The organism is Pseudoalteromonas sp. 2CM37A, assembly GCF_023161885.1.
GTDB classification, from domain to species: Bacteria; Pseudomonadota; Gammaproteobacteria; order Enterobacterales; family Alteromonadaceae; genus Pseudoalteromonas; species Pseudoalteromonas atlantica.
The window spans coordinates 1-109,662 of record NZ_JALNTJ010000011.1 but is presented as its reverse complement, the minus strand read 5'-3'; the positions used below and the strand labels follow the sequence as shown (position 1 = coordinate 109,662).

Genomic DNA, 109,662 nt, shown 5'->3' with positions numbered 1-109,662 from the left:
GATAGCTGATAGCTGATAGCTGATAGCTGATAGCTGATAGCTGATAGCTGATAGCTGATAGCTGATAGCTGATAGCTTTAACACTTATCTATCAAAGCTTAAAAAACCTGCTTGCTTAATTATCCATCTAAGCGTAAAATGCGCGCTCATTTCGGCTTTTACACTATTAATTCCTTGCCTTAAACCGACCGGCCGAAACGGTAGAAGGCTCTATTAACCGTAAGGAATATCCATGCGTCATTACGAAATCGTATTCATGGTTCACCCTGATCAGAGTGAGCAAGTATCTGGTATGATCGAACGTTATACTGGTTCTATCACTGAAGCTGGTGGTACTATCCACCGTCTTGAAGACTGGGGCCGTCGTCAACTGGCTTACCCAATCAACAAGCTTCACAAAGCTCATTATGTTCTTATGAACGTTGAAGCACCTACTGAAGTAATCAGCGAGCTAGAAACTACTTTCCGCTACAACGATGCAGTGCTTCGTAACTTAGTTATGCGTACTAAAAATGCAGTAACTGAAGCGTCTCCTCTTGCAAGAGAAGAGAAGAAAGAAGCACCAGCTGCTTAATTGTTTTGAGTCCTAGCATGGCACGTAGTCAGCAGTTAATGTAATGGTTAGCCCATATATGAATCAGCTGGTTATATCGGGGGTTGTTTGTAAAACACCCAAGTTTAGCCAAAGCCCTGCAGGCATACCGCATTGTATTTTTGTTGTAGAACATAAATCGATGCAAACCGAAGCAGATCTTAACCGTAATAGTTACGTTAGGCTTCAGGTTGTTGCCAGTGGTAAGCAAATGCAACAACAGACTCAACATTTGCACGTTGGGCAGGCATTGCAAGTGAGTGGTTTTTTAAATCGCCACGAAGGTCGTAACGGCCTTAGCCAATTGGTTTTGCATGCTCAGCATATAGAAAGAATTATTTGAGGAATTAATCTCATGGCACGTTATTTCAGACGTCGTAAGTTCTGCCGCTTTAAAGCGGAAGGCGTACAACAAATCGATTACAAAGATCTAGCTACTCTTAGAAACTATGTTACAGAAAGTGGCAAAATCGTACCTAGCCGTATTACAGGTACTAGCGCTAAATACCAGCGCCAGCTAGCAACTGCTATTAAGCGTGCTCGCTACTTAGCCCTTCTTCCATACACTGACTTACATAAGTAAGCAGCGGATTAACAGTTTTTAAAAGGTGTAGAAACATGCAAGTTATTCTACTAGATAAGATCGCTAACCTAGGTGGCCTAGGTGACCAGGTTGTTGTTAAATCTGGCTTCGCACGTAACTTCCTTTTCCCGCAAGGTAAGGCAGTTCCTGCAACTAAAGCAAACATTGAAACGTTTGATGCTCGTCGCGCAGACTTAGAAGCGAAAATCGCTGAACAGTTAACTGCAGCACAAGCACGCGCTGACAAACTAGAAGCATTAGCAGAAGTTACTTTAGTATCTAAAGCTGGTGACGAAGGTAAGCTATTCGGTTCAATCGGTACTCGTGACATCGCTGACGCTATCTCAGCTGTTGGTGTTGAAGTTGCTAAATCAGAAGTTCGTTTACCTCACGGTACTATCCGTGAAACTGGCGAATTCGACGTTGCAATCGCAGTACACTCAGACGTAACAGCTACTATTAAAGTAATCGTTATTGCTGAAGCTTAATTTTTAATTAAGCCCAAAAAGCCGTGCTTTTAGCGCGGCTTTTTTGTATCTAAAATTCCTCTTTAATACCCATCTAATAGCTCTATATAAAATTATTTAACTATTTTTATTATTAGTTTAAACCTTTCTTGTCTGTCTTTGCGTCTTAGTAATCAATACACTCATTAATACACGTTTTTAAATAAAAATAATTAAAAGGCGACATCACGGATGTTACACACAAAACCCGAGCACACGCCCCTATGCGACCTTGCACTCATTGAGCGTGTTAAAGCGGGGGATCAAAATGCCTATAAGGCATTATATGAGCTGCATATAAAGCGTGTTTACGGTTTATGTTTGCGCTTATTGGCCGATGAAGCGCACGCTGAAGATGCCGCCCAAGAGGTGTTTGTGCAGGTGTGGCATAAAATAGCGCAGTTTGACGGGCGCTCACAATTTTCTACTTGGCTATATAGCGTAGCAAGCAACATTGCGATTAGTTATGTACGCAAGCACAAAAGCTGGTTAAACAAAGTTGTGAGCATAGAACAAAGCGGTATGGATGAGCAAAGCGTGCAAAGTTGTAAGGGATTAAACGGGTTAGATAAATTAATTGTTCGCCTACCAGAGCGCGCCCGTATGGTGTTTGTTTTATATGCTATTGAAGGCTACCGCCACGAAGAAATAGCCCAGCAATTGGGGATGGCAGTAGGGTCGAGTAAGTCGCAATATCATCGTGCAAGGCAGTTATTACAAGAGTGGTACGAGTATGAGTAAACAAAATTTTGATGACTACTTAAACGAGTCTTTAAACAATTTAAATAAAGACATAGCGCCCAATAAAGCACTTTGGCAGGGCATTGAGCACGCCATAGTTACAGCTAAGCCACTTGCTGTTAAAGCGCCATTATGGCCTAAATTGAGCGCTATTGCTGCGTGCAGTGCAGCGGCGTTATTAGCAATAAATATATTTATGAGCAATAACGAGCCAAGCCAAGTGGCTGCTATGAGCGATTATTTTAAAGCGCAAAAGCAAAGTTTATTAGTGCAGTACAAAAACCAAGATGCACTTACCAATAACTGGCAAGCACAGTTACAAGAGCTTGAAGAAGCAGAGCAAGCAATTAAACAGGCACTTGAAAACGAGCCACAAAATCAGGCATTACTGACCATGTTGGCGCAAGTTTACCAGCAACAACTCGACTTAATTAACAAGGTGCATGCACCGCGTTGGCAGCAAATATAGGGGAATAATATGAAAGCAATTTTACTTGGGCTGAGCCTATTACCACTGAGCGTTTTAGCGGGCGAAAAAATAGATAAGCAAATAGAGGTGCCAAGCGGCGGCACTATTTTTATTGAAAACCAACGTGGCGATGTAAACATAACCGGCTGGGATAAAAACGAATTTAAAGTCTCCGGCGAGCTTGATGACAAGGCCGAAGGGTTTGAGCTTAAAACGACAGGCGATAAAACCGAATTTATAGTAAAAATGCCACGCAATTTGGGATGGGGTAACAATGGAGATGGCTCTAACTTAACGGTATTTATGCCAAAAAGCAGTCGCTTAGAATTTGCTGGCGTAAATGTGTCAGTGACTGCAAAAACACTTAAAAAAGGCGCTGAGGTTGATGTTGTTAATGGTGAAATTACGGTAAATGACATTAGCGGCACTGTTAAATTAAGCACCGTAAATGGCGATGTAAACGCACAGAACTTAAGCGGCAATATTCAATTTGAAACCGTAAACGGTGAAATAAACGATAAGCAATCAAGCGGAGAGCTGCGCTTTAGCGCCGTAAATGGCGATATTAAATCAAGCACAACCGCAAACGACGTACGATTAGAAAACGTAAATGGCGATATCGATTTTACATTATCGAGCATTAAAAGCTTACGTATTAATACTGTAAACGGCGAAGCTGAAATACACATCAGCGAACTGCTAAAAGGGGCTGATGTTCGCTATGAGTCGGTAAGTGGTGATGCTGATTTTTACTTCCCGCAAAGCGTGTCGGCTCAGTTTGAGATTAAAGCGCACGCCAACGGTAAAATTATTAATAAAGTTACCAGCGATAAAGTGACTAAAGCTAAATATGGCCCCTCTAGTGATTTAGAGTTTAGTGCCAATGGTGGCAGCGCAAGTGTTGAAATGGATACTATAAGCGGGCGCATTGAGCTGCGAACTAAATAAGCTAATTAGCGTTAATGATTACAAAAAGCAGGAAAAGATTTCCTGCTTTGCTATTTGCACAGCCCCGCCAAGTCGATAGAATAGAGCCATTCAATTTTAGTACTGTGAAGTTATGGCCAAACCAGATAAGCAAGTCGATACCCTTAAAGTTCCTCCCCATTCAATAGAAGCTGAACAATCTGTTTTAGGTGGCTTAATGCTTGATAACCAAGCTTTTGACCGCGTAGCAGAGCTGGTTGTTGCGCAGGACTTTTATACCCGCACCCATAAGCTTATTTTTGAAGCCATGACCGCGCTTGCTGAAGTGGGCGATCCGATAGATTTAATCACAATTTCAGAAAGTCTTGAAAAAAATAACCAACTAGCAGGCATTGGTGGTTTTGCGTATTTGGCCGAAATAGCTAAAAACACCCCAAGTGCTGCGAATATCGATGCATACGCCAATATTGTGCGTGAGCGCGCGGTAGTACGCGAAATGATTGGCGTAGCTAATGAAATAGCCGAAGCTGGTTTTAACCCAGAAGGGCGCACCAGCCACGACTTATTAGACTTTGCCGAGAGTAAAGTATTTAAAATTGCTGAGCAACGTACAAAAAGTACCGAAGGCCCGCAAAGCATTCATAACATTCTTGAAAAAACCGTCGATAAAATCGAAGAGCTATACCAGTCGCCGCAAGACGGTGTAACCGGTGTAAGCACTGGGTATGCTGATTTAGATAAAATGACAGCAGGTATGCAGCCTTCTGATTTAATTATTGTTGCAGCACGTCCTTCAATGGGTAAAACCACCTTTGCGATGAACCTTGCTGAGCACGCCGCAATGACGCAAGACAAGCCTGTGCTTATTTACTCATTAGAGATGCCCTCTGAACAAATTATGATGAGGATGTTGGCATCACTTGGTCGTATTAACCAAACTAAGGTACGTACTGGCCAGCTAGATGATGACGATTGGGCGCGCCTTTCATCAACTATGGGGCTGTTGATGGAAAAAGGCAAAATGTATGTTGATGATGCATCGGGGCTTACACCTACCGATGTGCGTTCACGTGCAAGACGTATAGCGCGCGACCACGGTGGTATTAGTATGATCATGGTCGATTACCTTCAGTTAATGCGCGTACCTAGTTTATCAGATAATCGTACTTTAGAGATTGCCGAAATATCGCGTTCATTAAAAGCGCTCGCTAAAGAGTTACAGTGCCCGGTTATTGCGCTTTCGCAGCTAAACCGTACGCTAGAGCAACGTGCCGATAAACGCCCAATTAACTCAGACTTACGTGAGTCGGGTTCGATAGAGCAAGATGCCGATTTAATCATGTTTATATACCGTGATGAGGTATACAACGAAGACAGTACAGAAAAAGGCATCGCCGAAATTATCATAGGTAAACAGCGTAACGGCCCAATTGGTAAAGTGCGCTTAACCTTCCAAGGGCAATTTTCTCGCTTTGATAATTACGCGGGGCCAGCAGTTGATGATGAATACTAATGCGCCTAGCCACTGCCGAAATTAACCTAACCGCCCTTGCGCATAACTTATCGCAGGTAAAACGTTTTGCGCCAAATAGCAAAATAATGGCGGTATTAAAAGCCAATGCGTATGGGCATGGTTTAGTAAAAATTGCCCAGCACTTAAATAGTGCTGATGCTTTTGCTGTTGCCCGAATTGATGAAGCCCTCGCACTGCGCGCCGGCGGTTTAACAAAGCCAATAGTGCTGCTTGAAGGTTTTTTTAATAAAGCCGACTTACCTATTTTATTGGCTAATAATTTTCAAACTATTGTGCACGACGAAAACCAGCTTGCAGCAATAGAAAATGCCACCTTAGATGCGCCAATTACTTGCTGGCTAAAAATAAACACCGGCATGCACCGATTAGGCATAGCACCGGAGCAGTTTGACGCATTTTATAGTCGCTTGCAGCGCACACCCAATGCTAAAAGCACCATTAATTTGATGACCCATTTTTCGTGTGCCGATGATACGCACAATACTAAAACGGCGCAGCAAATTAGTTTATTTGATACGCTTGTAAAGGGCATAGACCAAGCACATTGTTTATCAAACTCGGCCGGTATTATAGCTTGGCCAGCAGGACACGGTGATTGGATACGCCCAGGACTTATGCTTTATGGGGTGTCGCCAATGGCAAACTGCACAGGGCAAGAACACAATTTAAAGCCGGTCATGCGTTTAACCACAAAGGTGATTGCAGTGCGTGATGTTGCCGCACACGAGCGTGTAGGGTACGGAGGCCGTTGGCAAAGTGATAAACCGACCCAATTAGCGGTAGTGGCTATGGGTTATGGCGATGGCTATCCGCGTCATGCCAAAGAAGGCACACCGGTTATGATTGCAGGGCAGCGTTACGGTATTGTAGGCAGTGTGTCTATGGATATGATAAGCATTGATATAGGCGAAAACGAGCACAATGTTAAAGTAGGCGACAGCGTTACAATGTGGGGGCCGGAGCTTCCGGTTGAAGAAATAGCCCACTGCGCCGATACTATCCCTTACGAATTACTGTGTAATATTACACCGCGCGTAAGTTACGAGTACCAGCGATAGTTAATAAGTGATATTTATTCTTTAATAAAGTAAATATCACTAAAGCCCATACGGGCAAATTCTTGGTCACGAAAGTTACGTACAGCCGAAGAGCCTTTTGAGGTCATTTCTATTTGGCGTACCATGTTTAAGTAGTTGGTTAAATCAATACCTTCGGCAGCGGCAATAGCTTGATACATGTCGTGGTATTTGTCTTTTGCGAAGTTAATTTCGCGCGGTTGGTTTTTAAATGTATAGGTTATTCTGCGTGCCATAATAAGCTCAGCTAATTGAGTGTGAGTGTAATTTTACACTGTATTGAACTGGCATTGAACGATTTGTTGAAATCAAATAATTAAAAGTAGAGTTTAAAATGAAATTATCAGTAGAGATCAGTAAATACCCACTTCATCAAGATTACATTCCGTTTATTAAGGGCTTTATTGACCGTTTGAACGAATACGACAACTTAAAAGTGATCACCAATACGCTTTCTACGCAAATTTTTGGCGATTACGATTTAGTAATGCAAGTGCTAAACACCGAAATTAAACGCTCGTACGAAGAGTTTGGTAAGGCTATTTTTGTTTGTAAGTTTTTATCTGGCGATTTATCTCCAGAGTAATCGCCTTTATTTAACGTGTATTAAAAACGGTAACCGCACACATGGATTTTTTAACACAAACCTTAAGTGGTTTTACAGCAATGTCGCATTGGGAATATATTGCGGTAGGGTTGTCTATTGCTTATTTGTTACTGGCAATAAAAGAGAGCCTATGGTGCTGGCCTGCCGCTTTTTTTAGCACGCTTATTTACACCATAATGTACTGGAATGGCGCGCTGCTTATGGAGTCGCTACTTAATTTTTATTACATGTACATGGCTGTATTTGGCTGGATGGTATGGCGCAAAGGCAAAGCAGATAATATTAGTATTACCTCATGGTCTACACAACGCCACGCCATTCTTATAGGCGCTACGAGCTTAGCGGCCATTATTATTGGCTATGTAATGCAAAACTACACCCACGCCGATTTTGCCTACCTAGATAGCTTTACAACCTGTTTTGCGGTGGTAACCACGTATTTAGTTGCTAAAAAAGTACTCGAAAACTGGCTGTATTGGATTGTTATTGATGCGGCCTCTATGTATTTGTATTACGAAAAAGGCTATTACCCAACGCTCGCGCTATTTATTTTTTACACTATTATGGCCGCGTGGGGATTTAAAACCTGGTACGAAGAGTACGAGCAAAGCCAAGCTAAGCCATTAGCGCAATTATAACGCATGTACCGTAATCCAAATATTGCCGCGTTATGTCGTGAGTTTGTGGCACCTGAGCACGTGCTACAAACCACTAAATTAGTGAATGGTTTAAGTAACGACAATTACCTAATAAAAACTGCACAGCAAAACTACTTATTAAAATGCTACAAATCGCATTGGCCTAAAATAGGGCTACAAGCCCAAACTGCACTTAGCCAGCATAACGTTTGCCCTAAACCCATTTGGCTCGATAAGGCTAACAGGCGAGCTGCATTTCGCTATATTTGTGGTGATATTGCTACTAATAATTACAGTATTGACCTAGTTGAGAAGTTGGCACGCGTTCATAGTTACCCTCTAGCTACACAGCCAATGGATATTGCAAAAGAGCTTGCGTATTACGCTACTAGCAATATATATCAACAGCACAGCCGCTTAATTGAAGATACGCTAAGCGCCATTAGTGACATGCCCTACAACAGTGGCTTTTGTCATAACGATTTAGTTAAAGATAACCTAATAGTAAATTCAAGAGGCATGTATTTGATTGACTTTGAATATGCGCAAACAAACGACGTGTATTTTGATTTAGCGGCACTTGCGGTTAGCTTAGAGCTAAATGCGCACGCAGAGCACACTTTGCTTGAGCAATATAGCGCCCAGCAAGTAATACCCAGTGAGTTTTATTGCGCTTATGACAAGCTACGTTACTTTAAAGTGGTTTTTTTGGTGTTATGTATAGGGTGGTATGAGCAGCGCGACATAAATAATAAGGCAAGCACATTACGCGCGCAGCTAAATAAGTTATCAAGCGAAATAAAAGGTTAAAGCCCGCCAAAACGCGCGGCAAGCTCTTTGTACTTTGCTACTTCGTCAGCATCAAATTGGGGTTCACCGTTTTCATCTTCAGACTTGGCAATAAGCAAGCTCTCACGAGCAAGGCGTTTTACCCGCTCGGCTTTTACACCTAAAAACTCAGCCACTTGCTCAGTCGACATTAAACTCATAATTACATCCTCTATATAATCCGTAAGCATTCAGAACATGTTGCCAAACGGTTACTATTTTTTTATCGAATACCAATAAATAGCTTGTTTTTGGCTAGTTGTGAAGTGTTTTATCAAAAACAGTTTGATTTATAGGCATATAACTCAATGATGCTGGTATTTATTTAAAGATCTCTTTATTATTGCCAGTGCTAAAGCATTGATATCGCGAGTTAGTGTTTTGGCAACAAATGTGCTCTTGTGGTGAAATGGATATCACGTGGCCCTCCGGAGGCTAAGTTCTAGGTTCGATTCCTAGCAAGAGCGCCATTTGCTTTTTATTGTTTTCCTGTTTACGTCTACCTTCATTTTAGTAGTCCTTTATAGTTATATGGTATTGCCCTCAACTCAAAAAGTAGACTTTTAGGGTTAAATAATGCTATTTAGTAGGCATATTTAATTGTAGAAAACGCTTCTGCCATGCTCATCGCGTTACCCATTTCAGAGCTCACCCCAGGTATGTTTGTTGACAGTGTTACCAAACAGCATGAAGGGCTCAACAGTATAAAAATAAAAACCAGTGGCTTAGTGCGAAACCAGGCAATTATAAAACGCTTAGTAACCGAAGGCGTTTTAGAGCTGCTTATCGACTTTACCAAAGGCGATGCCGCCATACCCGATAAGTACAAACCTAAGAGTGCGCCGCCACAAAAGAGCACCACTTCAAGCAGTAAAACAAAACCACCCGCGGTAAAACCTGCGATTACCCTTGAGCAAGAATTTGCCAAAGCCAGCATTAACTTTGAGCAGCATAATCGCAAGCTGCAAGCTTTGTATGGCGATGTAACCACAGGGTTGTCGGTTAATTTAAAGGTGATTGATGAAATGGCTAACGATATAGTCAGCTCGGTATTTAGAAATACCAGCGCAATGACCATTTTAACCCGCATAAAAGACAAACATAGCTACAATTGGCGGCACATGATTAACTGCGCTATTTTCACCGCCGTATTTGCTAAATATTTAGGATACAAAGAAGAAGCCGTGCAGCAGCTTGCTATGGGCGCGTTACTTCACGATTTAGGCCAAGCTAAACTCCCGCAGGGGATTATTTCTAGGCCAAGTAAACTCACTAGCAGCGAAATGGATATTATTAAACGCCATGTGGCTCAAGGTTTAGGTTTGGTTAAAGGTGAAAAAGGCATTACCCCCCTAATACTCGACATGATAGTTAACCACCATGAGCGACTAGATGGCTCAGGTTATCCGCGTGGTATTACAGCTGAAAAGCTTAGCCGCCCAGCGCGCATTATGGCAATTGTTGATGTGTACGATGCGCTAACAGCAGATAGACCGCATCAAGAAGGGGATGAACCCATTAATGCGCTGCGTTATTTGTTGGCTAACAAAGAGCTATTTGATGCAGAGCTAGTACAGCACTTTATTAAATGTTTAGGGGTGCACCCAGTAGGCACTATTGTTAAATTAACTAATGAGCGATTAGCTCTCGTGCTCGAGGGCAATAAATCAAATCCCATCAAGCCTAAAGTTAAGCTATTTTATAATGCTAAACACGGGCACCACGTCACCCCTAAAGACTTAGACTTAAATGAGCCTGATCAAAGTATTAAAATAGTGTCGAGTATCAAGCCACTCGACTATCAAATTAATTTGGCTCGTTTGTTAAAAGAGCACTTGTTGAATTAGCTTTTTTACAGCGCTTAAGTTTTTCGCGTTTAGCAGAAATATAAGCGCCTAAAAAACAACTCGCCATTAACGTTAGCCATAATAATGTTCCTTGCTGTACATGCAGTGCAATACAGCAAAAAGCTAACGACACTAATGCATTTAGCATGGCCCCTAACCAGTAATGGTTTACGGGGTTATCGCATTGGCCGGCTTGTGTGCAGGCACAATAGTTTGCTTTATAAAAACAAAACACACTGGCGCCACAAAAAATGAGCCCTGCAATAATAAGTAAAATGATCACCTATTTGCTTCCTTTGTGATTTTGTAATGAGTTTAAAATGCAGAGAATTACAAGTCAATCTAAGTGATAATTAATTACAATTAGAGTATAAACTCTAATAGCACATTTCTGCTCCGATGAGTTTTAAATAGTTGTTAAAATGTAGTTAAAAAACGTGTTTTTTGGTGTTTTTTGTCGCTTTGTTACAGTTTTTTATAAAAAATTAAGGTAGTGTAGCCAAGTTTAAAATCCTAATAACAACACATAGATACCCAAACGCTTGTTTGGTTAAGGACACAACAATGAAATTTTCTAAAACTCTTATTGCAGCTTCGCTTGCATTTGTTTCGGCTGATAGTTTTGCTGCCGCGTTTCAATTAGCAGAGCAAAACGCGTCAGGTTTAGGCCGTGCATACGCTGGTGAAGCATCTATCGCAGATGATGCGTCTGTTGTTGCTCGCAACCCTGCATTAATGACTTTATTTAAAGATAAGCAACTTAGTGTTGCTGCTATTGGTGTAATTCCAGATGTGAGCTTAGAAGGAACACAAACCAATAACGGTATTGATCCAAGTGCCCTAGATGATGACAGCATAGCACCAAGCGCAGTAGTACCTGCCGCTTACTTTACTATGCCGTATAACGATAAAGTATCACTAGGTTTTGGCGCGTTTTCTAACTTTGGTTTATCTACAGAGTTTAACGATGACTACGTAGCGGGCCAAATTGCAGGCGAGACAGAAATTTTCACCGTTAACCTTAATGCAAGCGTTGCTTATAAAGTAACTGAGCAATTTAGCTTTGGTATTGGCTTAAACTACATTTATGCAGATGCAACCGTAATCCGTAAAGTAGGCGCTAATACAAGCGGCTTTGATTTTGGTGCTGATGCAGTAAACCTTCAAGGTGACGACACAGGCCTAGGTTTAAACGTTGGTTTAATGTACCAACTAGACGAAAATAGCCGTTTTGGTTTTAACTACCGCAGCGAAACAGACATCACATTTGAAGGTGATTTCTCAAATGACTTACCAGTAGCTGTAGGCGGCACTGGTGGTGCACAACTACCGGGTTCTGTAGAGCTAACGTTACCAGCTATTGCTGAGTTTTCTGGTTCTCACCAGTTAGATGAAAAACTTGGCTTACACTACAGCGTATTATGGACAGGTTGGAGCAGCTTTGAGTCACTAGAAGCGCAAGTAACTGCACCAACAGGCGACAAGTTTGTTGCTTTTGAAAAGCAAGAGCAGTTTGACGATGCGTTTCGTTACTCTATCGGCACAGATTATCAATACAACGAAGACTTACTACTTCGTGCAGGTGTAGCGTTTGATGAGTCGCCAGTATCGCAAACTCACCTGTCTATCTCTATTCCTGATACAGACCGTTTTTGGTTCTCGTTTGGTGGTAACTACACTATCGACACGCAATCAAATGTTGATTTAGGTGTGAGTATTATTCGTGGTAAAACACAAACATTTACTGAAGCTGATGAGTCAGGCAGTGAGTGGGGCTTTGAGTCTAAAGGCCACGCTGTACTTGTTGGCGCTCAGTACAACTACAAGTTTTAATGTAGCTGTGCCTTGTGGTTAATCGCAGGGCACAAAAAAGCCGCTTACTTTAACAGTGAGCGGCTTTTTTAATGCCTGCTAAATTGCTTTAGCAGGCAACTAAAATTATAAGCTTTCTATTTTAGTTTTTTGCTCAAGTAGCTTGGTTTTGGCATCAGTGAATTCAGCTAATTTAGCATTTTCTTTTGCAAGTACTGCTTCTGGTGCGTTATTTACAAACTTTTCGTTAGCCAGCTTGTTTTGCACTTGGGCTAGGCCTTTTTCTGCTTTTTCGAGTTGCTTGTTAATACGTGCAAGCTCTGCTTCAACGTCAATTAAGCCCGCCATAGGGATCATAATTTCAAGGTTGCCAACATAGGATGTTGCACACGCTGGTGCATCGTCTTTGTTTTCAAGCAGGGTGAACGATTCAAGTTTAGCAAGCGAGGCAATAAATGACTCGTTTTCGTTAATACGGCGCACATCATCGCCTGATGCGTTAGCTAGCAACACGTTAAGTGGCTTACTTGGGCTAATGTCCATCTCACCACGAATAACACGAATTGCTAAAATAAACTGTTTAACCCACTCTAAGTCGTCCATAGCTTGGGCATCAACGTTTGCTTCATTATAAACAGGGAAGCCCTGTACCATGATGCTGGTGCCTTTAGTTTCAAGCCCTGCCAGTGGTGCAACGCGCTGCCAAATAGTTTCGGTAATGTATGGCATCATTGGGTGCATTAAGCGCAGTAGGCTTTCTAGTACCGTAATGAGTGTATTACGTGTACCACGTTGCTGTGCTTCATTGCCTTTAAATAATACCGGCTTAGTCAGCTCTAAGTACCAATCACAGAACTGGTTCCAAGTGAATTCGTAAAGTGTGTTAGCGGCTAAATCAAAGCGGTAGTTATCAAGGTGCTCAGTGTAGGTTTTAACCGTTGCTTCAAACTGACCTAATATCCAACGATCGGCTAACGAGAACTCTTTTTCAGCATCGTTGAAGCCACAATCTTGCTCTTCTGTGTTCATTAATACGTAACGGCTTGCGTTCCATAGTTTATTACAGAAGTTACGGTAACCTTCTAGACGATTCATATCCCAGTTGATATCACGACCGGTTGATGCCATTGCTGCAAGGGTAAAGCGAAGCGCATCGGTACCGTGTGCTTCAATACCATTTGCAAATACTTTACGCGTGTCTTTTTCAATTTTAGCGGCAAGTTTAGGCTGCATCATGTTGCCAGTACGCTTTTGTACTAAATCTTCAAGCTCGATGCCGTCAATCATATCTAGAGGGTCAAGTACGTTACCTTTTGACTTAGACATTTTATCGCCGTTGTCATCACGTATTAGGCCAGTAACATACACTGTTTTAAACGGCACTTGCGGCTTACCATTTTCATCTTTTATAAAGTGCAGCGTCATCATGATCATACGCGCAACCCAGAAGAAAATAATATCAAAACCCGTTACTAACACGTCAGACGGGTGGAAGGTTTTTAAATCATCCGTGTTCTCTGGCCAACCTTGCGTTGAGAACGTCCACAGCGCAGATGAGAACCAGGTATCAAGTACGTCTTCGTCTTGGTTTAGCGTAACATCATCGGCAATGTTGTTGTCGCGGCGTACTTCAGCTTCATCGCGGCCAACGTAAACGTTGCCTTCGCTGTCGTACCAAGCCGGAATACGGTGACCCCACCAAAGCTGGCGTGAAATACACCAATCTTGTACGTCGTTCATCCACGAGAAGTACATGTTCTCGTACTGTTTAGGAACAAACTGAATATCGCCATTTTTAACGGCATCTTTTGCAGGTTCTGCAAGTGGTGCAACACGTACATACCATTGGTCGGTAAGGAGTGGCTCAATGACCACACCAGAGCGGTCGCCGTAAGGTACAGTTAACGCATGGTCTTCGATTTTTTCGAGTAAACCAAGTTCTTCAAATTCTGCGATAATCGCTTTACGCGCAGCAAAACGGTCTAGGCCGTGTAAGCGCTCAGGAATTGGCGCATCAAACTCAAGCTCTTTACCGTCAAAGGTGTATGTTTCACCTTGGCTAAGAATGGCTGCGTTTTTATCGAAAATATTGATCATTGGCATTTTATGACGCTTGCCAACTTCGTTATCGTTAAAGTCGTGTGCAGGGGTGATTTTTACACAACCCGTGCCTTTGTCTTTATCAGCGTGTTCATCTGCAACAATTGTGATACGACGATTTACGATAGGCAGTAAAATCTCTTTACCAATTAAATCTGTGTAGCGCTCGTCATCTGGGTTAACCGCCACACCTGAGTCACCTAGCATGGTTTCTGGACGTGTTGTTGCTACGACAATGTAGTCTTTGCCGTCTTGTGTTTTAACGCCATCAGCAAGAGGGTAGCGCAAATTCCACATGTGGCCTTGTTTGTCTTTGTTTTCAACTTCAAGGTCTGAAATAGCTGTGTGTAATTTTGGATCCCAGTTTACTAGGCGCTTACCGCGATAAATTAGGTTTTCTTTGTGAAGACGTACAAAGACTTCTTTAACCGCTTCAGATAAGCCATCGTCCATCGTAAAGCGTTCACGGTCCCAATCAACCGATGCGCCAAGACGACGAAGCTGTTTAGTGATAGTACCGCCAGATTCGTTTTTCCATTCCCAAATTTTATTAATAAAATCTTCGCGGCCTAAATCGTGACGTGTTTTACCTTCTTCAGCGTGTAGTTTACGCTCCACCAACATTTGCGTTGCAATACCCGCGTGGTCAGTACCTACTTGCCATAATGTGTTGTTACCTTGCATACGCTTAAAACGCGTAAGGGTATCCATTATTGTATCTTGGAAGGCGTGGCCCATGTGCAAGCTACCGGTGACATTTGGCGGCGGGATCATGATCGAATACGGTACGCCTTGGCCAGATGGCTTAAAGTAGCCTTTTTGTTCCCAGTCTTGGTATAGCGACTGTTCAATATCTTGCGGATTGTAGGTTTTATCCATTACACAGAACCTTAAATAAGTACTTAAATTAGTTGGTTAGCTTTATCCTAAACGGCTAGCTATTAATCTCTTGCGTGCTGATATTGGCACCAAGTTGGCGCAGCTTTTTAAAGCGCTCACGAGCGGCTTGTTTAGCTACAGACTCTACTGGTACAAAATCAAAAACTTGGCTAAAACGCCTAATAAAATCAGGCAGGTTATTAGCTAAGTTAATTAAAACGTTACGTTTGCCAACAGGAGGCGTGGTGCCTATTTCTACTGGTGCGCCGGCTTTAGGGCCTTCGCCTTGCAGGTTATGCGGCACAAAACTGTCCGGATCAAATGCCCAAATGGTTTCGTCAATGGCATAGGCGGTATGTTCGTTATCTACAAAAATAAATACACGATGCCCTAATCGATACTGCTCTGCGGCAATTTGAGCTGCTAAAGCAAAATGATCATCAGCCTGCGCTTTAGATTCATCTTGTTGCTTTAGAACGAAAAATTGAGCATTCATGTTCATTGTATCGGGGTTTCCCATGACATTGAATGTGCACATAGTTGATACACATAAATTAAGAGGCAGATTTTGCCATATAACGGGGTTTGCTTCAATTAATACACAGATAATTGCAGCAATAAAAAAGGCGCCAAATGGCGCCTTAATACAAGTTAAATAACCTAAGCTCGGGTTAAAATATTTTTGCCTTATGGCAAATAAATTTAATGCTGTTAGCGCTAAAAATACCTGCTGAGTGGCTTTTCTAAATAAGGCTCAGGTTAATTAGGCTATTAGTCGTGCGTAGCTTCGCTTACACCCGCTCGGTTTAATAAATACTGAGTAAGCATAGGAACAGGGCGACCCGTTGCACCTTTTTTAGCGCCACTGCGCCACGCGGTACCGGCTACGTCTAAGTGAGCCCAGTTATACTTTTTAGTAAACTTAGATAAGAAACACGCTGCAGTAATAGTACCAGCAGAGCGCCCACCTAAGTTTGTAAAATCGGCAAATGGGCTATCGAGTTGATCTTGATAGTCATCCCACAGTGGTAACTGCCATGCACGGTCGCCACTTTGCTCAGACGCTTTTAATAAATCATGCGCAAGTGGGTTGTGGTTTGACAGTAAACCTGTTGCGTGTGCACCAAGGGCAACAATACATGCGCCTGTTAGTGTTGCTACGTCAATTACTGTATCTGGGTCAAAACGCTCAACGTAAGTTAACGCATCACATAATACTAATCGGCCTTCGGCATCAGTATTAAGCACTTCAACGGTTTGCCCCGACATTGTTGTTAAAATATCGCCAGGGCGGTACGCGTTAGAGCTTGGCATGTTTTCACAGCCGGCTAAAACACCAATTACGTTAATAGGTAGCTGCATTTGTGCCAGTGCGCGCATAGCGCCAATTACACCGGCTGCGCCGCCCATGTCGTATTTCATTTCATCCATGGCTTCGCCTGGCTTAATTGAAATACCGCCCGAGTCAAACGTTAGGCCTTTACCTACTAGCACAATAGGCGCTTGCTCATCGCTTGCACCTTTGTAGTTAATAACCGACATAACCGATTCGTTATCACTGCCGCGACCAACTGCTAAGTACGAGTTCATACCTAGTTCGGCCATTTTTTCTTCGCCAATAATATCAACGGTGATGTTGTCAAAATTGCTAGCCAGCTCTTGCGCTTGTTCGCCTAAATAAGCAGGGTTACAAATATTAGGTGGCATGTTGGCTACGTCTTTACATAGCTTACTACCTGCGGCAATGGCTAAACCATGCTCAATAGCGCTTTCACCAATGGTCAGCTCGCGACGCGTTGGTACGTTAAACACAATTTTACGAAGTGGACGACGAGGGTCTACTTTTTTGCTTTTTAGCTGGTTAAATGTGTATAGGCAATCTTGTGTTGTTTCTACCGCTTGGCGAACCTTCCAGTAGGTATCACGACCTTTAACGTGTTGCTCTGTTAAAAAGCACACCGCTTCCATTGAGCCGGTTTCGTTTAAGGTATTAATTGTTTTAGAAATTATTTGCTTATATTGCTTATCATCAAGCTCGCGCTCTTTACCACAGCCAACAAGCAATACGCGCTCGCTTAAAACGTTAGGTACATGATGCAATAATAACACTTGCCCCGGCTTACCTTCTAGGTCGCCACGGCGTAGTAAATTTGAGATATAACCATCGCTGATTTTATCGAGTTGTTCACCAATGGGGGATAACCTACGTGGTTCGTAAACGCCAACGACAATACACGCGCTGCGTTGTTTTTCTGGGCTACCACTTTTTACGTTAAATTCCATTGTTACTCCTGGTTGTGAGTCATATACGTTATTAATTGGGGCTAAAAAAATAAAATCTAGTCTTCGCTACGTAACTTATGTAGGGATAATCTTAATTTTAGCTGATTTTTTCTGACTCTTACTGTGTAATTGAACTTTATATGTTTAAGGGCTACTAATGCAACAATATATCGTGCACTTAGGTAGGATAATTAATTTTGTTAGCTTATAATAACGACTTATTTACCAGATAAAACTGGGTAAAATAGCTACTTTATTATCAAATTATCACTATTGTAGTGAAATTCTATGTTTAACAGGGGCGAGCATTGCTTATTTTTCGTTATTTGACCGCTGAGGTTTTAAAATCGCAGGTCGCCGTATTTTTAACTTTAATGACCATTTTTGTGTCACAAAAGTTTGTGGTTATTTTAGGAGATGCTTCTGAAGGGAGCATTCCTGCCAAGTTAGTATTATCGATGATTGCGCTTAAACTGCCGCAATTAGCTTCGCTGATCCTGCCATTGAGTATATTTTTGGGCATTATTTTAGCCTACAGCCGTATTTACGCCGACAGCGAAATGACCGTTCTTAAAGCCTGTGGGGTGAGTGAATGGTATGTGGTACGCGTTACTTTAATTTCGAGTGTGGGTTTGGCTATATTAGCAGCCTCTCTTACCATGTACCTTGCGCCGTGGGCGAGTGAGCAAGAGTACCAATTAAAAGAGCAAGCCAAAGCCGATGCGGGCTTATCTGCGTTAAGGGCTGGGCGGTTTCAACAAACCGGTAATGAAAAAGCCGTGGTGTTTATTCATAACATTGAAAACGGCGGTAAAGAGCTTAACAAAGTATTTGTAGCGCAACTGCCGGATACCGAAAAAGATGACCTTGCACGTTTAGTGTATGCCGAACAAGGTGTGGTGGTAGAGGCAATAAACGGTGAGCAACAATTAGTGCTAACCGATGGTAAACGCTACGAAACCGATGGCAAAACACCGGCTCTTAATTTAACGCAGTTTGATGGCTACAGCGTACAAATACGCGAGCAAGAAATAGAGCATCAGCGCCGTAAATTAGAAGCAATACCTACTAATCAACTATTGCCACTCAATACCTCTGAATCTATAGCCCAGTGGCAGTGGCGTATTGCAATACCGCTTTCTATTCCGTTACTAACGTTAATAGCAGTACCGCTAAGTGTGGTTAATCCGCGCCAAGGTAAGTTTGCTAAATTAGTGCCAGCCATTAGCTTGTACTTAGGTTACTTTATCTTACTCAATGCTGCAAAATTTGCCGTAGAAGATGGCAAAATACCGCCTTCAATTGGTTTGTGGTGGATTCACTTAAGCGCTTTATTTATAGGTAGTTTATTAATTATAAAAGGTCGCCCATTGGGCGCCTGGCTTAAAGCCGTTGTAACAAAACGGGAGTTAAGCGCATGATGAAAACACTCGATTGGTACTTAGGCCGCAGCATTTTACAAACCACCGGATTTGCTTTGTTAGTGCTAGTAGGGATTAGTACATTAATTAAGTTTATTGATCAGCTAAAGTCGGTTGGTCGTGGCAGTTACGATTTAATGACCGCAACGCTTTACACCTTTTACAGTATGCCGGGCGATTTAGTTATATTCTTCCCGATGGCGGCGCTTATTGGTGGCTTAACAGGCTTAGGTGCACTGGCTTCAAACAGTGAGCTGGTGGTAATGCAAGCTGCGGGTATGTCGCGCTTGCAAATTATAGGCTCGGTAATGAAAACCGCCGTGTTTATGGCTGTGTGTATGATGGCTCTTGGTGAGTGGGGCGCACCAGAGGCGCAACAACACGCCAAAGAAATGCGTAATCAGGCAATTTATGGCGGCGATGTATTCAATGCACAAAAAGGCGTATGGGCTAAAGATGGCAACAACTTTATTAATATTGAAGATGTAGATCAAAACGGCCGTTTAAACGGTGTGCACATGTATCAATTTGATAAGTCACTCGATTTAACTCAAATAACCAAAGCTAAAGTGGCCATTGGTCGTGATGAAGGTTGGCTATTACGCGATGTAAACAAGGTTCATATTAGTGATGAGCAAATAAGCAGTGAACACATTGATGAAGAGTTTTACCCTTCGCAATTAACGGGCGAAAAGCTTGGTGTTGTATCGGTAAAGCCTGAGTCGCTTTCCTTTACAGGGCTTTGGTCTTACTTAGGGTATTTACAGCAAAATGAGCAAGATACCAGCACCTATGAGCTGGCCTTGTGGCGTAAGCTAATGCAGCCTGTGTCTGTTGCCGTAATGCTACTGGTTGCACTGTCGTTTATATTTGGCCCGTTACGTACCGTTACTATGGGTGCGCGCATCATTATGGGTGTAGTAACGGGAATTGTATTTCACTTAATAAATGAGATATTTGGCCCTGTGGTAATGGTTTATCAAATACCCGCTATTATAGGCGCGGTACTGCCAAGTATACTATTTATAGGCTTTGCTACGTACATGATGAATAAGCGGGTATAGCCGTTATAAGCGCTTATTTAATACTAAAAAGGTGACCTATGGTCACCTTTTTTGTTTTTATAACGCGTTATTTAAAAACTATTACCAATCAGCTTAATTAAGTGATCAATTTTGAGGCTGGAAAAACGTGTTGATAGCTAGGCAAAAAATCGCTATTTAGTTGCTCTCGGCAGTTGCTCCTGCATTGCTCTACCTTATGCATCCATGCAGCCGTAAATGAGCATTTTTTAACGCAGGTAGCGACAAGTTAGCCCAGCAAAATAATTAAGTATTATTGCGCATTGGTATAAATAGGTATTAATCTAGCTCGCGGTAAATACGTTTGTTTTCTTCTTTTGTAAGAGTAATTACCTCAGTTTTTGAGACATAGTCTTGCAGCGCTTTTTTGTTTTTAAAATCAATTAATACCACAAGGTTACCTAAACCAAGCAGGGCGCTTAGGCTGCGAACAATAGACTGCGGCCAACTAATTAAGCTTCCTTCATTAGTTTGTACTTTTAAACGCCATGCGCGCATGCCAATAGTTTGCCCGCTTTTAGTCCAAAAATAGCCAAAAAATACTAAAGTAACAATAACAAGTAGGGCGCTTCGAATACTCGACAGCAGCAGTGAATCTTGAATAAGTGCCGATACATCTTCAGCACCATTTAAACTAATAACATCAAGTGAAATAAGCCCTTGTACGGCAAACAAATAGAGCACAACCGTTAACATAGCAAACGCAATAATAGCTAACGTATCATAAACTAACGACGCAAAACGACGCCAAAAACCAGCTCGTGGAAACTCACCCGACATAAATACACTCTCACTGTTAATATGCGCGCTAGTTTAGCAAAAAAGCTCACAAATACTAAGCGCTATAGTTCAGTGATATACCTTGGCGTTACTATTAGCTGTATTTAATACTTCAACCAGTAAACGACATTTTGCACAGGCTGTCTAAATGTTAAGCGGTTGATCAGGCTAATGTCATAAAACGCTTGCTGCCACCCCTATTGTTTGTATAATGCTTGGCATAGAGACGAAGGCACATAAATAATCCTGAGCTCTAAAGTGGTTTTTCTTTATCTTCTCGTGTTTAGAAGGTTAAAGAAAAATGACGCCAGCGTGATGAAATTGGTATACATGGGGGATTCAAAATCCCCTGCCGAAAGGCGTGCCGGTTCGAGCCCGGCCGCTGGTACCACTTTTTATGACCCTAACCAAATTGGTTAGGGTTTTTTTATGTCTGAAATTTGTGTTGGGACGGACTCGAGCGCCACTCAGAGTGGCGCTAATATCAGTTACAGTCCGCCCGCAGGGTGAGAGTGTACCGAAACGAAGTTTCGCAGTTACTCGCAGTGAGTTAATGGATTAACGATGGATACTGCATCAAGGATGAGCTAATTACGCTTACTTCATTAAAATGGGCTTATATGAGCTTTACTTAGCACTGCGCACGCTTATTTGCCTTCTAAAAACGCGATGAACTCTCCAGCCGATACATACCAAATATCATCTTTATTTGAGATTGTCTGAACGAGCTGCTCGGCGTAATCCCAGTTATTATTTTTAGTGTTTTTATCAAATTCCCACGAATGGCCCCAAATCATCATTACAGTGAGCTTATTGCTTTTAAGCGCTATATATTGCTCTACTAAAGGCATTGCTTTTGAGTGGTGAACGGTTGGGTTCCACGCCATGTAGTTGGTAGGGAGCTCAAAATTAAGGGTGTCGTTTACTGTTCGGGCATTAGTAAAGCCCGCTTGCTTTACTAATTTCATAGCGGCTTTATCGTAAGAGCCTAAAGGGTATGCAAAAGAGTGTAAGGAGCTGCCTTTTAAGAGCGATAAAATGTGCTTATCGCGGGCTAATTGTAATTTTAATTCTGCTGTATCTAAGCCCGCAAAGCCCGGATGTGAGTAACTGTGGCTTGCTATTTCATGGCCTTTATAAAGTGTTTTTACTTCACTTTGCTTTATATATTCGCCTGCTTTACCGGTAAAGGTTTTCATCCACGGTAGCTTTTTAGAAAATAAACCTGAGTTTAAGTTAAACGTGCCAACTACCTGATACTTGTTAAAAAGCGCCACCAGCTTTCTGTCTTGTATAACGCCATCGTCGTAGCTAAAAATAACGGCTTTAGTGGCACCGTTAGGGTAGCCTTTTAAAGGTGCTTTACTGGCTGCACACGTAAAGCTTGCCGCCATTAATATAGCAATTAATAAACTCTTCATTTTAAGGTTTTCATTATTGATGCAAGTTGTTTAGCCCAAAGGTCATAGCCTGCCTTGTTTAAATGGGTGCCATCGGTCGTGAGCGTTTCATTAAGCGTGCCTTGAGCGCCTAAAAATGCGGTGTGCAAGTCTATATAGGTAAAATTTGCGTGCTCAATTGCTTTAATTTGTTGGTTAACGGTTTGCGTCATTTGCGTTATAAAATCGCGATGATCGGGCAAAATACTCTGTACATAAATTTGTGTATTTGGGAGTGATTTATTGAGCTGAGTCACTATTTTTTCGATATTTTCACTTACCGATGCTAAGTCTTTAACTTGCTTTATATAATGGTAATTAAAAATATCGTTAACGCCAATTTTTAAAAATATAGCTTTAGGAGGGGCTGCTTTTAATTCGTTTAAACGCGCTAAAACACCGTAGGTCATATCGCCACTAATACCGCGGTTTCTTACGCGTAGGTCGTTAAACCGAATGCTCCAATTTAGCCCTTGCTCTGTAATGCTATCACCAACAAAAACAATATCGCCTTTGCATAAAGGTTGTAGCTTAAAATGGGCTATACGCTCAGCATAATGTTTTTTTAGCCATTGCGATTGAAAAGGAATTGCCTTTTCGGCATTAGCTTTAAAGCTTATTAATACAGCACCTATAATTAATGTGCCAAGTAGAAAAGTGATGTGTTGGAGTGTGTAATTACTTGGTTTATAACTCATAAAAACCTGCGCTTATAGACATACTAACTTAGCAATGTATATATAAACGCCGGTTTTTGATACGTGTTGCATTCGTATTCAGACTTTGTTTTTAAACCCCCTTTTTATTAAGCCTAATAGTTTAGCAATCCCTAAAGTAAGTAGCATAGGTACGCCTATTAAAATAAGCTCTTTTACAAAGGGTAAAATGTACATCAAAATAGGGGCTATTCTCGGCTTTTCACCCTCAGCTGCACCGTGGGAGTATCCCTGTTGATTTATTTGTGCGGCCCAGTCGGTGAGCTCTAAACTAACCAGTAAAAGGCTCACTAAAACAGATACAACTAACACAATGCAGGTGCGGGTTTTCCACTGTTGTTTTAGGTGCTTCATTATTTAGCCTCCTTGGCAAACATGCGTTTAGTAAGTTTTACTATCCAAGAAAAATTAAGCGCTAAATGCACACCTAGCATGGGCATAATAAAGGTGGCTGAATCGTGATGTATTTTCGACCAAAAGTCTTGAATGTTTAAACTAATATTAAGTGCGGGTAGTAGAGCCACCGACACTAAAAAGCCACTCACAAATACTAATAACATCATTATATAAAGTAGGTAATCCCACACTATATTAAAGCGCTCACGTGCTGTTATATTGGCAAATAAACGGCCAAAACTGCGTGTTACCCAATCCCAATGTAGCAATAAATGTATAACAAAAGGAATAATAAAAAATAGGCTAAACCATTCGTGTAAAGGGATGCCAGTAGCTTGAGGTGCACTTACTAGCATAAAGCTAATAAGCAGTAAGGTGTCCATTACATAACGGAACTTTTGTAAGTTTTGTTTCCAATCAGACATTATTGACCCTGAAATAATTTATTTATAATACCAATCCGCATAATTAAGTGAACTATTTTGAGGATGGAAAAACGTGTTGATAGCAAGGCAAAAAATTCGCTATTTAGTTGTTCTCGGCAATTGCTCCTGCATTGCTCTATCTTCTGCATCCATGCAGTCGTAAATGAGAGTTTTTTAACGCAGATAGCGACACGTTTAGCCCCTAAAAATGATTAAGTATTATTGCGGATTGGTATGGTTGACGCTATTTAAGGTACGCCCCCCTTAAACAGCAAAAGGCTCAATAAAATATTGAGCCTTAAATCATGAGCAAGTTATTAAATTAAAAAACGTAAGACGCGCTTAATTTAACATTACGACCCGCTTCGTAATCTTGCACTGTGTCGCTTGAGTATGAAGCGTGAGAGTAATACGTTTTATCAAAAATATTCTCAACACCTAAGGTCATGCTTAGTGCTTCAAGCTGGCTTGGTAGCCACTGCATGCTGATGTTATGAACCTGATAACCCACTTTATGAATATCAGCACCGCTTGATACTGAGTCATCAGTTCTGTTAACTAGGCTGGTCCAGTTAAATTTCAAGTCGTATTTTGGTACTTCGTAGCCAAGGTTTAGTGAAATGCTATCACCTACTTCATAACGCAGTTGCTCGCCTGTCTCTAGTTGTTCAGAGTCTGACTTAGAGTAACTTAAACGCGCACTAAATAGCGCTTTACGCAGTGAAAGCGTTGATTCAAAACCATCTATATCGTAATCACCCGAGTTTTCATAGGTACCAATAGGGCGACCTTTACCAATTGCCCAGTTGTCTATGTAATCTTCAATACGGGTTTTAAACAGGTTTAATGAAAAACCAAATGAGTCTAAGCCCATAATATTTTGATCTTTAAAGGCAAAACCAATGGCGTTATTTACACCGGTTTCTGCTTTTAGGTCTTTATCAAAGTTAGTACTGTAATCAACATAGCTTTCACGCAGGCCAGGACCTTGAAAAAGTTCTGTTGAGCTTGCGTTAACACTCCAGTTATCGTTAATTAGGTATTTAGCCGCTAAACCAAACGTTAACTCGTTCCACGATTTATCTAACGAATCGTTAGTACCGGCTGAGTACATATCTACTTTAAAGTAGTTGTAACGCACGCCAGGGGTTACAAATAACTGATCGGTTACAGCGATTTCGTCTTCAATATAAATAGCGTGAGAGTCGGCAGTGTCTTTATTGGTTTGTACGTGGTTTTCGATACGTTTTGATACCTGCTCATACCCTTCGCCGCCGTAGCGTAATGTATGGTTAAATCCAGCAAGTGCAATTTTAGATGTTGCAAGGGCAGTGTAGCCCGTATGCTCAGAGTTACCCTCAGTTCCTAGTGCAATATAGCTTAGTTCGTTGCGATAAACGCTAGCGCGTAGGGTAATGGCATCGCCTTTATCTAGCTCGTAGGCAAGTGAAGTGCTGGTACGTGTGTAGTCAATATCTTCTGTTTGCGCGTCTGAATCTTCAGCAAAGCCAGCACCAAAGTTGGTTTTTACGTAGTAATCGCCTTCATCGTTATATCTGTCGTATGAGAACACTAAACGGTTACTCTCGTTTACATCCCAGCCGAGCTTGAAGATGCCATCTACCGTGCGGCCTTCGTTACCTGTAACTTCTTTACCATTGCCGTTTTCAAAGTTATTTCTGTCGGTGTAGGTGTAGTAGGCAAGGGCGTCTATGTTGTCGGTTAGCTGACCATATACCGCAGCAGAGCCACCTGCGTAATCATTAGTACCTAAGTTTGTGTATAAGCGCGCGCCAAAATCTTCACCTGGCTCTAGTAAATCTTTAGCATCTTTGGTTTCAAAGGCTACACCACCAGAAAGGCCGCCAGTTAGCACCGAGTTAGTCCCTACTTTTATATCTACTGCTTTTAAAATATCAGCATTAATAAGTAAGTTTCCTGAGTGGTGGAACATATTATTGTTTTGGCTAATACCATCAACAGTAATGTTGAGGTCTAAATCGTCAACACCACGAATATTAATACCTTGTACAATAGAGTGCGAGCCACCTACGTCAATACCAGCTTGGTCACGGAGTAAATCACTTAAATGGTTGGCTTGTTTTCTTTCAATATCGTCTTGTAATAGCGAGTCATTAGTAATTGTTGTGCCCCATACTTCAATGGTTTCAGAGGTGTCGGGAGCTTGTTCCGCTAAGCTTATGAATGACATACCAGTACACAAAGTACCAATAACAACGTTAAGCGCGTGCTTATTAAATGGGAGCGTGTTTTTCATGGTGAGTATGTTTATCTAATTTTAATATTATTAAGAATGATTCGTATTAAAACGTTCACTGCCTTAAATGGCAATTTAAAATACATACCCTACATGAATAACAGTTATTTAAACTTCAAATACTTTATTTTTTACAAGCTCTCTAAACCATTGACATACAGGGTCATTATGGTGGCGTTGATGCCAGTATAAAGCCACTTGTGCATACTCTGAGCTAAGTTCTGGGGGCGGGGTTCTGGCAACTACGTCATGCTGTTGGCACACATCTGCAGCAAAATGATTGGGCACATAAAATATTAAATCAGTGTTGTCAGCAATGCTGCCAATACTGTAAAAGTTTTTTAAGCGTATTGGTGTCGCTATATTATCAATGCCTAGCGCAGCAAAATTTTGTGCAATAGTTAATGCTTTTTCACCCTGAATTGATATTTGCCCAAAATTACAATCACGCAATAAATCAACGCTTAATTCTTGTTTAGCCAGCCTGTGGGAGCGAGCCATTACTAATTTAAACTCGCGCTCAAACAACGGCTGTTGATATAACTTACCCTCTGAATTAGCGGGCTTGTGGCCAGTAATCACAAAGTGAGTATCGCCTTTAAGCAAATCAGAAAACTGCGGCTTAGGCAGGGTGTCTATTTCAAGGGTGATATTAGGCGCTTGCTCGCGAACATCTTTAATTATTGTTTTTATAAATAAATGCATTTGCGGCGGTAGGCCAAACAGTTTTATGGTGGCAGTGCTGGTTTTAGGGTCGAAGGTTTGCTTGTTAACCAGTGTTTCTACCATATTTAAAATAGAATTTAGGTCTTGCTGAATTGATTGCGCTTTTGGTGTTAGCTCATACCCTCCAGCCATTCTTATTAATAATTGATCGTCAAACAAGGAGCGTAATTTACTTAACGAGCGGCTTATAGAAGGTTGGCTCATGCCTAAAGTTAAGGCGGTATTGCTAATATGTTTTTCGTTTAAAAGCTGCTTTAAAATAATAAGAAGGTTTAGATCGAGCTGATTTAAATTCATAGTTAGGTTTGCAAGTTATCAGTATTTCAAGCCATTATCCTAGCACTTAATTAGTTAGGTAGGTAAAGATGTTTATTTTTCAGGTGCTGAAATAGGCTTAATTGTTTTAATATGATCTAAAAAATTTTAATTGCCTTATAAACACGGTTGTCGCTAACGCGAAGCGTTGGAGTTATAGGCTTGATGGTAAGAATACCATTGTAAAAGTATCAGGTAGTTTAGAGGTTAACGACTCACAAAGTTTAAAAGCGTTTGCTTTAGCAAGCCAAGGTGTAGCGCAATTACCTAATTTTTACGTTAACCAAGCACTTAAAAGCGGTGAGCTGGTAGAGGTGCTAAGTGAATACGCGCCAAGCCCGCTGCCTATTAATTTACTTTATCCGTCTCAACGTTTGTTAAGCCCAACTGTTAAAGCTTTAGTCGATTATTTAGTAAACCACTTATCTCAATATAAAAGTAATTGGTAAGCTAGTTTCTAAACCAGTTGGTGGTAAATTTAATAAAATGGCTAATACGTGCTGATTCGTTAATTAGCTGAGGGTGAATTAAATACACATCAGATTGCGGATACTGTAACTGCGTTAATAGCGGCTTTAAAGTGTGCGCGTTAATTTCTAAATCTACTAAATACTCCGGGGTGTATATAATTCCTTGACCTTGCAGTGCAAGGTTTTTAAGCATGTGGTTATCGTTAATGCTTAGCTTTCCTTCAAGCTCAATGGCCCTATCGGAAAAATGCCACAGGCTAAATTGCGTGCTGGTTAAACAGCTATGCTTTAATAAATCTTCAACGTCGCTTGGCTCACCATTTTTAGCAATATAATTAGGCGAGGCACAGCACACCTGTTTATAACTAAATAGCTTTTTGGCAATCATGTTTTGGGGCGGATTAAGGGTTGATCTAAATGCAATATCGTAATTGCTTTGAATCAAATTGTGAGGGGTGTAGCTGCAGTCTATATTAAATTTAACATCAGGGTACTCTTGGTTAAATTGCTCGCAAATAGTTAGCAGGTATCTATTGGTAAATTGGCTCGGCGCGGTAATTCTAATGTTGCCGGCAATAGCCTCGTGTTCATGGGCTAAGGTTCGTTCAAGCTCTAATAATGTGCTTTTAATATTTCCCATACAACTAAGCACATGCTTTCCTTGCGGGGTGAGCTTTACACTGCGGGTTGTGCGAATAAGTAGGGCTCTTTGGTATTCTTTTTCGAGCGCTTTTATTTGCTCAGACAAATACCCTCGGGAGATCCCAAGCGCTAAAGCTGCCTTTGAAAAGCTTAAGTGTTTGGCTACTTCGTTAAACAAAAATAACCGTTCAAATTTTTTATGTTCTCTCAGCATTTAAATGAGCACTGTGTTTTTATTGTTTGTTATAGCAAATAATGAGTTTTATTTTTAGTATTTAGTTGAATAATTTAATCGGTAAACTACGAGTCACTCTTTTTTAATACCGATAACTCATGACCAATAAAACTATTTCTCAATTTATACCCAATGCTAGCGAACTTATTTATGGCTGTATGGGCTTGGGTGGTGGCTGGAATAACAACCCAATAACCAAAGCCGATATAAACCAAGCACATACAGTAGTAGAGGCAGCGCTTGAAAATAACATTAATTACTTTGACCATGCTGATATTTATACTTTTGGTAAAGCAGAGCAGGTATTTGGTGAAGTTTTAAAAACGCGCACCGACCGTGATAAGTTAATTATTCAATCTAAATGCGGTATTCGCTTTGCAGATGAGCATGGCCCAAAGCGTTATGACCTTTCAGGACAGTGGATAGAGCAAAGTGTAAATAAAAGTTTAGCGCAGCTAAAAACAGACTACTTAGATGTACTTATTCTGCACAGACCCGACCCACTCATGTGCCCTCAGGAAATTGCTAGCACTTATAAAAAACTAAAAAGCCAAGGCAAGGTACGTTTTTTAGGGGTGTCCAATATGCAGCAACATCAAATAAAAGCCATTCAACAAGCCCTGTCAGAGCCACTTATTTTGAATCAAGTAGAAATGAGCTTATTAAAAAATGACTGGGTTGAAGAGGGCATATATGCTGGTAACGCGCAAGGCGCAAATATTAACTTTACGCCGGGCTTAATCGAGTTTTGCCAGCACGAGAATATACAGCTGCAGGCGTGGGGAAGTTTATGCCAAGGGTTGTTTTCGGGTGCTGATATAACCGGCGCTGAAACCCGTATTAAAAACACGTACCAATTAGTACAAAGCTTAGCTGCGCAGTACGAAACAAGTGCAGAAGCCATTGTACTGGCATGGTTAAACAGGCACCCTACAAACATTCAATCTGTTATAGGGACTACTAACACTGCGCGTATTAAAGCGTGTGCACAAGTAAACAAAATACAATTAACGGCCGCTCATTGGTATGCACTTTACGAAAGTGTAAAAGGTTGCGAGTTGCCATAGTTTAGTAAAGGAGCACTAAAATGATAAAAAACACACTAACAACATTTTTACTAAGCACTGTAGTGACATTAACGGCCTGTAAAAGTAATCAGCCACCAGCGGCCGATAACGCAAACACTGCAAGCACTGATAATTATTTACAGCGCGATGTACGCGACGATATATTTTATTTTGTATTACCTGATCGTTTTAATAATGGCGATCCGCAAAACGATAATGGCAGCAATGAGCATGCTATTTCGGCTGGTGGGTTAAATTTAACAACCACCAGTGGTTTTCATGGTGGAGATATAAAAGGCATTGAACAAAAGCTCGACTATTTAGAAGCGCTAGGGGTTACAGCAATTTGGATGACGCCTTTATTACGCAACCAAGCGATTCAATCAGACGGTGTTGCGCACCATGGTTATTGGATTGTCGATTTTAGCGAAATAGACCCGCATTTTGGTGGGAATGCTTCTTTAAAAAAGCTAATTGATGCAGCTCATAAAAAAGGCATTAAAGTATTTTTTGACATTATTACTAACCACACAGCCGATATTATTCGTTACGACGAATGCCACATGCCAAACGGTCAATTTAAAGCAGGTTTAACGCATTGTGAGTATAAAGCGCTAAATAACCCTAAGCCGTATAGCCCATTTATTCCTGAGCACTTAAAAAATGTTAAGTACCCAAAGTGGCTAAACAATGTCGATTATTATCACAACCAAGGCGACAGCACCTTTAGTGGTGAAAGCTCACTTAATGGTGATTTTAACGGCCTAGACGATTTAAAAACAGAGCATCCGCAGGTGGTGAGCGGCATGGTCGATATTTATCAAAATTTAATAAAAGAGTTTAAGCCCGATGGCTTCAGAATCGATACCGTACGCCATGTAAATCTCGAGTTTTGGCAAACATTTACACCCGCTATTATTGATTACGCTAAAGCGCAAGGGATTCCAAATTTTCATGTGTTTGGTGAGGTGTACGACCCTAATCCTAAAAACCTAAGTGTATTTACTACAGAAGGTAAAATTCCATCGGTGCTTGATTTTGCATTTCAAAAAATAGCAGCCGATGTGTTTTTTAAAGGACAGAACCCAAACGCCATTAGCGAGCTATTTGCACAAGACTCACTATATCAAGATGAAGACAGCCAAGCCGATTTACTTATGACCTTTTTAGGGAACCACGACATGGGCAGACCTGGCTTATTTATAAACCAAACATTTGATCACGAAAGTGATGAGCTTAAATTAAAGCGCAGCCAATTAGCGCATGCATTTATGTTTTTATCTCGCGGTATACCGGTTATTTATTATGGCGATGAACAAGGTTTTACAGGCGATGGCCACGATATTGATGCACGCGAAGATATGTTTGCATCAAATGTTGCAAGCTATAACGACAATAACCTTATAGGCACCACGCAAACAACGGCCGATAATAACTTTAACCAGCAGCACCCATTATTTAAAACTATTGCGCAATTAAGTAAGTTACGAAAAAATCACGAAGGGCTTCGCCGCGGTGAATACAACGACTTATTTTTTGCTAAAAACACTGGCATGTTTGCGTTTTCACGCACAGTAAAAGGTGCAGAGCAGGCGTATATTATTGTGTTTAATAGCGAAAAAACGCCACAAACAATAGAGTTTAATAGCCCGTATAAACACTTTTCGCCGCTTGTAGCTGCCGAGCAACTTGAGCAACAAAATGGCAAGTTAACGGTCACTTTAAAAGGGCTAAGCTATAGTGTGTATATTGCTAAATAATTAAGGGTTAGGTTAAGTAAAAGCCAGCTGCTAAGCTGGCTTTTTTATGCCTTAAAGGTTATTGCTTTAAATCTATGGTGTATAGCGCAAAACCATTTTCGTCTGTTTTAAGTGGTGAGGTAGACGCAACAGCAGGGAGTGTTTGTGCAATAGTAGCTACTTCATCAAGCGGTGATGTTCTAAACACAACGTTTAGCTCTGTGCTGGTGGTCACGGTGCTAAAGCGCCAGTTATTATCGGCCGAAGGGTCAATACTGCCCGTGCTACTTTTAGCGGCTTCGCTAATAATGTAACTACGCAGCACACCGCGGTTTTCATCTGGGCCTTCAAATGTTTCACGGCTAGTACCGTCAATCGCCGGGAAGTTACCGCCGCCCGATGCACGATAGTTATTAGTTACAATTAAAAACTCTGCCTCTAAATCTATCGCTTCACCTTGGTATTGCAAGTTAGTAATGCGCGAATTGTTTTCACTTATTAATACGCCATCGTTGTCGTATCGTTTTGGCTGAGTGACGTCAATTTCAAAGGTAACGCCGTCAATAATATCAAAGTTAAAAGTAGGAAAAGTGGTATCGAGTAGGTTTTGCTCAGCGCTGCTGTTTACATCAATCTGATTAAACTGACCTGCAGAGCGTTCAAGCCACTCTTTAACATCGCTACCTGTTACTTTTACCATACGAATAGTGTTTGGAAACACATACAAACTAACGGTATCTAGTAGGGTAATATCGCCTGCTTTTACATTGGTGTAATCTTCAATACCATTGCGCCCAGCTCTAAAAGGGGCTGCTGCCGAAAGCACGGGTAAGCCATCAAGCTCAGTGCCTTGAATAAATGCTTTACCCCACGCTATTTGTGCATCTGATACTATTTGAATTGACGGGTCGTCTTGTACCAAAGCAAAAAAGCTATAAATTGGGTTTGAAATTTCAGCAAATGGTTCGCTCACCCAATCAATCGTTGCTTGGTGTTCAAGCTCAATTGCGGCAGCTACATCGGTATCTACAGCAGCTAAATCAACAAAGTCGCCGTTTTCATCTGTACCACTAATGGCGCGGGTTTCTACTTTTGAGCTGGTTACTTCCCAGCCGCCTTCATCGTTTGGCTCAACAATTAAATCAATAACCCCTAAGTTATTGCCAAAAAAGCCAGGCATAACAGCCGGTACGCCATTAAGTTTACCGTTTACGTTATCAATACCCGCCGATTCATAGCCATCGTACGACGAATCACCCGGAAACAAACGGTGGTTATGACCAAACAATATGGCGTCTACGTCATCTACTTTAGACAGGTAAAGGGCCGTATTTTCAGCAAGGTCTTCTTGGGCGCTGGCTGTTAACCCAGAGTGTGGAATGGCAATAATAATATCGGCGCCTTGTGCTTTCATTTGTGGAATGAACTTTTCAGCAGTAGCAACAATATCTTTAGCAATGACCTTACCTTGTAAGTGCGCGCTATCCCATTGCATAATTTGCGGTGGGGTAAGGCCTAAGTAACCAATTTTAATTGTTTGTTCGTTGCCGTTTATATCAAATACGGTTTTATCTTGAAGGTAGTACGGTGTGTAACGGTTTTCATCGTTGCTGTCGTCATCATCACCATCATCAACGTATACATTGGCATTAATATACGGGAAGTCGGCACCACTTAATGTGGCATCTAAAAATGCTAAGCCAAAATTAAATTCATGGTTTCCTAAGTTAGCAACATCGTAATCAAGCAAGTTCATTGCTTTAAAGGCCACATGGGTTGCGCCATTTAAAATATCGTCTTTACGTACAATCGCTTCGTAATCGCCAAGCGGGCTGTTTTGAATTAAATCACCATTATCAACAAGTACACTGTTTTGCACTTCATTGCGGGCTTCTTTTATAAGGGTAGCGGTGTTAACAAACCCTAAGGTTTCTGAGGGGGCTTGTGCAAAGTAATCGTAGTTAGATAAATACATGTGTATGTCGGTTGTTTCCATTACGCGCAAAGTAACCGGTGCAGGCTCTGGTGTTTCTACAACGACAGGGTCGTTATTATCGTCATCATCAATGTCGCAGCCACTCAATGCGAGTGCAATAGTCAGTGCCAATGTTGATTTTAAAACGTGCTTTTTAGCGATTCGATTTTTCATAGTCATTCCGTGTAATTTAAAAAGAGTACAGTAAAAAAGATTTATTAAAGTATGATGAATTAAAATGTGAATCCTGATTTACATTTTTAGGTGGTGCTATTACAGTAAACAGTGTTTTAGTATTACTTTCAAACTTGTACGCCTTAGCGCTCGTAGTAAAAAAATAAATTTAAAAATGGTGTAGGCTATAACTCAACAGCACTTTTCGATAACACTAAATCGGTTGTTGGGCTTCATTAAAATAATAAAGGAAATCAGGATGAAAAAATCATTACTTTCGGTGGCATTAGGTTTCGCTGCACTTGGTGCGTTTAACGCGCAGGCAAACCTTGATCAGCACGTTAAAAATGTAGAGCAGCAGGTAATTGAATGGCGACGCGACTTTCACCAAAACCCTGAGCTTGGTAATCGCGAAACGCGTACCGCAGGCATTGTGGCTAAACACTTAAAGTCGTTAGGTATGCAAGTACAAACCGATATTGCTTACACCGGTGTTGTTGGTATTTTAAAAGGTGCAAAGCCTGGCCCTACAGTAATGCTACGCGCCGATATGGATGCACTACCGGTAACAGAAAAAACAGATGTGCCATTTAAATCAACCAAAACCACAAATTTCCGTGGCGTTGATGTAGGCATAATGCACGCTTGTGGCCACGACACGCACGTAGCTATGCTAATGGGCGCAGCCGAAGTATTAGCAAATATGAAAGATGAATTGCATGGCAACATCATGTTTGTGTTTCAGCCTGCTGAAGAGGGCGCACCTTTAGGCGAAGAGGGCGGTGCAGAGCTAATGCTTAAAGAAGGTATATTTACTAAATATAAACCTGACGTAGCCTTTGGCCTGCATATTACATCGAGCCTACATACGGGTAAAATTGGCTATCGAAGTGGGCCGTTTATGGCCAGTGCTGATCGCTTTGAAATAACCGTACATGGTCGCCAAGCACATGGCTCAGCACCGTGGACAGGCGTTGACCCTATTGCTGCCGCTGCGCAAATTGTAACGGGCGTTAACCATATTGTTAGCCGCCAAGTAAATATAACCAAAGAGCCTGCTATTGTGTCGTTTGGTAAAATTGCCGGTGGTGTGCGTAATAATATAATTCCTGAAGAAGTTGAAATGGTTGGCACTATTCGTAATTTTGATATGGATAATCGCGCGCAAATCTTTGAAAATATTAAAACAACCGCTACACATATTGCTAAATCATCGGGGGCAACGGCCGATGTGCATATTCACGAAGGTTACCCAGTAACGGTTAATAACCCTGAACTTACTGCGCAAATGTTACCTAGCCTTGAAAAAGCAGCCGGTAAACAAAACGTGCAAGAAATGGGTAAAATAACCGGCGCAGAAGACTTTTCGTTTTATGCCCTAGAAATACCTAGTGTATTTGTATTTTTAGGTGGTACGCCTGACGATCAAGACTTAAAAACGGTAGCAAGTAACCACTCACCTTATTTTTATGCCGATGAGTCATCGTTTAAAGTGGGTACCAAAGCGCTTAGCCAATTAGCGGTAGATTATTTAAATAGCCAAAAATAACGACATAACTACCCAGCGAGTAATGTAATTGCTGGCTGGGTATTGTTGTTTATATTAACAAGCTGCACAGTACGTGCGTTTACAACTCAACATGTTTGAATTTATGTCTGAACACCCTTTTTTGGCGCCTAAGCAACAACGCAGCCAACAAACCCAAGAAAAACTAGTAAAAGCGCTGCATCACAGTTTAAAAAGTAAGTTTTTTGAGCACATAAGTATAAAAGAGCTGGCCGATTACGCCGAGGTGTCGGTAGGTACGTTTTACCGTCGCTTTAAAAATAAAGAGTCGCTGCTGCCTATGCTGTATCAAGACTTTGGTATTGCATTAGATAACTGGGTAAGTGAGCTTGAGGCGCAGCACTATAAAAACTTAGACGATGTAGTTAACACTTTATGCCATAAAACCTATGTGTTTTTATCATCACAGCAGGGGGTATTTAGAACCCTGCATTTAAATTCGCGTTTACACAGTGAGTTATTAGGCAGTGATAAACACATAAACAGGCGAGTAATTTATCAGCGGTTAGCGCAACTAATTAGCCAAACAGATACCAAAGTGAGCGAAACGGCGGCAGGTACTGCAGTATTTTTAATTGTCAGTTCATTGCTTGATAAAGTGCTGTATCACGATTTAACCCCTGCGATAGCCTGTGATTTATCGGCGCAGCAATACGCGCAAGAACTACCTAAAATTATTTTAGCTTATTTAGGTTAAGCACCTTTAAACATACTCAAGGAGAGTAAAATGAAAATTACCGGAAGCTGCTATTGTGGTGAAATTAAATACCAAGCTCAGTCGCAAAATAATAACGTACTTGTATGTCATTGTAGCGATTGCCAACGCATGTCGAGTGGGCCATTTAGAGCCGTAATTATGGCTGAGCCAAACTCGGTGGTATTTACTAAAGGCGAGCCAAAAGAGTATGTTAAAACAGCACAAAGCGGTAATAAACGCGCACAAGGTTTTTGTGGTACGTGCGGCACTACACTTTACGCAACCAACGAAGCAAAAGCCGATAGAGTGTATGGCCTGCGCATAGGGGCCGTTGATCAGCGTGATGAGTTTACCCCAGCTGCGCAAATTTGGTCGCAATCAACGCTTACATGGCTAAACGATTTACACCAAGTGCCGGCTTTTGAAACTACGCCTCAATCATAAGCGCAATGGGCGCTGAGTAAATAAAACGCCTTATTAGCCATGCCTTGCTAGTGGGAGAGTCTCACTAGCAGCTATTTAAATTACCCTTCCTTTTGTATTCTTTTTTATATTTAAATCTGTTTATTGTTGCTTTAGAGCGTTTTTTTAACGCGAGTGATTAAGTATTTATAAGCTAAAGCGCTTTGTGAATTATTTTCATATTTTATTGAAATATATGCCTATGCCCCCCTTTATAAAAACACCTTTCCACTTTTTAAAAATATAAGCTTTTGATATTTATTAATAAATATTTGATTTTTAGCTGTACCTATTTGGCTTGTTATTTGCTGATAAATTCTTATGGACTGCATATTTATTATGAGGTGAAACAAATGAGAATTTTATCTACAAGCGAAGTGGGGGCTGAATTAGAAGCGGCCAAATCACGTTTAAAAAAACTACCACACTGGAAACTCTCTGAAAAATTAGCCTTAGAGCTGCGCTTAAAGCAATTAAGTGCTTATTTTAACGATTACAAAAGTTAGCGCTTAATTTATTAGCGTAATAGATACGGAAATTAATACCCTTGTTTAAAGCGGTTTTAAATAAAAATGTGGCTAAGGAAGAATAATGAAAAGCAAAAGATACTGTAAAACTGCCATTGTGTTAGTAACTTATCACTGCAATGAAGGTGTTATAGATCGGGTTAAAGAAATACAAAAATACGCCAGTAACTGCATCATAACCATTGTTGATAATTCAACGCAAAAGTACAAACAAAGGTATAACTTACGCCTAAGGTTAAAGGCGATTGACCCAAGCATTATTTATATTGATCACCAGCTAAACTGTCGGTTTGCGGCTTATAATGTGGGGCTGCAGGCTACGTTGAGTGACTTTGTGGTTTTTCGTACAGATGATGACGTATTTGATGAAAAGCACACTTTTAAACTAATAAACGAAGGCTTTGAAGAGGACTTTGTTTTTACTCCTTATTACTTTGATAACACAAAGAAAGTAGATCGCACCTATCAAAGGCCGCTGGAAAGCATAATATTTAAAAAAGATTCTTTATTAGAGTTTTTACCCTTTGAAACAGCGCCAAGCAGTGATTGGCAGTTAATGAAAAAAATGTTTACTGCAAAAAGCAAAAAGGAATCGCCATGGGTTCTTTTGTATAAAAAGCCGCACGGACGCGAGGAGCTTGCAGTATGAAACTTGCGATTATAGCTCACCCTCGATTTCCTATTAAATCGCCCTATGCTGGTGGGCTAGAAGCCTTTACTGGTGCACTGGTTGAATACTACCAATCAGTGTATGAGGTTACTTTGTATGCTCACCCAGACAGCGAGGTTAACTGTAATTTAAAATCGTTTCAGATAGATAACAGCCAATATCAACAATATCCCGATATAGTTGAAAACGATTTTATGCTCAAGGTAATGGCCGATATAACTAAAGAGCAGTTTGACGTAGTACATAATAACTCTCTTAATCCCATCCCCATATTGTGGGCCAGTAAACATAACATTCCCATGTTAACCACATTGCATACGCCGCCTTATTCAAAACTTAAAGCGGTTGTGGGGCTGGCTTCTTACTCGCCGTTTATACACTTCACCGCAGTGTCGCATTCTTTAGCTGAGGCGTGGAAGCCTTTTATAAACGATAAAGTAGAAGTTACTTACAATGGTATAGACCTTAAACGTTGGCAGGTAACAAAGAACCCTCAAGATTATGTGTTTACTTATGGCCGAATATTACCGAGTAAGGGCATTGATATAGCAATATCTACAGCGCAACAAATGGGTATTGCTATTAAATTTGCCGGCCCCATCGCAGATAAACACTATATGGATGATGTAGTACGGCCTTTGCTAAGACCCTGCGATAGCTATTTAGGGCATCTTGATCACCACAGTATTAAACTCCAATTAGCAAATGCCAAAGCTGCTGTATTTGGCACCCGCTGGGATGAGCCATTTGGGCTTTCTACTTTAGAAGCTATGGCAACAGGTACGCCAGTGGTGTCGTTTAATCGTGGTGCGTTTGCTGAAATAGTCAGTGAAGGGGCAGGCGTACTGGCTAAAGGTAATAACGTAAACAGTTTAGCTGCCGCGCTTGAAGCTTCTTTTTCGTTAAATAAAAATGATGTAATTAAAAGCGCGCGTAATTTCCCTATAGCTAAAATGTGCAGCGAATACAGCAATATATTAGGGAGAATTGCATGAGAATACTAATGGTCGCAAGCCCTATAGTTTCTTTGCGACAACCTTTTAAGGGGGGTACAGAGGCCTTTGTTGCTAATTTAGCTAACGCACTTTGTAAAAAAGGGCACACTGTTGATGTGTTGTGTAAAGACGCTGATGAAGAAAACGAGTTTAACATTTTACAGTTAGATGAATCCCCCCTGCGCATGAAAGACAACATAACCACAGAAGAAGAAGGCCAAAAACTGTATCAGGCCGCCCAGTTTGCGCTAATAGACAACTCGTATTACGACGTGGTGCATTACCACAGTTATTATCATGCGATTTATGATGTTGCATTACTGCACAATATAAAAAGCGTGATTACTTTACATGCCCCTGTATCACCAAAGCTTGGCTTAATACATAAGCTGCATAAAGCGCGTAGCGATCATCGTTATATAGCCGTGTCTAACCGGTTGTGTAAAGAGTGGGAGTCTCAGCTTGGTAGCGCAATTAAAGTGATTTCAAATGGTGTTACTATGCCCAAAAGTGAATGTGTACTAGAGGAAAATAAAACCCATGATTTGTTTTGGATGGGGCGTATTAACGCCGAAAAAGACCTAGTATCGGCGATTCAAATAGCGCAAAAGTTACAGCGCAATTTATCTATAGCTGGCCCCATTGAAGATGAAGAATATTTTAAAGCTAAAGTCGAACCCTTACTTACAGACTCCATTTGTTATTTAGGGCATTTAAAACATGATGAGTTATTTGCAGAGCTTACTAAATCTCGCTTATTTTTAGCCACCTCAAAGTGGCACGAACCTTTTGGCCTAACAACCATTGAAGCGCTTGCTCATGGCATACCGGTTGTAGGCTTTAAAACAGCCATACCCGAAGAATTGCGATTTTCTAATGTGTGCACCGCACTAAACAATGTGGATGAAGCTGTATCAGCCATTAAAAAGCTGGGCAAAATAACGCCGCAAGCGTGCCAATCATTTGCTAAAAACTTCGACTTTAACGTTACTGTTTCAAATTATGAGGCCGAATATGCAGCACTTATATGAGCCAAATTATGAGCCAAATTTACCGACTGTATTTTTTTATGTTCATCATCATGGCGCGGGCCACATTACACGTGCTGAGTTACTTATAAATAAGCTTCAAAATAGCTATAACGTAGTAGTGCTCTATGGCGATTTAAAAGTCAAAATGGCTTTAAATAAAGTGTGTAAGCAGAGCGTTTTTGAAAAGCTGCCTTCAAAATGGGTAGGGCAAAGCTCAGTGCAAAGGAGCTATAACGCAGCGTTTGAAGGAATAGAATATAGCGAAGCGCCACTTGAGCGCTCTATAACTTTTAACTTATTAGCGCAGCAATACAAACCGGTATTATTTATAAGTGATGTATCGGCCGAACTCACTATTATGGCCAGAAGTACCGGTATACCTGTTTTAATGCAGCGCCATTCGGGTGATATTAGTGGCGACCCTACTCAAGTGTTTGCCTATGAATGCGCGACTAAATTATACGCCCCGTACCCAAAGCAGTTAGAAACACCTCGCTACGGCTATTTTAATAAAACCCATTATTTGGGGTTTATATCAAAATACACAGGTGGTGAAAGCGCCTCAAAAACAGATTTTGGCAATCATATTACTTTGCTAATAACAGATGCCCGAAGAGCGGCATTAATTGCACGTGTACTTACTAATTACACAGATCACGTTGAGGTTATTGGCTGCCACGGCGAGCCTATAAAAGGAGTAACCTATAAAGGGATGGTGGCTAATATAAACCAAGCGATTACTGCAAGCGTTGTAGTTACAAGTGGTGGCAATAATGCAGTATCACAGTTGTTAGCACTGGGGAAAAAGCTGATTGTTATACCCGAAAACCGACCCTACCAAGAGCAAGATGAAAAAGCGCGTATGTTAGCTAAAAATAATCTTGCCGTGCATTTACCTTTTTCAGCGTTTTTACAGCAAAACAATGCCCTAATAGAGGCCGCATTAATTGATGCAAGAAAAACCCAAATGAGTAAAACACAAATAATAAGTGATACAGATCAGTTTATTAGCGAATTTATTGCGTTAGTTGAGGAGGTTGCAATTGAGCCATAAATTTTCAGTCGTTACTATTGTAAAAGGGCGTCACCAGCAACTTGCTAACCTTATTCATAGTATAGAAAATAGTACGCTGCGCCCAACCGATATGGTGGTGGTGTGGATGGATGAAAAAAACAGCCACAATGTTACCCCAAGCACGTCTTTTTTAACCAAAAATGTATATATGCAAAGCACAGGTTTACCCCTTGCTAAAGCGCGTAATACTGGAGTTAAAAATGCCCAGCAAAATAACGTTATATTTATAGACGTAGACTGTATTTGCTCCCCCACACTTTTTGAAAACTTACTGACTAAATTAACCCATAAATTAGTGGTAAGTGCCAAGGCAAAGTATTTACCGTATGTGCCTTGTAATGGTAACTACGAGCTATTAGTGGAGGAGGCTGTTGATCATCCAAAACGCAAAAACCTGCCTATAAACGAAAATGTAGATTTTTTAACTTTTTGGTCTTTAATTTTTGCGATTAATAAACGTGACTTTAATAAAGTGAATGGCTTTGATGAGCAATTTATTGGTTACGGCGCTGAAGACACCGACTTTGCTATGCAGTGTAAAGTTAACAACATAAAGCTTAATTACATTGATGATTGGGTTCTGCACCAATACCACGACAAGTTTACGCCTCCTATAAACTACGCCGAAGATATTTGTAATAACGCCAACACCTTTGCAAAAAAATGGCAGTTTTTACCTATGTTTGGTTGGCTAAAAAAAATGGCCGTTATGGATATAGTTAAAATTGACGAAAAGAGCCACAGCGTTAAATTTTTAAAAAAACCGACCCGCGATGAGATAGAAGCATGTCGCTCTACCTCGCCGTACTAAATAAGGTGCGCTACATGCTAAAAGCTAAACAGCATAAAATGATAAGCAAAGATTATTAATTGAAATTTTTTTAACCAAATGACTGTCTATTTATAAGACAGTCATTTGGAGAAAAATATGTGTAGTTCACCGAAAAGTAGCCGAGCAGTTAAAAAGTCAGCCATTAACTTTAATGACGAACTAACCCAAGAGCAGCGTTTGCGTTTTGCTGCAAAAGCTAATTTAGCACAGCTGCGCCGCGAGCAACGTCAAGCCGCTAATAAGCGCTTTGAGCAAAAGCATCGCCCCGCTAAAAAGCCAGCAACGGGCTTGTTTTCATGGTTACAGCAGCTAGTAAGTTAACTATTATTAAGCGTGGTGTTTTTGCCGCTAAACCATCCACATGTAGCACATAACACACCTGCACCTGCACATAACCAAAGCGGCGCACTCCAGCTGCCGGTACTTGTATGTAGCGCCCCAGCTACCATAGGGCCAATAGCCGCCAACAAATAGCCAATACTTTGTGACATACCCGAAAGCGAAGCCGCTTGCGTGGAGTTATCGGTACGTAAGCTAATAAACGACAGTCCTAAAATAAAACACGCCCCCGAGCTAAAGCCAAGTAGTAGTGTCCACACTAATGCAAAGCTTGGCATATAAAGTAGCCCTAGCGCACAGCACGCACTCAGTGATGCAAGTATAAAGCTAAGCGCACTTTGATCTTTTAATTTTCCTAGTAAAGGTATAAGCACAAGCCCAGGTATGGCGGTCGCAATTTGAAAAGCACCATGATACGCGCCTGCTTGCGTTGCGCTTTGGCCCGCTTCGGTGAGTATGCTAGGCAGCCAAGTAATAATGATGTAATTTAAAAATGAATTTAGCCCCAGTAACAAGGTAATTTGCCAAGCAAGTAGGTAGCGCCATACGCTTTTGTTAAGTGTTGAGGCCTGTGCTGTTTGTGCCGGTTTTGTGTGTTTATTTAATTGCGCCATCCACACAATTAAAGTGGTAATTGTAATCAGTGCACTTGCCCCTAATGCAAACTGCCAGCCTAACCCTTCATATTGGCTAAGCGGATAAACTAATGCTGAAAAACCACCCGAGGCAATGCCCATAGTGAGTACATAAGCAGAGGTCATTACCGCCACTTTTGCCGCAAAGTCGCGTTTTATTATACTTGGTAGCAATACGTTAGCTATGGCAATACCTGCGCCTATTATGGCTGTGCCTACAAATAGCATAATGGATGAATTAACCACCCGTGCGGCAATACCCAGTAATATTAAAAATACAGCAAAAAACAATGTCCGCTCAAGCCCTTGGCGTTTAGCCAGGCTTGCAGCCATAGGCGATATAATGGCAAAGGCAATTAGCGGTAAGGTGGTAATAAAGCCTGCTTGCGAAGCGGTTAAATTAAAATGCGCAATTATTTGTTCAAGTACAGGGGCAACCCCTGTAAAAGGCGCACGTAAATTGGCAGCAATAAGTAAAATACCTATTACAAGCAATACGCTTGAAAAGCGCGACATACCAGCATTACTGTGAGGTGTTTGAGTCATTATTACAAAATAAGTTAGCTAATTATTGGCGCTAGTATAAACAAATCAGCAGTATTATAATTTAGCTATACTGACATTAAATAACTAAAAACTGACAAAATATGTTTGAGCCTAAAGGGTGGGGATACCTACAAAACTACGAGCACATGGTACAGCCTATAATTGCCAAAGTAGATACCGCACAAGGCAGTAAAGAATACCCGTTACACACTCACCCTAAGGGGCAGCTAATTTTAGCGCTTGATGGTTATGTAACCTGCGAAGCGGCTAACAAAATGTGGATGGTGCCAACGCACAGCGCTATTTGGGTACCTGCAAACACCTTACATAGCAATCGCGCATCTGATAACGCCAAATTATGTTTTGTATTTATTGATGCTAATAAGCACGGCATGCCACAGCATACCTGTACATTAGCAATAACGGGGCTGGTAAAAAGTTTAATGCTAAAACTAGCAAGCGAACACCAAGCCTATAATGAAGACTCTAAAACAGCACGCTTAGCTCAGGTACTGTTTGATTTATTAATTGAAATGCCCGCCCAGCCGCTTGACTTTGTGTTATCTAAGCATACGGTTATTCAAGCAATGGGGCAGCAGTTACTCGCACAGCCAAATAATCGTAAAACCCTTGCGCAATGGGCACACGATTTTGCTTTAACCGAACGTACGTTGGCACGGCTTATAAAAAAGCAAACCGGTATGACCTTTGGTAAGTGGCGAATGCAATTACATATAATTACAGCGCTGCAGGCACTATCAGATGGACAAAGTGTACAGCAAGTGTCGGCATTATTGGGGTACGAATCGGTGAGTGCGTTTATAACTATGTTTAAAAAGGTAATGGGAAAATCGCCCACTAAATATATGGGCGACTTAAATTAACCTTTATACATGGTTTTACCACGTGTACGTAGCTGAAAGCATGGCGTTACGCGGTTTACCAGGGAAGTACCTATCGTCAGTAAAGCTGGTGTAATCAGCACGCTCTGCATAAGCTTCATCGGTAAGGTTAATTATACGTGCAAGCACTTCTAAATTATTGGTAACTTGCCACTTTGCACGCAAGCTTAAAATATCATGCCCCTCGTAGCTATGTAGGTTTTCTGGGTCGGTATAGTAACTACTTACGCTATGCCATTGCAGTGCAAGCGCTAGGTTATTAAAGGTTTGCCAGGTTAAATCAAGGTTAGCCACATTGCGAGGCGCGGTGTCTACGTTGTTACCGTTTATATTTAGCCCATTAATTAACTGATTATTGGTATACGTGTGCTTTGCATGTGTACCTGCAAATTGTAAGTTAAGCGTTTTGCTTAATGCATAATCTACTTCAAGCTCAATACCTCTGTGACGTGAACTGCCATCATTAACGTTAAAGAAGTCGCTATCGCGATAAATAGTATTGTGTTTGCTCATAGCATACACAGCCAATGCGTAACTTACATTGCTGTAATATCCTTTTAAGCCAAGCTCGACATTATTGGCTATTTCGGGGTTTAAATCGGCGGTGGTTTGCTCGCGTTGTAATTGGTAAAGCTCTGCCGCTTGCGGCGCTCGGTAGCCACGGGAAAAGTTAGCGTATAGCGTATTATTTTTGTTGGCCTTGTAGCTCACGCCAAATTTAGGTGAGGTATTGCTAAAGCTATTTTTACCATTGGCTGGGCGGCTATAACGGCAACCGCCAAAACCACATTCTGTGCCGTCTTCTGTTGTGCGCCCTGTGAGCATATTATTAGTGTAATCGTACTGCATATGCTCATACCTGAGGCCGGCGCTAATAAACCATTTATTTAATTGCCACTCAACTGATGCAAACGGCGCATACAGGGTTGCGTTTACATCGTAATCGTAGTGTTTGCCTTGCGGTACTGTGGCTACTAAAAATGCAGAGCCTTGAGTTGGCTCGCTTTGACTTTGAGTAAAGTCGCTGCGGGTGTATTCGCCATCAAGCCCTAGGTTTACTTTTACATTACTTTGCAAGTTATGTTGATAAAGCGATTGCACACCTATGCCTGTTTGACTGTTGGTTTCAAGCGGGGTACCAGGTAAAAAATGCTTAAAAAAGTCCATGCTTTGGTCGCGCACATAAGGCGTAATAGAAAGCACATTGCCGTTTTTTAATTGCCACTGGGCGTTGCTCCACGCTCTAAATGAGCGGGCTTTTCTAAATGCATCGGGGTCAAAGTTTTGCTGTGCTATGTCTTCGTTTTTATAGCTTTCAAAACCCGTAATAAAGCCCGCAGTGTGCTGATCTAAATTTGTGTATGTAAGGCCAGAGGTAAGTAATAGGTTTGAGCGCTCAAAACGATGACGAATATTTATTTTTTGCTGTTTAACGCTTTCATCATCACGGTAACCAGTATCGTCGGTAACACTGGCGTTTATGCCAATACCACTGTTGCCGTAGTCTTGCCCAGCGCGAAGCTTATAACGGGCATATCCGTATGAGCCATAATCAAGCCCGACTAATCCACCGCCTTGGGTGGTATCGGGCGTTATTACATTAATAACACCATGCACAGCATTTGAGCCATAAAGTGCAGAGCCGGGGCCTTTGAGTACTTCTATGCGCTGCGCCATTTCACTATGCGCTTCAAAAAGCTCGTTAATATTACAAAAGCCTGCAGCACGCAGTGGAATGCCATCTTCAAGGGTTAGTATGCCGCCACAGGCTGCCGCGCCCGAAAGCACCGGCGAGCGAAGGGCCGGTAGGTATTCTTGCCCATTTCCGCGCTGTACGTTAGCACCTGCAATACGTTGTAACGACTCTTCAACATGAGTAGGCGCAATGCTATTTAACTGCGCTTCAGATAAGGTACTAATAGTAAGCGGGTAGGGGGTAGCCAGTGCTTCTGTACGTGATGCGGTGGTTGTTATGGTTTCTATTGCATCATCGTTTTTATTATCAGCAATTGCAACGTGGCTGAGAGGCAATAACAGCGGCAAAATATAAGGTTTCATACATTCCTTTAAGGTGAGTAACGCTTTATTAACGCCATGGTAAGGTGTTTTAAACAGTTTTTAAACCGGTTGCGTTAAAGTGCGCGTATTCTATATACCCGATAAGTTAGCGATAATATAAAGCAAGCCCCAGCGGGCACGGTTAAAGCAAGTAGGGCTAAGTGCTCATAAAGCATAAACCCGCACACTCCACCTAATAAAAAGCCGGCAATAATAAGTATAAATATTACGCCTTTGCGGGTATCAAAGGGTTCACCTTTTAGCGCTTTGCCTATCATTAAACCTAGGTCGGTAAAAATACCGGTTAAATGAGTGGTGCGCACTACTGCGCCGCTGTAGTTAGTGGCAAGGGCATTTTGTAAACCACAGGCGGCAGAGGCAAGCGTAATGCCATAAACATGGGCGCGGCTGAGTAAATAGGTGCTTAAAAGCAGTAATAGGCCTTCAATAAATAATAGGGTGTCGTAATGGCGTCCCAGCTTTAACGAGCCGCCGGTAAGTAAAAAACCAGAAAGGGCAGAGCCAAGCATAAAGCTTAAAATTATACTCATTAGTAGTAACGCAGCAGAGGTACTGCTCATTAGTTTTATACCAAGTAAAGTAACACTACCGGAAAGGTGAGAAATAGCCTGATGCTCAAACCCTAATAACCCAATAGCGTTAACAATGCCAGCAATAAAGGCGAGTGTAAACGCGCCGTACTCAACCCATTTTGGTAATTTAGTTAACATTGCCTACCTTATTAATGCACACCGAATTGTGCTTTATAGCGCTTTATTTGCTCATCAACGAGTGCGGTGTCGAGCATGCCGTGCTTAAAAGCAATATAAACAGGTAGGGCGTAGCCTTCAAGCTGCTTAGCATATATGTTTTTATAGCCTTTTGAGTACCATAAACCGGCTTGATAATTAGTTATTGCGTAGTCAACACGCTGTTTATTAAGCAAATCAAACGTGGCTTTAGTGGAGAGTGAATGCATAAAGTTGCTTTGTTTAATATTATATTCTTTTGCCAGTACACTGGGTAATTTAACGCCTCTTAGCATAGCAATGCGTGAATTTGATAAGTCATTATTAAGGGTTGCTTTTTCTGTGCTAAATAAACCAAATTGAGTGGTGTGTAGCGGCTCAGTGGTAAATTCTAAATATTGCGCACGCTCGGTATTATTAGCCAACGCAAAGTAACAATCGTAGTAACCTAACGTCATTTCTTTTTTAATGCGTGCCCACGGTAAATGCACCACCTCAATGTTTAAATTTAAATTACGCTCTATAAAAGCTAAATAGTCTATGTCTATGCCCGTAAAGGTATGTGTTTCATCGTCATAAATTGTAAAAGGCGGGTAATGGGTAGTTGCACAGCGCAGCGTTTTATTAGGCGCTGCTAATAATAGCGAAGAAAAACTAAAAGCTAAAAGCAGCAGTAATGTGCGCATAAATGTAAATCCGATTTTTTCTTATGTTAGTGTGTTTATTATACAGCGATATTCGGTTTTGAGGGGATGATCTATGTATTTTTTCTTCTCGTATAAGTTTAAATTTTAAGAGATAACCATGTTTAACACAGAGCAGCAATCGCGAATTATAGAAATGGCGTGGGAAGACAGAACCCCCTTTGAGGCTATAGAGCAGTTATACGGGCTTAATTATTCACAGCTGGTATTGTTTATGCGAGAGCATATTTCAAAGGGGAGTTTTAAAGTGTGGCGCAAACGCCACGCAGGGCGTAAAACCAAGCATTTAAAACTGCGAGACCCAGCCATAATGCGCAGCCATTGCAAAACACAGTACAAGCCAAGATAAATAGCTGCTTGCAGTTTCATATGATGTTCAGGCGTGTTTGATAATCTTTAGCTATTAACATTATTAGAGATTATTTATGAAAGCGTTTTTATATACGGTTGTTTTAGCGGGTGCCTTGGTTAGCGTTAATGCACAGGCAAAGCCCGACAAAGACAATCACGGCCATAAAAATGGTCACCGTAAACATCAGCAGCACAACCATAAAAGCAGTAAGAAACTATCTAAAAAGCAGCAAAAAAAGTTAGTGCGTGCTGGGTGGACGCCACCAGGGTTAAGTAAGCGTTACCATAGAGGCGATTACCTAGACCGCAATATATATAAACAAGGCCGCGTTATTGAACGTTCTAGAGAGAATGGTACAGTAAGTATAAAAATAGACAGTACAGTTATACACATGGTGCACGATACCCGAGAAATACTTTCAATTTTAACTCGTTAAGTACAATTTATAAGGATATTTAAATGCTCATTGCACTGGCTATAATCATTGGCTTTTTTTTATTAGTGACCTTATTACCTATGTCGTACAGTCAGCACTACTTAGTGCGCAGCTGCGACTTCGTTCGACTACAGGTATTTTATATAGCCAGCGCTGTTGCAATTATATCGTTTTATTTACTGGGGCAAAGCGGCAATACCGGGTATTTGTATACTGCTTTAACCGCATTACTAACCATGGCATTACAAGGTAAGTGGATATTTCCTTACACTTGGCTTGCTAAAAAAGAAGTTAAAACGGCCTCAGTGAGCGAAGATCACAGTGTTAGAATCATGTCGGCTAATGTGCTTATGTCAAACCACAATAGTGAGCAACTAATCTCACTGGTTGATAAACATCAGCCCGACTTATTAATTACCCTTGAAAGCGACAGCTGGTGGGAAAATAAATTAGCTGTTCTTAAAAAAAACTACCCCTATTATATTGAATGCCCTAAAGACAACCGCTACGGCATGCATTTATACAGTAAATTTAAAATACTTGATGCGCAAATATGTGAGCTCATTGAAGATGATATTCCTTCAATTCATATCCTGTTCGAAAACAATGAAGGCCTTGAAATGCAAGGGCACTTTATACACCCCGCGCCACCAAGCCCCACTGAAGAAGACTCATCGCGCCCACGTGACTCAGAGCTAATAATGGTCGCTAAAGCACTTAAAAAGCCAACACGCCCGACCATTGTCGCCGGTGATTTAAACGACGTAGCATGGTCGCGCAGCACCCGTTTATTTATGCAAATAAGTGGTTTTTTAGACCCACGTAAAGGCCGTGGCTTTTATAACACCTTTCACGCAAGTTACTTTTTTATGCGCTGGCCGCTTGATCATTTATTTCACAGCCAAGGCTTTAAAGTAAAGCGCATTAAGCGCCTTGCTAAATATGGCTCTGATCATTTTGCACTACTTACCGAGCTGGTGTATGAAAACGCCAAGCAGCATTCATTAGAAGATAAATCAGACGAGCTTAAGCAAGAAGAGATACAAGAGCTTGCTATGAGCAAAGCCGATAAGCGAAAAGTGCCAAGGTTTGAGGAGGGCTAGCTGTTAGCTATTAGTTTTTAGCTGTTAGTTGAATACGTTTTAACTTGAACGCTCAGGTTTAATCCATGATATTTCTTCAGACTTGATAACTTCATCAGACAGTGTAGGTCGGATAAGCGAAGCGCCATCCGACACAGTAAAATACCTTACCAATTATAATCAATATTTATGTTGTTGAGTGCCTCATGGCGTGAAGCTACCTTCCAGGTTTAACTCATTTCTGCCCTTTTCGAGTTAGCAAATTGCATATTTTGCAAATTGGTTTTGCTCCATTATGAGTTTGCGCAACAGAATAGTATGTTTTTCATTCAGGAATACGCCCTACAATTACTAATGAGGAGCTTGTAAAACAGCTTTCTGATTGATGTGTTCACATCAAGCTCTTAACCTTACGACTCTCGTGAAATTGCAAGTATAAGCGGGTAAATTAGATATACCGATCCAGTTTCGTGGTTCGGCTTCTTCTTGAAATACGACCAATGACAGAAGTGTTACACGCATAGTCTAACAGTTGATGTACACAATTAATCCACAAGCAACTCTATCGAGCTATTATGGTTAGATCGCCCAAGTGCATGTATATCATTGAGGTAAGCCAAGCGTTGCTTGTTTTCGTTTACTTAGTGCAGAGGAGACTATTCGATAGGATTCAGACAGGTAATACTTCAGCTCTTCATCAAGTTTCCCGTCGGTATCGGTTTGCTGGATCCATTTCATCCCTCGACTAGCAAAGTATGGAGCAGGACGGTAGCCATCATGGTTACATAAAAACTCATAATTCAGGTTCGATGCTTTGAATGTGTATGCTGTCGTGCCTCCTTTTAAAGTAAAGCCAATCGCATACACCTTTCCCCCCACCTTCCACACATGTGAGTTTCCCCATTGCATGACATAGGTTGAGGATTTTAAAGCTTCACAAAATTGATTGAATTCATCGTGTTTCATACCCCTGTATTCCTTATCTGATGCTTTTTAAGCTACTTAGCTCACTTTAGCTACATTGGCTTTATAAGTGAAAAAGCGAAAGCTTTTAAGAAGCGGACTTTCCTAAAATCAGAGACATAACTGGAATCCCCGTTATTTTTGAACTTCCGATTATGTAGATTGTGGCAGCGAGCAGATCCATTAATGAAATAGGAATAAATGCCATTGGCGCGATACCAAGCAGAGCGGCATAGCTGACAACGAAGAAGCCAAAAAGTCGAACAAGGCCATTCCACACAATTATAGGAGCACGCCTAGGTAAGTCTGAGACAGCCCAAAGTAATGCTGCCCCGATACTTATAAAGAACGAAGCGAGCACAAGAGTAACAATGAATGAACTTGGCTTAGGAGAAAGAAGCTCAGGGATCATGATCCCAATCGCGACAGGAAAATTAAAAATGGCGGTAATTTGTACAAATTTCTTAAACATATTCCTACTCAATCATTTGAATGTATCGGTTGACTAGGACTTATTTTGTAGTGATCAGTAAGTAATGTCAATATTTTTTAGCGATAACTACAGAATAGGTTTCACCCCTTATCCTCGTTGCAAATCAATCACACAGACTGCATGAAGAATTCGCTTATGATCTGTCATTTACCAGAACAACAAAAAAAGAGTTTGCCAACTTACAACAAGACTCAAACGGCGATACTCACCATAACAATAAGCGACACAAACTCCTTTACCTTTTCTCTCCCCAATCAAATGAAAGGGTTGTTCGAACTAATTCTGCATCGTTCACTAAAAAATATTTAGTTATAGCTTTGACATTACTTAGTGATCGATACGGAATGTTCACCCTGGCGTGGTTGCAACAGATATGGCAGATATTACTGGTTTAAGTGAAATGGCATCGTCACCACAATAGTATTACTGACCGCTGCTCGTCTGTATCGAATTGAGTGCGTAGTCCATGACCGATTCTGCAACTTGCTGTGACTCACCCGCTCGAATCTGAGTAGAAAGCCCATAAAGAACCGATAGCAGGTATTTTGTCTGCAGTTCTGCGGTCTCTGACTCAGTTATTACACCCTCAGACTCGATCAAGGTAGTGATCAAGTTTTGGGTTTTCAATCCAAATTGATTGATGTACACCGTAGCTTCTTCAGGAAAGGCAACGCTGTCAGACTCATTGACGCTTTTTACTAATAAACACCCCAGCGGGGTATCAGCACCTGAAAACTCTTGAATCAACTCATAGAAACACGCTCGTAACCTTTCTATGAAAGGCGCGTCTGAAGGCTCTGTGATATGGCGATAACACGGGTCACTATATTGCGTGATGTAATGCACGATCACTTCTTTGAATAGCTTCTCTTTGTTGCCAAAAGCAGCATACAAGCTAGGCGTATTGATCCCAAGCTCTGAGGTTAAATGCGCCACAGATGTAGCTGCATAACCGTTGTTCCAAAATATGCGCATTGCCTTATCGAGTGCGATCTCTCTGTCAAACGCTCTTTTTCTTCCGGCCATTACCGATGGTGCTCCTACCTAAAGTATATTGATCGATAACTATTTTGTAGTATTCACTAAAAAATGTCAATTTCGTTGTTGACTTGCTTTATCGATCGGTACAGAATGCATTCATACAATATGTATCGATCACTACAAAATATTAATGACCGTGCAGACGATTTTATGAATACTAACCAATCTGTAGGAAAAAATAATGACGATTAAAGCATTAAGAACACCAGAAGAACGTTTTTCAGTACTCCCTGCGTTTCCTTATCAACCTAATTATGTTGATGATCTCGGGGGATATGAATCGCTGCGAATGGCGTATATTGATGAAGGTGATAAAGACTCGGAATACACGTTTCTTTGTTTGCACGGTGAACCAACATGGAGTTATCTATATCGTAAAATGATCCCAGTTTTTACTGCTGCAGGTCATCGTGTTGTTGCCCCTGATTTATTCGGCTTTGGCCGCTCAGATAAGCCTATTGAAGACTCTGTGTACAACTTTGAGTTCCACAGAAACAGTCTAATTCAATTAATTGAACACTTAGATCTTAAAAATATTGTGTTGGTTTGTCAGGATTGGGGCGGGTGCCTTGGTTTGACGATACCAATGGATATGCAAGATCGTTTCAAAAAACTTATTGTGATGAACACTACTATCTCAAATGGTGAACCGCTGGCCGAAGCCGCATTACAGTGGATGGCTTTTAATGAAACAATTTCAGAATTACCAGTAGCAGGGATCATAGCATGTGATGCTGGAGCAGCTGTCAATGTGATGGACGCAATTGCGTATGATGCGCCATTCCCTGACAAAAACTACAAAGTTGGCGTGAAACGATTCCCACAGATGATCCCAACGAATGCTGATGATGATGCGGTGAAGTATGGACTTCGTGCGATTGAGTTCTGGTCAAATGAATGGAGCGGTGAAAGCTTCATGGCGATAGGAATGAAAGATGCAATCTTAGGTGAGGCCGCCATGATGCAACTTAAAGCGGTTATCAAAGGTTGTCCTGAGCCAATGAAAATTGAAGAAGCTGGTCACTTTGTTCAAGAGTATGGTGTTGAAATAGCAGAGCAAGCTCTTGCTTCATTTACTATGAGTTAGTTGTACTCATTCAAACCTGACAGTTGTCTATAACTCGACTCGGCATCTGTCAGGTGATATCTGAAAACCAACCTCTATATATTTATCCTATCCCCAATGAATAAAGTCTTGATCATAAGCATTTCCTCTGTTGCAGGTCATAAAGTTTCGCCAGCGAGCAGTGTGTATGCAGATACTAAATTTGCCGTTCGTGCAATTAGTCAGGGGCTACGTATGGAGGTGGGTCGTAATATTCGCACAACTGTCATCTCACCTGGACTCATTGATTCTGAACTTAAACATGGCACCTCAGAAGCAACGAGCTCTCAATTTGTGAATGAGGTGTATAACGATGCCATTTCAGCGACGTCTATCGCTAATGCTGTCACTTATGTGATTGAACAGCCTAACGATGTTGATGTTAACGAGATTGTATTGCGCCCTACAGTACAAGAATTTTAACTGGCACTAACAGTATGTGCGGTCGATATGACGTGTGTCGACCATGATCTGTTGTAATGGATGAGTAATTTTGGACACCTGATTAGAGGTTTGCAATACCTTAGGCAATCCATGGGCTGCTAATTTAGAAGAAGTACTGACACAGTTCTGTCCAAAAACGAGTTTACTGACCGTTTGCTCACCACTTTTACCTGCCTAGCTAAGCCAGGTTGTCTAAATTCTATGCTCAGTATTAGTCAATTGACAGCTTTGTTTTTGATTTCTCTCACAGTGTTTACGGTTTTAAATACACTTGTTGTATAGATCTATTCGTGCATAAAACCATGCAGATTCGTCCATAAAAAAGCCTAAAAGTGATTGCTCACCTTTAGGCTTAATAATATTTTTTAAAATACGTATAAATATTCTTTAAATACGTGTATTTAACGTGTGTAGCTAAATTAGCTATTGATCATAATACATTTGATATTCACAAATTCGCGCATACCAAAGCCGCCGTGCTCTCGGCCGTAACCACTTTCTTTAACACCACCAAACGGTAGGTTTGGTTGGGCAAGGCCGTAACCGTTAATATTGATCATACCGGTATCAAAGTGCTTTTTAGCCAGTTCAATGGCTTTTTTCTCATCTTTAGAGAAAATACCACCGCCTAAACCATAGCGAGAGTCGTTGGCGATGCGCATTGCATCGTCGTTGTCTTTAGCTTTAATTAGCGAGGCTACAGGGCCAAATAACTCGTCATCGTATGCTGGCATGCCCGGCGATAAATTATCAAGAATAGTCGGTGGGTAGTAGTAACCTGTTTGCGATGGCACTTCACCGCCTGTGACTACATTTGCACCTGCTTCAACAGATTGCATTACTTGGTCGTGAATTTTATCACGTAAATCTTCACGAGCCATTGGGCCTAAATCGGTATCTTCGGCCATTGGGTCGCCCATTTTTAATGCTTCAAATTGCGCTTTAATTTTTTCTTTAAAGTCATCATATAATGACTCTACAACCACAAAGCGTTTTGCCGATACACAGGTTTCGCCGTTATTGATCATGCGCCCTGTAACACAGGTTTCAACAGCAAGGTCTAAATCTGCATCATCAAGTACTAAGTAGGCATCGTTACTGCCAAGCTCAAGCACTGTTTTTTTAACGTATTTACCTGCTTCCTCAGCTACTTTTTTACCGGTAGCGTCACTGCCTGTAAATGTTACGCCACTGATTGCTTTGTGTGAAATAAGCGCGCTGGCAGTTTTGCCATCAATAAGTAAGTTGCTAAAGCAATATTCAGGGAAGCCCGCTTGTTTAAACAGGGTATCGATTTTCTCTGCCATACCAAATACGTTACCGGCATGTTTAAGTACGGTGGTGTTACCGGCCATAATGTTAGCAGCACTGTAACGAATTACTTGGTAAAGCGGGAAGTTCCAAGGCTGAATACCTAATAAAACGCCCGTTGGTTGGTAGCTAACAATAGCGCGGCCGCCATCCATATCGCGCTCTTCATCGCCAAGTACTTGTGGGCCGTTTTCGGCTGTGTAACGACAAATACCAGCGCACAGTTCAATTTCTTGAAAACCTTGCTCGTACACTTTACCCATTTCTTCGGTCATTAGCTTAGCAATGGCTTCTTTTTGATCTTCAAATAAAGAGGCTAGTTTATTTAAATACTTAGCACGCTCGGTAAATGAGGTTTGGCGCCATTTTAAATATGTTTCGTGAGATTTTTCGACTACTTGCTCTGCTTCCTCTTGAGAAAGCAGCGTGTAGGTATCAATGGTTTGTTCAGTTGCGGGGTTGATTGTTTTAACTGTGTTACTCATTTTTATCTCCTTACAAATTAGTTATCAGTAAGGGTGCAAACACAAAGCCAGTTTGTTTTATAAAGTAAAATAGGGTTTAAGTTATTGAATAGTGGTCGCTTTAAATTTAATTATGGGATGTAAATAAAAAGCGAGTGATGAGCAAGCAGTAAAAAATACTGCTTTATGCAAATTTTACAGCCTTAGTTAAACAGTTGCTGTGCTATTTGTTTTAGTAGGTAAGTTTCACGAATGATAGACAGCCCTTGCTTTTCACTAAGGCTCATTGTGCGCTCGTTGTGTGCAATGGCGTCGTATATATTGACCCATTTAGGCGTCATACCATTTTGTTGCTCGTAATGTTCAAGCTGTGCTTTGCCAAGCTCTTTGTCTGTATCGCATAAATAGCAATACGACTGTATATGTATAATATCAAAGTCGTCTTTGTACCAAGGGCGGTACTCTTCGTATAACCCAAAAGGTTTAATAACCTGTATATTTTGCGCGCCAGTTTCTTCGCTAAGCTCTCTTATTAACCCTTGCTCTAGGGTTTCACCTTCATCTACACCGCCGCCGGGTAAACTGTAGTCTTCGTAGCGATTGGTATACATTAATAAAATGTGTGCATCTTTAATCACAATGGCGCGGCCTGTGCGGCGGGTAAATTGAGTGCCTTGGTTTAAATTTATGCCAGGGTGGACCATTGTTTTTAATAATTGCATTTTGTCTCCTTTTTAAAAGCAAAATTATATCAGCTGGTATACTTAGGCGAGTAGTAAAAATAATTCTAATTATTTTTAAAAATTATGATCGGTATGGCTTAAGTTTACGTACATACTGGGTTGTTAAAATTAAACGTTAAAAGACTCAATAGTTTAATCATTTTTAAGAGATTCTAGTAGCCCCTTTTATTTGCAAAATAGGGTGCGTAGAATAAGAAGAAAAGCATAGGGATTTATCATGTTAAACATACTTTTAGTCGATGATGACGTTGAATTTAGTGACGTTGTTTGCCACATTGTCGAATTCCTCGGGCACAACATTTGTACTGCAACTAGCTTAAAAGAAGCACATCAATGGTTTGAAAATAATACCTTTGATCACGTGTTGCTCGATTTTATGCTGCCAGATGGCAGTGGTCTTCATTTACTCGATCATTTAAAAATGATTGGGCAGTCTCCAAAAGTGACGCTTATTTCTGGCCACCCTTCAGTAAAAGGGATTTTGGCAGACATGTGTGAGCAAGATGTTGGGCATTTATTAAAGCCGCTGCAACGCGAAGACCTAGAGCTGGTATTAAACGGCCCTAAAAAAACAGCTAAAAAAGCTAAAGTTCCGGCTATTACTCGCCATTTTAATAGCTTAATTGGTGAATCAGAGCCAATGCAAAAGCTTTACACTATGATAGAGCGCGTAGCTAAAACCAATGCTAACGTGATGCTAATGGGGGAAAGCGGTGCCGGTAAAGAAGTGGTCGCCCAAGCAATTCATAACGCTAGCCAATGCGAAGGCCCTTTAGTGGCGAGCAACTGTGGTGCTTTGTCTAAAGAATTAATAGGTAGTGAGTTATTTGGCCATGAAAAAGGGGCTTTTACAGGTGCAATTGCCCGTAAAGAAGGGGTGTTTGAGCAAGCAGACGGCGGTACGTTATTTTTAGATGAAGTAACCGAAATGCCTATAGATATGCAGCCAAACTTACTGCGTGTACTTGAAACTAAAAAAGTAACACGTGTAGGCGGCAATCGTGAACTGCCTATAAACTGCCGCGTTATTTCTGCGACTAACCGTTCGCTGACCGACTTAGCGCAAAACAATATTATTCGTGAAGATATTTACTTTAGACTTGCGGTTTTCCCCATTGATATTCCTGCGCTGCGAGAGCGAAAAGAAGATATTCCACTGCTTGCGAAAGCCTTTTTAGAGCAGCTTAACGATGAAAATGGTACTTCGTTTTATTGGCACAACGAGCAGCTAAAAGAACTACAGCAATACGAGTGGCCAGGCAATGTGCGTGAACTTCGCCACGCTATCCATCGCGCCTTTATTATGAGCGACCCACAATCGAGCGAAATTACACTTCCGGATAACTTAGAGTCGCCGTTTTCGCGTGTAAATACGCAAGTGGCCGACAACCATGTTTCGGCAGGGCAAACCATTGAAGAAGTCGAAAAAGAGTTAATCCATGCCACGCTAGATAAGGTGCAAGGTAATAAAACGCTAGCTGCGCAAATGCTAGGGATCAGTACAAAAACATTGTATAACCGATTAAACGCATACGGCGGAATTGGAGAATATAAATAGCCTAAACTCTGAATAATAAACCTATCTCTAGTAGCTATTTTCAACGTTAACTGCGTTAAATTTGCTTGCAATAGGCCAGCTATTGACGCGTAAATTCACCTTGTTTTCATTGAAAATCTCTGGCTAGAGAAAAGAATTTGATTATCACTATAATTTAATATTTTAGTAAGTCTCTTAATCAGAGTTCAGGTTGAATAAGTATAGGAAGTAATATGAGTGATGAAAAAGAAGTTAATACGCTAAATAAATTGGTACATGATGCGAGAGCTCCACTGAATAGAATTTCTATGAATGCAGAGCTCATTAAACTGGTATTAGAAAACGATATGCCAAAAGATAAAGCGTTAGCAGCACTCGATAAAATAATTTCAAACTGTCAGCAATGTAGCGAGAGCTTGCAAAACATTACTGATTTTAATAACAAGTAGTCATTTAAAATTAGGTATATACACATAATGAGTAAGCAAAAGCAGCAGGGTAAAGCGAATATAACGTGGGCCGCTTTTATCGCAATAGTACTGTGCATTATTGTTGGTAATGCAGTTTTAGCATTAAGTACTATTCAGGGATTAACGCAAACGCAAAAAAGCTTGGATAATACCAGCTTATTAGCCGATGCCATTGAGCGTCTTCACTTATCAATTGTGCAGGCAGAGTCTGGCCAGCGCGGCTACTTACTCACCGAAGAAGAAGACTACTTAATGCCTTATTACGATGCGATAGGGCAAATAGAATCGCAAATAGAGCATGTAAAGTCTCTACACTCTGAAATTGATGGCCAAGCTGAGCGAATTGCTGAGCTATTAGTGTTAACAGAAGCTAAAATTAAAGAGCTTAAACAAACGGTTAAGCTGGCTACTAATGACAAAGAGCGCCGCGCGTTATATGTATTAAATACGCACAGAGGGCGAGAGCTATACAAAGATATTCGCGTTAAAGTTAATGATATTCAAGACCGAGAATTACTGTTTAAGGTGAGTCATTTTTCTAAGCTGGCACAAATAAAAAATGAAGCAAAAATCACCTTTGCTATTACAGCGGTTACCAGTGCGCTTTTAATAATTGGTATGTTTTTATTAACACGCCTAAATTTAAGAAACGCGGCTAAATACCGTGAGGAGCTTGAAAGACAAAACGAAACACTTGCAACAAAAGTGTCTGAGCGCACGCAAGAGCTGACCTTATATTCAGATGAGCTGAGCCGCTCAAACCGAGAGCTTGAAGAGTTTGCGTTTGTTGCCAGTCATGACTTACAAGAACCACTTCGAAAAATTCAAGCATTTAGTGACCGCCTAGAAACCATGTTTAAAGATGAGCTGGGCGAAAAAGGCATAGATTACATAGGCCGTATGAAAAATGCAGCGCAACGTATGTCTAACCTTATTAACGACTTGCTAGAGTTTTCGCGGGTAACAACGCGAGGTAAAGACTTTGATGACACTGACTTAAAAGAAGTAGTTGACGACATTTTAAGTGATTTAGAAGTGGCCATTAAAGAAAGCAATGCGCAGGTAGAGCTGGGCGAACTACCAGTTATACAAGCCGATAAAAGCCAAATGCAGCAGTTGTTTTTAAACTTACTGTCTAACGCTGTTAAGTTTAGAAAACCAGGTGTTGAGCCACACATAAGCGTAATGTACGAGCACAAAGACGAGTTTAGTGAAGAGCACAACGAAAAAGTGGGTTGGCAAATTATTACCATAAAAGATAATGGTATTGGTTTCTCACAAGAGTATGCTGATAAAATATTTGTACCATTTCAGCGCCTGCATGGGCGTTCGGAATATAAAGGCACAGGGATTGGGCTTTCAGTTTGTAGGCGTATAGTTGAGCGGCATGGTGGGATAATTACCGCTCATAGTAAAGATGGTGAAGGGGCAACCTTCATAATAAAATTACCTGTGGAAACAACGCTTTTCACACTTCAAGGAGAGGCTTAGATGCCGTATTCAAAAGTGAAACCTATTACAATATTAATGGCAGATGATGACGAGGATGATCGCCTACTCACGCAAGATGCGCTAGCCGAAAGCCGTGTATTAAACGAGCTGCATTTTGTGGAAGATGGGGTTGAATTATTAGAGTACTTAGAGCGCAAGGGTAAGTTTGAAGATAAAAATTCATCGCCACGCCCAGGGTTGATTTTGCTTGATTTAAATATGCCACGTATGGATGGCCGTGAAGCACTTGAGGCCATTAAGGCAAACCCAAACCTTAAAGGTATACCGGTTGTTATTTTAACCACCTCTAAGCAAGAAGAAGACATGGTTAAAGGCTATAATTTAGGAGCGGCCTCTTATATTACTAAACCGGTAACGTTTGATGGCTTGGTTGATTTAATGAAAACCCTAGGAAAATACTGGGTAGAATTTGTAGAGCTGCCGACAACGTTTAACGACTAAATAAGTAGCAACATTAAGCCCCTAATTAGGGGCTTATTAAATGCAAACAAAAGGAGGTAGTATGTTAGATAAAGTGACTCGCTTACTTTTAGTAGAAGACGATGAAGATGATTACATTCTCACTTGCGACTACTTAGATCAGTTAGATTCACATACATTTGACATAGAATGGATAAGCTCTCCTGAGCAAGCAATAAGCATTTTAAGTAAAAACGATCACGATATTTGTTTGCTTGATTATCGATTAGGCGCCTCAAATGGGCTAAGTGTATTAAAAAAGGCCATTGCTAATGGGTTTAGCGGGCCAATTATTATGCTTACGGGGCAATCTAATGATGAATTAGACTCTGCAGCACTGGATGCCGGCGCGGTTGATTACCTTATAAAAACAGAAATGAGTTCGAGCCGGTTTGCTCGCGCTATACGTTATGCTTTAGCGCGTAAAGATGTTGAAGGCGAGCGAGTAGAGCGTTTAAAAGCCGAAGCAGAGAACCGCTCAAAAGACAGATTTTTAGCCCACTTAAGCCACGAATTACGTACCCCGCTTTCATCTATATTAGGTTACACAGAGTTACTGCTGCAAAGCGACTTTAGCAAACAGGCCGAAAACGAATTAGGGGTTATTTACCGAAACGGTAAGCACTTGCTGAGCTTGTTAAACGACGTGCTCGATTTATCTAAAATTGCTGCCGACAAATTAGAGCTCACCTTAAGTGAAGTAAACTTAGATAGCATGCTGGCTGATGTTTACACCTTAATGCGTGTATCTGTGCTTGATAAAGGCTTAAAGCTTCGCTTTGAGTCTCTACAGCCTTTACCTCTTATTGTTAGAGTAGATGCCACCCGCGTACGCCAAATACTCATTAACTTAATCAATAATGCGGTTAAATTTACCGAAAAGGGCGAAATAGTGGTTAGTGCCTGGACCGAGTGGGTCGATGAGAAAGAAATGCTATTTTTTAGTATTAAAGACTCAGGCATGGGGATTGCCCCTGAAAAACAAGCACTCATTTTTAAACCCTTTGAGCAAATAGCCGATGTAGAATCGCGCTCTGTTGGTGGAGCAGGCTTAGGCCTTGCTATTTGTGCCGAGCTATTAGCGCGTATGCACGGCAGTATTGATTTAACTTCTAGAATGGGCGAAGGCTCTACCTTTACTATTTCGGTGTACCCAGGTGATATAAGTGAAGTAGAACGCCAAGTATTAAACTTTAGTAGTGGCTCGCAATTACAGACAAAATCAGCCCCCTGTAAAGTGACTGGCCGCGTATTAGTGGTTGATGATTTACGCGATTTACGCATGTTAGTTGGCCATATGATTAGCACATGTGGTGCGCGTGTAGACTACGCCGAACATGGCCAGCAAGCGCTTGAAAAAGTAAGAATTGCCGAGGCGTATCGCTCTCCTTATGATATTATTTTTATTGATATACATATGCCTGTAATGGGTGGTAAAGAAGCCACAATAGAGCTTAGAAAAATGGGCTACACAGGCCCAATTATTGCGCTTACTGCCGCCACTATGAAAGGCATACATGAAGAACTTGCAGCCCTTGGCTTTAACGATGTAATACCAAAGCCCGTTGATAGCTCTTCTTTGTATCAATGCTTACAAGATTACTTAGTATCGCCAGAGCATGCGCCTCAAGCTAAAAATATTCACAGCGACAAAGCTGTAATAGAGAAAAAACAGCGCTTTTTATTGGTTGAGGACGACCAAGATGCAGCGCAAATTACGCAGTTGCTGCTAGAAAGTTTAGGGGTAGAAACCGTTATTACCTCAACGTGTGCACAGTGTTTACAAACCCTCAATCATGACCAACAATTTAATAAGGTATTGCTAGATATGCACTTACCTGACGGGCGTGGTGTAGATTTAGGTAAACAAATTAACGAACGTTACCCTGACTTAAGCTTAGTGATTGTTAGTGGTGCAGAGCCCGATCCTAAGCAGATCAAAGATTTAAATATTAATCATGTACTTTTGAAACCGATTAACCTGAGCTTATTAGAAACCTTGATCAGCTCGTAATTTAGAAGTTATTTTATGCAGTCGATAAAACTAGAAAGTGAGCTATTAACGCCCTCTAAAGTAGTATGCGTTGGGCGTAATTACACCGCGCATATTGCTGAGCTTAATAATGAGCTACCAGATCAAATGGTATTGTTTAATAAACCGAACAGTGCGCTTTCGTCTACCTTATTTGCTACGCACAATAACGACACACTGCATTATGAAACCGAGCTGTGTTTTGTTATTAAAAATAATGAGTTGGCAGGCGTAGGTTTAGGGTTGGATTTAACTAAACGTACCGTGCAAAGTAAGCTTAAAGATAAAGGGTTACCGTGGGAGCGCGCCAAGGCGTTTAACGGCTCGGTATTATTAACGCCCTTTGTAAGTATTGCGGATGCCGAGCAGGCGTTTACGTTTGAGCTTAAAATTAACGATAACGTTATTCAACAAGGCGATACGCAATTTATGATACATAAGCCTAAAGATATTTTAAGTGAAATTAATGAGTTTATGCACTTAGAAAATGGCGATGTAATAATGACAGGGACGCCTGCAGGCGTAGGGGAAGTGCCTGCAAACAGCGTATTTACAGTAAGCTTGTATGCTAATTCGACCTGCTTGTTATCGCAGAGCTGGCAGGCGCAATAGGATTAAGTATTTGCTGTTGGTAATGCTTAGTAAACTGCGGAAAACTTTGCTCTAACCAAAAACGCTGACTATTTATATAAGCAGGCGATTGTAATACCTGCTTATGTAGCGCTTTATTTATTTTATTAAGCGCCTTGGTAGCAAAATCATTCGGTGCTCTTACTGCACACCCTATAGCCCCTAAAACAAACTCTCTGGGGTCTTCTTCAATTGGCAAACTGACTATATTTTTAAATTTACTGTGATTGACAAAATAATCCCCCATAAACGGGTAGTCTATTGTGTAATCTAAAAAGCCGCGACTTAAGCGAGCAATAACAGCTTGGCTTTCATTTTCGCTGCTCCAGCTTAGCGATGCTTTATGATACACCGTGGTGTTTTCGATTATTTTATTAATTTTTGAAGTAAACTTGCGCGCCGCTGCTTGACCATACACATATTGCTCGTCTGACAATAAATGTATAAGTTTAATAGGGCTGCCATGCTTAGCGTGTATTTCTGGAGCAAGTTGTTGAGTGGTTAAAACCGAAAAAGGCGGGTAAACCGTGGTGGGGGTAGAAAACTGTAACACCCCATTGGCCGTTTTTTTATGAATAACACACGGAAAGCATACATTATCGCCTTCATTTAAGTGCTTATTAATTCGCTCTTGCGGCACGATTAGTCGCGTATGTTTTACATCATCAATACTGTTAATTAGTTGCTCGGTGAGGTTGTCACAAATACCGCCTTGCGGCGCATGCGAATCTTTATCCATATGAAACGGGGGCGTGTAACTTTGTAACCATACAATTTCTTCAATTGGGTGAGTATTGTCAGCGTACCCGTAACGCATTAAACCACCTAGTACACCAAAGAATAAAATTACATTTCTAAGCATAACTCACTAAAAATAATCCATTTAAGTTAACTTTAGTATAGTTTTACTTTGTATATGTTCAAATGTAAGAGAGAAAAAGGCAGTAAAAAAACTGCCTATTATTTTGGTTTAATATGGCTGCGGGTAATCTTTAAAAATAGTGCCAATTTCAGTTAGCGTGTCGTCGCTTAAAGTTATGCTAAAAGCGTCAATGTCTTCTTTTAATTGGGCCATGCTGGTCGCACCAATAATTGACGAGGTAACGCCATCGACTTGATTACACCAAGCAAGTGCCAATTGGGCTGGGGTTATGCCGCTTGCATGTGCAAGCTCTACATAACGCTGCGTGGCTTTTTGCGCGTTAGGGGTATCTCTAAAAATGCCATTGCGCTGCATAAATGTCCAACGCGATCCCGCTGGGCGTGCACCGTTTAGGTATTTACCCGTTAGCAGGCCAGCAGCAAGCGGCGACCAAGGTAAATAAGCAATGTCTTCATGGATACACTGCTCAATTAAATAGGGCCAATCTTTAGCGTGCGCTAGGCTAAATTCGTTCTGAATAGACACCATACGCGGTAAGTTATGCGCTTTTGCTAAATTTAAAAATTGGCTAATGCCCCATGGGGTGTCATCTGAAAGGCCACAATATTTTATTTTTCCGGCTTTAACACACTCATCAAGGCCCTCTAAAATATCAAGCATACCCGCCTGTTGTTGCTCAGTATCTACGTCACTAAAAGTGAGTTTACCTGGCCATTGCCTGCCAAAATGTGGGGTAGAGCGATTAGGCCAATGTAATTGGTATAAATCTATGTAGTCGGTTTGTAGGCGTTTAAGCGAGTTATCTACGGCCTCAATGACAGCGCTGCGTGTTATATCGCCGCCATCTCGTACCCACGACAAGCCATTGCCTGCAATTTTACTCGCCAATACAATATCACCGCGCTTTTGCGCATTGCGACTTAGCCAGTTACCTATAATTTGCTCTGTTTTACCGTAGGTCTCTGGTGAAGGAGGAACGGCATACATTTCGGCAGTATCAATAAAATTAACGCCTTGTGCCAAGGCATAAGCTATTTGCTCATCGGCGTCTTGTTGGGTATTTTGTTTACCCCAAGTCATGCTGCCTAAGCATACTCTAGAAACATCAACACCGCTGCTGCCTAACGGACTGTATTGCATTTAAAATCCTTAAATTATGTAAGATCTTGAGAGTGGATAATTAATACCAATTCGCAATAAAACCTAATTAAGCGAATTGGTGTAGTGCCGATAGTAATGGCTCTGAAATAGCCGCTTTTTGTCCTGTTTTAAAGTCAAACATAACAACTTGAGAATAGCCTGTGGTAGTAATAGCTTGCTGAGCATGGCTAAATACAGAGTAATTCATCATAAAACGGTCGCTTTTTATATCTGAAATAGTAATACCTACGGTTAAAGTATCTGGGAAGGTCACTGGACGTTTATAGCGAATATTGTTTTCACTAATGACCGGGCCTATTCCACCTGGTTTTATCGTATCAAACTGATTTATTTTATTTAGAAAATCGATACGCGCAATTTCAAAATAACGCAAGTACACCACGTTGTTAACATGTTGTAGGGCGTCCATATCGGCCCATGCTACGGTGATATCGGTATGAATAGGGTGCTGATCTTTGAACCTTTGCATGTATGTGTACTCTTAGTTTTAAATGAATGAGGTTATCAATATGGTGTTTGTAGCTCAAGACAATAAATGCCATGTTTTTTTATAAGATGATTGTACCTATTTATTTTTAGGACTACAGTGAAATAACACAGACAACACACACACGAGAACACACATGCAAAATATAATTAATTGGGCTTTAGCCAGTTTAGTTTTTATAGCGTCTTTTGCTTGCTATGCAATGGGTAATGCCTCCGGCGGCATAATGCTTTTAGCTGCGGGGTTTTTATTGGAATTTGTTTTTTGGCTACATTGCTTTAAAAAATCAAAGCGCTTTAAGCAGCCGTTTTAAAAAAGCTGTTAAAGCTTGCACGGTTTAACGCGCTACACCTAGTAGCGCTTTTAACTTTAGCAAGTTAAACAGGCTTTAATGGACTTGCTTAATGAAAGTGAATCCTTAATAATGGCTGTATAAATAAACAGTTGTTATGTGGTAATGAAAAAGTTTATTCATATCGACATGGACTGCTTTTATGCAGCGGTTGAAATGCGCGATAACCCCAAACTTGCCAGTGTGCCTTTAGCGATTGGTGGTAATAGCCGTCGTGGTGTGCTCTCTACAGCAAATTATATAGCGCGCGAATATGGTGTTCGCTCGGCTATGTCTAACTACCACGCTAAGCAATTATGTCCCGATTTAGTTATTGTGCCTGGGCGCATGGCGGTTTATAAAGAAATTTCTAACCAAATACGCGCTGTATTTAAACGCTATACCGACCAAATAGAGCCGCTGTCGCTTGATGAAGCTTACCTAGATGTAACCAACAGCACCGCATGCAAAGGCAGCGCAACGCTTATTGCTCAGCAAATTAGAGCAGATATTTATAACGATACCGGCCTTACCGCCTCTGCCGGAGTTGCCCCCATTAAGTTTATTGCCAAAATAGCCAGTGACGAAAATAAACCCAATGGCCAATTTGTGGTTTTGCCGGATGAAGTTGATGCGTTTTTAAATAATTTACCCCTGGGTAAAATCCCTGGTGTGGGCAAAGTAACCCTCGAAAAGCTTAATTTAAAGGGGTTATACACAGGTAAAGACGTTCGCGAGAAAGGCGTTAATTGGATGCAGCAGCACGTGGGGAATTTTGGTGTATCGCTTTATCAAAAATGTGCTGGCGAATATATTGGTAAAGTAACCACTGAGCGAGTGCGTAAATCGCTTAGTGTTGAACACACCTATGAATACAACAAAAATAGCTTACAAGAATGTTTAGATCAGTTACCTAAATTACTGGAAGAGCTAACAGCGCGCCTTAATAAGCAACAGCTACAAAATCGTATTAATAAGCTAAGTGTAAAAGTGAAGTTTGCAAACTTTGTTGTTACCTCAGCTGATCAAGCTCATCATCAATTAAATACTGCTATTTTTAATGAATTACTCTCTAAGGCGTATCAACGCGGGATGCAGCAACCGGTGCGCTTATTAGGTATTGGAGTAGGAGTTAAAAATGAACCTAATTTAAATCTGCAACTGAGTATTCTTGATTAACTACACGCTTTTTTGCAATTTAGAGTGCTTTAGCAAAGTAATTTAAACGTGGTATAAGCAGGGGCTGCCTTTACAAAAAACTATATAGTGGTTGTTAGTTTCTTCTTAAAACACTGAGTCACTTTAGTTAGCTGTAAAACCAAGTTGCCAGATTAAAATGAGCTGATCGCAGTTGGCTGGTTTTGTGTTTTTATATCAACGATAATAGCCCCTTATGTTTTCTAACAGGAGTTTTACTTATGGCATATCCTCAAGCGATAGCTGCACAATCACTTAGTGCAAGCTTTGACTCATTTTCTCACGATGCACTTATTATAATTAGTGATGACTTTTCTCAATTAGCCAATAACTCATTAAGTGATGCTATCGAATCACACGCTAAAGTAGATTCTCGTATTGGTAAACAAGTTACGTTTTTAGTGGTTGATAATGTACGCGTTGTTTTAGCGCCTACGGGGCCGCTTAACCGCGATTACGATGATGTAAGACGCTACTTTGATGCCGCTAAACTAGCGATTAACGAAGCAAAAGCCGCGGGTAGTGTAAACCCTGCTATTTACTTACCTAAATTACATACAGATGCGCGTTACCAGCATGCATTAGAAGTGGCGTATTTAGGCGCATGCCAAGCATTATGGCAACCTCTTGAAGCACGCGAATACCACGGCGAAAGCATTGAGCCTATTACGCAAATAGGTTTAATAGATGCAAATGAGCAAACAGTTAAAGCTGTAAATGCAATTGCAGCAGGGCAATATGCGGCACGTGACTTATGCGGTACTGAGCCTGAACGTATGGCGCCACCACGCTTTGCTGATTACTGTGTTGAGCTTTTTAAAGGCTCTAAAGTAGCGGTTGATGTGATTGACGATATTAACACTATAGATAAAAACTACCCTATGCTTAGCACCGTTGCTCGCGCATCTTATGCGGTTGAGCGCCACCATCCACGTGTTGTTAAGCTAGAATACGTGCCAGAAGGTGAAGTAACGCGCACGCTAATGTTTGTTGGTAAAGGCTTAGTTTACGATACCGGCGGCGCCGATTTAAAAGTAGGCGGTTACATGGCGGGTATGAGCCGTGATAAAGGCGGGGCTGCATCCGTTGCGGGCTTTATGAAAGCCGTGGCAGATTACCAACCTAAAGGCGTTAAAGTTATTTCTTACTTAGCTGTGGTTCGTAATTCAATTGGCTCAGATTGTTTTGTACCAGATGAAATTATCACTAGCCGTGAAGGCGTACGTGTACGCATTGGTAACACGGATGCAGAAGGGCGCTTAGCTATGGGTGACCTACTTAGCGAAATGAAAGATGTAGCCAAAGGCGAAGTTAATCCAACATTATTCACCGTAGCAACCCTTACAGGCCATGCGGCACGTGCTATGGGTCCTTATGGAGCATATGTTGAAAACGGACCTGCACGTAGCGCTAATACCTCTCGTCAAATAGCAGATTGTGGTGATTTATGGGCAGATGCAGCTGAGGTTTCTCGCTCTCGCCGTGAAGATTACGACTTTATCAAACCGCGTACCCTCGCTGATGATGTTTTATCAAGCAATAATGCGGCCTCTGCTGTTACAGCCCGTGGGCATCAATTCCCTATGGCGTTTTTAGCCGTTGTTGGTGGGCTTGATAAACACGGTAACGACTCTGAGCAGCCGCTTCCTTATGTACATATGGATATTGCTGGTAGTGGTGTCGAAGGCGGTGATTGGCAGCACGGCAAGCCAACCGCAGCATCAGTAACCAGCTTATTTGCACGCTACTGTATGTAATACCAATCCGCAATAATACTTAATCATTTTTCGGGGCTAAACGTGTCGCTATCTGTGTTAAAAAATTCTCATTTAGAACAACTAAATAGCAAATTTTTTGCCTAGCCATCAACACGTTTTTCCATCCTAAAAATAGATCACTTAATTATGCGAAATGGTATAAGCTAAAAACGCTTATGCAATAAAAAAGCCCTGTTAATTCAGGGCTTTTTTTTTAATTATTTTAATTTAAAGCGATTAACCACGCTCGAAAGCCCTTGGCTACTTTGTTTAAGGTTATCGCTGGCATCGGTAAGTTGCTTTGTATTATTTAGTGATTGCTCGGTTGATTGAGATAGCTCGTTAATACGTAAATTAACCTCGTCAGCGGCTTGCGTTTGCTGCTCAGTGGCACGGGCTATTTGGCTGTTCATGTCGGTAATTATAGATACCAGCCTTTCTATTTCATTGAGCGATGTATCGGCAGATGAAACCTGCTCTACCGTCGTCACCGACAGTGCTTGGCTTGATTTTACCGCCTCTACAGCCGCTTTAGCGCCTTCTTGTAATTTAGTGATCATGGTTTGAATTTCATCTGTGCTTTGCCCAGTTCTGCTGGCTAATGTGCGCACTTCATCGGCAACAACTGCAAACCCTCTGCCGTGCTCGCCTGCACGAGCCGCTTCTATAGCAGCGTTGAGTGCAAGTAAGTTTGTTTGCTCCGATATACTTCTGATCACATCAAGCACAGAGCCTATATTGTTACTTTCGTTTGCTAAATCTTCAGTTACTTGGCTCACTGTTTCTATATTACTTGAGAGTGTTTCTATGGCGGTAATGGTATTCGCTACCACGTTTTTACCGGTTGAGGCATTGTACGCTGCATCATTGGCAGCTTGTTCTGCGGCGTCGGCATTACGACTCACATCATGAATTTGGTGCGTCATTTGCTCCATGGCGGCGGCTACTTGTGTGGAACTGTCGTTTTGTAGCTCAATGAAGGAATGGCTTGTTCTACTTGACTCATCCACCGTGTGAGCGTGTCTGCTTACATCATCTGCACTGTGCGATACATGCACTAACGACTCGCGCATTTTTAAAACAAATAAATTAAAAGAGCGTGATAGCTCTGATATTTCATCATTGCCCGATTCGCTTAGCGTACGTGTTAAGTCACCTTCACCTTGCGATATGTTTTTCATCATGTCTGCGGCAAGACGAGTAGGCGTGAGTATACTTTTACCAATAAAGTAACTTAATAAAATGACAGCAATAATCATAACTAAGGCGCTAATTATGATGAGATTACGCTGCTCGCTAAATGCATCATCTATTGAATCTAGGTATACGCCTGAGCCAATAATCCATTGCCACGGGCTAAAACCTTTTACAAATGCGACTTTATCTACCGGCTGATCTTTTCCTGGTTTTGGCCATTTATAAGGTATAAAACCTTCTTTTTGTTGTTTTACAATGTTCACCATTTCTACAAAAAGTGCTTTGCCGTCGGGGTCTTTATTATTACTTAAGTCTTTACCGTTAAGCGCAGGCTTTATTGGATGCATTACCATTTTGGGCTGGTAGTTGTTTACCCAAAAGTAATTTGTTTTGTCATAGCGCAGCGCTTTTATAGCGGCCAGTGCTTGTGTTTGAGCCTGCGCTTGTGTGAGTGTATTGTTTTGTTCAAGCTGGTGGTAATGCTCAATAACACTGTATGCCGTTTCTACTACATTTTGGGTTTTTAGATATTGCTCGTTTTTGAGTGAGCTATATTGATGAGTTAGGCTAGATATACTAAGTACTATTAGGCCAAATACAACAATGGCTATTAACAGTAAAAAACGCTGGAAAATACTGAAACTACGTAGGTTAAGCATTAATTTGTCCTCAATTAGTGTACGCCTTAGCGCATAGAATAAGCGTAGCTAAAAAAAGCGTTTAATCTAGGCTCACTAACTTATTAAGACAAAAAAAAGGCCGATTTTTCAATCAGCCTTTAGTCTATTTAGTCGTCATATGATTATTTAACATCAAAATGTCGATTAAAGAAGTTTGTGATGGTTTGGTGTAAATGTGTTTGCACCTGTTTACCGCGTAAGCTGTGTTTTGAGCCTGGGTAGGTCATCATTTCAAACTGTTTTTCGTTATCTTGTAGTTGTTTAAATAATTTAGTGGCGTGGGTAAATAACACGTTGTCATCGGCCATGCCATGGTAAATCATTAATGGACCTTTTAAGCCATCAGCGTATGGGAATACGGCGCTGTCTTCGTAGCCTTTGGCATTGGTTTTAGGATGACCAAGGTAGCGCTCGGTGTAGTGGGTGTCGTAAAGTGCCCAGTCAGTAACTGGTGCTCCCGATACACCGGCTTGAAAGTAATCGCCCGCTTTAAACATGGTCATTAGGGCCATGTAGCCGCCATAACTGTGGCCATAAATACCAATGCGTTGTGGGTCTACGTAATCAAGCGTGCGTAAAAACTCAACGCCTTTAATTTGATCTGCTACTTCTACAACACCTAAGTGTTTGTAAATAGCGTCTTCAAACTTTTTACCACGGTTGTATGAGCCTCGGTTATCGAGCTGAAAAATAACATAGCCTTGTTGCGCCATGTATTGAAAGTACAAGTTTTTGCTGCGCCAGCTATTTGTAACGCGTTGTGCATGCGGGCCGCCGTATACATTAACAATTACTGGGTGCTTTTTACCGTCTGCAATATTACTTGGTTTAAACAAGCGGTAATGCATTTCTTGGCCATCTTCAGCTTTAATTGTGCCGTACTCTGGAGTTGCTAAATCACTTAAATAAGGTGTTAATGGGTGGCTATCATCAAGCTTATTTTGTTCAAGCCATGTGATAAATTCGCCGTTTACTTTACGTAGTGCCGCCGAGTTAGGCTTGTTTACCGATGAGCTATTATCAATAAACGTTTTGCTGTCTTTAGCCATTACCACTTTGTGGTATTGGCCTTGTTCGGTAATGCGCTTAATATTGCCTTTTTTAAACAGTGGTGCGCTGTATAAATGGCTTTCAAGCGGGGTGTCTTTACGTCCTGCAAAGTACACTATGCCTTTTTTCTCATCCACGCCTTTTAAGCTATCAACAACCCAGTCTCCTGAAGTGATTTGTCGAATTAGCTGGCCATTAGTGCGGTACAAATAAAGGTGTTTAAAACCATCGCGCTCAGAAGCCCATACAAAATGCTTTTTGTCTTTTAAGAAATGCAGATCAAAGTTTAAATTGATCCACGTATCGCTGTTTTCTGTTAGCGCTACTTTTTGCGTTTTAGTATCGCTATTGTAAAAACGTAGTTCTAACTTATGTTGTGAGCGATTTTGCCATTGATACGAAAGGGTAGTGCTGTCTTTTAGCCATTTAGCACGTGCAATGTAAATGTCTTTATCGTCACCTAAATCAACCCAGTCAACGTTTTGATTATTTAAAGACACAACGCCAAGTTGTATTTCAACGTTGTCGGTGCCTGTAAATGGGTAACGCTGATTAAATAGCTTTACTTCGTCTGCATAAATTTCGTTACGGATAGCTTCTTTTACTGGGGTTTCATCTACGCGAGTGAATGCAATTTTAGATTCATCGCCTGCCCACCAGTAGCCAGTCATACGGCTCATTTCTTCTTGTGCTACAAATTCGGCCATGCCGTTTTTAATAACGCCGCCGCCATCTTTGCTCAGTTGTATTTCTTTACCTGAATCAAGTGCTAAAGCGTAAAGGTTTTGCTCGCGAATAAACGATACATAGTTACCTTTAGGAGAAAAACGGGCATCGGTTTCAAACGCTTCTGTATTGGTAAGTTTTTTACTTTTACCAGATGCAAGCTCGTAATAATACAGGTCACCATTGAGTGGGAATAACAGGGCTTTGCCATCTTTAGACCATTTATACTCTAAAATACCTTTACCAAAAATACGTTGGCGTTCGCGGCGTGCTTTTTCCTCATCAGAGAGGTTTTCTGGGCCTGAAAACAGCTTTGCAGAATCAACCAGTATTCTGTTGGTGTTATCTTTTAAGTTGTATTCCCATAAATCATAACGGTTGTAGTCATCGGTTTTACCTTGCAGGTAAGTTACGCGGCTACCGTCTGGTGAAAATTTAAGTTGTACGGGAGCTTTACCCGACAAGCTCGGATCATCAAAAATACGCTCTAGCGATAATGGTTTTGCTTGTACGCTCAGTGCGCCAACAGCTAGCGGTAGTGCGAGGGTTAAGTGTTTTATTTTTTTTAGCACAAGGTTGCCTTAGCTTATTATAAATATTGTATTAAATGGTAAAGCTAAGCGTGTGCAACTGCAAATAAATGCTATAAAGTGGCCATTATTAAAGACTAACTAGGATGTGACGATGACGAACCACACTTTTGAACTCGCCCCAGAGCTTAAGCGCGATTGTATAGAACTGGCAGATTGGCCTTTATGTAAGGTGTTATTACTTAACGATAGCCAATACCCTTGGTTTGTATTGGTGCCCAGAAAACCTAATTTAAAAGAGATCATCGATTTATCTGATGCCGATCAAATTGTATATTTAAAAGAGTCGGCCAAACTCAGCAAGCTTATTATGCAAGTGTTTAGCCCTGATAAATTAAACGTGGCCGCTTTGGGTAATATGGTGCCGCAATTACATATTCATCATATTGCACGTTTTACAACTGATGCTGCGTGGCCTGCACCGGTGTGGGGTAAGTTTCCTGCAAAACCATACACAGATGAGCAAATAATAGCGCTAAAAAAAGCGCTGCAGTTATAAACTACAGCGCCTTATTAAACTATTACAAAGTATTACGTGTTGGGTTAGTTAAGGCCTAACACGTCTTTACCTTGTTTAAAGGTTACATCAACCGGAATATTCGCTTGGCTTAGTTTTTCTAAGTCTTTAGCAAGCTCTTCTTTAATATCGCCATGAGTGGTAATTAGTTGATCTACTTTTTCGTAATCGCCGTCACCTTGTAATGTTAAAATTAAGCGCGACAGTTTAGCCATAGCCACGCCCATTTTTTCCATATTTACACGGTATAAACCCTCTTCATTTTTAGAAAAAGCGCCTTCTTGTGCAAAAAAGTTAAAGCGGATCATGTTGGCTTTACCATGTGCGCTTGATGCACCAAAACGTACTGAGCGGAAAATACCCGCCATAAAGGTGGTGTAGTAATCTTCTAATGTGCCTTCGGTAATTTCGCCTTTTTTAAGTAACTGCTCAACCATGTATAAACCTAAAATATCGGCTTTACCTTCTTCAAGTGCACTTGCGTGCTCTTGTAATGATTGGCGCACAGTGCCTTTATTTGTAATGGTGTTTTTAATACCTAGGCCATGAGCCACTTCGTGAAACATGGTATTGGCAAAAAAGGCGTTAAAGGTAATATGCTTACGTTGCTCAGGTACAATTAACTGCTCAGCAATTGGCACTAAAATTTTATCAAATTTTGCACGCATTGCGTTTTTAAGCTGCAGGCGACGAGTGCCTTTTTCAAGCTGTACTTGCTCATCGTTTGGTAAGTTAATGGCAATCGTTTTGCTGCCCGCATTTGAGTGACCTGCATAGTAAACCACATCGTAAGCATTTAAGTCAGCGTCTGAGCCTGGCACTTCTTGCTTATATTTAGCATCTACCGGTAAATCTTTTTGAAGCTCTGGTAAAAAGGCCGCAAATTTAGCTAGGCGCTCGCTCCATTTTAAATCTTTAATTAGTACATACGACTCATAAGCAGAGCGGTAGCCAAAGAGTTGATCTTCGTAGGTTTCAATTGGGCCAATAACCACATCAACTGGGTTATTTTTCATGTCCATCCAGGCAAAGTCAGAACCCTGAAAATCATCTTTTTGTAGTGCATCAGCACGTAGGTTTAAGTAATTGGCAAATTCTTTATCATCGGCAAGCTTACTGGCTTCACGTAATAAATCTGCTGCTTTAGCTAACTCCTCAGCGTATTCTTTTGAGTAAGGCACGCTGTAAAGGTTACCTTGCTCATCACGTTTGATTAATGAATAAAGGCCTTTTTTATCTTCTACGTCGGCGTTATTTAGCTCTTCTTTTGTTATGTCGGCTGGGTAGAATTGTGCGCCAAGGGCTTTTTCTTTGTAACCTGATAAAAACGGTTCGTCACCATTTAAACGATCCCAAGGGCCGTAGTTAATATCAGCAAATTTACGTACTTTTTCATCACTTAGCTTTGCTAAAAAAGCGTCTTTATTATCGCCAAAAGCCTGCTTCCAAAATAGCTCGTCCATAATTTTAGAGGCATCGATAAGCTTAGCAACCATGGCTTTTTGATTCTCACTTAAATGAGATAGGTCGGCTTCTAGGCTAAAGTCGGTGTAAATATTTAAACGTTGTTTATCAATATTAATTAAATCTGGGCCAGCTTGCGCGGCACTTTTTTGAGCAAGTTCTACACCTGTGGCTTCGGTCGAAGAGGGGGCTTGCTCTGAGCATGCACTAAGAAAAACGACGCCTGAGAGTAAAATTGCTTGGCTAATTTTGTTTAAGATCATTTGATTGCCTGTTAAAAAAGTAAGTTTAATTATTTGTACGCTTAAATTTAATTGCTAGCGCGTACAAACGTTTCCTTATAGTGACTGCATTAAAGCAAAACTAAATGGTAAATAGCAAGTGTTTGGCGGTGTACCGCGCCTACAGGCGATAATAACAATTAATTTATATAATTTTCTTAACTTTATCGGTAAGTTAGATAATACTCATTGTATTACTCATTTTATCCGAGGTTAGCAGTTGCATTGCGGCCCAGAAACAAAAGGATGACAGTTCTATGTCTACAGAAAATGCACTATTAACGATTTTGGTTGATAGAATCAATAACGACACTTTGGTTTTACCTACGTTACCTGAAGTTGCAATTAAAGTGCGCCAAGCGGCCGATAACCCTGATGTAAACCTAATGCAAATGTCAGATGTGATTGGGCAAGACCCGGCTCTTTCAGCGCGCATGATTAAAGTGGCTAACAGTGCAATTATGGGCCGAGCGGTTAAGGTGTCTAACTTACAGCAAGCGGTTACTCGCATTGGTTTACGCCAAATTAAAAATATAGCAACCGCAATGGCAATGGAGCAGCTGTTTGTTTCTAATAATGAGCTAATAAAAGGCTACATGAGTAAAGCGTGGCAAAAAACGCTAAATGTGGCGGGGCATTCAATAACGCTTATGGCGTTTTATTTACAAAATAATAAACGTACATCGTTAAATAGTGACGCTATTACGTTGGCGTCGTTGGTATATAACATTGGTGTACTGCCTATTTTAACCGAAGCTGAGCGCCACCCAGAGGTGTTTGCTAACCCAAGCTTTTTAGCGCATGCAATTCAAAAGCTCAGTGGTAAAATTGGTGGCTCAATTATGGGAGCGTGGGAGTTTCCACCTGAATTTGTAAATGTTGCTAGACATTGGGCAGACCCTACGTATCGCCCTGAAGAGATTGGTTATGTTGATTTTATTCGTATTGGCGCTATCTTAGAGGGGACTTTACAGGTTTCTGATAAATCAGCGGCTTTACAAACCTACATAGATAAAGGCGTTATTCCTTCTATGCAGCTATTTTCAAGTGACGAATACAACGACATGCTTGAAAATGTAAAAGACACATTTAGCTAATTAGCAGTTATAAAGGTAAAAGCAAAAAGCACGACTAAGTCGTGCTTTTTTTGGTTTTAATAGCGCTTATAATTTTAGCGTCTTATAAATCTTCTGCGTCACCTAAACCGGCCGTCAGCTCTTCAAGCAGTAGCTTGATTTCTTCTGAGGCTAAAATAAAGTCAGCATCTAATTTAACTGCCATATCTTCTTTAGGAATATCGGCGTTTTCTTCTTTTAAAGTTTCTGAGTAGCTTAAACGCTTGATAGAGCCATCGTTTTGCAGCATAAACTTCAGGCGTTCTTGCCAATCAAGTGCAAGTTTGGTCACGCGTTTACCATTTTCTAGGTGCGATTTAACTTCATCACACGATAAATCATGACCTTTTAGTTTAACCTGTGCGCCACTGTCGTCGGCTTCTTCTAGCTCAGCATCAAAACCTATAGCAAAGTTTTCAGGGGTGCTGAAGTTAGTTAACCAATCAGTTAAAAATACATCTAGGTCGTAGTTTGCAAAAGCAGGTACTACCGGTAATGTGCCCAGAGACTTACGCAGCAATGCAAGTAGCTCTTCTGCTTTATTAAAACTGCCGCTGTTTACTACAACCCAACCGTTTTCTTGGTCAATAAAAGCAAACTGTAGGCTCGATTTTTTAAACGCTTGAGGTAATAAGGTAGTTAAAATGTTTTCTTTTAACTCGTCTTTTTCTTTCTTTTTAACAGGGCGGTTTTCTTCCGCTTCTATTTGATCTACTTTTTCGGCAACCATTTCATTAACAACAGATGCAGGCAGCACTTTTTCTTCACGTTTGGCACACACTAAAATGCTTTTTTGTGAAAAATGCGCCAGCGAGTCACCATGCTTACCAAATGCTTTTGTCCAACCAAATGTAGAAAGGTCTTGAGAGCCACAAGGGCGAAATACATCTTGTTCTAACGCTTTTTCAAACTCTTCTTGAGTGTACGAAACATCTTGCTTAAAGCGATAACAAATCAGGTTACTAAACCACATAAGGTAACTTTTCCATCTTTTAAATTTGCTCAATCATAGCAATAAAATGGGGTTCTCGAAATGGCTGATTTTAAGCAAAGCCGTTATTGATTAAATAATGGCTTTGGCATGTTTTTAGGAAATTCAATATGGTAATGAAGCCCTTTGCCAGGCTCACTGCTTGCCTCTATTGAGCCGCTAAGTGTTTGCTTAACTAAGTTAAAGGTTATGTGTGTGCCTAACCCACTGCCGCCTTGGTCGCGTTTTGTCGTAAAAAATGGGTCAAACAATTTGGCTAATTGCTCTTTTGTTACGCCATTGCCGTTATCGGTGTAGTCAATAATAAGGAGTGTGTCATCGGCGCTAATATTTATATCAATATTGCCCTGCGCAATATTATCAAAACCATGAATAATTGAGTTCATAATTAAGTTAGTAAAAATTTGGCTAATTGCCCCTGCAGGCAAGTTAAGAACTAAATCATCCGGGCACTGTAAATTTATGGTGTGCTTGGTTTTTTTAAGTTTAGGGTGGAGCGATAAAATTACTTCGTTTAAATAATCTTTAAAGTTAATTGTTCTTACAGCTTCACTGGCTTGGTCTACCGCTATTTGTTTAAAGCTGGCAATAAGCTCAGAGGCTCTATCAAGGTTGGTTGTAAGCAAGCTTGTGCTTTGCTTGGCTTCGTTTATAAACTCTTCTAATGCTTTGGGCGATAACTTTTTTTCTTTGTAGGCATTTTCTAACGTGTTTAAACGCTCTTGTAAAAACGATATAGCAGTTACACCAATCCCTATAGGTGTATTTATGTCGTGTGTAATACCGGCGACTAATCCGCCTAGTGCAGCCATTTTTTCGGTGCCTACTAAGCGCTCTTGAGCAAGGCTTAGCTCGTCAAGGTAGCGTTCAAGCTCTTTTTGTTTAGTTAATAATTCTTCTTCGGTATGTCTGCGTAAATCAACTTCTTCGGTTAGTACCAGCTTTTGTTTTTCTAGTTCGTACTTTTGCTGTTGTAAATCCATCATAGCTTGGCTTAAGTTTGACGTTTTACGGGCAACATCTTGTTCAAGCTGTATATTGTGCTGGTCGAGCTTTTCGTTACTAACAATCAACTCACGTTGGGTATGCTCAAGCTCTTTTCTGTATTGAACTACTTTATCTATTAAGTTATTAAAAGACTGCTCCATAACGTTTAGCTCGTTATGCTCTTCGGTCTCAATGTCTATGTGTTGACCTTCTAAGTCATCAAGCTCTAAGTTTTCTATTTGATCGGTTAACTCGTTTAAAGGGTCGGTGAGCAGCTTTCTAAATGCCATTAAAAACAGAATGATCAAAAAGGTGGTTTTGATCATGGCGTTACCAATTAAAAAGTAAATAGATACCATTATTCGGCTAAATACCACATCGCGGCTAGAGAACAAGGTCACATCACCTACTTGAGTAGCGCGTCCCGAAAATTCAAAAATTAGGGGGAAGGTATAACCAAAGAGACCCGATTTGGTGTCCTCTATAATGACTTCCTCTTGTACGAGTTGTTGGTTATAAAGTTTGTGTATATCAAGAGAGCGCCCCAGCTGCGAAATAATTTCACCGCTGTCGTCGCGCACTATAATGCCCTCCACCATAGGTATAGCAAGTAAGCCTTCTGCGGTTGTAATTGTTTGCTTTGTGTTTAGTTCCCAAATTGCGCGTGTTAAGCTTCGGCTAAAGGTTTTTTGCAGCGTACTTAGCTCATCACGAATGTAGTCTTTAGTATTTACAAATTCTGCAAGCACCTGTCCACATGTCACCACAAAGGTAAGCAAAAAATACACTGATAAAACATTAGTTAACAATTTCTTAGAAAGGCTTTTTTGTAACATATGGGATTTACTCATCCGGTGTAATTATATCTAAGTTGCAATTTCTAACTTAAAAGTTAGTCAATAAAACCTTAAAAATAAATAAAAAATTTATATTTTAAAGAGATAGCCCAGCTATTGAGTCGTTTTGTTTTAATAATAGTGCACTAAACTGATTTAAATTAATTTTAATGGCTACTGAGATTACAAAAACGATGATTTTTAATAGGCAGCTAAGGCAATTATTAATAATGTTTGACGTTTTACTGTAAGGTTACAGTATTACATTATGCGAACAAGCAAAGTGTTAGAGTTTTAGGAACGTGTTAGAATAGCAAAAACCAACGGACGGCTCGTTTTTATAATTTTTAGAAGGTTATTTTAGTAGTTAACATGATGAAATTTTCTATATTAGTGTGTGATGACTCCACTGTTGCACGCAAACAAGTTGTGCGTTGTTTAAATGAGTGCGTGAGTGCCGACATTCAACAAGCCGCAAACGGGGCCGATGCGCTGGCGCTTTTACGCTTGCAGCAATTTGATCTTTTGTGTTTAGACTTAACCATGCCAGAAGTTGACGGTGTACAAGTGCTAGAGCGCATTAAAGCAGAAAAAATTGAGTGTTTTGTACTGGTGATCTCCGCTGATATACAACAACAAATGAAGCAAAAAGTCGCGCAGCTTGGTGCTATCGACTTTATAAATAAACCTATTAATAAATCGGCTTTAAGTGAAGTTTTGCATAAATTTGGCATTCATTAGGTTTTTTCATGTTCAAAAAGGCTGTTTTATCTTTTAATTTGGGGTTGACAGCATAGCCTTTGTTAAGGCAGTCTTAGCTCTATGAAAACAATTAATCGCGCACTGACCATTATTATTACAACCACCATTCTTACTGGATAGTGGCATAGGTCGGTGCAACAAATTTAAAGGCCTGTGTTCACTAAGAACACAGGCCTTTTTTCGTTTTATGGGATGAGGAACATAAATAATGCGCGTTTTAAAATTTGGAGGCTCTTCGCTTGCCGACTTTGCCTGTTTGCAACAAGTAGCTTTGCTGGTAAAAGCACAGTTAAAAGATGAAATGTTACTGGTACTTTCTGCACCCGGAGGTATGACTGATTCATTAGTTGCGCTGGCCAGTGCCGCTGAGCAAGGTCAAGATTTTTCTCAGCAATGGCAAGCTTTACTAAGCCGATGCGAGACATTAAAAGCAGAAGTAGAAAAAAGCAGTGGCGAAGTAACAAACTGGCCAGATTTTAATGAGCTTAAAAATAAGCTAGATGGTGTGGCGCTTATTAAGTGTTGCCCAGATCAAATTCGTGCTTTTGTAATTAGTTTTGGTGAGCGTGTTAGCGTATCGCTAATGCAAAGTTTATTAAGCTCGCACAATGCACAATACCTTGAAGCAACGCGTTGTGTTGCCTCTACTGGTGGTTACATTGATGCTGAGGCCGACTTAGTAACGAGTAAAGCACGCTTTCAAGCAGTACTTAAAGAAAACCCAGCCACCATTTACATTATGCCAGGCTTTACAGCAAGCAACGAGCATGGCGAACTTACTACACTTGGTCGTAATGGCTCTGATTACTCGGCAGCTATTGCAGCGGCATGTTTAGATGCTGAAATTTGCCAAATTTGGACTGACGTTGATGGTGTGTACAGTGCTGATCCGCGCTACATCAAAAAAGCAACTAAAGTTGATTTCTTATCTTATAAAGAAGCGATGGAGCTTTCTTACTTTGGCGCTAAAGTACTTCACCCTAAAACCATTTTACCGTGCGCGAAAGCGGGCGTACCCTGCGAAATTAAAAATACCCATAACCCAGATGCTCAAGGGTCATTAATTGGTAACGACTATTCATCTGATGAGCCAGTAAAAGCGCTTTCTAGCTTGCAAGACTTAGCAATGCTTACCGTGTCAGGTCCTGGCATGAAAGGTAAAGTGGGCATGGCCTCTAAGGTATTTAATGCCCTTGCGCACGATAACGTATCGATAGTATTAATTACTCAATCATCGTGTGAATTTAGCATTAGCTTTTGTGTGCACGAAAGCGATTTAGCGCTAGCACTAGAAGCCTTACAAAGTGCATTTGAACTTGAATTACAAGCAGGCTTAATTGAGCCGGTACAAGTACAACGTAATCTTGCCATTGTCACTTTAGTGGGCGATAACATGCGCGCACACAAAGGTTTAGCAGCACAGTTTTTTGCTTCTCTTGCACAGGCCCAAGTAAACATTGTAGCCATTGCGCAGGATTCTACAGAAAGTGCTATTTCGGCGGTTATTGATGGCGAGCTGTGTAACGATGCAGTGAAAATATGCCATGAAAACTTTTTTACGCACGTCCCTTCAATTGACGTATTTTTACTTGGCTGTGGCTTAGTAGGTCAAGAGCTTATTTCTCAGTTAGAGCGCCAGCAAGCGTGGCTTGAAAAACGTAATATTAAGTTAAACCTATATGGCGTTGCTAATTCTCGTCAATTGCATTTAGACAGCGAAGGTATTGCATTTGATGACTGGCAGCAAAAGCTTGCAGCATCAGAGCAAGCGTTTGATTTAAATTTAGTTGAGCAGTTTGTAAAACAAAATCACTTAGTAAACCCTGTGCTTGTAGATTGTACGTCTTCTGATGCGCTAGCAGCTCAGTATGTGGATTTTTTAAATGCGGGCTTCCATGTGGTTGCCGCTAATAAAAAAGCAACAACCAGCTCGTACGATTATTACCAAGACTTAATTGCAGCAACACAAAAAAATAACCGCAAGTTTTTATACGAAACAAACGTAGGTGCAGGCTTACCGGTAATCGATAACCTACAGTCGTTATTTGGTGCAGGTGATGAGTTACTTGAGTTTAGCGGTATTTTATCAGGCTCACTGTCGTACATGTTTGGTGCACTAGAAGATGGTTTATCACTTTCTGAGGCAACTATTAAAGCAAAAGAAAGCGGTTTTACAGAGCCAGACCCACGCGATGATTTATCGGGTACCGATGTAGCACGTAAGTTACTTATTATTGCTCGCGAAGCCGGCATGAAATTAGAGCTTAGCGATATAGAAGTAGAGTCAGTATTGCCTCAAGGTTTTGCACAAGGCGACAGCGTAGATGAATTTATGGCTAAACTGCCAAGTTTAGACGCTGAGTTTAACGACCGTATTCAAAGTGCGGCGGCAGAGGGCAAGGTACTGCGTTATGTAGGTACAATTAAAGAAGGCCACTGTAAAGTAGGTATTGAAGCGGTCGATTCATCGCATGCATTAAATGTAATTCGTGATGGTGAAAACGCATTAGCTATTTTAAGCCAGTATTATCAACCACGCCCATTTGTAATTCGTGGTTACGGTGCAGGCTCTGCAGTAACCGCTGCAGGCGTATTTGCCGACGTATTAAAAACGTTATCGCGCTAGGAGAACATTATGATAGAAGTATATGCTCCGGCGTCTATAGGTAATTTTGCAGTGGGCTTTGATGCACTTGGCGCAGCGCTTGCGCCTATTGATGGCAGCTTATTAGGTGATGTAGCCGTAGTAAGCGCCGCAGCAAGTGATGAGTTTGTTTGCTCTGGCGAATATGCGCATAAGTTACCAAGCGATGCGAGCGAAAACCTAGCATATCAATGTTTAGTGCATTTTAGAGCGCACGTTGCGCCAGATATGGCAAGTGTAAAATTAGAGCTTAAAAAGAACTTACCAATTGGCTCAGGGCTAGGTTCGAGTGCGTGCTCGGTGGTAGCAACCTTTGCTGCGCTTGATAAGTTTGCTCAAACCAATTTAAGCCAAGTTGAGCTGATTGAATTAATGGCTGATTTTGAAGCTATAGTCAGTGGCGGGCGTCATTATGACAACATCACCCCATGTTATTTAGGGGGCTTACAGCTTACAGGCGATTTAATTCCTGATAAGTCAATCGCTCTACCAGTTGATGAAAACTGGTACTACGTAGCGGCGTTTCCTGGGTTTTCGCTTAATACCGCAAAGGCACGCTCGGTATTACCTAAAGAGCTAAGCATGCATGCAGGGGTTGAGTTTGCACAGCGTTTATCGGCATTTAGCAGTTTGTTATTAACGCAGCGTTTTGATGATGCATTGAGCATTATGCAAGACGATATAGCAGAGCCGTACCGAGCACCGTTAATAACAGGGTTTAGCGAAGCGAAAGCAAATTTGCCAGCGCTTGGTGCAGAAATTGTCAGTATTTCAGGTGCAGGCCCTACGTTATTTACAGTGTGTAAAACATTAGAAGCTGCTGAAAAATGTGCGCAGTGGTTAGCGCAAAACTATATAAATGAGCAGGGCTTTTGCCACATTTGTAAATTAGATAACGACGGCACGCGTCAATTAACAGTTTTATAGGATAGGCATTTATGCAATTACATAATTTAAAAGAAAATTCTCAAAAAGTGTCGTTTGTTGAAGCGGTAAAAACAGGGCTTGGGCGTAATCAGGGGGTATTTTTCCCTGAAAGCTTAGCGCCACTCGCCGATGTAGATGCGTTATTAGATATGGATTTTGTTACCCGCAGTAGCAAAATTTTATCGCACCTTATTGGTGATGAATTACCCGCTGATACCGTTGCTCAAATGGTTAAAAATGCGTTTAACTTCCCCGTAAAATTGGTAGAGGTTGAAGACAATAACTATTGTTTAGAGCTTTTTCATGGCCCTACGCTTGCGTTTAAAGACTTTGGCGGGCGCTTTATGGCTGAGTGTTTAGCACAGTTTAATCAAGGCGAAAAAGTCACGATTTTAACGGCAACCTCTGGCGATACTGGCGCTGCTGTTGCACATGCGTTTTACAACAAGCCAAATATAGATGTGGTTATTCTATACCCTAAAGGCAAAATTTCGCTTGCTCAGCAAAAGCTATTTACTACGCTTGGCAACAACATTCATTGTTACGCGGTTGATGGCAGTTTTGATGATTGCCAAGAGCTGGTTAAAAAGTCGTTTTTAGATGACGAAGTTAAATCTACACTTGGCCTTAATTCAGCTAACTCAATCAACATTAGCCGCCTAGTGGCACAAGTATGTTATTACTTTGAAGCCATTGCTCAGCTACCAAAAGAAAAGCGTGCTACAGCGCATATTTCAGTCCCTAGTGGTAACTTTGGTAATGTATGTGCCGCCATGATTGGTGCTGTAATTGGTTTGCCGGTGGGTAAACTAAGCGCGACTACAAATCAAAACGACACTGTGCCACGTTACATGCTTGATAAAAATTGGGCGCCAAATGCCACACTTGAGTCGCTTTCAAATGCGATGGATGTAAGCAAGCCAAATAACTGGCCACGTGTGCAAACAATGTTAGATAATAACTGGTTTAGCTACGATAATTTTTACTCAACCAGCGTGAGCGAAGAAAATACGCGAGCAGTGATGAAAAATATTCAACAAACTGGTTATGTTGCAGAGCCGCATACCGCCATTGCATACCAAGGTCTTGTAGAGAATAAAGCACCCGGCGCAGCAGGTATCTTTTTAGCAACTGCTCACCCTGCTAAGTTTAAAGATAGCGTAGAAGAGATTCTAAATATTGAACTTGATATGCCAAAACCACTTAGCGACGCGCTTGCTAAACCTTGTTTAGCAAGCGACATTAACCCTGATTATGAAGCGTTACGCACTGAAATACTCGCTAAGTTAGGCTAACTAACTTAGCGTTAAAAAAGCGGCTTTGGCCGCTTTTTTTGTATTTTGAACGCGCTAAATAAAGTATTTATCATTAAGTAATTAAATGTAAAAAATAAAAATCATTTAAATTATTAATGCATTTATAAAAAAATATCATCTTAAAAACGCTGTGAAATAGATTCAATCCCTGTTTAAATATCCTCAACTTAAGAGCGTAGGCAAAGAGTCGTTTAAAGCGTACAATAAAGCCTCTAAAAAACACCATACACGTTGCCCTAGGAGACCCCAATGTTAGAACGTAGCATGAATATTTCGGATTTTGATCCAGAGTTATTTGACGCGATAAACAAAGAAACTGCTCGCCAAGAAGAGCACATTGAATTAATCGCATCAGAAAACTACTGTAGCCCACGCGTACTAGAAGCACAGGGTTCACAGCTTACAAACAAATACGCAGAAGGTTACCCGGGCAAACGTTACTATGGCGGTTGTGAGCACGTAGACGTTGTTGAACAACTTGCAATTGATCGTGCTAACGAGCTATTTGGTTCTGACTATGCAAACGTTCAGCCACATGCGGGTTCTCAAGCAAATGCAGCTGTTTTCTTAGCATTATTAGAAGCGGGCGACACTGTACTTGGTATGAGCTTAGCTCATGGTGGTCACTTAACGCACGGTTCACACGTAAGCTTCTCAGGTAAGCTATACAATGCAATCCAGTACGGGCTAGACGAAGCAACTGGCGAAATTGACTACGCACAGGTAGAAGCGCTAGCACTTGAGCACAAACCAAAAATGATTATTGGTGGTTTTTCTGCGTACTCAGGTATTGTTGATTGGGCTAAATTCCGTGAGATTGCTGATAAAGTAGGTGCTTACTTATTCGTTGATATGGCTCACGTTGCTGGTTTAATTGCGGCGGGTGTTTACCCAAGCCCAGTACCTCACGCGCATGTTGTAACAACAACAACACACAAAACATTAGCAGGCCCTCGTGGTGGTTTAATTATTTCTGCTTGTGGCGACGAAGCAATTTACAAAAAGCTTAACAGCGCTGTGTTCCCAGGTGGCCAAGGTGGTCCTTTATGTCACATTATTGCTGCAAAAGCAGTGGCATTTAAAGAAGCTCTACAACCAGAATTTAAAACATACCAAGCACAAGTAGTTAAAAATGCTCAAGCTATGGTTGCTGTTATGCAAGAGCGCGGTTACAAAATCGTATCTGATAAAACAGAAAACCACTTATTCTTACTTGATTTAATCGATAAAGATATCACAGGTAAAGATGCCGACGCAGCGCTTGGCAATGCAAACATTACTGTGAACAAAAACTCTGTACCAAACGATCCTCGCTCACCGTTTGTTACTTCTGGTTTACGTATTGGTTCACCTGCAATTACGCGTCGTGGCTTTAAAGAAGCTGAATCGAAAGAACTTGCTGGCTGGATTTGTGACGTATTAGACAACATCAACGATGAGTCAGTACAAGCGCAAGTTAAAGAAAAAGTTAAAGCAATTTGTGCAAAACTACCTGTATACGCTTAATTGCATAAGCAGCAGTAATTTAGATCACAACAAGGGGCCTGTTTACCTTTCGAGGTTTAATTTGCAGTGGTATGTTTGGTTTTTAGGCAAGGCAGAGTCTATGTAGTGTGGTTACTCCACACAAATAGGCGATAACGCAGCATAAATGCCAAACATGCACTGCCCTCGGGTTCGTCCTAGGGGTGATTTACTCTTTGTTGCTCGGTTTTTACTTAGCCCACTAGGTTACAAACCTCGCGCCGCGATCAAATCACCCCTAGATAGAACAAATTTAATCCTGAAAGGCCAACAGGCCCTATTTTTTTGCTAAGATAAAAGGCCGCTAAATAGCGGCCTTTTTTGTTTTAAAACGGAAGTACCGAGTTATGCATTGCCCATTTTGTACCGCAAAAGATACTAAAGTTATTGATTCTCGCCTAGTCGGCGGAGGCCACCAAGTTCGCCGTCGTCGTGAATGTAACGAGTGTCACGAGCGATTTACTACCTTTGAAGGCGCCGAGTTAGTTATGCCACGTGTGATTAAGCAAGATGGCAGCCGAGAGCCCTTTAATGAAGATAAACTACTCAATGGCCTTAATCGCGCCCTAGAAAAACGCCCTGTTAGTACAGAGCAAGTGGATGAAGTGGTTAATATTATTAAATCGCAGTTGCGTGCTACCGGCGAGCGAGAAATATCAAGTCACCTAGTGGGTGAGTGCATAATGGAGGCGCTTAAAAAACTGGATAAAGTAGCCTATGTGCGGTTTGCCTCTGTGTATCGCTCGTTTGAAGATATACGCGAATTTGGTGAAGAAATTGCCCGTTTAGGGGAGTAATAATGCAAAACCAAACAACCTTTACTGCGCAAGATGAAATGTACATGGCACGTGCCATCGAGCTTGCAAAAAAAGGGCGATTTACAACCACCCCCAATCCTAATGTAGGGTGTGTTTTAGTTAAAGATAACCACATAATTGGTGAAGGGTTTCATCAATTAGCTGGGCAGGGGCATGCTGAGGTTAATGCCCTTGCTGTAGCAGGTGAAAACGCAAAAGGTGCGACTGCGTATGTTACGCTTGAACCGTGTAGCCATTACGGACGCACTCCGCCGTGTGCAGAGGGCTTAAAAGCGGCAGGTGTAGTAAAAGTTATTGCAGCTATGGTCGACACCAACCCACAAGTCGTAGGTAAAGGGCTTAAAATACTCAGCGATGCCGGTATTGAGGTTGCATTTGGGCTTTTAGAGCAGCAAGCGCGGGCACTTAATTTAGGTTTTTTTAAGCGTATGGAGCAGGGACTTCCGTATGTTACGTGTAAAATGGCGGCCAGCATTGATGGTAAAACCGCGCTAAAAAATGGCCAAAGTAAGTGGATCACCGGAAGCGCTGCGCGACAAGATGTACAATTACACCGAGCACAAAGCTGCGCTATTTTAACGGGCGCCGATACGGTTATTACCGATGATGCTAAGCTCAATGTGAGGTTAAGCGAGTTGCCACAGGCTTTGCCTACTGAATTACCCCTACGCCAACCGGTGCGTGTTATAATTGACTCACAAAATAGGCTTACACCAGAGCTGGCAGTATTTAATATTGAAAGTGAAATAATAATTTTTACTACCAAGGTTGATAAATCAACGCAGTGGCCGCATTTTGTAAGGCATATAGAAGTACCACAGCAAAATAACAAAGTTAATTTAACGTCTGTTTTAGCGCACCTTGCTAAGCTGCAATTTAATCATGTTTATTTAGAAGCGGGTGCTACACTTGCCGGTAAAATGACAGAGCTTAATTTAATAGACGAATATATATTTTATTTAGCGCCTAAACTAATGGGGTGCGATGCAAAAAGCTTAGTTAATTTTGCACCGCTGACAGATATGCAAAACACCGTTAATTTGACGTTTAAAGAGTGTGTGAAAATAGGCGATGATTTACGTATAACCGCCACAAAACACATTCCAATCACTTAATTAAAAGAGTAGGGCTATGTTTACTGGAATAATTGAAGCCACAGGCAAAATTGCGCTATTACAAAAAAAACAAGGCGATTTAGCCATTCGCATTCAAAGCGCTAATCTTGATATGAGCGATGTAAAGCTTGGCGATAGCATTGCCACAAATGGCGTATGTTTAACGGTAGTTGATAAGCACATTGATGGCTTTAGTGCCGACTTATCAAACGAAACTATCAGCTTAACTGGGTTTGCAAATTATAATATTGGCCAAACAGTTAACCTTGAAAAAGCCATGCAGCCGGTTTCACGTTTAGGCGGGCATTTAGTGTCAGGTCATGTTGATGGCATTGCAACCATTACAGCCATTACTAGTAATGCGCGCGCCACAGAATATTGGCTAAGCACCGATGAAAACTTAATGAAGTACATTCCTTACAAAGGGTCTGTATGTATAGATGGTATAAGCCTGACAGTAAACGCTGTACAAGGTAATACATTTAAATTAACCATAGTGCCGCACACAAGCGAGCAAACCACCATCGCTGATTTTAAAGTGGGCACACGCGTTAATTTAGAAGTCGACCAAATTGCACGTTATTTAGAGCGCCTTATTAAAGGGGCTGAGCAGCCGACTGGCTCAGATATTTCAATGAGCTTACTAGCTAAAGCTGGTTTTGTTAAATAACGACACTGATAACTTACACGAGCAAATTTATGAATTTACACAGCGCACAAGAAATCATCGACGACATTAAAGCCGGTAAAATGGTGATTTTAATGGATGACGAAGACAGAGAAAACGAAGGTGATTTAATCATTGCAGCAGAGCACATTAGCGCCGAAGCAATTAACTTTATGGCCACTCATGGCCGTGGCTTAATTTGTTTAACTATGACGCAAGAGCGTTGTGAGCAGCTTGATTTACCGTTAATGGTAAAAAACAATGGCGCAGCGTTTTCTACTAACTTTACTATGTCGATTGAAGCTGCCAAAGGCGTAACAACGGGTATATCTGCAGCCGATAGAGCGCGTACAGTTCAAGCGGCAATTGCAAAAGGCGCCGTACCAAGCGATATCGTACAACCTGGACATATTTTTCCTATTATGGCACAGCCAGGTGGCGTGTTAACGCGCGCAGGCCACACCGAAGCCGGGTGTGATTTAGCACGTTTAGCCGGCCTTGAAGCCTCATCAGTTATTGTAGAAATCCTCAATGCCGATGGCACTATGGCGCGCCGCCCTGATTTAGAAGTATTTGCTAAAGAGCATGGTATTAAAATTGGCACAATTGCAGATTTAATTGAATACCGAAACCTTAACGAAACCACCATAGAGCAAGTGGCTAAGTGTAAATTACCCACTGAGCACGGTGAGTTTGATTTAGTAACCTACAAAGATACGATTGACGGCCAACTGCACTACGTATTGCTAAAAGGCGAAATTAAAGAGCAAGAACCAACGCTTGTGCGCGTGCACTTACAAAGCACCTTTAACGATATTTTGCTTTCAGACAGAAGTGCGGACCGTAGTTGGGGGCTTTCTGATGCAATGGCTTACATTGCAGAAAATAACGGTGCACTGGTTATTTTAGGTAAACAAGAAAGCACCGAAGAGCTAGAGGCCACAGTAAAAGCGTTTGCTGCTGCCGATGCTGGCGAGAATGTTACGCCGCGTAAATTTAAAGGCACATCACGCACTGTTGGTGTGGGCTCGCAAATACTGGCTGATTTAGGTATTAAGCAAATGCGCTTAATGAGTCGCCCTAAAAAGTACCATGCACTTTCGGGCTTTCATTTAGAAGTGGTTGATTACGTTGAGCCACAATAAGGGCTCAGCTTTTAACTAGTCTATTTTTTTATTTTTATGGTATGATGCGCAGCAATTTTTGCGCAATCGCAACCGCTTGAACATATTTTTAGGGTTATCAAATGAAAATTATTGAAGGTAATAAGTACGCTCCAGGCAAAAAATTCGCTATTGTTATTTCTCGTTTTAACGATTTTATTGGTAGCAGCCTACTAGAAGGTGCTGTTGATGAGCTAAAGCGTACTGGTGGCGTAGCCGATGATGACATTACCGTTGTGTATGTACCCGGTGCAGTAGAGTTACCTTTAGCGGCAAAACGCATTGCGGCAAAAAAAGAGTATGATGCAATCATCGCATTAGGCGTAGTGATCAGAGGTGGTACACCACACTTTGACCTCGTTGCTGGCGAATCTAACAAAGGCCTTGCAAATGTATCGCTTGAGTATGATATCCCGGTTGCATTTGGCGTATTAACCACAGAAAGCATTGAACAAGCAATTGAACGCGCTGGTACCAAAATGGGTAACAAAGGCGGCGAAGCGGCATTAGGCGCGCTTGAAATGGTTAATGTGTTAGATAAAATTTAAGTTTAAGGAATTTTTGTGAAACCAGCAGCAAGACGTAAAGCACGTATCTTAGCACTTCAAGCCGTTTATTCTTGGCAATTAAGTGGCAATTTAATTGCCGATATCGAACAACAAATGTTGATCGAAAACGACGTGACTAAAATTGATGTTGAATACTTTAAAGATTTAGCGCGTGGCGTTGCCGTTAATTATAAGCAACTAGATGAAGCTGTATCTCCGCATTTAACACGTCCATTTGATGATTTAGATATGGTAGAGCGTGCAATTTTACGTTTAAGCGCGTATGAGCTTAAATTCCGTGAAGATGTGCCATACAAAGTAGCAATCAATGAAGGCATTGAGCTTGCTAAAATATTTGGCGCTGAAGACAGCCATAAATTTGTAAACGGTGTACTTGATAAAGCTGTTAAGCATTTACGCAAGTAATACTAACCTTGCTAAAGCGCTCTGCTAAAGGGCTTAGCTTTAACAGTTAGTACACGTTAAAAAGGAGAGCCGGCATAGGTCGGCTTTTTTGTGTATGAAGGAATTTGAATTAATAAACCGCTACTTTAAAGGTCGTGGTATAACTCGTCGTGATGTAAGCCTAGGAATAGGGGACGACTGTGCATTAGTTACCGTTCCGCAAAACTGCCAACTTGCAGTAACAACTGATACGCTTGTATCGGGTGTTCATTTTTTTGATGACATTTCTCCCCGAGCATTAGGACACCGAGCACTGGCCGTAAATCTAAGTGATTTAGCAGCCATGGGGGCTGAGCCTACTTGGGTGTCGGTGGCATTAACCCTACCAAATATTAACCAGCAGTGGATTGAAGAATTTACTGAGGGAATGCACGAAATTGCTGAGTACTTTAATGTACAAATAATTGGTGGCGACACTACGCAGGGCCCTTTAACAGTTACTATATGCGCTAAAGGCACTGTGCCAGAGGGCAAAGCTTTACGCCGTGCAGGTGCTAAAGTGGGCGACTGGGTATGTGTAACCGGCACGCTAGGTGATGCAGGCTTGGCTATTGAATCTCGAAAGCGTGGCCTAAGTATTGAGCCTGAGCACTTAAAGTACATAAATAGCCGCTTTGATTACCCCACTCCACGGGTGGCTGCAGGGCAAGTATTACGTGGCCTTGCTTCATCAGCTATTGATGTGTCTGATGGCCTTATGGCGGATTTAACCCACATACTTGATATGTCACAAGTCAGCGCCAGTATAAATATTGAAAACATCCCAACCTCAGACGCTATGCGTTCAAGCCTGAACTTTGAGGCGCAATTGCCGTATATTTTAGGCTATGGCGATGACTACGAATTACTTTTTACTGTCTCTGAAGATAATAAAAGCATGTTGGAGCTTAAATTACGTCAATACGGCGTAGAAGCAACGTGCATAGGGCAAATAAAAAGTGGCGAAGGGCACATTGAGCTTTTACACCACGGTGAAAAATTTAATTTTGAGCAACAGGGCTTTGAGCACTTTGCCAAGGAGCAGGTTTGACTAGCAAAAAACAGTTTAATTTAAAGCGCCCGCACCAGTTATTTGGCCTAGGGTTTGGCACTGGCCTTGCGCCTGTTGCGCCAGGCACCTTTGGTACATTTGCTGCTTTACCATTTATTTTTATGACCATGTATTTTCCGCTTTGGCTACAAATCGTGTTTGCCGTGGTTATTAGTATTTTTGGTATTTGGGCGTGTGGCAAAACCGCCGATGATTTAGGTGTGCACGACCACCCAGCCATAGTGTGGGATGAAGTTGCGGGTTATTACATTACGATGATTGGTGCAGCGCTTAGTTGGCAAACCTTACTTGTAGGCTTTTTATTATTTAGATTTTTTGATATTGCCAAACCTGGCCCGATCAAAACGCTCGATAAGCGAATGGACGGCGGCGTGGGTATAATGGCTGATGATGTACTTGCCGGTATTTTTTCGCTTATTTGTTTGCAAGCGTTAATAAAAGCAGGTTTACTACCCTTTTAATTTTTGTGTTTTATTTGTTTAACTAGGTGGCAGCGAAATGATGCGATTTTTACTGGTATGTGTACTTATGTTGTGTGCCATGCCAAGTTGGGCTTCTATTACTGATTACGTTGTTAAGCAATGGAATATCAAAGATGGCTTGCCCTCGCAATCGCTAAAAAGTGTTGTGCAAGATCAGCAAGGCTATATGTGGGTCGGAACGCAATTTGGTCTTAGTCGTTTTGACGGCACAACTTTTACTAATTACAACACACAAAATAGTCCTTTTTTGCCAAGCAATGGTATTAATAAACTGCTCATAGATAGTAATGGCTATCTGTGGGTGGGCACTAAAAGTGGCTTGGTGGTCATAAACCCGCAAACGCTTGCCGCACAAGAATTTAATATTAAAGGCCCAGTTAGAGACATATTAGAAGATGCCAAGGGCAGCATTTGGATTGCAGCTAATGGGCTTTATTATGTAGACCGCAACCAAGTTGATTTACGTGATAAAGCGAACGAACTCGTTCCTATTGTAAATGCCACCGTGATCACCCAAATAGTGGGGTCGGTTAGTCAAATGGCGCTTTCTCCAGAGGGGATTTGGCTTGTCAACGACCGTCATTTACTACGCTTAACTAAAAGCGCCTCTGATTTTTCAAAACTCAGGTTGGAGTTAACAGCTAAGGTGTCATTGCCTGAGCGGTTAGCACAAACCATTGTTCATGATCTGTCTTTTTTAAATGGTAATTTATATTTAGCCTCTGAACTGGGTGCTTACTTTTTAGATTTAGACGATGAACTAAGACCTTTCCCGCTTCCGAATGCGAATAACTCAGCTGTGTATAAATTTATGAGCGACACCAATGGTGGCTTATGGGTTTCTACTTATGGACGACTGCTTTTTAGAGCTAAGTCGGGTGAATGGCAATGGGTTGAGCCAAGTCAGCTAGATCAAAGTATTTGGTTTGCCGATATTTACCGCGATAGCCAAAATAATATTTGGCTTGCAAGTTTTAGCGAAGGCTTATGGCTTGCACACGAAGGGCGTATTGAGCGCCACTCTGCTTTATCGCAAATGACAGAGGCCGTTATGGCAATTAGCCAAGCGCCCGATGGTAATTTATGGGTGGCAAATAAAAGTGGTATTGGTTATTTCGATTTAAATAAAAACTTTGTCAATAAAATACCCAGTGCGCAATTTGGCCGCGCAACAGTACACGACTTACAGTTTGATGGCTCGCGTTTATATATAGCGACCGGACGAGGGCTGTTTTTTTACGAGCAAGATAAACTATACAGTTTTCCTGGCAGAGCGCTGCGCGACAATCCGGTATTTGCTATTAGCCCATCAAGCAAAGGCGGTTTTTGGATAGGTACAGGGCGTGGCTTGTATAGGCTGAGTTATGGCGGGTTAACACCCTTTGCATACAATGCCTTTTTAGGCAGTAAATTTATAACGTATGTGCTCGATAAAGCAAACTTTGGTGTAATAGGGACCAGTAAAGGGGCGTATTACTTTACTGACCGTGGCATTGAAAAAATAGGTGACCAAACTTCGCTCGAAAGTGCATACATCACCAGCGTATTACACATAGATGGTGTAGGTATTTTAATTGGCTCGCTTAATGACGGCTTATTTTACAGAAGTTTGCAAGGGCATTGGCGACAGTTAGATGCAGCCAACGGCTTACCCTATGGCTCTATTTTTAGCCTAGAGTATGACGAAACCTATAAGCGTGTATGGGTAAGTACCATGAAAGGTGTTTACCGTATGCCAGTAGCGCAATTTAAATCAGAGGTGTCGAGCTTAAAAGTGGAAGAGGTTATTTCTTCTTTTGATAGGCAGCTCGATGGTAAAGCAAGCCAGTGTTGTAACGGTTTAGGACACGATGCCGTTGCCATGACAGATTATTCAATTTGGTACCCAAGCTTACAAGGCATTGTAGAAATACCTAAAAATACCGAGCTATTTGGCCTAAATGTATTAAAGCCTAAAGTAGAAACACTAACCACACCACTGCGCGCGTTAACTACCGCAGCATTGGGCGAAAAGCCTTTACTAGATACTGATGAGCGCGACATAACGTTAAAGTACACAGCCATCGATTATTACGCGCCAAATAGTATTGAGTTTAGATATAAGTTAAGTGGGTTAGATAGTGATTGGCGCTATGCTAATGCACGCCGAGAAGCCATTTATACAAACTTACCGGCGGGGTCATTTTTATTTGAGCTTGAGGCAAAACGCCAAGGCGAAGATTGGGACAGAGCGCAAACTGTCGAGTATGCATTTGTAGTACCGCAGCGCTTTGACGAAACTATTTACTTTAGATTGCTAATTGTTAGTGGGTTTATTTTACTGTTTTACTTTATTTTTTGGGTATTTAGAGCGCAAGAGCGCCGTAAGCAAGAAGTACTCGAAGCCCTGGTTACAGAGCGTACATTAGAGCTGCGCCAAGCTAACGATAAATTAGGCCAAGTAAACTCACAGCTTAAACTAGTTAGTCACTCAGATGAGCTTACAGGGCTACGTAGCCGCCGCTTTTTGTTTGATCAGCTCCCTAAAGATATTGAGCACTTCCAACGTAATGCACAGTCTTTACAAGCGCAAGGAAAGTCACTTGTACTGCTTATTATCAACTTTGATAACTTTAGCCGTATAAACGATGCATATGGCCCAATAGCAGGAGATAGCTGCTTACAACAAATGGCAGCGTTACTTAATTCGCGTACCCAAGGCTCTGACTATGTAGCACGCTGGAGTGGGGATGAGTTTTTATTATTGCTGCGCGATTTTAAGTGCAACATGATTGACAGCTATGCCTCTGATTTATGCCAAGCAATCGCTTTAAATTCGTTTCAATTACCAAACGGTAAAACAACCAATATTACGGCTTCATTGGGGTGGTCTTTTTACCCACTGCCGCTTTTAGGTGGGCAAGTAATAAGCTGGGAAACGTCGATAAACTTAGCCGATATAGCGCTTCATCAGGTTAAAAAACGTGGTGGTGACGGTGTGGCAAATATTACGTTTGATAAACAGTTGGATGCGTTTGAGTTTGAGCAAAATTCGAATGTAGATCAGCAGCTGGGTATTTTACAAAGTAATGGCTTAGCAGATATTAAAGTGTGGATGCGATAATGCCCAACCTACAAAAGTAGGTTAGGCATGGTGAGGGTAACGCTATTTAATTACTGGTTTAGCCACGCTGGTAAAATAGCCACTGACTCAGGTGCACTAAATGCCATACTTGCATCGGCACTTATATCTCCCCCTGCGGTACTTAAAATATTATTAAAGCGCATAACTACGTTGTTAGACTTTTCGGCAACGTATAAATCGGTTCCGCTATACATAATATCAACAGGGTTTCCTAATAATGTATTGGGCCCGCTAATCGTCGCGCTTATATTAACTAGTCCCGAGGCATTTGCGGTATTATTTAATACATAAATTTTGCCATCGTCAGCAACAGCTGCGCTGCCTACATCAGAAAGTATTAACGCACCACTTAATGAGTCGTAATCTATTCCATGAATATTGGTAGGTCCTGCTAGTGCTTGTGAATTATTGGCAGGTGTAATTAATCTATCTTCTGTACCTATTGTGGTCTCGCCACTTAGTAGCTTATTTTTAACTTGATCAAATACCGCTACAGTGCCATTGGTTAGCGCAACAAAAGCGCGGTCAGTGTTACTGTCGTAATCAACATCCCACGGGCGTGCATTATTGGCAAAAGTTAAGGTCATAAGAGGTGATACATCGCCGGTGGCACAGCTTGAAAATATAGTAATGCTCGGCGTGGTTTCATTATTTTCAGCCACAAAAATCATTCCACTATCGGAGGCAATATCTAATCCTTTAGGTGAAATAAGGCCTGTATTGCTTCCTGAAATCAGTCTATCTTGGCTGGCGTTAAATGTTTCGCCATCACGGTTATAAGCCACTTTAGTAGAAATGACGATTCCGCCCATTCCTGTACTGGCATTATCGAATGTTGCGTAGCTATTACCTGCTTTATCAAAGCTAACGCTTTCTATCGTTTGGCTTGCATTATAGCTTGCAAGTTCGCTACTTAATGCTGTATTTAAACGGCTAATTTGGCCTGTTGTATCACCCGCAGTGCTTGGATTACTGGATACGGCTACGCCTAATAGCGCCATATTAGGCTCAGTACTATCTGATATATCAGCCATTGAGCTTTGAGTTAGCGTGTTAGTAATTGACTCTGGCTTAGTAGACGCAGTACTTAAATCGGGCGCTATATCGCCACTTTCACCGGCAAATATATTACTAAACACTAAAATTGCATCGTTTGATTTTTCGGCCACACGTAAATCGCTACCCTCAAGGGTAATATCTACAGGGTTGCCTAGCATAGTCGCAGGGCCTGAAATACTGCGTGCAACAGATGTATTACCTTGCGCAGTAGAGGCATTATTAATAACAAAAAGCGCGCCATCGGTAGCATCTGATGCGCTACCAACATCCGATAAAATAAGTTTATTGGTGGTTTCATCATAAACAATGCCGTGAATATTTACCGATATTTGCACACCACCGGCATCGCTTGGTGTAATAGTACGACTTGGCATAGCGGTAAATTCACCGCTTACAAAATTATCATAAACCGCGACATCACCGTTGGTAAGTGCTACATAAAGTCGGTCGTTTACGTGGTCATAATCAACATCCCACGGGGCGGCTTCGGTAACAGTGGTAGCAAGCGGCGCGGCATCTCCCGCTGCAGCACTGCCAAATGTGGTAATTTGCATGGCACCAAAATCAGCTATAAATATCAGCCCGCTATTTTTTGCAATCGCTATGCCCTTAGGATTAACCAGTGTAGTGGCAGGGCCTGTAATTTCACGGTCTTGATTAGTACTAAAGCTTGCACCATCATCGCGATTGGCAAGTTGGCATATAGTTTTAATGCTACCATTTTCGCTGTCGCTTGCTTGTATTAAATTACCGAGGCTATCAAAGGTTACGCCTTCATTTGCAGTGGTATTAAAGGTTTTTAATTTGGCAGCGTCCTGGTTTATTAAATCAACAGTGCCTGCGTTTTGATCGCCGTTATTAGCTAAAATAAACGTGGCTGCACTAAAGCCGGGGTTACCGTTTGTGCCATCGCTTCCATCTTGACCATCTGCTCCCGGCGTACCGGCTAAACCGTTTTCTCCATCATCACCGCTACACCCTGAAATACCAAGTACTATCCCAAGCGCTAATGCTGAAAAACAAAGGGGGCGTTTAAGTGAACTGTTTTGTGTATGAAAGTGAGTTAAATTAGCTTTTTTCATCATTTTTACCTTTTAATATTCCATCAAATGAAAGTAAATAACGTGCCTGTTTATACTCCTCAGTACGTACTATTTACTGTGTTAACCTCATAGGGATAACGCGTAGAAATACACATTGGATGCAAAAATTTAAAAAATAAAAAACAAAAAAGGAGCCATCAGGCTCCCTTTAAAAACTAGCTAGCAAAAATAATTAAGCGATAAACGATTTTATTGAATTTAAAATGCCTTGTTCGCCTAAGCCCATTTCATCGTGCATTTGCGCTTGTGTGCCGTGCTTAATAAATTCATCAGGAATACCTAAGTTAAGCACCTTTAGGTTGGCTTTTTGCGCTGCTAAATATTCATTAACCGCTGAGCCTGCGCCACCACAAATAGCGTTGTCTTCAAGCGTTACTATTACATCATGAGTTTGGCTAAGCTCATCTAATAAACTTGTATCAAGTGGCTTAATAAAGCGCATATTAACTAGCGTTGCACCTAGCTCACTTGCAGCAAGTTGCGCGTTTTCAAGCAAAGTACCAAAGGATAAAATAGCAATTTTAGCGCCTTGTTTAATGGTATTGGCTTTGCCTATTTCTAGTAGCGTCATTTCGCTTTGAATATCGGCAGTACCGGCACTACCACGAGGGTAGCGAACTGCTACAGGGCAATTAGCCTTATAACCGGTATAAAGCATATGGCGGCACTCGTTAGTATCACTTGGGGCCATAATAACCATGTTGGGAATACAGCGCATAAAGCTTAAGTCGTACGCACCTTGGTGTGTTTCGCCGTCGGCGCCTACAATACCAGCGCGGTCTATAGCAAAAAGCACAGGTAAGTTTTGCAGTGCAACATCATGGATAAGTTGATCATACGCACGTTGTAAAAAGCTCGAGTAAATAGCTACAACGGGCTTTAACCCTTCACAGGCAAAACCGGCGGCCAATGTGACAGCGTGCTGCTCTGCTATGGCTACATCGAAATACTGCTCTGGGTGCTCTTTTGAAAAACGCACCATACCTGAGCCTTCACGCATTGCCGGGGTAATAGCCATTAATTTTTTATCTTGCTCGGCCATATCACACAACCAATCACCAAACACCTTAGAGAAAGTGGCGGCACCAGGTTTAGATTTAGGTAAGCTTGATGTATTAGGGTCAAACTTTGGCACACCGTGATAGCCAATAGGATCAGCTTCTGCGGGTTTATAGCCTTTTCCTTTTTGGGTTTTTATATGTAAAAGCTGAGGCCCTTTTAAATTACGCATATTACGCAGTGTATCTACGAGCATATTTACATCGTGGCCATCAATTGGGCCAATGTAATTAAGACCTAGTTCTTCAAAAAAGGTACCTGGAATAACCATTCCTTTTAGGTGCTCTTCTACTTTACTGGCAAGCTCTTTAACAGGAGGCACGCCAGAGAGTAACTTTTTACTGCCTTCGCGAATATTTGTGTAAAAGCTGCCAGATAAAATACGCGCAAAGTGATTAGTTAACGCACCGACGTTTTCAGAAATCGACATTTCGTTATCATTTAAAATGATTAACATGTCAGATTTTACATCGCCTAAGTGGTTCATGGCTTCAAATGCCATACCTGCTGTAATGGCACCATCGCCTATAACGGCAACAGTTTTGCGGCCTTTGCCTTCTTTTTGAGCCGCAATAGACATACCAAGTGCTGCCGAAATAGAGGTGCTTGAATGGCCTACGCTAAAGGTATCGTATTGGCTTTCTTCACGAAAAGGGAATGGATGTAATCCGTCTTTTTGACGAATTGTATGCATTAAATCGCGTCGACCGGTTAAAATTTTATGCGGGTATGCTTGATGGCCTACATCCCATACAAGGCGATCTTCTGGTGTGTTATACACATAATGTAGAGCAACGGTAAGCTCAACAGTTCCTAAACCAGACGCTAAATGGCCGCTACTTTGCGAAACAGAGTTGAGTAAATAGTCTCGTAACTCGTTGCTAAACGCAGGGAGTTTATCTTGCGCTATATCGCGTAAGTGGGCTGGTTCGTCAACCAAGTTAAGTAATGGATACTTGCTACTATCAAGTGTCATGGTATTTATTTTATCCTTCGCTAACACCGGTGCTAACTTATTAGTTGTTACCGCTGTTGAGTAATAATGTCAGTGCTAAATGGCAATACGTATATGTAACACTCAATGGTCACGTTTAATCAGGTAGTTTGCCAGCGCCGCTAGAGCAGAGGTATCAACATCTATTTTGTTTAATGCTTGATGCGCTTGCTCTATTAAATTTTGCGCCATTTGCTTGGCACCTTGCATACCTAATAGGGCCGGATAAGTTGCTTTATTAGCAGCTAAATCAGAGCCTTGTGGCTTACCTAAAGTAAATGTGTCACCTTCAACATCTAAAATGTCGTCGTGCACTTGAAATGCCAGCCCTATAGCATACCCAAAAACACGTAAGTTTTCTAAGGTTTGTTTGTCTGCTTTTTCGCTACATAATGCACCCAATGTAATGGCACAGTTGATTAAGGCACCCGTTTTTAATTTATGAATTCGTTCAAGCTGTTGTACTGTAATCACTTTATCTGTGGCTGCAATATCTAGCCCTTGCCCGCCTACCATGCCTTCAAGCCCCGATGCTTTAGCCAGTGCGCTGATCATTTTTACTTGTGTTGATGCGCTGCAGGTGAAATTGTGAGCCGAGATAAGTTCAAAGGCTAATGTTTGTAGTGCATCGCCTGCTAAAATTGCATGCGCATCGTCAAACTCTATATGGCAAGTTGGGCGTCCACGGCGAAGGTCGTCATCATCCATGGCTGGTAAATCATCGTGCACCAACGAGTAGCTATGAATACACTCAATAGCAGCAGCAAGAATATCTAAATCTAGCTTATTAGCTCCGAGCATTTCGCCACTTGCGTAGACTAAAAAGGGGCGTAAACGCTTGCCACCGTTAAATAAGCCGTACTGCGTAGCTTCTTTTACTGTGTGTGCGGTATCAAGGGGTTGATCAAAGTACTGTTGCAGGGTCTTTACGACATCTTGTTGAGCACATTCTATTTTTTCTTGTATGCTCACGGTTATTCCATATCGTTGTTAAATGAAGTAAGCGCTGCTTTTTCGTCATTACCCATCAAAATAGACACTTTTTGTTCTGCTTGTTGTAACTTACCCGTTGAGGCGTTAGCTAAGGCTATACCACGCTCAAATTGCTTTAACGACTGCTCAAGCGATAAATCACCTTGTTCCATTTCACCGACAATGGTTGATAGTTCTTCGAGTGCTTGTTCAAAACTTAGGTTTTCAGGTTTTTTAGTCGCCATGTTTAATTTCAGCCAGCATGATAAATTTAGGAGCCAATTTTAGGGGGAATGCTAAACTAGGTCAAAGGATGATCGTTGTTTTTTGAGTTATATCAGTTTAAATCGTATTTTTACCATGTATAAGATGCGTATTAGTGCTCACTGTGTACAATAAAATTAATCAGTCGCTAGGCGAGTAGAGTATCTTGATCTAAAATTAGGCCAAACACAGTGTTTTACACTTTTTTCAAAAATGGCTTAAGTATTTCAGTATCTTGCCGATAAGCAGTTAATAATAAAAGTTTGAATAACAAAGTATAATACTTTGGAGGAAATGTGGATTTAGCAACCATAATTGGGATCCTTGGCGCAATTGGTTTAATTGTCATGTCCATGTTTATGAGTAGTAGCGGTGAAATGGGGATGTTTGCCGATGCGCCTTCTAGTGTAATTGTATTTGGTGGCTCACTATTTATTGTGTTATCAAACTTTACCTTGTCGCAGTTTTTGGGCATAGGTAAGGTTGTTGGTAAAGCATTTATGTTTAAAATCGAATCGCCAGAAGAGCTGATTGAAAAAGCAGTTGAACTTGCTGATTCAGCCCGTAAAGGGGGGTTTTTAGCCCTCGAAGAAGCCGAAATACCAAACCCTTTTATGCGCAAAGGTGTAGATATGCTCGTTGATGGCCACGATGCTGATGTAGTTCGTGCCACGCTTCAAAAAGACATTTCTTTAACCACAACTCGTCACGAACTGGGCGCCGGTTTATTTAAGTCACTTGCCGATATAGCCCCTGCAATGGGTATGATAGGAACGTTAATAGGCTTAGTTGCTATGTTATCTAACATGGATGACCCTAAAGCCATTGGCCCCGCAATGGCGGTGGCATTATTAACTACTTTATATGGTGCATTTTTAGCAAATGTAGTGGCTATTCCTATTCAGGTAAAACTGGAGCTTCGCAAAGACGAAGAAGCCATGAATCAGCGTCTAATACTGGATGCTATTTTAGGTATTCAAGATGGCCAAAACCCGAAAGTAATTGAAGGTATATTGAAAAACTACCTTGCTGAGTCTAAGCGCAAAGTAGATACCGAGGAGTAACCATGTCTGATCAAGAGTGCAAATGCCCACCCCCAGGTCTGCCTGCTTGGATGGGAACATTTGCCGACTTAATGTCGCTTTTAATGTGCTTTTTTGTACTTTTGCTCGCGTTTTCAGAAATGGATGTACTTAAATTTAAGCAAATAGCTGGCTCGATGAAGTTTGCATTTGGTGTGCAAAACAAAATAGAAGTAAAAGATATCCCTAAAGGGACCTCGGTTATTGCTATGGAATTTACCCCAGGTAAGCCTGAACCTACCCCGATAGAAACCATTCAGCAACAAACCGTTGAAATGACTCAGCAAATGTTAGAGTTTCAAGCGGGTGATGAAAGCTCTGCGGGGGGTAGACAAGAGCAACGTGGCGATAAACGTGGTGGCGAGTCACGTAGTACATCGCAGCAGCAATCTTCAGAGCAAGCAACTTCAGCCGCCGATCAAGAACAAACTAACGAGTTAGTGAAAAAAATAGCGCAACAGCTCGAAAAACAAATTATCGACGGTGCAATCGAGCTTGAATCTTTAGGGCAGCAAATCATTATTCGTATCCGTGAAAATGGCTCATTTCCCTCTGGCAGTGCTTTTTTACAACCTAAGTTTAAGCCCATAATTCAAGATATTGGTGAGTTATTAAAAGATGTACCTGGAGAAATTACGGTATCGGGTCACACCGATGATTTTCAGGTTTCTAACGAGTTATATATTAATAACTGGGACTTATCTTCAAAGCGTGCTGTAGCAGTAGCAAGCGAATTACAAACGGTACAAGGGTTTGATAAAAACCGCATGATGGTAGTAGGGCGTGCTGATACTCGTCCACTTGTTCCGAATGATTCAAACGAAGATAGACGCCGAAATCGCCGTGTAGAAATATCAATCTTACAAGGTAAGGCTAAAGAGTCAGACCCTATTGATGTGCGCTAGGCGAGTAGCGGGCGCTAATTTCTCTAATTAAGTCTCTTTTTAAGGTACTTAATCGCCTAAGTATCTTGGCAAGTTCATTATTTTAGCTTAAAGTACATTTCTTTAACATATGTAATGGTGTTTCTGTGAAAATAATCGATAAATATTGCTATATGCCGGGAAATGGTTCTGGTGGTGACGATGATAAGACTAATGATTAACTATGTTTAGATGGTTCAATGAGTTATATGCATTTATTGAGCTCAGCTGGGTTTTGTTTTTACTTCCAGCTATATTTATTTTTTTTCTACGAAAAGATTATTTAGCACTCAGGTTTGTTTGTATCACGAGTGCTTTTTTCTTATTTGGTGCTTTTATATATGAGCCTTTAAAAACGTTTGATAAAGATATTAACATTTACAGGTACGTCATTTGGGCTTTTAATGATATTGCTTGGATGGCATTAATTGCTTATCTAGGCTTAAAAGATAAAGTTTATTTATGGCAATGTGTATTAGGGCAACTTGTGGTTGTAATGGCCCCAACTTTACAGTTGTTCAGAGTTGTAGATCGCCATTTATGGGATTTATCTTATAGTACTTTAATGTATAAAACTCTTTTACCTCTGATTAATATTTCTACTGTAGTAGTATGTTACCTCCCTCTTATTTATATTTTAGTTAAAAACAAAGAAGACCAGATTAGTAGTAAATATAAAACTCCCTCCCCCTAAAATAGCTGTGCTAAACTACTGTTCATATAAACAGTTAATGAGCAACTCCCATGAAACTCTATATCGCAGAAAAGCCATCACTTGGCAGAGCTATTGCTGATGCATTGCCAAAACCACATAAAAAACACGATGGTTATATAGAAGTGGCTAATGGTGACTGTGTCTCGTGGTGTATAGGGCACTTACTTGAGCAAGCTGAACCTGATGATTATGATGCGCGTTTTAAAAAGTGGCAATTTGAACACCTTCCCATAGTGCCACAGCAATGGCAGCTCAAGGCAAAAACGAAAACGCGTAAGCAATTAACTATTCTAAAAAAGCTAATTAAGCAGGCATCAGTACTCGTGCATGCGGGCGATCCCGATCGCGAAGGCCAATTGTTGGTTGATGAAGTCATAGAGCAAGCCAAAATAAGTAAAACCAAAAAGCAAAGCATTCAACGTTTACTTATAAGTGATTTAAATTTAGCGGCGGTAAAAAAAGCGCTTACTACTATGCGTTCAAATCGTGAATTTATTCCGCTTAGTGTGTCGGCGCTTGCGCGTTCACGTGCAGATTGGCTATTTGGTATGAACCTTACGCGTGCTTATACGCTGGCGGGGCAAAAAGCAGGCTTTGGCAATGTGTTGTCGGTGGGTCGCGTACAAACCCCAATTTTAGGTTTAGTGGTTAATCGGGATAACGAAATAGCTAACTTTGTGTCAAAACCATTTTATGAAGTGTTGGCGCATTTAATAACCCCTGAGCAGCAAAGCTTTGTGGCCAAGTGGGTACCAAGCAAAGCCTGCGAGCCGTACCAAGATGAAGAGGGCCGCGTTTTAAATAATGCATTAGCCGAAAACGTCGCCTCGCGAATAGCCAATCAACCAGGCGAGGTTACAGCACTTGAACAAAAACAAAAAAAACAAAGCGCGCCGCTGCCTTATAATTTATCGGCACTGCAAATAGATGCTGCAAAGGCATTTGGTATGGCAGCCCAGCAAGTACTTGATATTTGCCAAACGCTCTATGAGCGTCATAAGTTAATTACTTACCCTCGTTCTGATAATCGTTATTTGCCTAAAGAGCATCATTTAGATGCGCCTGCAATTTTAAAAGCAATTGCAGCTAATGGCGGTCAAAACACTGAGTTTGTGAATGGGGCTGACGCTAAAAAACGCAGCAAATGTTTTAACGATGCAAAAGTGGCTGCACACCATGCAATTGTACCTACCGCTAAACAACTAAAAACAGCGACTTTGGCCCCTGATGAAGCAAAAGTATATCAACTTATTAGCAGGCATTACCTAATTCAGTTTTACTCCGATTATATTTATAACGAAACTAAAGTAGAGGTAACAATTGCGGGAGGTTTATTTAAAGCCAATGCAAAGCAAGATGTAAGCTTAGGATTTAAGGTATTAATGGGCAAAGCCGAGCTAAAAGATGAAGCAACCTTACCTCATTTAACAAAAGGCATGGCGCTTAACTGCACTAAAGGTGAAGTGGTAGAAAAACACACTACGCCACCGTCTCATTTTACTGATGCAACATTGCTAAGTGCCATGACCGGCATTAGTCGTTATGTAAAAGATTCACAAATTAAAAAAATACTCAAAGAGACCGACGGGCTAGGAACAGAGGCAACCCGCGCAGGCATTATTGAATTATTATTTAGGCGTCGTTTTTTAAAGCGCGAAGGTAAATCAATTAAAGCTACACAAACAGGCTTGGCACTTATTAGTGTTTTACCAGAGGGCTTAGCTAGCCCCGATTTGACCGCTAAATGGGAGGCGAGTTTAGGCAATATTGCTCAACAAGCAATGAGCTACCAACAATTTTTACGACCACTGCTGGTGGAGCTTGAAGGTTTTGTACAGCAAGCAGCTAGTTGTGATAGCCATGTATTTTCAAAGCTACCTAAAACACCGACTAAAAAGCGCTTTGCTAAGGGTGGTAAAAAAGCACCATTTAAAAAATCTAATTATAAAAAGAACTCAGCAACCACTTAATCGCTGAGCTCTCAAATACGGCTTATTTATTATTAAATAATGCGACTGCAGCGTTACTCATGGCTTTTATACCGGTCGGTAATGCTATTTTATAATCTGGCGCAAATTTACTTGAGTGTAATGAAGGAAGTGTTTGGTTACTTTTCATCGCATTTGTATATTGCTGCTGGTTTACTCCGCCTAACCAAAATAACGTAATAGGAATGTTTTCGTCAGTTCTACCGTACAGTCCAAAATCTTCACCAGCCATAACCGCTTTTGTCTCAAGTACATTAGTTTCGCCAATTGCATCAGCAATAGCACTCCTAACAATGTTAGTTTGCTGAGGGTTATTGTAAGTAGATGGAATAGATTCATCTTCATGAACGTGAACAACAGGGTAGTGTGACTCAGTAAGGCCAGCACTTTGAGCAATACCCGCTGTAATACGTTTTATTGCTGCTATTTGCGCCGTCCGTACCTCTGGGTTGTAGCTTCTAAGCGTAAGCTGTAGTTTTACTTCATCGGAAATCACATTATGCTTTGAGCCACCATGAATAGATCCCACAGTCACAACAGAAGGCTCAAGTGGAGAAAGCTCGCGGCTTGTGATTGTTTGTAATGCTAATACCGTACGCGCCGCAATAACTACAGGGTCTACGGTAGTGTGCGGGTAGGCGCCGTGTCCGCCTTTACCTTTTATAGTTATATCTACTGAATCAACACTTGCCATGGTGTATTCATTTTTCATTGATACCTTACCCGCAGGCACGCTGGCACTAACATGCAGCGCAATAACATGATCAGGCTTAGCATATTTACTAAATAAGCCTTCACTTAATATGGCTTTTGCTCCACCGCCAACTTCTTCTGCAGGTTGAGCAACCATCATTAACGTTCCTTGCCACTTATCTTTATGGGCAATAAGTTGCTCAGCAGTACCAATAAACGAGCTCATATGTATATCGTGGCCACAACCATGCATTACACCTACTTTATTCCCATGCTCATTGGTCACTTGTACTATAGATGCATAAGGTTTACCGGTTTGCTCTGTGATTGGTAGGCCATCGGTATCAGTACGAATCATTATTGTAGGGCCGGTGCCATTTTTATTAATTCCTACCACACCGTAGCCGCCCACATTATCTGTTACGTCAAACCCAAGGTTTGTTAATTGCGATGCTATTTTTTGGCCAGTTTCTTGTTCGTGATATGAAAGCTCTGGAGATTGATGTAAGTCGAGGTAAAACTTTTCAATAGCTGGCATACTCTTAGTTAAATCTAAGTTTAGTGACTTAGCGTAAGTAAGTGGGCTTGCTATCATAAATGCTGCAGCTAGATAGGTGATTTTCATGTTTTCCCTCATTATTTGAAAGTATTTAATACTTGTATTTATTATGTTCGTCTCCATATAAAAACCTAAATAAATGAATATGGCAATTAATTCAATGAGCAACATAGTTAGTATCAACGCACAAAACCTTCAGCAAGTACTCGGTGAAACATCACAACAAAAGTTGGTGCTGCTTAACTTCCACTCGCCACAAAGTCCTGAGTGTATTAGCCAAATCGGTATATTAGAAAACTTAGCTACGCAATATAAAGATCATATTGTAGTGGCTAATCTTGATTGTGACGCAGAACAAGCACTCGCCTCGCAATTAGCGCAGCAGGTTGGCTTGCAAACATTACCTACACTTGTGTTGTTAAAAGATTCAGCTCCAGTAGATTTATTAGCGGGTGCACAAACAGACGCGCAAATTCGCGAAGCCCTGAGTAAGCATTTACCAGCGCAGCAGGACCTACTTCTTGAACAAGCAAAACAAGCATTATTAAAGTCGGACCTAAATGCTGCATTTAATTACGCAAAGCAAGCGTATGAAATAGACAGTGCAAACGCACGTATAAAGCTTGTGTTAGCCGATATATGCATTCAAATACACAAGTTAGATGATGCTCAAGCACTCATTGATACCATTGACGCCCAAGAGCAAGATGCTTATTTTCATAATATAAAAGCTAAATGCGAAGCGGCGCTAGAAGCTACCGACTCGCCAGAGATAAAAGAAAAGCAATCTCAAGTAGAAAAGTACCCAAATGACTTAGACCTGAAAATAGAGCTAAGCCAATTGCTAAATGATGCAGGACGAAAAGAAGAAGCACTCGAAACACTGTTCAGCGTACTTAAAAAGGATCTTAACTTTAATGACGCTAAAGCAAGCTTTTTAGCAATTATCGCTTCTCTACCAGATGGAGATGCACTTGCAGCAAAATACAGAAGAAAGCTTTATAGTATTTTGTATTAATATGCGCAGTTAATAAATTAACTTAAAAGCACCTTATAGGTGCTTTTTGCGTTTTATACATCGTTATATTTAAAACAAACTGGGCTTTGTATATAGGTTTAGTTTGTTTTTTGTACTGCTTTTGGCTCTTTAGAGTGAAAAATGCACGAAAGAGCTTTTATTTATAGTTTTTATTAAAAAACGCTTGCGTAAAAATCCGTTCTCCCTATAATGCGACCCCACTGAGACGGCAGACAGCAACGCTTAGCGAGGCAAGAGTCAATCAGTGAGTTGAGTAAAACTTAGTTTTAAAAACTTTCAAGTTTAACAAAATTAAGTGTTGACAAAAAAATAGGAAAGCGTAAGATGCGCAGCCCTAGCGAGATAAGGTTTAACGCTTTAATCGCAACGTTCTTTAACAATATAAAGCAATCATCTGTGTGGGCACTCGTACAGATTGAGTTCTAACAGCCAAGCTACTTAGGTAGTGAGGCAAACAAATTTAGAGTCTCAATTGAAACTGAGTGACCAACAGCAATAACTTACTTAGGTTTTACTTAAGAAAAGAATTGCAGCACAGTCAATTCAATATCGAAAGATATTAAATAAATTCAGAATTCATTGAGCTGTCGAAAGACACAAAACTTTTTAATTGAAGAGTTTGATCATGGCTCAGATTGAACGCTGGCGGCAGGCCTAACACATGCAAGTCGAGCGGTAACAGAAAGTAGCTTGCTACTTTGCTGACGAGCGGCGGACGGGTGAGTAATGCTTGGGAACATGCCTTGAGGTGGGGGACAACAGTTGGAAACGACTGCTAATACCGCATAATGTCTACGGACCAAAGGGGGCTTCGGCTCTCGCCTTTAGATTGGCCCAAGTGGGATTAGCTAGTTGGTGAGGTAATGGCTCACCAAGGCAACGATCCCTAGCTGGTTTGAGAGGATGATCAGCCACACTGGGACTGAGACACGGCCCAGACTCCTACGGGAGGCAGCAGTGGGGAATATTGCACAATGGGCGCAAGCCTGATGCAGCCATGCCGCGTGTGTGAAGAAGGCCTTCGGGTTGTAAAGCACTTTCAGTCAGGAGGAAAGGTTAGTAGTTAATACCTGCTAGCTGTGACGTTACTGACAGAAGAAGCACCGGCTAACTCCGTGCCAGCAGCCGCGGTAATACGGAGGGTGCGAGCGTTAATCGGAATTACTGGGCGTAAAGCGTACGCAGGCGGTTTGTTAAGCGAGATGTGAAAGCCCCGGGCTCAACCTGGGAACTGCATTTCGAACTGGCAAACTAGAGTGTGATAGAGGGTGGTAGAATTTCAGGTGTAGCGGTGAAATGCGTAGAGATCTGAAGGAATACCGATGGCGAAGGCAGCCACCTGGGTCAACACTGACGCTCATGTACGAAAGCGTGGGGAGCAAACAGGATTAGATACCCTGGTAGTCCACGCCGTAAACGATGTCTACTAGAAGCTCGGAGCCTCGGCTCTGTTTTTCAAAGCTAACGCATTAAGTAGACCGCCTGGGGAGTACGGCCGCAAGGTTAAAACTCAAATGAATTGACGGGGGCCCGCACAAGCGGTGGAGCATGTGGTTTAATTCGATGCAACGCGAAGAACCTTACCTACACTTGACATACAGAGAACTTACCAGAGATGGTTTGGTGCCTTCGGGAACTCTGATACAGGTGCTGCATGGCTGTCGTCAGCTCGTGTTGTGAGATGTTGGGTTAAGTCCCGCAACGAGCGCAACCCCTATCCTTAGTTGCTAGCAGGTAATGCTGAGAACTCTAAGGAGACTGCCGGTGATAAACCGGAGGAAGGTGGGGACGACGTCAAGTCATCATGGCCCTTACGTGTAGGGCTACACACGTGCTACAATGGCGCATACAGAGTGCTGCGAACTCGCGAGAGTAAGCGAATCACTTAAAGTGCGTCGTAGTCCGGATTGGAGTCTGCAACTCGACTCCATGAAGTCGGAATCGCTAGTAATCGCATATCAGAATGATGCGGTGAATACGTTCCCGGGCCTTGTACACACCGCCCGTCACACCATGGGAGTGGGTTGCTCCAGAAGTAGATAGTCTAACCCTCGGGAGGACGTTTACCACGGAGTGATTCATGACTGGGGTGAAGTCGTAACAAGGTAGCCCTAGGGGAACCTGGGGCTGGATCACCTCCTTATACGATTTAGAACTTATTTGTTCGTAGTGTCCACACAGATGATTGTTA

At 41.3% G+C, this 109,662-nt stretch carries 99 protein-coding genes, 2 tRNA genes, 1 rRNA gene and 2 pseudogenes; 67 read left to right on the top strand and 37 right to left on the bottom strand.

All coding sequences use genetic code 11. The annotated features are described in order from the left end of the window. Positions 1 to 232: 232 nt before the first annotated feature. From rpsF to alr, 9 genes are all read left to right on the top strand, one after another. A complete protein-coding gene (gene rpsF, locus MTF68_RS17890) occupies positions 233 to 574 on the top strand; it encodes a 30S ribosomal protein S6 (protein WP_004588455.1) in 342 nt (113 codons plus the stop codon). Between the two features lie 43 nt (positions 575 to 617). Continuing rightward, a complete protein-coding gene (gene priB, locus MTF68_RS17885) occupies positions 618 to 935 on the top strand; it encodes a primosomal replication protein N (RefSeq protein WP_004588456.1) in 318 nt (105 codons plus the stop codon). Between the two features lie 12 nt (positions 936 to 947). After that, positions 948 to 1,175, top strand: a complete 228-nt coding sequence (gene rpsR, locus MTF68_RS17880) for a 30S ribosomal protein S18 (protein WP_002962753.1) — start codon at positions 948 to 950, stop codon at positions 1,173 to 1,175. A gap of 35 nt (positions 1,176 to 1,210) precedes the next feature. Next, positions 1,211 to 1,663 (top strand): 50S ribosomal protein L9, encoded by a 453-nt coding sequence (rplI, locus tag MTF68_RS17875; RefSeq protein WP_004588457.1) that lies wholly within the window; start codon positions 1,211 to 1,213, stop codon positions 1,661 to 1,663. 210 nt (positions 1,664 to 1,873) lie between these two features. Continuing rightward, complete coding sequence (locus tag MTF68_RS17870; RefSeq protein WP_248463212.1) at positions 1,874 to 2,422, top strand: RNA polymerase sigma factor; 549 nt, start codon at positions 1,874 to 1,876, stop codon at positions 2,420 to 2,422. Then, a complete protein-coding gene (locus MTF68_RS17865) occupies positions 2,415 to 2,891 on the top strand; it encodes a hypothetical protein (protein ID WP_248463211.1) in 477 nt (158 codons plus the stop codon). Before MTF68_RS17870 ends, MTF68_RS17865 begins: the two co-directional genes overlap by 8 nt. 9 nt (positions 2,892 to 2,900) lie before the next feature. Beyond that, positions 2,901 to 3,839 (top strand): DUF4097 family beta strand repeat-containing protein, encoded by a 939-nt coding sequence (locus MTF68_RS17860; RefSeq protein WP_248463210.1) that lies wholly within the window; start codon positions 2,901 to 2,903, stop codon positions 3,837 to 3,839. Between the two features lie 112 nt (positions 3,840 to 3,951). Further along, positions 3,952 to 5,331 (top strand): replicative DNA helicase, encoded by a 1,380-nt coding sequence (gene dnaB / locus MTF68_RS17855; protein ID WP_004588461.1) that lies wholly within the window; start codon positions 3,952 to 3,954, stop codon positions 5,329 to 5,331. Further along, positions 5,331 to 6,410, top strand: a complete 1,080-nt coding sequence (gene alr / locus MTF68_RS17850; RefSeq protein ID WP_024031627.1) for an alanine racemase — start codon at positions 5,331 to 5,333, stop codon at positions 6,408 to 6,410. Before dnaB ends, alr begins: the two co-directional genes overlap by 1 nt. 14 nt (positions 6,411 to 6,424) lie before the next feature. On the opposite strand, the gene MTF68_RS17845 is transcribed toward alr, so the two are convergent. Further along, on the bottom strand, positions 6,425 to 6,664 hold the full coding sequence (locus MTF68_RS17845; RefSeq protein WP_004588463.1) for a DUF2960 domain-containing protein: 240 nt from the start codon (positions 6,662 to 6,664) through the stop codon (positions 6,425 to 6,427). Between the two features lie 98 nt (positions 6,665 to 6,762). Between MTF68_RS17845 and MTF68_RS17840 the strand changes: the two genes are divergently transcribed. From MTF68_RS17840 to MTF68_RS17830, 3 genes are read left to right on the top strand one after another with little or no spacing between them, the layout of a single operon-like run. Beyond that, the gene (locus tag MTF68_RS17840; protein WP_004588464.1) at positions 6,763 to 7,014 is read left to right on the top strand and encodes a hypothetical protein; all 252 of its coding nucleotides are present in this window, start codon (positions 6,763 to 6,765) and stop codon (positions 7,012 to 7,014) included. 41 nt (positions 7,015 to 7,055) lie between these two features. Continuing rightward, positions 7,056 to 7,673, top strand: coding sequence for a nicotinamide riboside transporter PnuC (pnuC, locus tag MTF68_RS17835; RefSeq protein ID WP_004588465.1), 618 nt, complete (start codon positions 7,056 to 7,058; stop codon positions 7,671 to 7,673). 3 nt (positions 7,674 to 7,676) lie between these two features. Beyond that, entirely contained in the window at positions 7,677 to 8,483 is an 807-nt protein-coding gene (locus MTF68_RS17830; protein ID WP_248463209.1) for a phosphotransferase, read from the top strand. Here the strand turns inward: MTF68_RS17830 and MTF68_RS17825 are convergent. Next, positions 8,480 to 8,662 carry a hypothetical protein gene (locus MTF68_RS17825; protein ID WP_024031630.1) on the bottom strand — a complete coding sequence of 61 codons (183 nt, stop codon included), beginning with the start codon at positions 8,660 to 8,662 and terminating at the stop codon, positions 8,480 to 8,482. The two genes, MTF68_RS17830 and MTF68_RS17825, sit on opposite strands and share 4 nt — an antisense overlap. Positions 8,663 to 8,896: 234 nt before the next feature. On the opposite strand from MTF68_RS17825, the gene MTF68_RS17820 reads away from it, so the two are divergent. Then, positions 8,897 to 8,971, top strand: a tRNA-Arg gene (locus MTF68_RS17820). Between the two features lie 150 nt (positions 8,972 to 9,121). Beyond that, entirely contained in the window at positions 9,122 to 10,348 is a 1,227-nt protein-coding gene (locus MTF68_RS17815; protein WP_029772471.1) for an HD-GYP domain-containing protein, read from the top strand. Here the strand turns inward: MTF68_RS17815 and MTF68_RS17810 are convergent. Continuing rightward, positions 10,308 to 10,631, bottom strand: a complete 324-nt coding sequence (locus tag MTF68_RS17810; protein ID WP_029772472.1) for a hypothetical protein — start codon at positions 10,629 to 10,631, stop codon at positions 10,308 to 10,310. The genes MTF68_RS17815 and MTF68_RS17810 overlap by 41 nt on opposite strands. A gap of 281 nt (positions 10,632 to 10,912) precedes the next feature. Between MTF68_RS17810 and MTF68_RS17805 the strand changes: the two genes are divergently transcribed. Next, complete coding sequence (locus MTF68_RS17805) at positions 10,913 to 12,181, top strand: outer membrane protein transport protein (RefSeq protein ID WP_029772473.1); 1,269 nt, start codon at positions 10,913 to 10,915, stop codon at positions 12,179 to 12,181. Positions 12,182 to 12,286: 105 nt separating this feature from the next. On the opposite strand, the gene MTF68_RS17800 is transcribed toward MTF68_RS17805, so the two are convergent. The 3 genes from MTF68_RS17800 to pepA all read right to left on the bottom strand — a co-directional run bounded on the left by MTF68_RS17800 (position 12,287) and on the right by pepA (position 17,422). Further along, positions 12,287 to 15,139: a valine--tRNA ligase gene (locus MTF68_RS17800; protein WP_248463207.1), complete on the bottom strand. Its 2,853-nt coding sequence runs from the start codon at positions 15,137 to 15,139 to the stop codon at positions 12,287 to 12,289. A gap of 55 nt (positions 15,140 to 15,194) precedes the next feature. Next, positions 15,195 to 15,641: a DNA polymerase III subunit chi gene (locus MTF68_RS17795; RefSeq protein ID WP_024031635.1), complete on the bottom strand. Its 447-nt coding sequence runs from the start codon at positions 15,639 to 15,641 to the stop codon at positions 15,195 to 15,197. A 269-nt stretch (positions 15,642 to 15,910) separates the two neighbouring features. Continuing rightward, positions 15,911 to 17,422: a leucyl aminopeptidase gene (pepA, locus tag MTF68_RS17790; protein WP_029772475.1), complete on the bottom strand. Its 1,512-nt coding sequence runs from the start codon at positions 17,420 to 17,422 to the stop codon at positions 15,911 to 15,913. 308 nt (positions 17,423 to 17,730) lie between these two features. Between pepA and lptF the strand changes: the two genes are divergently transcribed. Both lptF and lptG read left to right on the top strand, forming a co-directional pair. Then, positions 17,731 to 18,843, top strand: a complete 1,113-nt coding sequence (gene lptF, locus MTF68_RS17785; RefSeq protein ID WP_024031637.1) for an LPS export ABC transporter permease LptF — start codon at positions 17,731 to 17,733, stop codon at positions 18,841 to 18,843. Further along, on the top strand, positions 18,840 to 19,907 hold the full coding sequence (gene lptG / locus MTF68_RS17780) for an LPS export ABC transporter permease LptG (protein WP_031289389.1): 1,068 nt from the start codon (positions 18,840 to 18,842) through the stop codon (positions 19,905 to 19,907). The genes lptF and lptG overlap by 4 nt, the downstream gene beginning before the upstream one ends. Positions 19,908 to 20,204: 297 nt before the next feature. Here the strand turns inward: lptG and MTF68_RS17775 are convergent, their stop codons facing one another. Further along, entirely contained in the window at positions 20,205 to 20,705 is a 501-nt protein-coding gene (locus MTF68_RS17775) for an RDD family protein (protein WP_248463206.1), read from the bottom strand. Positions 20,706 to 21,011: 306 nt separating this feature from the next. Here MTF68_RS17775 and MTF68_RS17770 point away from each other — a divergent pair. Then, positions 21,012 to 21,096 (top strand) — tRNA-Leu (locus tag MTF68_RS17770). A 256-nt stretch (positions 21,097 to 21,352) separates the two neighbouring features. Here MTF68_RS17770 and MTF68_RS17765 read toward each other — a convergent pair. The 6 genes from MTF68_RS17765 to MTF68_RS17740 form a co-directional block, all read right to left on the bottom strand. Beyond that, entirely contained in the window at positions 21,353 to 22,126 is a 774-nt protein-coding gene (locus MTF68_RS17765) for a polysaccharide deacetylase family protein (RefSeq protein ID WP_248463205.1), read from the bottom strand. Further along, a complete protein-coding gene (locus tag MTF68_RS17760; protein WP_248463204.1) occupies positions 22,123 to 22,842 on the bottom strand; it encodes a GDSL-type esterase/lipase family protein in 720 nt (239 codons plus the stop codon). Before MTF68_RS17760 ends, MTF68_RS17765 begins: the two co-directional genes overlap by 4 nt. 78 nt (positions 22,843 to 22,920) lie before the next feature. Further along, complete coding sequence (locus MTF68_RS17755; protein ID WP_248463203.1) at positions 22,921 to 23,214, bottom strand: hypothetical protein; 294 nt, start codon at positions 23,212 to 23,214, stop codon at positions 22,921 to 22,923. Further along, positions 23,214 to 23,681 (bottom strand): DUF4405 domain-containing protein, encoded by a 468-nt coding sequence (locus tag MTF68_RS17750; protein ID WP_055254761.1) that lies wholly within the window; start codon positions 23,679 to 23,681, stop codon positions 23,214 to 23,216. The genes MTF68_RS17755 and MTF68_RS17750 overlap by 1 nt, the downstream gene beginning before the upstream one ends. A 322-nt stretch (positions 23,682 to 24,003) precedes the next feature. Continuing rightward, on the bottom strand, positions 24,004 to 25,959 hold the full coding sequence (locus tag MTF68_RS17745) for a TonB-dependent receptor (protein ID WP_055254759.1): 1,956 nt from the start codon (positions 25,957 to 25,959) through the stop codon (positions 24,004 to 24,006). 108 nt (positions 25,960 to 26,067) lie between these two features. Beyond that, entirely contained in the window at positions 26,068 to 26,982 is a 915-nt protein-coding gene (locus MTF68_RS17740) for a LysR family transcriptional regulator (protein ID WP_248463202.1), read from the bottom strand. Between the two features lie 125 nt (positions 26,983 to 27,107). Between MTF68_RS17740 and MTF68_RS17735 the strand changes: the two are divergent. Then, a pseudogene (locus tag MTF68_RS17735) lies at positions 27,108 to 27,449 on the top strand (LysR substrate-binding domain-containing protein); the annotation flags it as partial. A 1-nt stretch (position 27,450) separates the two neighbouring features. Here the strand turns inward: MTF68_RS17735 and MTF68_RS17730 are convergent. Beyond that, positions 27,451 to 28,326, bottom strand: a complete 876-nt coding sequence (locus MTF68_RS17730; RefSeq protein WP_248463201.1) for a LysR family transcriptional regulator — start codon at positions 28,324 to 28,326, stop codon at positions 27,451 to 27,453. Positions 28,327 to 28,445: 119 nt separating this feature from the next. On the opposite strand from MTF68_RS17730, the gene MTF68_RS17725 reads away from it, so the two are divergent. After that, entirely contained in the window at positions 28,446 to 29,414 is a 969-nt protein-coding gene (locus tag MTF68_RS17725; protein ID WP_248463199.1) for an aldo/keto reductase, read from the top strand. A 20-nt stretch (positions 29,415 to 29,434) separates the two neighbouring features. After that, positions 29,435 to 31,174: an alpha-amylase family glycosyl hydrolase gene (locus MTF68_RS17720; protein ID WP_248463198.1), complete on the top strand. Its 1,740-nt coding sequence runs from the start codon at positions 29,435 to 29,437 to the stop codon at positions 31,172 to 31,174. 58 nt (positions 31,175 to 31,232) lie between these two features. Here the strand turns inward: MTF68_RS17720 and MTF68_RS17715 are convergent, their stop codons facing one another. Next, complete coding sequence (locus tag MTF68_RS17715) at positions 31,233 to 33,302, bottom strand: bifunctional 2',3'-cyclic-nucleotide 2'-phosphodiesterase/3'-nucleotidase (RefSeq protein ID WP_248463196.1); 2,070 nt, start codon at positions 33,300 to 33,302, stop codon at positions 31,233 to 31,235. Between the two features lie 259 nt (positions 33,303 to 33,561). Here MTF68_RS17715 and MTF68_RS17710 point away from each other — a divergent pair, with 259 nt between their 5' ends. The 10 genes from MTF68_RS17710 to MTF68_RS17665 all read left to right on the top strand — a co-directional run bounded on the left by MTF68_RS17710 (position 33,562) and on the right by MTF68_RS17665 (position 41,479). Next, the gene (locus MTF68_RS17710) at positions 33,562 to 34,851 is read left to right on the top strand and encodes a M20 family metallopeptidase (protein ID WP_248463194.1); all 1,290 of its coding nucleotides are present in this window, start codon (positions 33,562 to 33,564) and stop codon (positions 34,849 to 34,851) included. A 103-nt stretch (positions 34,852 to 34,954) separates the two neighbouring features. Continuing rightward, positions 34,955 to 35,566 (top strand): TetR/AcrR family transcriptional regulator, encoded by a 612-nt coding sequence (locus tag MTF68_RS17705; protein ID WP_248463192.1) that lies wholly within the window; start codon positions 34,955 to 34,957, stop codon positions 35,564 to 35,566. Positions 35,567 to 35,596: 30 nt separating this feature from the next. Beyond that, on the top strand, positions 35,597 to 36,010 hold the full coding sequence (locus MTF68_RS17700; protein ID WP_004588484.1) for a GFA family protein: 414 nt from the start codon (positions 35,597 to 35,599) through the stop codon (positions 36,008 to 36,010). Between the two features lie 371 nt (positions 36,011 to 36,381). Next, positions 36,382 to 36,534 (top strand): hypothetical protein, encoded by a 153-nt coding sequence (locus MTF68_RS17695; protein ID WP_024031649.1) that lies wholly within the window; start codon positions 36,382 to 36,384, stop codon positions 36,532 to 36,534. An 85-nt stretch (positions 36,535 to 36,619) separates the two neighbouring features. After that, entirely contained in the window at positions 36,620 to 37,204 is a 585-nt protein-coding gene (locus MTF68_RS17690) for a glycosyltransferase (RefSeq protein ID WP_248463190.1), read from the top strand. After that, a complete protein-coding gene (locus tag MTF68_RS17685) occupies positions 37,201 to 38,220 on the top strand; it encodes a glycosyltransferase (RefSeq protein WP_096042208.1) in 1,020 nt (339 codons plus the stop codon). The genes MTF68_RS17690 and MTF68_RS17685 overlap by 4 nt, the downstream gene beginning before the upstream one ends. Continuing rightward, the gene (locus MTF68_RS17680) at positions 38,217 to 39,251 is read left to right on the top strand and encodes a glycosyltransferase (RefSeq protein WP_248463189.1); all 1,035 of its coding nucleotides are present in this window, start codon (positions 38,217 to 38,219) and stop codon (positions 39,249 to 39,251) included. Before MTF68_RS17685 ends, MTF68_RS17680 begins: the two co-directional genes overlap by 4 nt. Further along, positions 39,235 to 40,305: a glycosyltransferase gene (locus MTF68_RS17675; RefSeq protein WP_248463187.1), complete on the top strand. Its 1,071-nt coding sequence runs from the start codon at positions 39,235 to 39,237 to the stop codon at positions 40,303 to 40,305. The genes MTF68_RS17680 and MTF68_RS17675 overlap by 17 nt, the downstream gene beginning before the upstream one ends. Beyond that, positions 40,295 to 41,137 carry a galactosyltransferase-related protein gene (locus MTF68_RS17670; protein ID WP_162985982.1) on the top strand — a complete coding sequence of 281 codons (843 nt, stop codon included), beginning with the start codon at positions 40,295 to 40,297 and terminating at the stop codon, positions 41,135 to 41,137. The genes MTF68_RS17675 and MTF68_RS17670 overlap by 11 nt, the downstream gene beginning before the upstream one ends. A gap of 117 nt (positions 41,138 to 41,254) precedes the next feature. Further along, a complete protein-coding gene (locus MTF68_RS17665; protein ID WP_004588490.1) occupies positions 41,255 to 41,479 on the top strand; it encodes a hypothetical protein in 225 nt (74 codons plus the stop codon). Here the strand turns inward: MTF68_RS17665 and MTF68_RS17660 are convergent. Further along, on the bottom strand, positions 41,476 to 42,678 hold the full coding sequence (locus MTF68_RS17660) for an MFS transporter (protein ID WP_240452945.1): 1,203 nt from the start codon (positions 42,676 to 42,678) through the stop codon (positions 41,476 to 41,478). The genes MTF68_RS17665 and MTF68_RS17660 overlap by 4 nt on opposite strands. Before the next feature lie 101 nt (positions 42,679 to 42,779). Between MTF68_RS17660 and MTF68_RS17655 the strand changes: the two genes are divergently transcribed. Continuing rightward, positions 42,780 to 43,562, top strand: coding sequence for a helix-turn-helix transcriptional regulator (locus MTF68_RS17655; RefSeq protein ID WP_248463185.1), 783 nt, complete (start codon positions 42,780 to 42,782; stop codon positions 43,560 to 43,562). Positions 43,563 to 43,577: 15 nt separating this feature from the next. On the opposite strand, the gene MTF68_RS17650 is transcribed toward MTF68_RS17655, so the two are convergent. The 3 genes from MTF68_RS17650 to MTF68_RS17640 all read right to left on the bottom strand — a co-directional run bounded on the left by MTF68_RS17650 (position 43,578) and on the right by MTF68_RS17640 (position 47,073). Then, positions 43,578 to 45,638 carry a TonB-dependent receptor gene (locus tag MTF68_RS17650; protein WP_248463184.1) on the bottom strand — a complete coding sequence of 687 codons (2,061 nt, stop codon included), beginning with the start codon at positions 45,636 to 45,638 and terminating at the stop codon, positions 43,578 to 43,580. A 74-nt stretch (positions 45,639 to 45,712) separates the two neighbouring features. Next, positions 45,713 to 46,369 carry a YoaK family protein gene (locus MTF68_RS17645; protein WP_248463183.1) on the bottom strand — a complete coding sequence of 219 codons (657 nt, stop codon included), beginning with the start codon at positions 46,367 to 46,369 and terminating at the stop codon, positions 45,713 to 45,715. Between the two features lie 11 nt (positions 46,370 to 46,380). Further along, positions 46,381 to 47,073, bottom strand: a complete 693-nt coding sequence (locus MTF68_RS17640; RefSeq protein ID WP_248463182.1) for a transporter substrate-binding domain-containing protein — start codon at positions 47,071 to 47,073, stop codon at positions 46,381 to 46,383. 118 nt (positions 47,074 to 47,191) lie between these two features. On the opposite strand from MTF68_RS17640, the gene MTF68_RS17635 reads away from it, so the two are divergent. The 3 genes from MTF68_RS17635 (at position 47,192) to MTF68_RS17625 (ending at position 48,982) form a co-directional block, all read left to right on the top strand. Further along, on the top strand, positions 47,192 to 47,440 hold the full coding sequence (locus MTF68_RS17635) for a TIGR03643 family protein (RefSeq protein WP_248463181.1): 249 nt from the start codon (positions 47,192 to 47,194) through the stop codon (positions 47,438 to 47,440). A gap of 76 nt (positions 47,441 to 47,516) precedes the next feature. Next, positions 47,517 to 47,879 (top strand): hypothetical protein, encoded by a 363-nt coding sequence (locus tag MTF68_RS17630; protein WP_248463180.1) that lies wholly within the window; start codon positions 47,517 to 47,519, stop codon positions 47,877 to 47,879. A 23-nt stretch (positions 47,880 to 47,902) separates the two neighbouring features. Beyond that, positions 47,903 to 48,982: an endonuclease/exonuclease/phosphatase family protein gene (locus MTF68_RS17625; RefSeq protein WP_248463179.1), complete on the top strand. Its 1,080-nt coding sequence runs from the start codon at positions 47,903 to 47,905 to the stop codon at positions 48,980 to 48,982. Between the two features lie 582 nt (positions 48,983 to 49,564). Here MTF68_RS17625 and MTF68_RS17620 read toward each other — a convergent pair. From MTF68_RS17620 to MTF68_RS17610, 3 genes are all read right to left on the bottom strand, one after another. Beyond that, the gene (locus MTF68_RS17620; protein WP_096740067.1) at positions 49,565 to 49,927 is read right to left on the bottom strand and encodes an MmcQ/YjbR family DNA-binding protein; all 363 of its coding nucleotides are present in this window, start codon (positions 49,925 to 49,927) and stop codon (positions 49,565 to 49,567) included. Between the two features lie 85 nt (positions 49,928 to 50,012). Beyond that, a complete protein-coding gene (locus MTF68_RS17615) occupies positions 50,013 to 50,396 on the bottom strand; it encodes a hypothetical protein (protein WP_055254558.1) in 384 nt (127 codons plus the stop codon). A 444-nt stretch (positions 50,397 to 50,840) separates the two neighbouring features. Beyond that, entirely contained in the window at positions 50,841 to 51,443 is a 603-nt protein-coding gene (locus MTF68_RS17610; protein ID WP_096740066.1) for a TetR/AcrR family transcriptional regulator, read from the bottom strand. A 196-nt stretch (positions 51,444 to 51,639) separates the two neighbouring features. On the opposite strand from MTF68_RS17610, the gene MTF68_RS17605 reads away from it, so the two are divergent. Next, entirely contained in the window at positions 51,640 to 52,545 is a 906-nt protein-coding gene (locus tag MTF68_RS17605) for a haloalkane dehalogenase (protein WP_248463178.1), read from the top strand. Positions 52,546 to 52,659: 114 nt separating this feature from the next. After that, positions 52,660 to 52,986: pseudogene (locus MTF68_RS17600) on the top strand (SDR family NAD(P)-dependent oxidoreductase); the annotation flags it as partial. A gap of 440 nt (positions 52,987 to 53,426) precedes the next feature. Here MTF68_RS17600 and MTF68_RS17595 read toward each other — a convergent pair. After that, a complete protein-coding gene (locus MTF68_RS17595; RefSeq protein WP_055254734.1) occupies positions 53,427 to 54,803 on the bottom strand; it encodes an NAD-dependent succinate-semialdehyde dehydrogenase in 1,377 nt (458 codons plus the stop codon). Positions 54,804 to 54,985: 182 nt separating this feature from the next. Next, the gene (locus MTF68_RS17590) at positions 54,986 to 55,504 is read right to left on the bottom strand and encodes an NUDIX hydrolase (RefSeq protein WP_054983507.1); all 519 of its coding nucleotides are present in this window, start codon (positions 55,502 to 55,504) and stop codon (positions 54,986 to 54,988) included. A gap of 238 nt (positions 55,505 to 55,742) precedes the next feature. On the opposite strand from MTF68_RS17590, the gene MTF68_RS17585 reads away from it, so the two are divergent. The 6 genes from MTF68_RS17585 to MTF68_RS17560 all read left to right on the top strand — a co-directional run bounded on the left by MTF68_RS17585 (position 55,743) and on the right by MTF68_RS17560 (position 62,147). Continuing rightward, on the top strand, positions 55,743 to 57,083 hold the full coding sequence (locus MTF68_RS17585; protein WP_024031667.1) for a sigma-54 dependent transcriptional regulator: 1,341 nt from the start codon (positions 55,743 to 55,745) through the stop codon (positions 57,081 to 57,083). Positions 57,084 to 57,295: 212 nt separating this feature from the next. Further along, positions 57,296 to 57,511 carry a hypothetical protein gene (locus MTF68_RS17580; protein ID WP_004588505.1) on the top strand — a complete coding sequence of 72 codons (216 nt, stop codon included), beginning with the start codon at positions 57,296 to 57,298 and terminating at the stop codon, positions 57,509 to 57,511. 27 nt (positions 57,512 to 57,538) lie between these two features. Then, entirely contained in the window at positions 57,539 to 59,023 is a 1,485-nt protein-coding gene (locus MTF68_RS17575) for a sensor histidine kinase (protein ID WP_248444284.1), read from the top strand. Beyond that, on the top strand, positions 59,024 to 59,485 hold the full coding sequence (locus MTF68_RS17570) for a response regulator (protein ID WP_024031669.1): 462 nt from the start codon (positions 59,024 to 59,026) through the stop codon (positions 59,483 to 59,485). It begins immediately after the preceding gene. Between the two features lie 61 nt (positions 59,486 to 59,546). Further along, entirely contained in the window at positions 59,547 to 61,517 is a 1,971-nt protein-coding gene (locus MTF68_RS17565) for a response regulator (RefSeq protein ID WP_248463214.1), read from the top strand. A 15-nt stretch (positions 61,518 to 61,532) separates the two neighbouring features. Next, entirely contained in the window at positions 61,533 to 62,147 is a 615-nt protein-coding gene (locus tag MTF68_RS17560; RefSeq protein WP_248463177.1) for a fumarylacetoacetate hydrolase family protein, read from the top strand. On the opposite strand, the gene MTF68_RS17555 is transcribed toward MTF68_RS17560, so the two are convergent. The 3 genes from MTF68_RS17555 to MTF68_RS17545 form a co-directional block, all read right to left on the bottom strand. Beyond that, positions 62,104 to 62,982 (bottom strand): ABC transporter substrate-binding protein, encoded by an 879-nt coding sequence (locus tag MTF68_RS17555; protein ID WP_031289397.1) that lies wholly within the window; start codon positions 62,980 to 62,982, stop codon positions 62,104 to 62,106. The genes MTF68_RS17560 and MTF68_RS17555 overlap by 44 nt on opposite strands. A 153-nt stretch (positions 62,983 to 63,135) precedes the next feature. Beyond that, positions 63,136 to 64,188: an aldo/keto reductase gene (locus MTF68_RS17550; RefSeq protein WP_248463175.1), complete on the bottom strand. Its 1,053-nt coding sequence runs from the start codon at positions 64,186 to 64,188 to the stop codon at positions 63,136 to 63,138. A 67-nt stretch (positions 64,189 to 64,255) separates the two neighbouring features. After that, the gene (locus tag MTF68_RS17545) at positions 64,256 to 64,678 is read right to left on the bottom strand and encodes a thioesterase family protein (protein ID WP_004588512.1); all 423 of its coding nucleotides are present in this window, start codon (positions 64,676 to 64,678) and stop codon (positions 64,256 to 64,258) included. A gap of 475 nt (positions 64,679 to 65,153) precedes the next feature. Here MTF68_RS17545 and dinB point away from each other — a divergent pair, with 475 nt between their 5' ends. After that, positions 65,154 to 66,206 carry a DNA polymerase IV gene (gene dinB, locus MTF68_RS17540; RefSeq protein WP_248463173.1) on the top strand — a complete coding sequence of 351 codons (1,053 nt, stop codon included), beginning with the start codon at positions 65,154 to 65,156 and terminating at the stop codon, positions 66,204 to 66,206. A 239-nt stretch (positions 66,207 to 66,445) separates the two neighbouring features. Further along, the gene (locus MTF68_RS17535; protein WP_004588515.1) at positions 66,446 to 67,981 is read left to right on the top strand and encodes a leucyl aminopeptidase family protein; all 1,536 of its coding nucleotides are present in this window, start codon (positions 66,446 to 66,448) and stop codon (positions 67,979 to 67,981) included. Positions 67,982 to 68,199: 218 nt separating this feature from the next. Here the strand turns inward: MTF68_RS17535 and MTF68_RS17530 are convergent, their stop codons facing one another. Both MTF68_RS17530 and MTF68_RS17525 read right to left on the bottom strand, forming a co-directional pair. Continuing rightward, positions 68,200 to 69,837 (bottom strand): methyl-accepting chemotaxis protein, encoded by a 1,638-nt coding sequence (locus MTF68_RS17530; RefSeq protein WP_248463171.1) that lies wholly within the window; start codon positions 69,835 to 69,837, stop codon positions 68,200 to 68,202. 143 nt (positions 69,838 to 69,980) lie between these two features. Next, positions 69,981 to 72,206: a S9 family peptidase gene (locus MTF68_RS17525; RefSeq protein ID WP_096740059.1), complete on the bottom strand. Its 2,226-nt coding sequence runs from the start codon at positions 72,204 to 72,206 to the stop codon at positions 69,981 to 69,983. A gap of 112 nt (positions 72,207 to 72,318) precedes the next feature. On the opposite strand from MTF68_RS17525, the gene MTF68_RS17520 reads away from it, so the two are divergent. Continuing rightward, a complete protein-coding gene (locus MTF68_RS17520; RefSeq protein ID WP_004586851.1) occupies positions 72,319 to 72,723 on the top strand; it encodes an HIT family protein in 405 nt (134 codons plus the stop codon). Between the two features lie 44 nt (positions 72,724 to 72,767). Here MTF68_RS17520 and MTF68_RS17515 read toward each other — a convergent pair whose 3' ends face one another. Further along, positions 72,768 to 74,468: a Zn-dependent hydrolase gene (locus tag MTF68_RS17515; protein WP_248463170.1), complete on the bottom strand. Its 1,701-nt coding sequence runs from the start codon at positions 74,466 to 74,468 to the stop codon at positions 72,768 to 72,770. A gap of 275 nt (positions 74,469 to 74,743) precedes the next feature. On the opposite strand from MTF68_RS17515, the gene MTF68_RS17510 reads away from it, so the two are divergent. After that, a complete protein-coding gene (locus tag MTF68_RS17510; RefSeq protein ID WP_004586853.1) occupies positions 74,744 to 75,583 on the top strand; it encodes an HDOD domain-containing protein in 840 nt (279 codons plus the stop codon). 82 nt (positions 75,584 to 75,665) lie between these two features. Here the strand turns inward: MTF68_RS17510 and rdgC are convergent, their stop codons facing one another. Both rdgC and MTF68_RS17500 read right to left on the bottom strand, forming a co-directional pair. Continuing rightward, positions 75,666 to 76,574 (bottom strand): recombination-associated protein RdgC, encoded by a 909-nt coding sequence (rdgC, locus tag MTF68_RS17505; RefSeq protein ID WP_004586854.1) that lies wholly within the window; start codon positions 76,572 to 76,574, stop codon positions 75,666 to 75,668. 83 nt (positions 76,575 to 76,657) lie between these two features. Continuing rightward, positions 76,658 to 78,415 (bottom strand): HAMP domain-containing sensor histidine kinase, encoded by a 1,758-nt coding sequence (locus tag MTF68_RS17500; protein WP_029773775.1) that lies wholly within the window; start codon positions 78,413 to 78,415, stop codon positions 76,658 to 76,660. 372 nt (positions 78,416 to 78,787) lie between these two features. On the opposite strand from MTF68_RS17500, the gene MTF68_RS17495 reads away from it, so the two are divergent. From MTF68_RS17495 to MTF68_RS17430, 14 genes are all read left to right on the top strand, one after another. Continuing rightward, positions 78,788 to 79,156 (top strand): response regulator, encoded by a 369-nt coding sequence (locus MTF68_RS17495; protein WP_024031682.1) that lies wholly within the window; start codon positions 78,788 to 78,790, stop codon positions 79,154 to 79,156. Between the two features lie 229 nt (positions 79,157 to 79,385). Beyond that, on the top strand, positions 79,386 to 81,803 hold the full coding sequence (gene thrA, locus MTF68_RS17490) for a bifunctional aspartate kinase/homoserine dehydrogenase I (RefSeq protein ID WP_248463169.1): 2,418 nt from the start codon (positions 79,386 to 79,388) through the stop codon (positions 81,801 to 81,803). Positions 81,804 to 81,812: 9 nt separating this feature from the next. Beyond that, the gene (gene thrB, locus MTF68_RS17485; RefSeq protein WP_248463168.1) at positions 81,813 to 82,748 is read left to right on the top strand and encodes a homoserine kinase; all 936 of its coding nucleotides are present in this window, start codon (positions 81,813 to 81,815) and stop codon (positions 82,746 to 82,748) included. Positions 82,749 to 82,759: 11 nt separating this feature from the next. Continuing rightward, complete coding sequence (gene thrC / locus MTF68_RS17480) at positions 82,760 to 84,043, top strand: threonine synthase (protein WP_248463167.1); 1,284 nt, start codon at positions 82,760 to 82,762, stop codon at positions 84,041 to 84,043. 270 nt (positions 84,044 to 84,313) lie between these two features. Beyond that, positions 84,314 to 85,570, top strand: coding sequence for a serine hydroxymethyltransferase (gene glyA, locus MTF68_RS17475; protein ID WP_024031685.1), 1,257 nt, complete (start codon positions 84,314 to 84,316; stop codon positions 85,568 to 85,570). 365 nt (positions 85,571 to 85,935) lie between these two features. Next, positions 85,936 to 86,385 carry a transcriptional regulator NrdR gene (nrdR, locus tag MTF68_RS17470; protein ID WP_004586861.1) on the top strand — a complete coding sequence of 150 codons (450 nt, stop codon included), beginning with the start codon at positions 85,936 to 85,938 and terminating at the stop codon, positions 86,383 to 86,385. A 2-nt stretch (positions 86,386 to 86,387) separates the two neighbouring features. Continuing rightward, positions 86,388 to 87,521, top strand: a complete 1,134-nt coding sequence (gene ribD / locus MTF68_RS17465; protein WP_248463166.1) for a bifunctional diaminohydroxyphosphoribosylaminopyrimidine deaminase/5-amino-6-(5-phosphoribosylamino)uracil reductase RibD — start codon at positions 86,388 to 86,390, stop codon at positions 87,519 to 87,521. A gap of 16 nt (positions 87,522 to 87,537) precedes the next feature. Further along, positions 87,538 to 88,191: a riboflavin synthase gene (locus MTF68_RS17460; protein WP_054983490.1), complete on the top strand. Its 654-nt coding sequence runs from the start codon at positions 87,538 to 87,540 to the stop codon at positions 88,189 to 88,191. Positions 88,192 to 88,220: 29 nt separating this feature from the next. Further along, entirely contained in the window at positions 88,221 to 89,333 is a 1,113-nt protein-coding gene (gene ribBA / locus MTF68_RS17455) for a bifunctional 3,4-dihydroxy-2-butanone-4-phosphate synthase/GTP cyclohydrolase II (protein WP_055254705.1), read from the top strand. Positions 89,334 to 89,434: 101 nt separating this feature from the next. Beyond that, positions 89,435 to 89,899: a 6,7-dimethyl-8-ribityllumazine synthase gene (gene ribE / locus MTF68_RS17450; protein ID WP_004586865.1), complete on the top strand. Its 465-nt coding sequence runs from the start codon at positions 89,435 to 89,437 to the stop codon at positions 89,897 to 89,899. 15 nt (positions 89,900 to 89,914) lie between these two features. Then, positions 89,915 to 90,325: a transcription antitermination factor NusB gene (gene nusB, locus MTF68_RS17445; RefSeq protein ID WP_004586866.1), complete on the top strand. Its 411-nt coding sequence runs from the start codon at positions 89,915 to 89,917 to the stop codon at positions 90,323 to 90,325. Positions 90,326 to 90,419: 94 nt separating this feature from the next. Next, complete coding sequence (gene thiL, locus MTF68_RS17440) at positions 90,420 to 91,394, top strand: thiamine-phosphate kinase (RefSeq protein ID WP_004586867.1); 975 nt, start codon at positions 90,420 to 90,422, stop codon at positions 91,392 to 91,394. Further along, on the top strand, positions 91,391 to 91,876 hold the full coding sequence (locus MTF68_RS17435; protein ID WP_024031690.1) for a phosphatidylglycerophosphatase A: 486 nt from the start codon (positions 91,391 to 91,393) through the stop codon (positions 91,874 to 91,876). The genes thiL and MTF68_RS17435 overlap by 4 nt, the downstream gene beginning before the upstream one ends. 37 nt (positions 91,877 to 91,913) lie before the next feature. Next, a complete protein-coding gene (locus tag MTF68_RS17430) occupies positions 91,914 to 95,000 on the top strand; it encodes a ligand-binding sensor domain-containing diguanylate cyclase (protein WP_029773767.1) in 3,087 nt (1,028 codons plus the stop codon). A 50-nt stretch (positions 95,001 to 95,050) separates the two neighbouring features. Here the strand turns inward: MTF68_RS17430 and MTF68_RS17425 are convergent, their stop codons facing one another. The 4 genes from MTF68_RS17425 to MTF68_RS17410 all read right to left on the bottom strand — a co-directional run bounded on the left by MTF68_RS17425 (position 95,051) and on the right by MTF68_RS17410 (position 100,453). After that, positions 95,051 to 97,162, bottom strand: a complete 2,112-nt coding sequence (locus MTF68_RS17425) for a hypothetical protein (RefSeq protein WP_248463213.1) — start codon at positions 97,160 to 97,162, stop codon at positions 95,051 to 95,053. Between the two features lie 193 nt (positions 97,163 to 97,355). Continuing rightward, positions 97,356 to 99,218 (bottom strand): 1-deoxy-D-xylulose-5-phosphate synthase, encoded by a 1,863-nt coding sequence (gene dxs / locus MTF68_RS17420; protein ID WP_096042164.1) that lies wholly within the window; start codon positions 99,216 to 99,218, stop codon positions 97,356 to 97,358. A 102-nt stretch (positions 99,219 to 99,320) separates the two neighbouring features. Beyond that, positions 99,321 to 100,208 (bottom strand): (2E,6E)-farnesyl diphosphate synthase, encoded by an 888-nt coding sequence (gene ispA, locus MTF68_RS17415; protein ID WP_248463165.1) that lies wholly within the window; start codon positions 100,206 to 100,208, stop codon positions 99,321 to 99,323. Positions 100,209 to 100,210: 2 nt separating this feature from the next. Continuing rightward, a complete protein-coding gene (locus MTF68_RS17410) occupies positions 100,211 to 100,453 on the bottom strand; it encodes an exodeoxyribonuclease VII small subunit (RefSeq protein ID WP_004586873.1) in 243 nt (80 codons plus the stop codon). A gap of 315 nt (positions 100,454 to 100,768) precedes the next feature. Between MTF68_RS17410 and pomA the strand changes: the two genes are divergently transcribed. The 4 genes from pomA to MTF68_RS17390 all read left to right on the top strand — a co-directional run bounded on the left by pomA (position 100,769) and on the right by MTF68_RS17390 (position 105,162). Beyond that, the gene (gene pomA / locus MTF68_RS17405) at positions 100,769 to 101,536 is read left to right on the top strand and encodes a flagellar motor protein PomA (protein ID WP_004586874.1); all 768 of its coding nucleotides are present in this window, start codon (positions 100,769 to 100,771) and stop codon (positions 101,534 to 101,536) included. Positions 101,537 to 101,538: 2 nt separating this feature from the next. Next, on the top strand, positions 101,539 to 102,459 hold the full coding sequence (locus MTF68_RS17400) for a flagellar motor protein MotB (RefSeq protein ID WP_004586875.1): 921 nt from the start codon (positions 101,539 to 101,541) through the stop codon (positions 102,457 to 102,459). A 202-nt stretch (positions 102,460 to 102,661) separates the two neighbouring features. After that, positions 102,662 to 103,171 carry a hypothetical protein gene (locus tag MTF68_RS17395; RefSeq protein WP_248463163.1) on the top strand — a complete coding sequence of 170 codons (510 nt, stop codon included), beginning with the start codon at positions 102,662 to 102,664 and terminating at the stop codon, positions 103,169 to 103,171. A gap of 50 nt (positions 103,172 to 103,221) precedes the next feature. Continuing rightward, positions 103,222 to 105,162: a DNA topoisomerase III gene (locus MTF68_RS17390; protein ID WP_248463161.1), complete on the top strand. Its 1,941-nt coding sequence runs from the start codon at positions 103,222 to 103,224 to the stop codon at positions 105,160 to 105,162. 22 nt (positions 105,163 to 105,184) lie between these two features. Here the strand turns inward: MTF68_RS17390 and MTF68_RS17385 are convergent, their stop codons facing one another. Continuing rightward, positions 105,185 to 106,498: an amidohydrolase gene (locus MTF68_RS17385; RefSeq protein WP_248463159.1), complete on the bottom strand. Its 1,314-nt coding sequence runs from the start codon at positions 106,496 to 106,498 to the stop codon at positions 105,185 to 105,187. A 94-nt stretch (positions 106,499 to 106,592) separates the two neighbouring features. Between MTF68_RS17385 and MTF68_RS17380 the strand changes: the two genes are divergently transcribed. Then, positions 106,593 to 107,450, top strand: coding sequence for a tetratricopeptide repeat protein (locus MTF68_RS17380; protein ID WP_024031324.1), 858 nt, complete (start codon positions 106,593 to 106,595; stop codon positions 107,448 to 107,450). A 628-nt stretch (positions 107,451 to 108,078) separates the two neighbouring features. Next, positions 108,079 to 109,614: ribosomal RNA gene (locus MTF68_RS17375) — 16S ribosomal RNA — on the top strand. The last annotated feature ends 48 nt before the right edge of the window (positions 109,615 to 109,662 follow it).

Coding starts and splice junctions, on each gene's coding strand:
- rpsF (WP_004588455.1), top strand. CDS start 233: ATGCGTCATTACGAAATCGTATTCATGGTTCACCCTGATCAGAGTGAG.
- priB (WP_004588456.1), top strand. CDS start 618: ATGGTTAGCCCATATATGAATCAGCTGGTTATATCGGGGGTTGTTTGT.
- rpsR (WP_002962753.1), top strand. CDS start 948: ATGGCACGTTATTTCAGACGTCGTAAGTTCTGCCGCTTTAAAGCGGAA.
- rplI (WP_004588457.1), top strand. CDS start 1,211: ATGCAAGTTATTCTACTAGATAAGATCGCTAACCTAGGTGGCCTAGGT.
- MTF68_RS17870 (WP_248463212.1), top strand. CDS start 1,874: ATGTTACACACAAAACCCGAGCACACGCCCCTATGCGACCTTGCACTC.
- MTF68_RS17865 (WP_248463211.1), top strand. CDS start 2,415: ATGAGTAAACAAAATTTTGATGACTACTTAAACGAGTCTTTAAACAAT.
- MTF68_RS17860 (WP_248463210.1), top strand. CDS start 2,901: ATGAAAGCAATTTTACTTGGGCTGAGCCTATTACCACTGAGCGTTTTA.
- dnaB (WP_004588461.1), top strand. CDS start 3,952: ATGGCCAAACCAGATAAGCAAGTCGATACCCTTAAAGTTCCTCCCCAT.
- alr (WP_024031627.1), top strand. CDS start 5,331: ATGCGCCTAGCCACTGCCGAAATTAACCTAACCGCCCTTGCGCATAAC.
- MTF68_RS17845 (WP_004588463.1), bottom strand. CDS start 6,664: ATGGCACGCAGAATAACCTATACATTTAAAAACCAACCGCGCGAAATT.
- MTF68_RS17840 (WP_004588464.1), top strand. CDS start 6,763: ATGAAATTATCAGTAGAGATCAGTAAATACCCACTTCATCAAGATTAC.
- pnuC (WP_004588465.1), top strand. CDS start 7,056: ATGGATTTTTTAACACAAACCTTAAGTGGTTTTACAGCAATGTCGCAT.
- MTF68_RS17830 (WP_248463209.1), top strand. CDS start 7,677: ATGTACCGTAATCCAAATATTGCCGCGTTATGTCGTGAGTTTGTGGCA.
- MTF68_RS17825 (WP_024031630.1), bottom strand. CDS start 8,662: ATGAGTTTAATGTCGACTGAGCAAGTGGCTGAGTTTTTAGGTGTAAAA.
- MTF68_RS17815 (WP_029772471.1), top strand. CDS start 9,122: ATGCTCATCGCGTTACCCATTTCAGAGCTCACCCCAGGTATGTTTGTT.
- MTF68_RS17805 (WP_029772473.1), top strand. CDS start 10,913: ATGAAATTTTCTAAAACTCTTATTGCAGCTTCGCTTGCATTTGTTTCG.
- MTF68_RS17800 (WP_248463207.1), bottom strand. CDS start 15,139: ATGGATAAAACCTACAATCCGCAAGATATTGAACAGTCGCTATACCAA.
- MTF68_RS17795 (WP_024031635.1), bottom strand. CDS start 15,641: ATGAACATGAATGCTCAATTTTTCGTTCTAAAGCAACAAGATGAATCT.
- pepA (WP_029772475.1), bottom strand. CDS start 17,422: ATGGAATTTAACGTAAAAAGTGGTAGCCCAGAAAAACAACGCAGCGCG.
- lptG (WP_031289389.1), top strand. CDS start 18,840: ATGATGAAAACACTCGATTGGTACTTAGGCCGCAGCATTTTACAAACC.
- MTF68_RS17775 (WP_248463206.1), bottom strand. CDS start 20,705: ATGTCGGGTGAGTTTCCACGAGCTGGTTTTTGGCGTCGTTTTGCGTCG.
- MTF68_RS17765 (WP_248463205.1), bottom strand. CDS start 22,126: ATGAAGAGTTTATTAATTGCTATATTAATGGCGGCAAGCTTTACGTGT.
- MTF68_RS17760 (WP_248463204.1), bottom strand. CDS start 22,842: ATGAGTTATAAACCAAGTAATTACACACTCCAACACATCACTTTTCTA.
- MTF68_RS17755 (WP_248463203.1), bottom strand. CDS start 23,214: ATGAAGCACCTAAAACAACAGTGGAAAACCCGCACCTGCATTGTGTTA.
- MTF68_RS17750 (WP_055254761.1), bottom strand. CDS start 23,681: ATGTCTGATTGGAAACAAAACTTACAAAAGTTCCGTTATGTAATGGAC.
- MTF68_RS17745 (WP_055254759.1), bottom strand. CDS start 25,959: ATGAAAAACACGCTCCCATTTAATAAGCACGCGCTTAACGTTGTTATT.
- MTF68_RS17740 (WP_248463202.1), bottom strand. CDS start 26,982: ATGAATTTAAATCAGCTCGATCTAAACCTTCTTATTATTTTAAAGCAG.
- MTF68_RS17730 (WP_248463201.1), bottom strand. CDS start 28,326: ATGCTGAGAGAACATAAAAAATTTGAACGGTTATTTTTGTTTAACGAA.
- MTF68_RS17725 (WP_248463199.1), top strand. CDS start 28,446: ATGACCAATAAAACTATTTCTCAATTTATACCCAATGCTAGCGAACTT.
- MTF68_RS17720 (WP_248463198.1), top strand. CDS start 29,435: ATGATAAAAAACACACTAACAACATTTTTACTAAGCACTGTAGTGACA.
- MTF68_RS17715 (WP_248463196.1), bottom strand. CDS start 33,302: ATGAAAAATCGAATCGCTAAAAAGCACGTTTTAAAATCAACATTGGCA.
- MTF68_RS17710 (WP_248463194.1), top strand. CDS start 33,562: ATGAAAAAATCATTACTTTCGGTGGCATTAGGTTTCGCTGCACTTGGT.
- MTF68_RS17705 (WP_248463192.1), top strand. CDS start 34,955: ATGTCTGAACACCCTTTTTTGGCGCCTAAGCAACAACGCAGCCAACAA.
- MTF68_RS17700 (WP_004588484.1), top strand. CDS start 35,597: ATGAAAATTACCGGAAGCTGCTATTGTGGTGAAATTAAATACCAAGCT.
- MTF68_RS17695 (WP_024031649.1), top strand. CDS start 36,382: ATGAGAATTTTATCTACAAGCGAAGTGGGGGCTGAATTAGAAGCGGCC.
- MTF68_RS17690 (WP_248463190.1), top strand. CDS start 36,620: ATGAAAAGCAAAAGATACTGTAAAACTGCCATTGTGTTAGTAACTTAT.
- MTF68_RS17685 (WP_096042208.1), top strand. CDS start 37,201: ATGAAACTTGCGATTATAGCTCACCCTCGATTTCCTATTAAATCGCCC.
- MTF68_RS17680 (WP_248463189.1), top strand. CDS start 38,217: ATGAGAATACTAATGGTCGCAAGCCCTATAGTTTCTTTGCGACAACCT.
- MTF68_RS17675 (WP_248463187.1), top strand. CDS start 39,235: ATGCAGCACTTATATGAGCCAAATTATGAGCCAAATTTACCGACTGTA.
- MTF68_RS17665 (WP_004588490.1), top strand. CDS start 41,255: ATGTGTAGTTCACCGAAAAGTAGCCGAGCAGTTAAAAAGTCAGCCATT.
- MTF68_RS17660 (WP_240452945.1), bottom strand. CDS start 42,678: ATGACTCAAACACCTCACAGTAATGCTGGTATGTCGCGCTTTTCAAGC.
- MTF68_RS17655 (WP_248463185.1), top strand. CDS start 42,780: ATGTTTGAGCCTAAAGGGTGGGGATACCTACAAAACTACGAGCACATG.
- MTF68_RS17650 (WP_248463184.1), bottom strand. CDS start 45,638: ATGAAACCTTATATTTTGCCGCTGTTATTGCCTCTCAGCCACGTTGCA.
- MTF68_RS17645 (WP_248463183.1), bottom strand. CDS start 46,369: ATGTTAACTAAATTACCAAAATGGGTTGAGTACGGCGCGTTTACACTC.
- MTF68_RS17640 (WP_248463182.1), bottom strand. CDS start 47,073: ATGCGCACATTACTGCTGCTTTTAGCTTTTAGTTTTTCTTCGCTATTA.
- MTF68_RS17635 (WP_248463181.1), top strand. CDS start 47,192: ATGTTTAACACAGAGCAGCAATCGCGAATTATAGAAATGGCGTGGGAA.
- MTF68_RS17630 (WP_248463180.1), top strand. CDS start 47,517: ATGAAAGCGTTTTTATATACGGTTGTTTTAGCGGGTGCCTTGGTTAGC.
- MTF68_RS17625 (WP_248463179.1), top strand. CDS start 47,903: ATGCTCATTGCACTGGCTATAATCATTGGCTTTTTTTTATTAGTGACC.
- MTF68_RS17620 (WP_096740067.1), bottom strand. CDS start 49,927: ATGAAACACGATGAATTCAATCAATTTTGTGAAGCTTTAAAATCCTCA.
- MTF68_RS17615 (WP_055254558.1), bottom strand. CDS start 50,396: ATGTTTAAGAAATTTGTACAAATTACCGCCATTTTTAATTTTCCTGTC.
- MTF68_RS17610 (WP_096740066.1), bottom strand. CDS start 51,443: ATGGCCGGAAGAAAAAGAGCGTTTGACAGAGAGATCGCACTCGATAAG.
- MTF68_RS17605 (WP_248463178.1), top strand. CDS start 51,640: ATGACGATTAAAGCATTAAGAACACCAGAAGAACGTTTTTCAGTACTC.
- MTF68_RS17595 (WP_055254734.1), bottom strand. CDS start 54,803: ATGAGTAACACAGTTAAAACAATCAACCCCGCAACTGAACAAACCATT.
- MTF68_RS17590 (WP_054983507.1), bottom strand. CDS start 55,504: ATGCAATTATTAAAAACAATGGTCCACCCTGGCATAAATTTAAACCAA.
- MTF68_RS17585 (WP_024031667.1), top strand. CDS start 55,743: ATGTTAAACATACTTTTAGTCGATGATGACGTTGAATTTAGTGACGTT.
- MTF68_RS17580 (WP_004588505.1), top strand. CDS start 57,296: ATGAGTGATGAAAAAGAAGTTAATACGCTAAATAAATTGGTACATGAT.
- MTF68_RS17575 (WP_248444284.1), top strand. CDS start 57,539: ATGAGTAAGCAAAAGCAGCAGGGTAAAGCGAATATAACGTGGGCCGCT.
- MTF68_RS17570 (WP_024031669.1), top strand. CDS start 59,024: ATGCCGTATTCAAAAGTGAAACCTATTACAATATTAATGGCAGATGAT.
- MTF68_RS17565 (WP_248463214.1), top strand. CDS start 59,547: ATGTTAGATAAAGTGACTCGCTTACTTTTAGTAGAAGACGATGAAGAT.
- MTF68_RS17560 (WP_248463177.1), top strand. CDS start 61,533: ATGCAGTCGATAAAACTAGAAAGTGAGCTATTAACGCCCTCTAAAGTA.
- MTF68_RS17555 (WP_031289397.1), bottom strand. CDS start 62,982: ATGCGTTACGGGTACGCTGACAATACTCACCCAATTGAAGAAATTGTA.
- MTF68_RS17550 (WP_248463175.1), bottom strand. CDS start 64,188: ATGCAATACAGTCCGTTAGGCAGCAGCGGTGTTGATGTTTCTAGAGTA.
- MTF68_RS17545 (WP_004588512.1), bottom strand. CDS start 64,678: ATGCAAAGGTTCAAAGATCAGCACCCTATTCATACCGATATCACCGTA.
- dinB (WP_248463173.1), top strand. CDS start 65,154: ATGAAAAAGTTTATTCATATCGACATGGACTGCTTTTATGCAGCGGTT.
- MTF68_RS17535 (WP_004588515.1), top strand. CDS start 66,446: ATGGCATATCCTCAAGCGATAGCTGCACAATCACTTAGTGCAAGCTTT.
- MTF68_RS17530 (WP_248463171.1), bottom strand. CDS start 69,837: ATGCTTAACCTACGTAGTTTCAGTATTTTCCAGCGTTTTTTACTGTTA.
- MTF68_RS17520 (WP_004586851.1), top strand. CDS start 72,319: ATGACGAACCACACTTTTGAACTCGCCCCAGAGCTTAAGCGCGATTGT.
- MTF68_RS17515 (WP_248463170.1), bottom strand. CDS start 74,468: ATGATCTTAAACAAAATTAGCCAAGCAATTTTACTCTCAGGCGTCGTT.
- MTF68_RS17510 (WP_004586853.1), top strand. CDS start 74,744: ATGTCTACAGAAAATGCACTATTAACGATTTTGGTTGATAGAATCAAT.
- rdgC (WP_004586854.1), bottom strand. CDS start 76,574: ATGTGGTTTAGTAACCTGATTTGTTATCGCTTTAAGCAAGATGTTTCG.
- MTF68_RS17500 (WP_029773775.1), bottom strand. CDS start 78,415: ATGTTACAAAAAAGCCTTTCTAAGAAATTGTTAACTAATGTTTTATCA.
- MTF68_RS17495 (WP_024031682.1), top strand. CDS start 78,788: ATGATGAAATTTTCTATATTAGTGTGTGATGACTCCACTGTTGCACGC.
- thrA (WP_248463169.1), top strand. CDS start 79,386: ATGCGCGTTTTAAAATTTGGAGGCTCTTCGCTTGCCGACTTTGCCTGT.
- thrB (WP_248463168.1), top strand. CDS start 81,813: ATGATAGAAGTATATGCTCCGGCGTCTATAGGTAATTTTGCAGTGGGC.
- thrC (WP_248463167.1), top strand. CDS start 82,760: ATGCAATTACATAATTTAAAAGAAAATTCTCAAAAAGTGTCGTTTGTT.
- glyA (WP_024031685.1), top strand. CDS start 84,314: ATGTTAGAACGTAGCATGAATATTTCGGATTTTGATCCAGAGTTATTT.
- nrdR (WP_004586861.1), top strand. CDS start 85,936: ATGCATTGCCCATTTTGTACCGCAAAAGATACTAAAGTTATTGATTCT.
- ribD (WP_248463166.1), top strand. CDS start 86,388: ATGCAAAACCAAACAACCTTTACTGCGCAAGATGAAATGTACATGGCA.
- MTF68_RS17460 (WP_054983490.1), top strand. CDS start 87,538: ATGTTTACTGGAATAATTGAAGCCACAGGCAAAATTGCGCTATTACAA.
- ribBA (WP_055254705.1), top strand. CDS start 88,221: ATGAATTTACACAGCGCACAAGAAATCATCGACGACATTAAAGCCGGT.
- ribE (WP_004586865.1), top strand. CDS start 89,435: ATGAAAATTATTGAAGGTAATAAGTACGCTCCAGGCAAAAAATTCGCT.
- thiL (WP_004586867.1), top strand. CDS start 90,420: ATGAAGGAATTTGAATTAATAAACCGCTACTTTAAAGGTCGTGGTATA.
- MTF68_RS17430 (WP_029773767.1), top strand. CDS start 91,914: ATGATGCGATTTTTACTGGTATGTGTACTTATGTTGTGTGCCATGCCA.
- MTF68_RS17425 (WP_248463213.1), bottom strand. CDS start 97,162: ATGAAAAAAGCTAATTTAACTCACTTTCATACACAAAACAGTTCACTT.
- dxs (WP_096042164.1), bottom strand. CDS start 99,218: ATGACACTTGATAGTAGCAAGTATCCATTACTTAACTTGGTTGACGAA.
- MTF68_RS17410 (WP_004586873.1), bottom strand. CDS start 100,453: ATGGCGACTAAAAAACCTGAAAACCTAAGTTTTGAACAAGCACTCGAA.
- MTF68_RS17400 (WP_004586875.1), top strand. CDS start 101,539: ATGTCTGATCAAGAGTGCAAATGCCCACCCCCAGGTCTGCCTGCTTGG.
- MTF68_RS17395 (WP_248463163.1), top strand. CDS start 102,662: ATGTTTAGATGGTTCAATGAGTTATATGCATTTATTGAGCTCAGCTGG.
- MTF68_RS17390 (WP_248463161.1), top strand. CDS start 103,222: ATGAAACTCTATATCGCAGAAAAGCCATCACTTGGCAGAGCTATTGCT.
- MTF68_RS17385 (WP_248463159.1), bottom strand. CDS start 106,498: ATGAAAATCACCTATCTAGCTGCAGCATTTATGATAGCAAGCCCACTT.
- MTF68_RS17380 (WP_024031324.1), top strand. CDS start 106,593: ATGAGCAACATAGTTAGTATCAACGCACAAAACCTTCAGCAAGTACTC.